Genomic DNA, 111,950 nt, shown 5'->3' with positions numbered 1-111,950 from the left:
ATCAGTGGCGGCAGGTCCAGCACCTCGAAGACGCGCTCGAACGACACCAGCGCCGTCATCACGTCCACCCGTGCGCCGGCCAACGCCGTCAACGGCGCGTACAGCCTCGTCAGCAGCAGTGCGAGCGTCACGATCGTGCCCGGCGCCATTTCTCCGGCGAACACGAAGTACCCGCCGAGGCCGTAGACCAGTGCCAGCGCCAGCGACGACACCAGGGTCAACGCCACGAGGAACAGCCACTGCGCCACCGCGGTCCGCACGCCGATGTCGCGCACCCGCCGCGCCCGCGTCCCGAACTCGGCGCTCTCGATGGAGGGCCGGCCGAACAGCTTGATCAACGTCGCGCCCGGCGCGGAGAACCGCTCGGTCATCTGGGTCGTCATCATCGAGTCGAGGTTCGCGGCCTCGCGGTGCAGGGACGCCAACCGCTTGCCCATCCGCCGCGCGGGGATCAGGAAGATCGGCAGCAGCAGCATCGCGAGCACCGTGACCTGCCACGACAGCGTCAGCATCACGATCAGGGTCAAGACGAGCGCGATGACGTTCGTGACGACACCGGAGATCGTCTCGGAGAACGCCCGTTGCGCCGCGATCACGTCGTTGTTCAGCCGGGAGACCAGCGCACCGGTGCGCGTGCGGGTGAAGAACGCGATCGGCATCCGTTGCACGTGGTCGAAGACGGCTTGGCGCAGCCGCAGGATCAGGTCCTCGCCCACCCGCGACGACTGCCACCGCTCGGCCAGCGAGAACCCGGCCTCCAGCACCGCCACGCCGGCGATCGCCAGCGCGAGCCACACGACCAGACCGAAGTCGCGGCCGCCGATGATGGTGTCGACGACCCGTCCGGCCAGCACCGGGGAGGCCACCGCGAGCACGGCCGCGACCGCGCTGGTGGCGAGCAACGCGTACACGGCACGGCGTTGCGGGTGGGCGAACCGGACGACACGCTTCAACGTCGCCCGGCTCACGCGACGGCTTTTCTCGTCCTGCATCGCGCTTTCGAGCGCGTACCAGGCGTTGAAGTCGATGTTCATGACGACCAGTCTCGAACCTCGACCTACAACGAGGTCAAGCTGTTTTCAGGAACTCGTCGACCTCGGCGAGAGCCGCCGCACGCACTGGCTCAGGCGACAGGAAGAGGTCGTGCATGCCGGCCTTGATCTCCACGACCTTGACCGATGATCCGATCTTCGGACCCCACTTGCGCATTCCCCCGACGTCGAGCACGGCGTCCGCCTTCGAGACGTCCTCGCTCCACTCGCGAGCGTTCAACATGCTCTTGTCGGAGTGCAGCACCAGCACGGGAACGCGCACGTCGAGTCCCTTGTGGACCTTCTCCTGCGCCAGCAGCACCGCGCGGATCCACCCGGCCAGCACGGGGAAGCCCGCCAGCGGCTTCCACTTCAGGTCGAAGTCCCACTCGCCGTTGCGCGAGTTGTGGATCGCGGCCCCGTACGCTTCACCGAGGTTCGCGCGGATCTTCATCTTCGGCGCGATGCCGCCGATCAGCTTCACGACCTGCCGCATGAGCGGTGGCTCGACGACGTCCAGCCACGGGCTGTTGAGCACCAACGCGTCGATGAGCTCGCTGGAGCGTCGTTCGTGCGCCCACAACGACGTGGTGAGGCCACCGGTCGAGTGGCCCATGAGGACCACACGCGAGTGCTCTTCACGAATGACGGCGATCGCCGCGTCGATCTCCTCGAAGTACACGGCCATGTCGGTCGTGTAGTTCGGCACCTCGCCGTCCCGCAGCGACCGGCCGTATCCGCGCAGGTCGACGGCGTAGAAGTCGTAACCCTGGGCGGTGTAGTGCTCGGCCACGTGCTCCTGGAAGAAGTAGTCCGCGAAACCGTGCACGTAGAGGATCGCGCCGCGGTCGTTGGCCGCGGCCCGCCGGCGGACCAGGGTCGCCGAGGCGCCGCCGCGCAACGGCAGAACTGTGGTGTCTTCGTCGCTGCTCACCGGGCAAGTTTGCAACGGACCTGCGCCGATTCCGTGCAGGCTTGTCCGGATCGTGTCTAACCTGGGGGAGTGACGGGGGACATCGAGCAATCATCGAGGGTGCGGTTCCCGGGCATCAGCCCGCGCGCCTACGAACATCCTGCCGACCGAGGCGCCCTTGCGGTGCTGAGGGCGGTGCCCGCCGTGGCACCGATCCTCAAGGCGGTCGCCGGAGCCTTCACCGAGCGGGGTGAGCGCCTGCTTCAGGTGGCGTCCTCCGTCCGGGTCGGCCCCAAGCAGTACCCGCAGCTCGACCGCATCCGCAACGAGGTGGCGGCGACGTTCGACCTCGCCGAGGTGCCCGAGCTCTTCGTCGAGCGCAACGCCCAGGCGTACGGCTACACCTACGGCATCGACAAGCCGTTCATCGTGATCAGCACCGGCTCGGTCGACCTGCTCGACAACGAGTCGCTGCGCTTCCTGATCGGTCACGAGATGGGCCACGCGATGTCGGGTCACGCGCTGTACAACACGCTGCTGCGCCGGCTGATCGACCTGACCACGTCCTTCGCGTGGGTGCCCGCGGGCGCCATCGCGATGCGCGCGGTCATCGCGGCGTTGCGCGAGTGGCAGCGCAAGACCGAGCTCTCCTGCGACCGGGCCGGCCTGCTCGCCTGCCAGGACCCGCAGGCCGCGCTGCGCACGCACCTGGCGCTGGCCGGTGACCTGGGCGGTCAGGTCGACATCGCGTCGTTCCTCGCCCAGGCGAAGGAGTACGAGGAGGTCGAGGACATCCGCGACAGCCTCCTCAAGCTCCTGCACACCGAGCACCGCACGCACCCGCTGGTCGTGGTGCGGGCCGCCGAGCTGCAGCGCTGGTCGGCGAGCGAGGAGTACCGCGAGATCCTGACCGGCACGTACGCGCGCCGCGAGGACGACCGGCCGACGACCAACCTGACCGACGACATCAAGGGCGCCGCCCGGTCGTACAAGGAGTCCATGAGCAACTCCGCCGACCCGCTGATCAAGACGATCAACGACATCGGCGAGTCGGTCATGGGCGCGGCCGGAAAGCTCTGGAGCAAGGTTGCTCCGAATGGCTCAGCGGAGTAGCTACCATCTGGAGTCATGAGACGACTCCTGGTGTTGGTTCTCTCCGCAATGATCGCCGCCACGGGCACCGCAGCCGCCGACGAACAGATCGTCGGCGGCGAGCGGGCCTCCATCCAGGCCAACCCGTGGGCCGTCTACCTGGTCGACGAGCGTGGTGCCCAGTTCTGCGGCGGCACGATCGTCGCACCGTCGAAGGTGCTCACCGCCGCCCACTGCGCGCTCGGCCGTTCGCCCAAACAACTGCAAGTCGTCGCCGGTCGTGAGGACAAGCAGGACCGCAGGGCCGGGGTGGTGGCCACCGTCACGAAGATCTGGGTCCACCAGCAGTACGTCTCCGCGGACGAGGGCGAGGACATCGCCGTCCTCACCCTGAAGGAAGAGCTGCCGTACCAGCCGCTGCCCTTCGCTGAACTGTCCGATCAGGCGCTTTACCAGCCCGGCACGATGCTGCGGGCGCTCGGCTGGGGGCGGACGTCCGAGAACGGCAAGACGTCCCGCTTCCTCATGCAGGCCAGCGTGCCGGTGTTGCCGGACGAGTTCTGCGTGGACACCTACCCGCAGTTCGTGAAGGCGGACATGTTCTGCGCCGGGTACGAGGGCGGCAAGGTCGACACCTGCCAGGGCGACTCGGGCGGCCCGATCGTGGTGGACGGCAAGCTCGTCGGCGTCACGTCGTGGGGCGAGGGCTGCGCGCGCAGGAACAAGCCGGGCGTGTACGTGCGGATCTCCCGCTACGCCAAGGAACTTCACTCGGTCGTGGATGCTTCGCCGCCGGGGGTTGTCGACCCGTAGACCACCTGGGTTCAGTGGTGACATGCGACTGCTGGCGGCGGTTCTGGCCCTGCTCGTGCTCATGGTGATCCCGGCTCACGGTGCTCCCGGGATCGTCGGCGGCGTCGTGGTCGACGACCCGGACGAGGTGCCGTGGATGGTGGCCCTGACGACGTCGTCGGGCCACCAGTTCTGCGGCGGCGCGCTCCTCGGCTCCCGGCGGGTCGTCACGGCGGCGCACTGCGTCCACGGCCGCACGCCCGGTTCGATCACCGTCATCGGTGGCCGGCTCGACCTGCGCACCGACGGCGGTTCCACCTCGGCGGCCGCGTCGTACCGGCTGGTCGACGGCTACTCGGCGCCCTCGCGCGGCAAGGACATCGCGGTGCTGACGCTCGTCGTGCCGATGCAGTACCGGCCGTTGCCGGTCGCCTCGCCCGGTGTGCACATGAGCGGCAGCGTCGGCACCGTGTACGGCTGGGGCAGGCAGGCGGAGAACGACACGAACAAGAGTCCGATGCTGCACAAGGCGTACATCCCGATCGTGCCGGACGCGCAGTGCGCCGCGACCTATGCGCAGTTCGACGCCAGGGCCATGTTCTGCGCGGGATACCCCGACGGCGGCATTGGCTCGTGCGTCGACGACTCCGGCGGCCCGTTCGTGATCGACGGCCGGTTGACGGGCATCGTGTCGTGGGGCCTCGGCTGCGCTCGACCGAACGCGCCAGGCGTCTACACGCGCGTCACGACGTATTTGCGCTAGAGCACGAGCCCGACGGACATCGTAAGGAAGACAGCCGCGCACACGGCGTCCAGCGCCGTCGTCACGCCAGGCCGCTTGAGCTTCCCGGCCACCCGCGACGCCGCCAGCACGATCATCAGCTCCCACACCGCCGCGAGTCCGAGGAACACGACCGCGAGCATCGCGAGCTGCGGTGCCGGTTCACCCGATCCGATGAACTGTGGCAGGAACGCCAGCGAGAACAGGATCATCTTCGGGTTCGTGATGTTGGTCAGGAAGCCCTGCCGGAACGGCCGCGCGCTCATGACCTCTTCCGGGGTGTCCCCGGTGCGCTTGACGAGGCCGCGCGTGATGGAGATCGCCAGGTAGAGCAGGTAGCCGGCGCCGATCCAGCGCAGTGCCGCGAGCACCATCGGGTACTGCGCGAGCACCACTCCGAGGCCCGAGATGACCAGGGCGACCTGGACCGCCGCGGCCGTGTGGATGCCGCCCAGCGCGAGCAGGCCCGCGCGGGTGCCGGACCGCAGTGACGTGCGCAGGAGCAGGAACGCGTCCACGCCGGGGGTCACGATGACGACCGCGCACGCGATGAGAAAGGCCGGAACCTGGCCGAAGTCGAACAACACCGTACATACCCCCGTGATCTACGCCACTGGCCGCAAAATCTCCGGCCCAACGGGACACTAACACGAGAATCTCCGGTTTTGACGCCGTCCTAGCGCGATCGCTACCGTTGGTGACCGATCGTCCACCTGGTGCAACGAGGAGTGGTCCGTGAGGGGTAAGCGTTTTGCCGTGCTGGTGGCGGTGATCGCCCTGGTCAGCGGTGCGACGTCAGCCGATGCGATCGTCGGGGGGACACCCGCGCGGGTGTCCGACACCCCGTGGGTTGTGGCGATCACCACCACGGACGGTCAGCTGATCTGCGGCGGCGCGCTCGTCGCCCCGGACAAGGTCGTGACCGCCGCGCACTGCGTGGTGCCGAAGGGCGTGCTGGGCAAGAACCAGCGTCCCGCCGAGCAGTTGCGCGTGGTCGCCGGCCGCACGGACCTCCGGAGCAAGGTCGAAGGCGTTGAGGCGGCGGTCGCGAGCGTGTGGCGGCACCCCGAGTACGTCGAGGTCACCAAGGGCGACGACGTGGCGGTCCTGACGCTCGCCCAGGCCCTGCCGTACCGGACGATCGCGCTCGGCGAGGTCGGTGACGAGGGCGTGGTGCTCGGCTGGGGCCGCACCGCCGAGGACGCCCCGCCCGCCATGTCGCTGCGCAAGGTGACGGTGCCGATCCTGTCCGACTCCGAGTGCCTGCAGAAGGAACCGGACTACCGGCAGGGCGCGATGCTGTGCGCCGGGCGCGGTGGCCGGGACGCCTGCACCGGCGACTCGGGCGGCCCTCTCGTGGTGCGCGGCAGGCTCGCGGGCGTCGTGTCGTTCGGCCGCGGCTGCGCCCGGCCCGATGAACCCGGTGTCTACACCCGGCTCGCGAACTACCGGCAGACGCTGGGCTTCTGATATCCACGACCAGGTGCGAACCACACAGTTTCCCGCCACCCTGCGCCGGCAGTGGGGGCTCGACCTGAGCCCGGCCCAGCTCTACGCGATCCTGCGACTGCGCCAGGACGTCTTCGTCGTGGAGCAGAACTGCGTCTACGCCGACGTCGACGGCCGTGATCTCGAACAGGGCACACGGCACTTCTGGCTGGAGACGGAGGGAACGCTCGAACCGCTCGCCTACCTGCGGCTGCTCGAAGAACCCGACGGCACGTTCCGCGTCGGACGCGTCGCCACGGCGCGCATGGCCCGCGGCCGCGGTTACAGCCGCCGGCTCATGCAGGCCGCGCTCGTGGACATCGGCACCACGCCGTCAGTGCTCGACGCGCAGACGTACGTCGCCGACTTCTACGCGTCGTTCGGGTTCGTCGCCGAGGGCAGCGAGTTCATCGAGGACGGGATTCCACACCTGCGGATGCGGCGCTCTCCCTGATCACGCGCACCGCGCGCTCGATGTCGGCCTCGGTCAGATCGGCGCGCGCGGTGAGCCGCAGCCTGCTGATCTGGTCCGGCACCGACGGCGGCCGGAAGCAGCCGACGACGACACCGCTCGTGCGGCAGGTCTCGGCCCACTGGAACGCCTGCTCCGGCGAGGGCGCCCGCACGCTCACGACGGCCGCGGTCGGCGTGCTGACCTGGAAACCGGCCTCCTTCAGGCGGTTGCTCAGGTCGTGCGCCACGGTCAGCGCCCGCTCGGGGCGGTCCGGCTCCTCGCGCAGGATCTTGATCGCCGTCAGGGCAGCCGCCACGCTGCTCGGCGCGAGGCCGGTGTCGAAGATGAACGGCCGCGCGGTGTCGATCAGGTGCTTGATCACCCGGCTCGGGCCGAGGACGGCACCGCCCTGCGCGCCCAGCGACTTGCTCAGCGTCAGCGTGGTGATCACGTCCGGCGCCTTGATGATGCCCGCCTCGGCGACCGCACCCCGGCCACCCGGCCCGACGACGCCGAGGCCGTGCGCGTCGTCGACGACCAGCGCGGCACCCGTCGCCCGGCACACCTCGTGCAGTTCGTTCAGCGGGGCGATGTCGCCGTCGACGCTGAACACCGAGTCCGTGACGACGATCGCGCGCCGCTTGCCGCGGGTCTCCAGCGCGTGCCGGACCTTGCCGACGTCGCAGTGGTCCGCGACCACCACGTCGGCCTTGGACAGGCGCGTGCCGTCGATCAGCGAGGCGTGGATGTGCTGGTCGGCGACGATCGCCGTGCCGGGACCCGTCAGCGCCGTGACCGCGGCGAGGTTCGCCATGTACCCGCTGCTGAACACCAGCGCCGACTGCGAGCCGCAGAAGTTCGCGAGCTCGAACTCCAGCTCGGCGTGCAGCTCCGTCGAGCCCGTGACCAGGCGCGATCCCGTCGAGCCGGAGCCCCACTTCAGCGTGGCGGCGGCCGCGGCACCCGCGACGCGCTTGTCCTTGGCGAGGCCCAGGTAGTCGTTGCTCGCGAGGTCGAGGTCCGTCGAGTCCGAGGTGCGCGGCCGCAGTCGCCGGCTCAGACCGGCCTTGGCCCGCGCTTCGGAGCGGGTGTCGATCCAGTCGAGCGTCGACTCACCACCGCTGGAACTCGCCTCAGTTGTGCTCACGGTCACCGACCGAGTCTCCCATCCGCCCGCTAGCGTGCCGCTCGTGGACCTGTTCACCTTCACGCGCGCCGAACTCACCTCGCCGGTGCAGTTCATCGGCGGACGCTGGGTGGTGTCGGCCTACGACGACGTGCGCGCCGTGCTGGCCGATCCGGTCACCTTCCTGCCCGACAACGCGCTGACCGCCGTCACCCCGGTGGCTCCGGCCGCCCTGCGCGCCCTGGTGAGGGCCCGCTTCTCGTTGCCGCCGACGCTCGCGAACAACGGGTCCTCGTCGCACGCCGGCCTGCGGCGGCTCGTGGCCTCGTTCTTCGCGCCGGCTCGTGTCGCCGCTGCGGAGCCTCGCATCCGCTCCCTGGTTTCGGAACGCCTGGGTGGCACGGATCTCGTGCGGTCGCTCGCGTGGGACCTGCCCGCGATCGTGCTGATGGACCTGCTCGGACTGCCGAACGTCGACATCCCGACGCTGAAGCGCTGGAGCACCGGTTCGCTGGAGTTCTTCTGGGGCGACATCACCCGCGAACGGCAGCTGGAACTGGTCGACGACGTCGGCGACTTCCACCAGTGGCTGATCAAGCGCTACCACGCGCGCGACGGCGAGCTGTTCTGCGCGCTGGCCGATGCCGGGGTGTCCGCCGAGGACTCCGCCGGCCTCTGCTACTTCCTGCTGATCGCGGGTCAGGAGACGACGACCCAGTTGTTGTCCACGGCGTTGCGCCGCGCGTTGCAGGACCGCTCGCTGTGGGCGCGACTGCCCGAACCCGGCGTGGCCGAGTCGTTCGTCGAGGACGTGCTGCGCACCGACACGCCCGTGGTGACGTGGCGGCGGCTGACCGCGCGTGAGGTGGTGCTGTCGGGTGTGCGCGTGCCTGCCGGTGCGGAACTCGTGTTGTTGTTGAGCGGCAGGGAAACCGACCCTCGGCATCTCGCGTTCGGCTACGGCCGCCACTTCTGCCTCGGGGCGGGGTTGGCCCGGCTGGAGGCCGCCGTGACGTTGCGGACCGTCGCCGAGCACGAGCCGTCGCTGCACCTGGTGGGTCCGGAGCCGGAGTGGCTGAACCTGCTGTCGTTCCGCGCGCCGAAGTCGGTCACGGTCGCGCGATGAGCTTGCCCGTCGTGGTGCGGGCTTCGAGTGCGCGGTGGGCCTCGGCGATCTCGTCGAACCGGTAGACGTCGCCGAGCACCTCTTCGGGCGTGGTGCCGAGGGGAAGGCCCAGCGAGGCGTCGTTGCCGCTGGTCGTAGCCGTGGAGCGGACGACGGTGCGCAGCTGCGAGGACGACTTCCGGATCACCGTCGAGCGGCTCGCGAAGCTGGTCGGCTCGACCTTCAGGGCGCACACCGTGCTGGCCGTGCTGCGCGGTGAGCACATCGAGTTCCTGCTGGCCCAGGGCATGACGGACGGCGAGATCCGGGCAGGCGTCATTTCACTCGCCGACACGCTCGCGGCTGAGGTTTGATGCCCGGGTGATGAACCGTCAGCTCTCCGGAACCCGCAAGAAGACGCTCCTGGAGAGGCTCGGCCCGGTACCGGACGTCGACCCCGACCGCTACGGCGACGGCGGCCCGGTGGGCGCGCTGGAGACGCGGGTCGCGGAGCTCCTGGGCACCGAGGCCGCGTTGTTCGTGCCGACCGGGACCATGGCGCAGCAGATCGCCCTCAAGTGCTGGGCGGACCGCACGCACAACCCGATCGTCGCGATGCATCCGCGGGCCCACCAGCTCGACCACGAGAACGACGCGCTCACCGTGCTGTCCGGCCTGGGCCCGATCAAGGTGCCGAACTCGCAGGTCGCGACCTGCCCGGAGCCGTACGGCACGCTGCTGCTGGAGGTGCCGGACCGCGAGGCCGGGTTCGTCCTGCCGTCCTGGGACGAGCTGACCTCGCTCGTCGACGCCGCCCGTGAGCGGGACGCGGTCGTGCACCTCGACGGCGCGCGGCTGTGGGAGAGCACCTTGGGCCTGGGCAAGCCGCTGCCGGAGATCGCGGACCTGTTCGACTCGGTCTACGTGTCGTTCTACAAGTCCCTCGAAGGCATCTCCGGCGCGGCGCTCGCCGGCACCCAGGACTTCGTCGACCAGGCACGGGTGTGGCGGCACCGGTACGGCGGCATGCTGTTCCAGCAGTGGCCGGCGGCGCTGTCCGCGTTGCACGGCCTGGACACCGTGCTGCCGAGGCTCGGCGCGTACGTCGAGCACGCCAAGGTCGTGGCCGCGGCCATGGATCTGCCCGAGCCGCACACCCACCAGTTCGCGCTGCACCTGCCCGGCGACCCGCGGCGGCTGACCGAGGTGAGCGGCGAGTTCCTCGGCGGCTTCTGGCGGGACGGGACGCTCGCGAAGACGGAGATCACCGTCGCCGAGCCCGCGCTGGAGTGGACGGCGGACGAGGTGCGACAGGCCTGGGGAGAGTTCCTGAGCTTGATCTAGGGCGACGTCGCTCACCTGGCTGTTGGACCTGGGGGTGCGAAATGCGACGATGCCGGGGCTGTGAGGGGAGTGCGAGGAAGCCGGTGCGAATCCGGCGCCGTCCCGCGACTGTGACCGGTAGAGAGAGAACCGGGAGTCAGGAACTCGTTCCCCTCTTGATCACCGACCGCGGGCGTGGACACCCGAGGAAGGACTTCGCCGAGCATGTTCCCGTTTTCGGCTGTCGTCGGACATGACGACCTCCGCCTGGCCCTGCTGCTGAACGCCGTGCACCCCGGCATCGGCGGCGTACTCGTCCGAGGCGAGAAGGGGACCGCGAAGTCGACCATCGTGCGTGCCCTCGCCGCACTGCTGCCCGACCTCGACGCGTCCCGGGGCTGCCGCTTCGGCTGCGCGCCCGGCACCACCGACTGCCCCGACGCGCCGCACGAGGGCGTCGAACGGCGGCCGGCCCGGCTCGTGGAACTGCCCGTCGGCGCCACCGAGGACCGGCTGGTCGGGTCGCTCGACCTGGAGAAGGCGCTGACCGAGGGCGTGCGGGCGTTCCAGCCCGGCCTGCTGGCCGCGGCACACCGGGGCGTCCTCTACGTCGACGAGGTCAACCTGCTGCACGACCACCTGGTCGACCTGCTGCTGGACGCCGCCGCGATGGGCCGCGCGCACGTCGAGCGCGAGGGCGTCTCGGTCTCGCACCCGTCCCAGTTCCTGCTGGTCGGCACCATGAACCCCGAAGAGGGTGAGCTGCGGCCACAGCTGCTCGACCGGTTCGGGCTGACCGTGGCGGTGAAGGCCGCCCGGGACGTCGCCGTGCGCACCGAGGTCATCCGGCGGCGGCTCGCCTACGAGGCCGACCCCGTCGCGTTCGCGGCGAAGTGGGCCGGGCAGGACGCCGAGCTCAAGCAGCAGATCACCGACGCGCGCGACAACCTGAAGCGGGTGTCCCTCCCGGACAGCGAGCTGCGCCGGATCGCCGCCGTCTGCGCCGCCTTCGAGGTCGACGGCATGCGCGCGGACCTCGTCGTGGCCCGTGCCGCCACCGCCCACGCGGCGTGGCGGGGCGTGACCGAGGTCGAGGAGACGGACGTCGAGACCGCGGTCCGGCTCGCGTTGCCGCACCGGCGCCGCCGCGACCCGTTCGACGAGCCCGGCATCGAGGAGCAGCAGCTCGAAGACGCGATGCGCCAGGCGGCCGAGCACGCGGAGGAGCCGCCGGAGGGCCCGGACGACGACGGCCCCGGCGGCGGTGAGCTGCCCGAGCCGCAGGAAGGCCCCAAGGGCAACGGGAACGCGCCTCAGGACCGTCCGGCACCGGAGCCCGCGCCCGCGTTCAAGGCGCGGCTGCTGGAGGTCCCCGGAGTCGGCGAAGGCGCGCCCGGCAAGCGTTCCCGCGCCCGTGCCCGCACCGGCCGGATCGTCCGCTCGTCCAAAGTGGACGGCAGTGGCCTGCACCTGGTCGACACGCTCACGAACGCGGCACCCCACCAGGCGGCGCGGGGCCGCAGCGGTCCCGGACTGCTGCTCACCGCCGCCGACCTGCGCAAGGCGGTCCGGGAGGGCAAGGAGTCGAACCTCGTCCTGTTCGTCGTCGACGCCTCGGGCTCGATGGCGGCGCAGAAGCGGATGTCGGCCGTCAGCGGCGCGGTGATCTCGCTGCTGCGCGACGCCTACCAGCGCCGGGACAAGGTCGGCGTGGTGACGTTCCGCGGCAACCAGGCCGAGCTCGCGCTGCCCCCGACGACCTCGGTGGACGCGGCTGCCACCAGGCTCAAGAAGATGCGCACCGGAGGCCGGACTCCGCTCGCGGACGGCCTGCTCAAGGCCCACCGCGTCCTGGAGATCGAACGGATGCGCGATCCTCAGAAGCGCCCGCTCGTGGTGCTGCTGACGGACGGCCGCGCGACGTCGTCCGGCCTGGGGGGCGACCCCACCAAGGACGCGTTGAAGGCCGCCGGACTGCTCGAGAAGACCGCTGTGGTCGTCGTGGACTGCGAACAGGGCCACGTCCGCCTCGGTCTCGCCCAGAAGATCGCCGACGCGCTTCAAGGCACTTGCGTGAAGCTCGACCAGCTCAGCGCCGACCACCTCGCCGGCGTCGTCCGGGCCGCATAAGGAGAACCCAGTGCCTCAAGGACAACCCACCGAGGTGCCGAAGGACGGCCTGACCACGCGCCAGCGCCGGAACAGGCCGTTGCTGATGCTGCACACCGGTGAGATGAAGGGGAAGTCGACGTCGGCCTTCGGCATGGCGTTGCGCGGCTGGAACCAGGGCTGGGACATCGGCGTGTTCCAGTTCGTGAAGTCCGCCAAGTGGAAGGTGGGCGAGGAGTCCGCGTTCAAGGCGCTCGGCCGGCTGCACGACGAGACCGGCGAGGGCGGCGCCGTCGAGTGGCACAAGATGGGCGAGGGCTGGTCCTGGACCCGCAAGCAGGGCACCGAGGACGACCACGCCACGGCCGCGCTCGAAGGCTGGCACGAGATCCAGCGCAGGATCAACGCCGAACGCCACGGCTTCTACGTGCTCGACGAGTTCACGTACCCGCTGCACTGGGGCTGGATCGACGTCGACGAGGTCGTGGAGACGCTGACGAACCGGCCCGGCCACCAGCACGTCGTGATCACCGGCCGGTACGCGCCGCAGAAGTTGATCGACGCCGCCGACCTCGTGGTCGAGATGACCAAGGTCAAGCACCCGATGGACGCCGGGCAGAAGGGCCAGCGGGGGATCGAGTGGTGACCAGGCTGGTCGTCGCGGCCCCGGCCTCGGGCAGCGGCAAGACCACCGTCGCGACGGGCCTGATGGCCGCGTTGCGCACGGCCGGGTCGCGGGTCGCGCCGTTCAAGGTGGGGCCCGACTACATCGACCCCGGCTACCACTCGCTGGCGACCGGGAGACCGGGCCGCAACCTCGACCCCGTCATGGTCGGCGAGCACCGGATCCCCGGTCTGTTCGCGCACGGCTCCAAGGGCTGTGACATCGCCGTGGTCGAGGGCGTGATGGGGCTGTTCGACGGCCGCATCGACACCGCGGGCATCGGCTCCACCGCGCACGTCGCCAAGCTGATCAACGCACCGGTGCTGTTCGTCGTGGACGCCCGCGGGCAGAGCCGGTCGCTCGCCGCGCTGCTGCACGGGTTCCGCGGCTACGACCCGACGGTCCGGCTCGGCGGCGTGATCCTCAACCAGGTCGGGTCGGAACGGCACGAGCAGGTGCTGCGGTCCGCGTGCGACGAGGTCGGCCTCGACGTGCTCGGCGTGCTGCCGCGCGATCCGCAGTTCTCCTTGCCCTCACGGCATCTGGGGCTCGTCACGGCGGCGGAGCACGGCCCGGAGGCCGTGGCGGCGGTGGACGCGATCGCCGCCGCGGTGGCCAAGCACGTCGATCTCGACGCGGTGCGCAGGCTGGCCTCGTCGGTGCCCACGATGGCGGTCTCCGCGTGGGAACCGCAGGTGGAGCGCGTCGAGGACGAACCGGTGATCGCGGTCGCCGGGGGAGCGGCCTTCACCTTCGGCTACGCCGAGCACGTGGAGGTGCTGAAGGCGGCGGGCGCGGCCGTGGCCGTGCTCGACCCGCTGCACGACGAGGACCTTCCGGAGGGCACGGCGGGCCTTGTGCTCCCCGGCGGATTCCCCGAGCAGCACGCGGAAGCGCTGTCGGCCAACGTGAAGTTGCGGGACGCGGTGGCGCGGTTCGCTCGATCGGGTGCGCCGGTCCACGCCGAGTGCGGAGGGTTGCTCTACCTCGCGAAGTCACTCGACGGGCACCCGATGTGCGGCGTGCTCGACGCCGAAGGGTTCATGACCCCGAAGCTCACGCTGGGTTATCGCGACGCGGTGGCGTCCACGGGTTCGCCGCTGCACCCGGCGGGCAGCCGCGTGACCGGGCACGAGTTCCACCGGACCCAGCTGTCCACACCGCACTCGATCCCGCCCGCGTGGCAGTGGCGCGGCGTCGACTCGCGGCCGGTCGCCGAAGGATTCGTGGCGGGTGGCGTGCACGCGTCGTACCTCCACACGCACCCGGCCGGTGATCCGGAGGCCGTAGCCCGTTTCGTGCGGGCCTGCCACCCGTTCGTGGCCGGAGTGGCAGACGGTACGGTCATCGCTTAAGTCTCTCCCCAAACCCCCTGTGGAGCTGTCGTGACGACGACCGGTCGGGTCTCCTTCGTCGGCGCCGGTCCCGGTGCCGCCGACCTCATCACTCTCCGAGGCGCGCGCCGCATCGCGGAAGCCGACGTGGTCGTCTGGGCCCCCAGCGCGGTGGACGCCGAGTGCGTCCGCGAGCACGCCCGCGCCGACGCCGAGCTGGTCGACTTCTCGCGCGTCACGCCCGAGGAGATCACCGACGTGTACCGCCGCGCCGCCGCCGCGCGCCAGGTCGTCGTGCGCCTGCACCCCGGTGACGCCGCGACCGGTGGTGGCGTTCAGGAGCAGCACGACCTGTGCGTGCGTCTCGGCCTCGAGGTCGAGGTGGTGCCGGGCGTGTCCGTCGTCGCCGCCGCGGCCGCCAAGATCGGTCGTGAGCTCACGCAGACCGAGGCGTCCTCCACGGTGCTGATCTCGCCGGAGAGCAGCGAGCTCGTGAGCGAGTTCGCCGCGCTGCAGACCACGATGGCCGCCACGGTCTCGGGCGCGCGCACCGGCCAGTTCGTGGAGAAGCTGCTGCAGGGCGGGTACTCCGAGGCCACGCCGGTCGTCGTCGCGTACAAGGTGAGCCAGGCCGACGAGGTCGTCGTGCACACCACGATCGGCGAGCTGGAGTCGGTCGTGAAGAAGCACAAGCTGTACCGCCCGACGTTGTTCCTCGTCGGTGCCGCGGTGAAGGCGCCCACGCGCCGTGTCTCGGCGACGGCCACCACCTCGGCGGACGAACCGCTGCGCGCTGCCCGCCCGACGCGCTGGTCGCGCCGTGCGGCCTCCCGCATCGCGACGCGCACGGACGAGCCGATCCCAGCTCCCGCCCCCGCCGTTCCCACCGCCCCCGCGGCCGAGCCGAACCCGGCGTGGACGGCGGTGGAGGAAATACAGCAGTCCGTGCGCAAGCCCGCCGAGGAGCCCGCGCCGAAGCCGAAGCTGACGGTGGTCGCGGCCGGGAAGCCGAAGCCGCCGACGGTCAACGCCTCGACGTCCACGCCGAGGAAGAAGCCGGCGCGCAAGCCCAAGCGGTCTGCTGACTGATGTCGCTGGAGAAGCTGCGGGAGGCAGCGGGTCGTCCCGTCGAGATCGTCGACGCCGAGGACGGCCTGCGTCCCGCGCTGAACGTGTGCCGCGCCCACTCCGCCGTGATCGTCAGGCTCGCCGACGGCATCGGCCCCGCCGAGATCGGCGCGGGCCTCGCGGGCTGGCGCCGCACGCTGACGGTGCAGGACGCCGGCGAGCTGATCGCCGTCGACCCGCGCGACGCGGTGACGCGCCGCTGGACCGCTCCGGACGCCGTGTTGTGCCTGGCGGACAACGAGTTCCTCCGCTCGAACGACGGCTGGGCACTCCCGGACGACGCCTTCGCCAGCCGTGCCCACGTGCTCGGCGCCGAGGTGCGCGCGTTCGTGCTGGCCCGCCTCGCCCCGCGCCCCGGCGTGCTGGTGTGGGACGTGCTCGCGGGTTCCGGCGCGGTCGGCGTGGAGTGCGCCCGGCTCGGTGCCGCGGTGATCGCGGTCGAGCCGGACCCCGTGCAGTGCGTGCGGATCATCGCGAACGCCTCCGCGCACGGCGTCGACATCCGCGTCGAGGAGGCCGAACTGGACGCGCCTTCGTTGCCGCGCCCGGATTCGGTGTTCGTCGGCCGGGGCGAGCTGAGCGCGGTCAAGGCCTCGGCGGCGGTGTCGGCCCGTCGAGTCGTGGTCGTGACGGAGAGCGTCGACGAGATCGTGCCCGCGCGGGACGCGTTGCAGGCCGCCGGATACGAGGTGGAGGGCGTGCACTGGACGGCCTCGCGCCTGCTGGACTCGGGATTCGCCCCGGCGGTCCCGGTGACCGTGTTGTGGGGAAGCAAGAAGTGATCGGAGTGTTCGCCGGCCCGGCGCAGCGCGGTGACGCCGCTGACCTCGCCGGGCTGCTCGGTGCCGACGCCGTCGTCCCCGACGGCCCGGTCAAGCCCGCCGTCCGCAGCCTCTGGCCCCGCCTGGGCGCCGTCGTGCTGTTCCTGGACGCGGGGTCCGCCGTGCGGCTGGTCGCGCCCCTGTTGCGGGACAAGCGATCCGACCCCGCCGTGGTGTGCGTGGACGAGCACTTCGTCGTCGCGCTGGCCGGGGACGCGGACGTGTTCACCCGCCACGTGGCCGACGTGCTGAACCGCACCGCCGTGGTGACGAGCGGTCCGCTGGTCGACTCGATGCTGGACGAGCTGGTCGAGCAGCTCGACGCGACCGCTGTCGGCGACGTGGAGGGCTGCACCGCCGCCATCGAGGCGGGCGAGAAGGTCGTGCTGCGCAACCCGCTGAACTTCCCGCTGCCCGCGCTGCCGCCCAACGTCGTGGCGGGCGGTGAGGACGCGACGTGGGTGATCGTCGTGGACGACCGGGCCGCCGCGGCGAAGGAGAACGTGTTGCGGATCGTGCCGCGCACGCTCGTCGTCGGAGTGGGGTCGACGCGCGGTGCGTCGGCCACGAGCGTGGGTGCCGCACTGTCCGAGCTGGACGTTCAGGGCGGCCTGGACCTGCGTGCCATCAAGGCGTTCGCGACAGCGGACGTCAAGGCGGATGAACCCGGCATCGTGGACGCCGTGGAGGACTGGGGTTTCTGGCACGGCGACACGGCCGAGCTGCTGACGTTCCCGACCGGCGAGCTCGCCGAGATCGGGGTGCCGAACCCGAGTTCGGTGGTGCGCAACTCGATGGGCACCGCGAGCGTCGCGGAGGCCGCCGCGTTGCGTGGCGCGCGGAGCGTCGGGCACGGCGGCCCGATAGAACTGGCGGCCGAGAAGTTCAAGCGGGACAACGTGACCGTGGCCGCGGCGCGGGTGCTGCCGCGCGGCCGGCTCGCGCTGGTCGGGCTCGGGCCGGGCCCGGCCGAGCAGCGCACGCCCCGTGCGGAGGCGGAGATCCGGCGCGCGGCGTTCGTGATCGGGTCGCCCGAGGCGATCGAGTCCGTGCGCCCGCTGCTGCGCTCCGGCACCGAGGTCGGTCACGAGGGTGCGTTCGATCTGGCCGCTCGTGGTGCGGCGGTCGCGTTCGTCGCTTTCGGAACCGGACCAACGCTGGACATTCCGGTCGAAGCCGACGTGATTGTTGTTCCCGGAGTCTGGGAACGCTGATGTTTTTCCGTCTTTCGTAGGGTCTGCACCGAAGTTTTGCCGATTAGCGTCGCCATGCACACGGCCCACCCTGCTCGGGCCCGGAAGCACTGGAGACCGGCATGAGAGCCCGTCGTCTCGTCGCTGTCGCCTGCACCGCTGGCGTCGCACTGTCCCTGCTGACGATCAGCGCCCAGGCCGCCGCGCCCGGGGAAGGCCTCCGGCTGCTGGCCGTTCGTGACTCGCTGACCGCCACGCACACCTGGTACGAACAGACCTACGACGGCAAATCGGTGCTGGGCGCGTACTACGTCGAGCACGTGGACAAGGCGACCGGCGTGAAGACCGTGGACGACGGCCGGCTGACCGTCGGCTCGGTCGACGTCACGCCCGCGGTGTCCGCCGAGGACGCCAAGTCGAAGTCCGCCGGTGCTCCCGAAGGCGCGAGCCTGAAGGTGCTGCCCGGCACCGGGCTGGTCTACGAGGTGATCTCCGACAACGGCAAGGGTTCCGAGCGCACGCTGGTGCACGCGGAGTCCGGTGCCGTCGTCAGGACCGAGAGCCTGGTCAAGCACGCGGACGGCACCGGCAAGGTGTTCAGCCCGAACCCCGTCTCGTCGCAGCAGAACCAGAACCTCGTGGACGGCGACGACGCCGACTCGGCCGTGCCCGCCGCCGCGTACAGGTCCGTCACGCTGTCCGACCTCGACGGTTCCGGCTACCTCAAGGGCAACTACGCCCAGCTGACCGGCTCCAAGAGCAAGCTCGCGTTCAGCAAGAACAACAAGTTCGAGTACACGCGCGCCAACGACCTCTTCGAGCAGGTCAACGCCTACTGGGGCGTGACGGAGTCGCAGAAGTACATCCAGAGCCTCGGGTTCAAGAACATCAACAACGAGTCGCAGAAGATCACCACGCTCGGCCTGAAAGAGGACAACTCGTTCTACGACCCGAACAAGGACCAGATCACGTTCGGCACGGGCGGGGTGGACGACGCCGAGGACGTCGAGGTGGTGTGGCACGAGCTCGGCCACGCGATCCAGGACGCCCAGGTGCCCGGCTTCGGCTCCACCGTCGAGGGCGGCTCGATCGGCGAGGGCTTCGGCGACTGGTGGGCGTTGATCATGTCCTCCGCGGACGCCAAGGACACCGCCACGGTGCCGTTGGCGTGCATCATGGACTGGGACGCCACGGCCTACACGACCGAGACGCCGCACTGCCTGCGTCGCACCGACACCGACCTGAAGTACGCCGACCGCAAGAACCAGGTGCACTTCGACGGTCAGATCTGGTCGCGGGCCCTGTGGGACCTCTACCAGAAGTTCGGCCGGGACAAGTCCGCGAAGATCGTGCTGGAGGCTCAGTTCTCCTACTCGCCCTCGACGAACTTCGCGCAGGCCGCCACCGTGACCGTGGAGACCGCCAGGAAACTTTACGGTGACACGGACGCAGCATTCGTTCGATCTGTTTTCGACGCCCGCGGAATCGAAAAGAACTAAGTCAAAAGTCAAACCGCCCGGAACAGACAAGTGGCGGTTGTGCTGCTGAATCTTCGCCCGTGACGCTGTGTGTGCTGTCGCTGTACACCCTGCACACACAGTGTCATCGGGAAGGACTGGCAACATGGCGAAAACCCTGCATCGCCTGATCGTGTCCGTTGTGGTGTCCGCTCTCGCGAGCATCTTCTTCGTCGCCCCCGCGGCCAACGCCGGCGACGTGTCGCCGATGATCGTCGGTGGTACGCGGGCGAGCACCTCGACCTATCCGTGGGTGGTCTACCTGGCGTCGACCTCCGGTTCGCAGTTCTGCGGTGGCACGCTGGTGAAGGCCAACAAGGTCGTCACCGCCGCACACTGCGTGAAGGGCCGTAGCGCTGCCAGCACGCGCGTCGTGCACGGCCGTGACGACAAGCAGAGCACCGCGGGCACCGTCGCGAGCGTGACCAGGATCTGGGTGCACCCGAGCTACACCACCGCGACCGCCGGTTACGACGTCGCCGTGCTGACGCTGGACCGCAGCATCAACTCGGCCACGCTGCCGCTGGCCACGCCGCAGGACACCGCGCTCTACGCGGCCGGCAACTCGGCGCTGATCCTCGGCTGGGGCACCACCTCCTCCGGTGGTTCCGCCTCGCGCTACCTGCTCAAGGCCAACGTGCCGCTGACCTCGGACGCGACCTGCAAGACCGCGTACTCGCAGTACAGCAACACCTCGATGGTGTGCGCGGGCTTCCCGCAGGGCGGCACGGACACCTGCCAGGGCGACTCCGGTGGCCCGCTGGTGTTCGGTGGCAAGCTCATCGGTGACACCTCGTGGGGCCGCGGCTGTGCCAGCGCCGGCTACCCCGGCGTGTACGGCCGGATCGCCTCGTACTACTCCGTGATCACCGCTCAGCTCTGATCCGTCGTCCGTGTGTTGCAGGGTGCGTGCTCCGGCGCGCACCCTGCACGCATGGCTGATCTGGAAGCTGTGCCGGAAGACTGGTCGAGCGCGCTCGTCGTCGTCGCCCACCCCGACGACATGGAGTACGGCGGTGCGGGCGCTATCGCGCGTTGGACCGCGCAAGGCAAGAACATCAGGTACCTGCTCGCGTGCCGTGGTGAGAACGGCATCGACTCGATGGAACCGGCCGTCTGCGCGCCGTTGCGGGTCGAGGAGCAGATCGCTTCCTGTGCGGCCGTCGGCGTGACCGAGGTCGAGTTCCTGGACCACCCGGACGGCACCATCGAGTACGGCATCCCGCTGCGGCGTGACATCGCGGCCGCCATCCGCCGTCACCGGCCGGAGTTCGTGATCACCGGCAACTACCGCGAGACCTGGCCCGGCGGCGGCCTGAACATGGCGGACCACATCGCCGTCGGACGCGCCGCCGTCGACGCGGTCAGGGACGCGGGCAACCGGTGGATCTTCCCGGAGCTCGGACTGGAGAAGTGGGAAGGCGTGAAGTACGTGGCGGCGGCGTCCTCGCCGTTGGCGACGCACGCCGTGGACATCACCGACTCGTTCGACGCCTCGGTGGCCTCTCTGCGCGCGCACAAGGCGTACCTGGAGGCGTTGAGCGGCGACATGGCGGACCCGGAGCCGTTCCTCCGTTCGATGGCAGAAGCGGTCGGTGAGCGCTTCGGAGGGGTGCTGGCCACCTCTTTCGAGCTGCTGTCCGTGTGACCATGTTCCCTTCGGCTGGACACGGCGTGTCCCGTGTGGATGCTTCTACGCATGCCCTTTGAACAGCACTACCTGGCCGGCCTCGACCTCCGGGGCCGGCGCGTCCTCGTGGTCGGCGGAGGCACGGTCGCGCAGCGCCGTCTACCTCGCCTGATCGCGTCCGGCGCCGTCGTCGAGCTCGTGTCGCCGTCCGTCACCCCCGCCGTGCAGGGCATGGTCGACGCGGGAGAGCTGACGTGGCACCAGAGGCATTACGAGGCCGGTGACGTTGAGGGCGCGTGGTACGTGGTGGCGTGCACGTCCGACATCGAGGTGAATACGCAGATCGGTGAAGAAGCGCTCTCACAGCGTGTGTTCTGCGTGCGCGCGGACATCGCCGTCGAGGGCACGGCCGTCACTCCGGCCACGGGCATGCACGACGGGATGTTGATCGGTGTGCTGGCGGGCGGCGAGCACCGCCGGTCGGCCTCGGTGCGGGACGGCCTGGTGGCGGCGTTGCGCGACGGCCGCATCGCGGACCAGTCCGCGCCGCCCGTCGGTGTGGCCCTGGTCGGGGGCGGTCCCGGTGACCCCGAGCTGATCACCGTGCAGGGCAAGCGTTTGCTGGCCCACGCGGACGTGGTCGTCGCGGACCGGCTGGCGCCGCGTGAACTGCTGGAGGAACTGCCCGCGCACGTCGAGGTGGTGGACGCGGCGAAGATCCCCTACGGCCGCGCGGCGACGCAGGAGTTCATCAACCAGACGCTGATCGACCGCGCCAAGCAGGGCAAGTTCGTCGTCCGGCTCAAGGGCGGCGACCCGTACGTCTTCGGGCGCGGCTTCGAGGAGCTGCTGGCCTGCGCGGAGGCCGGGATTCCGGTGACGGTGGTGCCAGGCGTGACGTCGGCGTTCGGTGTGCCCGCATTGGCCGGTGTGCCGGTGACGCACCGAGGGGTGGCGCACGAGGTCGTCGTCGTCTCCGGTCACGTGGCACCGGACGACCCGCGCTCCCTCGTCGACTGGTCCGCGATTGCACGCCTGCGTGGCACCGTCGTGCTGATGATGGCGGTCGAGCGGGCCGGTGCGTTCGCTACGGCGTTGATGGAAGGCCGTCCCGGCTCGACGCCGGTCGCCGTGATCCAGGAGGGCAGCACGGCGTCCCAGCGCGTCTATCGGTCCACTTTGGACACCCTGGGCGCGGACGTGAAGGCCTGGGAGGTTCGCCCGCCGGCGATCATCGTGGTGGGCCCGGTCGCGGGCATTGGTGCCGCACACAGCTAGACGAGTTTCTTCGCAAAAGCCGCGCCGCCGGTGGACTCCGCATGCACGTCGCCAGAGTCCACCGGTTTGCGGCGCTTCCGCCCAGCGGACGTTCAAGGCAGCAGCGTCGGCAGGGTGAAATGCGTGCGCAGTGACTTCAGGCTGAGGAGCCCGACCGCGGTGCGGAGCACCACAGCGACGTACCAGGGCGCCAGCAGCCCGAAGGAGTCCGCCGTCAGCCCGCCCAGCAGCGCGCCGACCGGCTGAACACCCCAGGTGATCAGCGTCTGCGCGCTGCTGACGCGGCCGAGCAGTTCAGTAGGCACCACCCGCTGCCTGAAACTCGACGTGGCCACACCCCACACCGCCGTGCAGAACGAACTCACCACCGCGAACGCCGCAACCGTCACAAGGTCGTGGGCGACCGTCGCAATTCCCAGCCACAACAACGGAATCAGCACCACCGTGGCCGTGACCGCGTTCCTGTACCTCGCGAGCAACCGCTCGGCGAGCAGCCCACCCGCCACACCCCCACAAGCAAGCGCGGCCAGAAAGGCGCCGAACCCAGCGCCGCTCAACCCGAGTCGTTGCTGAGCGAACAGCACCAGCGTCGCCATGGTCATCGCGATGCACAGGTTCGTAGTCGCCGACACGACCGTGATGGTCCGCAACGCCTTGTGCTGCCCCAACCACCGCAAGCCTTCCCTGACCCTGGGCCTGGCCGTCGGCGCCTTGCGTTCCGTACGCATCCTGGTGACCAGCAACGCCGCGATGGCGAACGTCAGCGCGTTGACCCAGAACGGCGCAGGCACAGCCATCACGAACAGCAGCCCACCCAGCGGCGGCCCCACGAACTGCAACGCCACAGCCTGCGACGCGAACAGCCTGCCGTTCGCACGCTCCAGCAGATGGTTCTCCACAGTGGCCTTGATGAGTGGCTGCCCCACGGCCCGTGGCACGTTCTCGGCCGTGCCGATCAAAAAGGCCATGCCGTACAGAAACGCGATGTGCGCACTGTGGAACGCGGCGAGCAGTCCCATGAGCCCGCACTGAACCCACAACGCCGCGATGAGGAGGCGCCGCCCGTCGTACCGGTCCGCCGCCGCTCCGGCCGGCAGCGCGGCCAGCAGCCAGGGAAGCGCACCGAAGAAGCTCACGCCGGCGATCAACTTGGGATCCTGGGTGATGGTCGTGGCGAGCAACGGCAGCGCCGCCAGGAAGATGCCGTCCCCCAACGCCGAGATGGCGCTACCGCTCCACAGCAGGTACCAGTTCCGCCCCATGGGGCACCTTACGTGCCGCACGCAGAACAGCCACCGCTCAGGCCCCGCCCACCCAGGGGGCTGACCACCAACCTCCACTCAACCTAGCGACGATTCGCGCCTGTCAACCCACCGCTCACCGATCTGTGGACAACTCGCCCCCGGTGTGCGGCGGGGACTGCCGGCCAACGCGGGAAGTGCCTTCGTCACCGATCAGGACAGCCGCCGCCGAGGAGGCACCGCCCACCGGTCCGCGACCAACTCGGCCTCGGACACGGCAAAGGCCGCCTCCCGAAAGGGAAGCGGCCTTTGCCGTCGATCAGATCAAGCTCAGTGCTGCGGCGCTGCCCGGCGCGGACGACCCGCGCCGCGCTCGGTCCGCCCGAACGCGCGACCACCCTCGGTCCGCTCCGAACGGCGCGGTCCACCGCGGAACTCGCCACCCTCGGTGCGGCGGCCGGAGCCACCGCGGTACTCACCGCGGGCGGCACCGGCGGCGGCCGGGGCACCGAAGCGGCGGCCGCCGCCGGTGCGGCGGGCCGGCTTCTCGCGTTCGATGATCGGCTCGCCGGACGGCGTGCGGGCGCCGGTGATGCGGGCCAGGTCGTCGTCGCCGGGGCGCACCTTCGTGCTCTCCGGACGGATGCCCGCTCGCGCGGCCATGCCCTGGACTGCGCGGCGCTGGTCGTGCGTGACCAGCGTGACGACCGTGCCGGACTGACCTGCGCGAGCCGTGCGGCCGGCGCGGTGCAGGTAGTCCTTCGGGTCGGCGGGCGGGTCGACGTGGACGACCAGGGACACGTCGTCGACGTGGATGCCGCGGGCGGCGACGTCGGTGGCGATCAGCACGGGGGTGGTGCCCTCGCGGAACTCGCCGAGCACGCGGGTGCGCGCGCTCTGAGCCTTGCCGCCGTGCAGTGCGCCGGCGTGGACGCCGACCGAGCGGAGCTTCTTGGCCAGGCGGTCGACGTGGTGCTTGGTGCGCACGAACATGATCGTGCGGCCCTCGCGTGCGGCCACCTCGGTCACCACGTTCTGCTTGTCCTCAGCGGACACGAGCAGCAGGTGGTGCTCCATGGTCGTGACGCTCGCGGTGGCCGGGGCCACCGAGTGCGTCACCGGGGAGTGCAGGTACTGGCGGACCAGCTTGTCCACGTCGCCGTCGAGCGTCGCGGAGAACAGCAGGCGCTGCCCGTCCTGCGGGGTCAGGTCGAGGATCGCGCGAACCTGGGGCATGAAGCCCATGTCGGCCATCTGGTCGGCCTCGTCCAGCGCGGTGATCTCGACGGAACCGAGATCGCACGTGCCCTGGCGGACGTGGTCGGACAGGCGGCCCGGCGTGGCGATCAGCAGGTCGACGCCGCGGCGGAGGTGTTCGACCTGGCGCGGGAACGACGTGCCGCCGACGACGACGCGGCACCACAGGCCCAGCGAGCGGGCGTGCGGCGTGAGCGCCGTCTCCACCTGCATCGCGAGCTCGCGGGTCGGAACGAGGATCAGGCCACGCGGCTTGTTCGGCATGGAGCGGCCGCTCGCGAGGCGGGTCAGCATCGCGAGGCCGAACGCCAGCGTCTTGCCGGAGCCGGTCTGGCCGCGGCCGAGGATGTCGCGGCCTGCCATGGCGTCGGGAAGGGTTGCCGCCTGGATCGGGAACGGCGCGGTGATTTCGTTGGCGACGAGCGAGCGGATCAGCGCGTCTGCCAGGCCGAGCTCAGCGAACGAGGGCAGCGGGCCTTCCGGCAGCGTGCTCTCGAAGACCTCGGCGACGATCGGTTCCTCGACCCGCTGCTGCGGACGCGAGGAATTGCCCTGGCGGCCCGGGCGGCGCCGCGGTGACCTGCGGCTCTGTACACGCTCGGAACGACCTTCGGACATTGTTGGCAAAACAAACCTCCGGGACATGGCACGTCTCGAGGCTGCCCCGCGCGCTACCGCGGTGCCGATCACAAGGACGGGCCCGGCGTGATGGTCACGCCGCTGATGAGTGGGTGGAACACCGGTCAACGGCCGTCAAGCCTTCATCGGTGTACAGCACAGTCTAGCTGATCAATGGCGATGCCTCGCGCGCCCGGCAGTGTCGTTGGACACGGCCGGGCGCGCGACGCGGGGATCAGCCCATGCCCGCCACGTCCAGCAGCGTCGCCACCAGCGCGGACGGGTCGCCGATCTCCGGCAGCAGCCCGCGCGAGGCGAACCAGCCGCAGATGTTGCGGACGTCGCGGTCGAGGAACTCCACTCCGCGGGGGTTCGCGACGAGGTCGACCACCTGCGGCAGGTCGATCACGACCAGCCTGCCGTCGTGCACCATCAGGTTGTACGCCGAGAGGTCGCCGTGCGTGATGCCCGCCTCGGCGAGCGTCATCAGCGTCGCGACCAGCTGGCGCCACAGGTCGAGCAGCTCGTCCTCGTCGGGACGGGTCTGCGCGAGCCGCGGTGCCGCGTTGCCCTCGGCGTCCCCGATGAACTCCAGCAGCAGCTCGGTGCCACTGCGCTGCACCGGATACGGCACCGGGGCGCCGATCTGCCACAGCTTGGAGAGCGCGGCGAACTCCGCGACCGTCCACTGTTCCGCGATCAGGTTGCGCCCGAACGCGGTGCGGTTCGCGATCGCCCGGTTCTCACGGGACTTCTTCATGCGACGACGCTCGAGGTACCCCGCGTCGCGGTGGAACATCCGGTGGTCGTTGCTGCGGTAGCGCTTGGCGGCGAGCAGGCACGACCTGTCGCCCAGCGCGCGTTCCAGCAGGAAGACGTCCGCTTCCTTGCCGGTCTTCACGATGCCCAGCTCGCGGTCGACCGCGGCCAGTTCGGTGATGAGCCAGTCCGGATGCGGTTTCGGACCCTGATCGGCGTCGCCCCACGTGGACCAGCGGTCGCCGTCCTCGGGGGTGTCCGCCGAACTGAGCTGGTCCTCGCGCACTCGTGCGACGCGCAGCTTCTCTTCTTCGGTCATCCGGCCGCGACGCGTGGGTTCCGCGTCGTCAACCCTGCGGTTGGTGCGCTTTCCCTTGCGCCGCATGGTGTCGTCGGCGCCGTCGAAAGCAGATTCGTAGCGTTCGAAAAGATCGTGCTCGCGCACGGTGGGGTCTCCCAAAAGATGAAGGTGACCGCCCCACTGGCGCTCTGCGATCAAACTGTGCTGATCAGGCGCGAGGGGCGGCTGGACGGGTCGCGAGTGCGGTGCCACGCCCAAAGACAGGCTCTGACATGTCGCACCTCCTCGATCCAGCTCCGTTGTCACGCTTCGGGGAGAAGCTTGCCGCGCGCCTTTCGTGCGCGCAACCGAATTAACCGGTGATCAGGTCCGCGGTCTTCGCGCCGGTCGGCACCATCGTGAGCCCGGCCTTCCGCGCGAGCTTGACCAGGCCTTTCAGGTCCGCGGGCTCAGCGCTGGACTTCGCGATGGCCCGCGCGAGCAGACCCTTGTGCGCCTTGTTGAAGTGGCTGACGACCTTGCCCTCGCTCGTGACCACCCGGACGACGACGGCGTGCGGGATCCGCGCGAGGCTGGAGTAGGCACCGGAACGCAGGTCGACGACGAACTCGTCGGCCTCCGCGAGCACCGGCTCCAGCGCGGGCTTCCACACCGTGCGCAGGCTGCCGTGGGACGGGAGCGTGCTGCCGCCGGACAACCGGTACGCGGGCACCGGGTCGCCGCCGCGGAGCACCCCGAACAGCGCCGAAGCGACCGCGAGCCGCTCGCAGGCGCGTTCTTTCTCGGCCTTCTTGAGCGACGGGAAGTCCAGGTTGTCGTAGAGCACGCCGGTGTAGCGCAGCAGCGCGGGCGTGGTCTCCGACGTGCGCAGCGACGCGTTGCGGTGCACCTCGTCGACCTGGCGCTCGGAGATGTCGAGCGCCTTGAGGCTCGCCGGGACGTCCTTCGCGAGATCGGCCAGTGCGGACACCAGCTTGTCGCGCACCGGGTTGAGCTCGGGGAACGACAGCGCGTCGAGGTCGAGCGGCGCGCCCTCGCCGCCGATCGCCTTGGTCTCCGACGGGGGAAGCAGCACCAGCACGGTTGAAAAGGGTAGGGCAAAGCCGGAAAACCGCTGGACACGGCGTGGTGATCTGGAAGGCGTGGACGTACTCGACCGCCTGTACCGCTCGCTCGACGCCCGGATGCGCCCGGAGGACGTCGCCGTCCTCGTGCTGGAAGCGCTCCCCTCGCTGACGAGGCGCGAGCGCAAGGTGATCAACGAGGTCGCGGCGCACGCATCGCGCTGGCACGGCTTCTCCGGGATGAGCGACGACTACGCCCGCCCGGTCGGCGCCGCGCGGCAGGTCGCCGCCACCCGCCGCCTGTTCGAGGTGGACGACGTCGTCGACGCCGACGACCCGCTGTCGGTGCTGGAGTTCGCGGCACTGGCCGGTGCCGGCATCGGCTGGGACGCCTCGCACACGGACTTCCTCGCGGACAGGCTCAACCGCGAGGCCCGCGCGTCGGCCGGCATCGAACTGTCGAAGCGGCAGTACAACCGCCGCTTCCGCATGCTGCGCAGGCTGTCCGCGAAGGCCGGGCGGCTCGGCCGCGCCCAGGAAATGCGACGGGCGACGCTGCTCGCGTCGGCGGGATTCGTGGACGTGATCGACCGCGACCGCTTCCGCGCGGACCCGGCCGCGGCCTGCTTCGTCGCGTACTTCACGGCACGCCGCAAGCTGCGCCGCGAGTTCAGCCTCGCCGGCCGTGAGAACCCGTTCGACCAGGTGGCCGACGTGCTGTTCGCGCGCTGCCGGGCCTCCGCCGGCACGGACTGGGCGATGATCGCGCTCGCGCACCCGGGGTGGGACGTCCTGCGGCACCTGTCCGCCGAGCAGCTCGGCGAGCTGCTCGGCCGGTGGTCCGCGGCGACCAGGTCGATCGCCTCCGTGCTCGGCGACCTGTGGCGCGCGTCCGACGTGGACCGCACGACCATGATCGTGAGCTCCGGCGTCGACTCGTCGACCTGGAACGCCTTCGCGGGTGCCTACAACACCGCCCGCACCGCGTGGATCACCTGCCTGCACGCCGCCGGCCTCACGTCGTTGCTCGACGACACCTGGCCAGGCAAGGCGATGCGGGTGATGGCCGCCGACCTCGCCTGGTGGCACCAGGAGACCGGCGGCGGTCTGCACCCGGACACCGCGGTGTGGGCGAACCTGCCGTTGCCGTGGGAGGTGCTCGACGGGACCGCGTCGTGCACGCGCCAGGACGTCGAGGCCGCGTGCCGCTCCGGCGGCGTCGACCCCGAACGCGCCGGATGGACCGCGCCTCGCCAGCACTCCCTGATCGCGCGCTTCCGGCCGACCCCGGAGCTCGTGCACGGGGTGGCCGTGTCGGATCCGTTGTGGGCCATGGCTTTGCGACGTGCACACGCGTTCAGCGGCAAGCCCCTGCGCGCCGAAGTATTCGGTGGACAGGACCTTCCCGGCTGAGCAGGATGTAGCGCGTTCGGTGGTAGCTCAGTGGTGGAGCGCCCGGCTCTGGACCGGGTGGACGCCGGTTCGAGCCCGGCCCGCCGGACGCACTTGGAACACGTAGCTCAGTGGTAGAGCTCCGGCTCTTCTCCGGAGGGACGCCGGTTCGAGCCCGGCCGTGTTCCCGACGTGGCGCGGCACGCGCCGGTCTAGGCCACCTGGAGAGTCAGGTAGGCCAGGCCGAGCGTGCCGCGCCACCCCCGCAACCGATAGCCGCGCTGGGTGTCCGCCTTCGCCCTGATCTCCGCAACGTGCTCCGAGTCCGGGTTGTCGCGCAGCCAGCGTTCCCAGGCGAGGCCGTGGCCGTTCTCGAACACGTCCCACTCGTCGAGGTTCGCCTGTTCCGCCGCGAGCATGCGGTAGCCGTGGGCGTGCGCCAGGTCCACGAGGTCGGCCAGCGAGCCGTACTGGCCTCGCGGGACCGGCATGGCGGCCAGTTGTGCCTCGGTGGGTTCGCGCTCCCAGAAGCACTCGCCGAGCAGGAACCGGCCGCCCGGAGCGAGCAGTTTCCTGGCCTCGGTAAGTGCGTTCACCGTGTGCTGCAACGGGTCTCCGCCCCACACCTGGCTCGCACCGTTGACGATGACCACGTCCGCCGGCCTGGCCGGACGCCATTCGGCCACGTCGGCCACCTGAAGGCTGACGCGGTCGCTCAGGCCTCGGGCGTCGGCGTTGGCCTGGGCGCGCGCGATGTCCGTCGCGTTGCGGTCCACGCCGGTGCCGCTGGCCGTGGGGGCGGCCTCCAGGGTGCGCAGGAGGAGCTCCGCCCAGCCGCAGCCGAGGTCGAGCACGTGGGCGCCGTCCAGCGGCAGGAGCGAACGGATGAGGCGGGCTGCTCGTTCCTCGGACAGGGGTCCGTGGAACGTCACGTCCTCGTACAGCGGTGTGATCTCTGGAGATGTCATCGCTCGCAGGATTGCGCAGGTGGCCCGTCTCGGGCAACGCGTTATTCGGTTGTTGAGTCCATCTCCCTTCCGTAGCGTCGATCGACGTGGAACTCGTGTGGCGCCCGCTCACGACGGCGGACATCCCGGCGGTGGCCGCGCTCTACAACGCGGCCGAGGCTGCCGACGACACCGGCGAACTGTTGTCCGAAGAGGACTTCGCCCAGTCGTTCGGCGACACCGACCTGCCCGGTGGATCGCTCGCCGTGCTCGCGGACGGACGGCTCGTGGCTTACGGGCTGGTCGCGTTGCGCGACAACCCCGTGGGCACGCACCGCGTCCGGCTCGACGGGATGGTGCACCCCGAGCACCGGCGTGCGGGCATCGGGCTACAGCTCCTGCCCCGCCTCGCCGCACTCGCGCGCGACCTCCACGTCGCACGGCACCCGCACCTGCCGCTCGCGGTGTGCACCATGGTCGAGAGCCGGTCCGAGGGGCACGTCGCACTGGCCGAGAAGCTCGGGTTCCGCGCGGACCGCCACTTCTACGAGCTGGAGGTGGCACTGGGCGAGTCACTCGCCCAGGTCCCGATCCCGTCCGGCTACGAGATCGTGCCGTTCTCCGCGGCCCGTGACGAAGAGGTCCGCCTGGTCTGCAACGCGGCGTTCGCGCAGCACTGGGGGTCGGTCGAACGCAGCCCCGGGGAATGGGCGGCGTCGTTCACCGACAGCTCGCGGTTCGTTCCGGATTCCTCCTTCCTGGCGCTGTCGAAGGACAACGCCGTGGTCGGGTTCGTGCTCGCGCGGCACTACCCGGTGGTCGAGGAGATGACCGGCGTGCGCGAGCTGTGGATCGGTGACGTCGGCACCCTGGAAGAGCACCGCGGGCGTGGCGTGGCCTCCGCCCTGCTGAGCTGGACGCTGGCCCAGGCCAGGGCGGAGGGCTACCACCGGGCGGGACTCTCCGTGGACTCGGCCAACTCGACCCGTGCGCTCGGCGTGTACGAGCGCGCCGGGTTCGAGGTGGCGCGGACCTGGATCGACTACGGGCGGCTGGAAGAGCTCTAGAGCTCCTCGCCCGCCTGGCCGACGCAGAACTGGTTGCCGTCCGGGTCGGCGAGCACCGACCACACGAGGCCGGGAACGCTGTGCACCGCGACCTCCGTGGCGCCGAGATCGACCAGGCGGTCGACCTCCGCCAGGCGGTCCGGCACGTGCGAGTCGAAGTGGATCCTGTTCTTGCCCGGCGTCGCGTCCGGAACCTGCTGGAGGGCGAGAGCCGGACCGGACTCGGTCGACGGCGCGAGCACGATGAACTCACCCCAGTCGTTCTGGACAGTGGTGCCCAGGGCGGCCGTCCAGAACTCCGCGAGCTTGCGGGCGTCGCCCGTGTCGATGGTGATCATTTCAATGGTCAGCGGCATGGAACGGACGCTACTCAGGGGGTCTGACAATTCTGGTCACCGCAGGTCAGGGCCAGACCGGAGCACCGCGCGCGATTTCGGGATACGTCCAACCAGTACGCTGCTACAACTGCCCGTGAACGAGGAGTACCCACCGTGATCACCAGGATGTCGTCGCTGTTCCTGCGCACCCTTCGCGAGGATCCGGCGGACGCCGAAGTGCCCAGCCACAAGCTGCTGGTGCGCGCCGGCTACGTCCGCCGCGTCGCACCGGGCGGGTACACCTGGCTGCCGCTGGGCCTCAAGGTCCTGCGCAACATCGAGGCCGTCGTCCGCGAGGAGATGGACGCCTTCGGCGCGCAGGAGATCCAGTTCCCCGCGCTGCTGCCCAAGGAGCCCTACGAGGCGACGAACCGGTGGGAGGAGTACGGCCCCAACCTGTTCCGCCTCAAGGACCGCAAGGGCGCCGACTACCTCCTCGGCCCCACGCACGAGGAGATGTTCACCCTCACCGTGAAGGGTGAGTACAGCTCCTACAAGGACTACCCGGTCACGCTGTACCAGATCCAGACCAAGTACCGCGACGAGGCGCGTCCCCGCGCGGGCATCCTGCGCGGCCGCGAGTTCCTGATGAAGGACTCGTACTCGTTCGACCTCACCGACGAGGGCCTGAGCCAGTCGTACAAGAACCACCGCGACGCCTACATCCGCATCTTCGACCGGCTCGGCCTGGAGTACGTGATCGTCTCCGCCACGTCCGGCGCGATGGGCGGCTCGGCGTCCGAGGAGTTCCTCGCCGTCGCCGAGACGGGCGAGGACACGTTCGTGCGCAGCACCGAGTCGGGTTACGCGGCGAACGTCGAGGCCGTCGCCACGCCCGTGCCCCCGGCGCAGTCGATCGAGGACAAGCCCGCCGCGCAGGTGCACCACACGCCGAACACGCCCACCATCGAGACGCTGGTGGACTTCCTCAACGCCAACACCGACCGCAAGTTCACCGCGGCGGACACGCTGAAGAACGTCCTCGTGAAGGTCAAGCACCCCGGCAAGGACTGGGAACTGCTCGCGATCGCCGTCCCCGGTGACCGGGAGGTCGACTTCAAGCGCCTCGAGGCAGCGCTCGAACCGGCTGAGGTCGCGATGCTGGAAGCGGCGGACTTCGCCAAGAACTCGTTCCTGGTCAAGGGGTACATCGGCCCGGGAGCGATCCAGGCCAACGGCATCCGCTTCCTCGCCGACCCCCGCGTCGTCACGGGCACCGCGTGGGTCACCGGCGCCGACAAGGCCGACCACCACGTCGTCGACCTGGTGGCGGGCCGCGACTTCACGCCCGACGGCGTCATCGACGTCGCCGAGGTCCGCGAGGGCGACGCCTCCCCGGACGGCAAGGGCGTGCTGGTCGCCGCGCGCGGCATCGAGATCGGCCACATCTTCCAGCTCGGCCGCAAGTACGCGGACGCGTTCTCGCTCGACGCCCTCGGCCCGGACTCCAAGCCCGTCCGCATCACCATGGGCTCGTACGGCGTCGGCGTCTCGCGTCTCGTCGCGGTCATCGCGGAGCAGTCGCACGACGACCGCGGCCTGATCTGGCCCCGCAACGTCGCGCCCGCCGACGTCCACGTCGTGGTCGCCGGCAAGGACGAGACGCTCATGAGCGCCGGTGAGGACTTCGCGAAGCAGCTCAGCGCCAAGGGCCTCGAGGTTCTGCTGGACGACCGCAAGGCGAGCCCCGGCGTGAAGTTCGCGGACGCCGAGCTCGTCGGCATCCCGACGATCCTGGTGATCGGCCGCGGCCTGAAGGACGGCACGGTCGAGGTCAAGGACCGCCGCTCCGGCGAGCGCGTCGAGGTGCCGGTCGCCGAGGCCGTCGAGCACCTGGTGCAGGTCGTCACCGGCTAGAACGACGAACTGAACGCCGGGCGGTGCGCTGGAAGTGGGCGCGCGGCCCGGCGTTCGGCGTTTCCCGGGGGAGAAGTCAGGACAGCGCGAGATCGCATGCGCGTGTTCGGCGAGGCGGAGCGCCTGCTGCGGTTCGCGATCCGGAGGTGCGAGGGGGCCTCGACCGGGTGGTGGCCGAGCGGATCCGGCTTGAGGTCGCGCAACTGGTGTCGCAGAGCGGGAAGCCGGTCACGCGGACGCCGTCCCGGTGCAGGCGATGATGACGTGCCGGGAGTGGCTTGGCCGCGAAGGTCTGCGAGACGCGATCACGTTGTCGCATCAGCCGTTTCGCCGAGTCGCCCGCCGCCGTCCTGTCGAACGGCGGCGCGCTCGGCCCGCGCGGGCACCCTTCCAGTGTGGCCGCGAAGTGGGTGCCGAACGGCGGCGCGCTGGATCGCCGGACGGGCCTGTCTTGGCGCGTTGGCGAGACAGGCATCAGTGGCGCCGCGCGGCGGAGGCGTGGTCCCGCCGCCGTCCACATCGGACGGCGGCGCGCGGTAGGTCCTACGAGGTCGGCACCAGCGAGTCGACCATCTTCTGCAGGTCGGACTCCTTGGGCAGCGGCGGGGTGGCGCCGCCACCGCCTCCCTCCAGGTCGCCGTTCACGGCGAACACGTGCAGCTTGTTGCTGCCGTTGAGCACCACGACCTTGACCATGCCCTTGCTCGCCAGGCACTTGTTGCCGGTCTGCGTGACGGTGGCGTCCACCTGCACGCCGTCGATGGTGACCTTCTTGCCGTCCTTCTGGGTGTGCTGGATCTTCACCGGCTTCGGCTGCGTCGTCGTGACCTTCGGGTCGCCGCCCGACGAGTAGTACTGCGTGGCGAGGGCCTTGGTGAAGTCGGTGGCCGTGGTGTTGATGTCGCTCTTCGGGAGCAGCGTGCCGCCGTTGGTGCCCTTGGTGAACGACTTGCCCTCGCAGGTGTAGTCGCCGTAGGAGGTGACGCCGGACAGCGAGATGCCCGTGAAGCCCTCCACCGGGATCTTGGCGTCGGCGATGATGTCCCAGTTCTTCGGGACCTCGTAGTTGAAGCCGAGCGCCGTCTCGACGCACTGCTGGCCCTCGTTCTTCGGGCAGGCGGCGTCGGTCGGCTGCGCGGAGGTGCTGGGCGACGGGGACGGGTCGTTCGTCGCCGTCGTGTTGTCCGGGCGCGAGAGCAGGAACCAGGTGAGGCCGCCGCCGACGAGCAGCACGAGGACCACGGTGCCGAGCACCAGCCAGAGCGTCTTCTTGCCCTTGTTCGGCGGCTTGTCGTCGAAGCCGCCGTACACGCCCAGGCCGCCGTACCCGCCGTAGCCCTGCTGCGGGAACTGCCCCTGGTCCGGGAAACCGCCCTGCTGCGGGAAACCACCGGTCTGGGGGTACCCGCCGGTCTGGTAGCCGCCCGTCTGGTACCCGCCGCTCTGGTCACCCTGTTGCTGCTGGCCCCAGCCCTGCTGGTCGTTCCAGCCGCCCTGTCCGCCGCCACCTGGGTAAGTCACGGGGGAACGGTACCTGGTGGGCCTGACAACGGGTTAATTCATCGTGCGTTGACTTCTGGGACGAACGAAGCGTAGCGTGCCCACTAAATTCAACGCTTGATGAACTAAGGGGTCCGATGATGCGCACCGTGCTGGTCACCGCCGTCGCAGGTGCTGTGGTGGCGTTCCTCCTGGGATTGCTGACGTTCGGCGTGCAGGCGACCGTGCACCCGCACGACGTCCCGCTCGCCGTGGTGGCGCCTCCGCCGATCGCGGAACGCGTCGCGAGAGCCGACTCCGCCGAGATCGACCTCCGGGTCGTGTCCGCGGACGAGGCCCGGAACCTCCTGCGGGACAAGGAGGTGTACGGGGTGCTGGAGATCGCGCCCGGCCAGGCGACGATCCGGCTCAACCCGGCGGTCAACCCGTCCGGCACGCAGATCGCCCAGCAGGTGCTGACCGGCGTCGCGCAGGGTGCCGGGTTGCCGGTCAAGGTCGAGGCGACCACTCCCACCGCCGCCGAACGCACCGCACCGCTCGCCGCGTCCGCGCTGCTGTGGGTCGGCGGGATGATCGCCGGACTGCTGTTCGTGGTGCTGAAGGGCAGCAGGCTGAGGTGGCTGTCGGCGGTGACCGCAGCCGTCCTCGTCACGGGCTCGACCGTGGGGCTGCTGGCCTGGTGGGGCGTCACGTTCACCGCGCAGGCGCTCGCGTTCCTGCTCGCCGTCGCGGTGTCGTTCGCGCTGCTGCAGGCCGGGCTGTTCAAGCACCTCGGCATCCGCGCGATGGGCGTCCTCGGCATCCTGTACCTGATGGCACCGGCGGTCGCGGGCCAGGTGCCCGAGCTGCTCAACCCGGCCTACAAGGCGGTCCTGTGGTCGTGGACGCCGTTCCGGTTCTCGGCGGAAGGCCTGCGCAGCCTCATGTACGAGGGCTCCGTCAGCACCGAGTGGTGGGTGTTCGGCGGGATCGCGCTCGTCGGGCTGGTGCTGCTAGCCATGAAGAAAGCTGAACTAGCCGGCAAGAAAGCTCAGACGGACCGTGCGGACGGGATTGTCGACGTTGGTGTCGACCAGGCAGATGGACTGCCAAGTGCCGAGCGTCAGCACACCGCCTAGAACCGGGATCGTCGCGTAGGGCGGCACCAGCGCGGGCATCACGTGGTCACGGCCGTGGCCGGGGGTGCCGTGCCGGTGCCGCCACTTCACGTCGCGGGGCAGGATGCGCTCCAGGGCGGTCAGCAGGTCGTCGTCGCTGCCCGCGCCCGTCTCGATGATGGCGATGCCCGCCGTCGCGTGGGGCACCCACACGTGCAGCAGACCGTCGCCGTTGTCGTCGGAGAGGAACCGTTGGCAGTCGGACGTCAGGTCGTGCACGACCTCGTCGGAACCGGTGCGGATCTGGATCTCCTCGCTGCGCATGACCTCAGATCTTACGAACCACTCGTGCCGGGTTGCCGACCGCGAGCACGTGAGCAGGCAGATCCCGCGTCACGACGCTGCCCGCGCCGACCACCGTGTTGTTGCCGATGGTGACGCCGGGGCACACGATCACGCCGCCGCCGAACCACACCTTGTCCCCGATGACGATCGGCGCGGTCGTCTCCCAGCCCTCGATGCGCGCGTCGTGGTCCTCGACGGGGTGCAACGCCGTCAGCAGCTGCACGCGCGGGCCCATCATCACGTGGTCGCCGATGGTCACCGGGCCGCAGTCGAGGATGATCCCGTCGTAGTTCATGAAGCTGTTCGCGCCGATGCGGGTGTTGTAGCCGTACTCGATCTGCAGGCGCTGCATGAACGTCGAGTTCTCGCCGATCTCCGCCACGAACCCCTTGAGGATGCTGTACATCCCGTCGAGGTCCTCGGGGTCGTGCGCGTTGAACCGGGCCATCTCGCGCCAGCCGCGACGCCGGTCCGCGTCCAGTTCGGGGTCCGCCGGGAGGTAGGGCTCGCCGTTGATCATCTTCTCGCGGTTGGTTCCCATGAGGACTCAGTATCGTCACGGCATGCGCGTGCTCTTCGCCAGCATGGCCGCGGCCGGCCACACGTATCCGTTGATCCCGTTGGCGCAGGCCCTGCACAAAGCCGGGCACGAGGTGCACTTCGCGGTCGGCGAGGAGATGCACGCGGTGCTCGGGAAGCTCGGGCTGCGGCCGTTCCGGCCGGGACTGGTGTTCGGCGAGATCTACGCCGAGGACATCGCGCAGGAGCTGGAGCGGTTGCTGCCCGATCTCGTGATCGGCGAATGGGCGGTGCCCGAGGTCGTCTCGGAGGCTCGCCGCCGCGGGTTTCCCGCGTTGTGGCACGGGTTCGGGCGGATGTTCCCGGACGGGATCGGCCTCGTGCGGCCCACCGGCGGCCGGCACCTCGACATCTGCCCGCCCTCCCTTCAGGACGCGGGCTTTTTGAAGGAGGAGCGCATTCCGTTGCGGCCCGTGCCGTTCTCGCCGCCCGGTGACGTGCCGGTGCGCACCGCCGGGAAGCTGATCTACCTGACGCTCGGCACCGCGTTCGGCACGCGGGAACTGCTCGCCGAGGCGGTCGTGGGCCTCGGCAAGATCCGCGAGGCGCAGGTGGTCGTGGCCGCGCCGCACGTCGCGCTCGACCACCTGCCGCCGAACGTGACGGTCTACCCGTGGCTGCCCCAGGCGGAGGTGCTCCGGTACGCGGACGTCGCCGTGCACCACGGCGGCAGCGGCACGATGCTGGGCGCACTCGCCGCCGGCGTGCCCCAGGTCGTCCTGCCGCAGGGGGCGGACCAGTTCGGCAACGCGGACGCGCTCGTCGCGGCCGGTGCGGCGCTGCGGCCGGTCGCGTTCAGTGCCGGGCCGATCGCGGACTGTGTGCGAAGGCTGTTCGCTGACTCGTCCTACCGGGAAGCCGCTGGTCAGATAGCTCGGGAGATACGTCACACGCCCTCGCCGGAGGAAGTTGCGGACAGTCTGGCGCGAGTTGTGTAACACTGTTTTTTATGAAGGCAAGCCGCCTGCGCTTCGGGATGAACCTGTGGCCGCCGTTCCTGTTCGCCGGCATCCGGGTCGTGGAGATCTCGCCGGACTACCGGTACGCGCGGGTGCGGATGCGCCTGCGCCCGTGGAACCGCAACTTCTTCGGCACCCACTTCGGCGGATCGCTCTTCGCGATGACCGACCCGTTCTGGGTGTTGCTGCTGTTCAACCAGCTCAAGGGCGAGCACGTCGTGTGGGACCGGGCCGGTGAGATCGAGTTCGTCGCGCCCGGCCGCGGCACGGTGCACGCCGAGTTCCGGCTGACCGACGAGCACGTCGCCGAGGTCCTGGACCTGACCCGGGACGGCGAGAAGGCGCTGGTCTGGTTCGAGACGGACGTCGTCGGGCAGGATGGGGCCGTGATCGCACGGGTGAAGAAGCAGGTCTACGCGCGCCGCAAGCGCGACAAGCAGCTCGCACATGCGTGAGGCCTTCGGAGCGGTCTTCGACGTCGAGCCCGGTTACCTGAACACGGCGTCCATCGGTGTGCCGCCCCGGCACGTCGCCGACGCGGTGGCGGCCTCGCACGAACGGTGGCGGCGCGGCCAGGACACGTCGTCCACGTTCAACGAGGTCGTCGAGACCTCGCGCGAGGCGTTCGGACGGCTGGTCGGGGTGCCCGCGACCTCGGTCGCCTGCGGTGCAACGGTTTCGCAGTTCGCGTCGCTGGTCGCGCAGTCCCTGCCGCCCGGCTCGAAGGTCTTCGCCGACCCCGGCGAGTTCACCAGCGTCACGCTGCCGTTCGTCGCGTCCGGCCACCGGATCGTGTCCACGGTGGAGGACGCCGACCTCGTCGCCGTGAGCGTGGTCCAGTCGGCGGACGGGACGATCGCGGACCTCGAAGCGTTGCGCGCTTCGGGCAAACCCGTGCTGCTCGACGTCTCGCAGGCCGCCGGGTGGAGGCCGTTGTCGTTGGAGTGGGCCGATTTCGTCGTCGGTGTGGCCTACAAGTGGCTGATGGCACCGCGAGGCGCGGCCTGGATGGCGGTGCGCCCGGACCGGATGGCGTCCCTCAAGCCGTTGGCGGCCAACTGGTACAGCACCGGCGAGAACTACGGCACGGAGCTCGTGCTCCGTTCGGACGCACGGCGGTTCGACCTCTCGCCGACGTGGTTCTCACACGTCGGTGCGGCGGTTGCGCTGCCGTGGGTGGCTTCTCTGGACCTCGAAGCCGTGCGCGCGCACTGCGTGAGTCTGACGGATCGCCTGCTGGCCGGTTTGGGGCTGCCGCCCAACGGCTCGGCGATCGTCTCAGTCGGCGGGCCACCCGTTCAGGGGGTCGTGTCTTCGGTTCGGGCAGGTCGCACGCGGTATGCGTGTCACATGTACAACACGATCGAGGACGTTGACCGGGTGCTCGAAGCGCTCGCGTGACTGCCGTCCGTTACCGTGGGTCCTTGTGTCGGAACCACGCCAGTCACCTGAAGAGGTGACCCAGAACCTGCCTCGCTTCCCACCGAGGCCTACCGACACCGCGCCGTTGTACCCGGCCGACGAGCTCGTGAAGCTGCAGTCGATCATGGACAACCGCCAGGGGCAGCTGCCCCCGCCACCGCCTCCGCCCCAGCGCAAGTCGACGTGGGTGGGCAAGGCGCTGGCGCTCGTCGGCGTCGCGGTGGTGTCCGGGTTCGTGTGGTGGGTGTTGCAGCCGTCGGACCCGGTCGACAAGCCGGTCGCTCAACCGCAGAAGACCGCGGGGGAGTACGAGTTCACCACCGTGCCGGAGTTGCCGGAACCGGTGAAGGACAGCGACTGCGCAGCCCACGCGACGAGCCAGACGCAGGCGTTCTTCAAGACCACGCCGTGCGTGCAGCTGACGCGTGCCTTCTACACGGCCAAGCTGCCGGACGGCCGCACCGTGTACTCGTCGGTGTCGGTCGTGAAGATGAAGACGGCGGACGAGGCGCGGCAGCTGCGGGAGCTCACCCAGAGGGACGGCACCGGCAACGTCAAGGACCTGGTGCTGGACAAGGCCATCAGCGTGCCGCCGCTGACCACGCTGGCCAACGGCGGGTACGCCTCCGAGCAACGCGACCAGCTGGTCGTGATCGTCGAGTCCGACTCGCCGACCAGGGGAGCCGACGCGCTCGCGCACAACAAGGACATGAAGAAGGTCTCCAACGACGCGATCAGGCTCGCGTCGTCGTTCGCCGACTAGCTCTTCGGCATCCGCAAGTCAGCCCGAGGCGACACCCGGCATCGTGATCGATGCCGGGGCCGACCCCGCGGCCTTGCGCCAGCGCGTCGCCCGCACCGCCGCCGTCGTCAGCGCCTCCAGCGCCGACGTCCGCAGCCCGGGATCGTCGGTCCGCTCCAGCACACCCCGCCACGCGGCACATGTGTCCTGCTCGACCGCCACGAGCGCGGCCAGCGCGGAAGGCCCGTCCGACACCGGTGAGGGCGGCAGGTAGGCCGCGGCGGGCGGGTTCGGGGTCGCGCCGTGGTCACGCAGCCACCGCTCGGTCGTGTCCCGGCGCGCGCGGTGCAGGTTCGAGCCCTCCGCGACGGCCGCGGCCTGGTCGTTGAGGAACGCCGACACCATGCCGTAGGTCCACAACGCCGCGTGCTCGGTCCCGAGCGCGGTCTGCACCGACTCCACGCTCATGAGAGCACCTCCCGCAGCGAGGCGCAGCCGGCGGCCACCGAGCCGACGAGACCGGCGCGGTAGGAGGGCAGCGAGGCGACGGTGGCCGAGGCCTCGCGGACGGCCTCGTCGAGCGCGGTGCGCAACGCGGCCAGCGGGTCCGGCGGCGTGGGCGGCGCGGTGGGGGCGGGCGGCGCGGTGGACGACAGCGGCGGGCGCTCGCGGTCGACCTCGGCCTGCAACAACGAGGCGTGCGTCTCACGGGCCTTCGCGATCTCCGCCGCCGCGGGCACCGTCGTCAGCGACTGGGCCAGCCTGGCGTCCGCGCGGGCCTGCGCCGCGAGGGCCGAGAGCGGGTCCGGCGGCGGTGGTGGAGGCGGTTCTGCGGTGCACGCGACGGCGAGCGGCGCGGCGGCCACCGCGAACAGCACCCGGCGGCGGCTGACCGTTTCGGAGATCACACGACCCATGTTGCCAGCAGCCGTGCGGCGCGGTGGGAGCCGGGCGAACGAGATAGTCTGGTCGTCCACGGCCGCCGAAACACCGTCGGCCGGGGTTTTCATGCGTTCGAACTGAAGGAGACACCACGTGTCCAGCCCGCCGCGCGGAGAGCTTTCCGCGCAGCTAGCACCCGTCGTGCGGGAAGCTCTCGAAGCCGCCGGCTTCGACCTCGACGCGCTCGACGTGAATCAGGCTGGGCGCCGCCGTCTGGTCAAAGTGGTCGTGGACGGCGAGGACGGGATCGGGCTCGACGAGGTCGCCGAGGCGAGCCGCGTGGTCTCCGCCGCACTCGACGAGCACGACCACATCATCAACGGGCCGTACACCCTCGAGGTCACCTCGCCGGGTGTCGACCGTCCCCTGACGCGCCCGCGCCACTGGAAGCGCGCTCACCTGCGTCTCGTGAAGATCAAGCAGCCCGATCAGCCCGAGTGGTTCGGCCGGGTCGGCGAGTGCGACGAGACCGGGGTCGAGCTGCTGCACAAGGAAGAGCTGCGACGCGTGGAGTACCGACACATCGAACGCGCGGTCATGGAGATCGAGTTCAAGCAGCCGCCGGTCGAGGAACTGGCTCGGCTCACTCGGAAAGCACCGAAGGAGGAGCCGAGGTGAACGTCGACATCGCCGCCCTGAGGGCGATCGAACGTGAAAAGGACATCCCCTTCGAGACGGTCCTGGAGGCGATCGAGTCAGCACTGCTGACCGCCTACAAGCACACCGAAGGACATGCCACGCATTCGAAGGTGGAGATCGACCGCAAGACCGGTGTCGTGCGCGTGATCGCGCAGGACCTGGCGCCGGACGGTGCGGTCCGGGAGGAGTGGGACGACACTCCCGAAGGCTTCGGCCGCATCGCGGCCACGACGGCGCGCCAGGTCATCCTGCAGCGCCTGCGCGACGCCGAGCACGAGCGCACGTTCGGCGAGTTCGCCGCCAAGGAGGGCGAGATCATCGCGGGAGTCGTCCAGCGCGACGCCCGCGCGAACGCCCGCGGCATGGTCGTCGTGCAGGTGGGCGACACCGAGGGCGTGCTCCCGCCGGCCGAGCAGGTGCCGGGCGAGCAGTACAACCACGGCGAGCGCATCAAGTGCTATGTCGTGAGCGTGTCGCGTGGCGCCCGCGGGCCGCAGATCGCTCTCTCGCGCACCCACCCGAACCTCGTGCGGCGGCTGTTCGCCCTCGAGGTCCCGGAGATCGCGGACGGCACCGTGGAGATCCCCGCGGTGGCACGTGAGGCAGGTCACCGTTCGAAGATCGCGGTGAAATCAACCGTTGCTGGAGTCAACCCCAAGGGCGCCTGCATCGGCCCGATGGGTGCCCGTGTGCGCAACGTCATGCACGAGCTCGGTGGCGAGAAGATCGACATCATCGACCACTCGGACGACCCGGCCACGTTCGTGGGGAATGCCTTGTCCCCGGCCAAGGTTGTGTCCGTACGGGTGCTCGACGAGCGTGCCAAGACGGCGCGCGTCGTGGTGCCGGACTTCCAGCTCTCGCTGGCGATCGGCAAGGAGGGCCAGAACGCCCGCCTGGCCGCCCGTCTGACGGGCTGGCGCATCGACATCCGCAGTGACGCGGAGGCTCCGGCCACCGATGCGGTCACATCCGGTTCGGCTGAATGAGCTCCAGGGGATAGAATTATCAACGGTTCAACGTCGGGAGTGGCTTCCCAGCACATCGGCCCTGTTCGTACGTGTATTGGGTGCCGCACACGGACGTTGCCCTCCGAGCTGCTGCGAGTGGTCGCGGTGGACGGTTCGGTGGTTCCGGACGTCCATCGGCGGCTTCCGGGTCGGGGTGCTTGGTTGCATTTCGATCTCGAATGTCTCCGCAACGCCGAGCGGCGACGGGCGTTCTCACGGGCCCTCAGGGTTCAGGGAGCACTCGACGTCGCTTCGCTGCGCGAGCACTTCGAGCGGCAAGGGAAACAGGTCTCGGGACAGCCCCGCGGCCAGCAGGAAACAAGGAAGCAGGTCGACCCGTCATGAGTCAGCCGTGAAGCTGAAGACATGAACGCGCGACGTTAAGACGAGGTCGATGGGACTTGCCCGCCGGCCTCACGACCTAGGAGACCAGTGGCAGGCAAGGCCCGCGTGCACGAGCTCGCAAAAGAGCTCGGTGTTACGAGCAAGGAAGTTCTCAACAAGCTCGCCGAACAGGGCGAGTACGTGAAGTCCGCGTCCTCGACCGTCGAGGCCCCCGTGGCCCGGCGGCTCCGTGACGCCTACGAAGCCAAGTCCTCGAAGCCGGCTCCCAAGCCGTCCGCTCCGAAGCCGAAGGCACCCGCACCCGCTGCCGCCGCAGCACCCGCCGCACCGGCGGACGCCAAGCCGGCGGCCGACAACAGCAAGCCCGCTGCGCCGAAGGGCATGCCCGGACCTCGTCCGGCCGCCCCGCGCCCGCCGGCCCCGAAGCCCGCTCCGGCAGCTCCTGCCGCGCAGGCTCCGGCTCCCGCGGCGCCCGCACCGGCACCCGTGCAGTCCGAGGCTCCGGCCGCCGCTCCGGCAGCTCCTGCCGCGCAGGCCCCGGCCGCGCCCAAGGCTGCCCCGGCTCCCGGCTCCAAGCCTGGCAGCGGCCCGCGTCCGGGCCCGCGCCCGGCTCCGCAGCAGCAGCCTCAACAGCCCCAGCAGCCCGAGGCCCCGGCCGCGTCCGCTGGTGCACAGCCCCAGGCCGTGGTGCCGCCGCGCACGCAGGCTCCCAAGCCTGCGGGCCCGCGTGCCCCGCGTCCGGGCAACAACCCCTTCGGCGTCGGTGGCGGCAACGCTCCGTCGCCGCGTCCCGGACCTCGTCCCGGCCCGCGGCCCGAGCAGGGCGGCGACCGCCCCGCAGGCGGCGTGAAGCCCGGCGACCCGCGTCCGGCGAACCCCCGTCCGAGCGGTGCGCCCGGTCAGGGTGGTCAGCGCCCGGCTGCCGCGCAGGGTGGCGGTCGTCCCGGCCCCGGCCAGGGCGGTCCCCGTCCCGGTGGCCCCGGTCAGGGCGGTCCTCGTCCGAACCCGGGCAACATGCCCCCGAGGCCGAACCCCGGCATGATGCCGGGCAACCGTCCGGCCGGTAACCGACCTGGTCCCGGCGGTGGCGGCGGTGGCCGTCCCGGTGGTGGCGGCGGTGGCGGCGGTCGTCCCGGTGGGGGCGGCGGCGGTGGCGGCGGCGGCTTCCGCGGAGGCGGCGGCGGCGCTGGTGGCGGCGGTGGCGGCTTCCGTCCCGGCGGTGGCGGCGGCGCAGGTGGCGGTGCCCCTGCCGGCGGCGGCGGTTTCCGCGGTCGTCCCGGTGGTGGCGGCGGCGCTGGTCGCGGCGGTACCGCTGGTGCCTTCGGTCGTCCGGGTGGTCCGGCGCGCCGTGGACGCAAGTCCAAGCGGCAGAAGCGCCAGGAGTACATGGACAACATGCAGGCGCCTTCGGTCGGTGGCGTCCGCCTGCCCAAGGGCAGTGGCGAGACGATCCGCCTGCCGCGCGGTGCCTCGCTGACCGACTTCGCCGACAAGATCAACGCCAACCCGGCGTCGCTCGTGCAGGTGCTCTTCCACCTGGGCGAGATGGTCACGGCGACCCAGTCGGTGTCCGACGAGATCTTGGAGCTGCTCGGCACCGAGATGAACTACGTCGTGCAGGTCGTGTCCCCCGAGGAGGAGGACCGCGAGCTGCTGGAGACGTTCGACATCACCTACGGCGAGGACGCCGGTGACGAGGACGACCTCCAGATCCGTCCGCCGGTCGTGACCGTCATGGGTCACGTCGACCACGGTAAGACGCGACTGCTCGACACCATCCGCAAGGCGAAGGTGGCCGAGGGCGAGGCCGGTGGCATCACGCAGCACATCGGTGCGTACCAGGTGCAGACCGAGCTCGAGGGCAACCCGCGGCTCATCACCTTCATCGACACCCCGGGTCACGAGGCGTTCACCGCCATGCGTGCTCGTGGTGCGAACGCGACCGACATCGCGGTCATCGTCGTCGCCGCTGACGACGGCGTGATGCCGCAGACCGTGGAAGCGATCAACCACGCGCAGGCCGCTCAGGCGCCGATCGTGGTCGCGGTCAACAAGATCGACAAGGAGGGTGCGAACCCCTCCAAGATCCGTCAGCAGCTGACCGAGTACGGACTGGTCGCCGAGGAATATGGCGGCGACACGATGTTCGTCGACATCTCGGCGAAGCAGGGCATCAACATCGACAGCCTGCTCGATGCCATCCTGCTCACCGCCGACGCCTCGCTGGACCTCCGGGCCAACCCGGACATGGAGGCCCAGGGTGTCGCGATCGAGGCGCACCTCGACCGCGGTCGTGGTCCGGTCGCCACCGTCCTCGTCCAGCGCGGATCGCTCCGCGTCGGCTCCTCGATCGTCGCGGGTGACGCGTACGGTCGCGTCCGCCGCATGGTCGACGAGCACGGCGATGACGTCACCGTCGCGACCCCGTCGCGTCCGGTGCAGGTCATCGGTCTGACCTCGGTGCCGCGCGCCGGTGACTCGTTCCTCGTCGTCGACGAGGACCGCGTCGCCCGCCAGATCGCCGAGCGTCGTCAGGCCCGCACCCGCAACGCCGCCAACGCGGCGAAGCGCAAGCGCGTCAGCCTGGAAGACCTGGATGCGGCGCTCAAGGAAACCAGCGCTCTCACCTTGATCATCAAGGGTGACAACTCGGGTACCGTCGAGGCCCTCGAGGACGCGCTCATGAAGATCGAGGTCGGCGACGACGTCGAGCTGCGCGTGATCCACCGCGGTGTCGGTGGCATCACCGAAGGCGACATCAACCTCGCCGTGGCCGGTTCCGCCATCGTCCTGGGCTTCAACGTCCGGGCCGAGGGCAAGGCGACCGAGCTCGCGAACCGCGAAGGTGTGGACGTCCGGTACTACACGGTCATCTACCAGGCGATCGACGAGATCGAGGCGGCCCTCAAGGGTCTCCTCAAGCCGGAGTACGAAGAGGTCCAGCTCGGCCGCGCCGAGGTCCGCGACGTCTTCAAGTCCTCCAAGGTCGGCACGATCGCGGGTTGCATGGTCCTGTCGGGCGAGATCCGTCGCAACGCCAGGGCTCGCCTGCTCCGTGACGGCAAGGTGATCGCGGAGAACCTCCCGATCAGCTCGCTCAAGCGGTTCAAGGACGACGCCACCGAGGTTCGCGAAGGTTTCGAGTGTGGTCTCACGCTCGGCAACTACAGCGACCTCAAGCTGGAAGACATCATCGAGACCTTCGAGATGCGCGAGAAGCCGCGCGCCTAGTCGGTATGTGAGGGGTGCGGAGCCGTTTAACCGGTGGCTCCGCACCCTTTTCTTCTGGAGGATCTTGCCCATGTACGTGGGTGCTCTGGAATTGGACGTGCTTCTGGGTGACGTCCACTCGTTGAAGGAGAAGCGCTCGGTCGTCCGGCCCGTCGTGGCCGAACTGCGCAAGCGCTTCGAGGTCGCTGTTTCCGAGGCCGGTCATCTCGACCTGCATCGGCGCAGCTTGATCGGAGTCGCGGCCGTCGCCGCCGACTTGGAGCACGTCAGGGACGTTCTCGCCGGCTGTGAAAGGCTGGTAGCGGGACGACCTGAACTTGAATTGCTCTCCGCCCGGACGCGATTCGTCGGGCCGGAGGACGACTAGGAAGGGGAGGCTCGTGGCCGACACGGCACGTGCCCGCAAGCTCGCCAAGCGGATCTCGCAGATCGTCGCTTCGGCTTTGGAGCACGAGGTCAAGGATCCGCGGCTGGCTCGGGTCACGATCACCGACACCAAGGTGACCGGGGACCTGCACGACGCGACCATCTACTACACGGTGCTCGGTGAGCGCCTGAACGTGGAGCCCGACTACGTCGGCGCCGCACTGGCCCTGGAGAGCGCCAAGGGTGTGCTCCGGTCCATGGTCGGAGCGCAGACCGGGGTCCGCTTCACGCCCACGCTGACGTTCATGACCGACACCGTGCCGGACGAGGCGCGGAAGATGGAAGAGCTGCTCGCCAAGGCTCAGGCCGCCGATGCCGAAGTGGCTCGGCGGTCTGCGGGGGCGACTCCCGCAGGGGAGGCCGACCCGTACAAGGCGCCTCGTGAGGACGACGACGAGGACTGAGTCCTCAGCGGACTTCACTCAAGACCAAGGCGGACACGGTGATCGTGTCCGCCTTGTGGTTTTCGCCGCCGAAATCGGATGGAAACTGTCTTGTCCGAGGGTGCCGCACAGCACATCGGGACGGTTAACAGCTAACGTCTCCCTGTGGCAGACGACCTGAGCACGACCATTGCCGAGGCCGCGCGGTTACTGGCCGGCGCCCGCGATGTGACCTTGCTGAGTCACATCAACCCCGACGCTGACACGCTCGGGAGTGCTTTGGCGGTGGGGCTCGCGCTGCACCGGCGCGGTGTGGCGGTGCGGGTGGCCTTCGGCGACCCGGAATCCGTGCCCGAGAGCCTGAAGGCGTTGGACACCGCCGGGCTGCTCGTGCATCGCGACGAGGTCCCTGAAGCACCGGAGCTGCTGGTCGTCATGGACACGGGCAGCCTGGAACGGCTCGGGCCGCTGAAGAACCGCGTCGCGAACTGCCGTGGGCCTGTCATCGTCGTCGACCACCACGTGTCGAACACGCGGTACGGGACGTTGCACTGCATCGACGATCGTGCGGAGGCCACGGCTCTCATCGCGCTCAAGCTGCTCGACGAGATGGACGTCGAGGTCGACGAGCCGATCGCGCGCTGCATCTACGCCGGGCTCGTGACCGACACCGGCGGCTTCCGGAAGGCCGGGCCCGAGGCGCATCACACGGCCGCGCGGCTGCTGGAGACCGGAGTGGACGCGTACGCCGTCACGCGGCCGTTGATGGACGCACATCCGTTCGCGTACCTCGGCATGTTGTCGCGTGTGCTGGCCAAGGCGGAGCTTGACCAGCAAGCAGCGCACGGCATGGGACTCGCGCACGCGATCGTGAGCCTTGAGGACGCTCAAGGGGTGCGTAGCGAAGAGGTGGAGAGCGTGATCGACGTCGTGCGCTCTGCCGCCGAGGCCGAGGTCGCGGCCGTGTTGAAGGAACTCAAGCCCGGGTTCTGGTCCGTGTCGCTGCGGGCCGTGAGCAAGGTCGACGTTCGTGAAGTGGCGCAGGTCCTCGGCGGCGGCGGGCACCGGCTGGCGGCCGGGTTCACCTTCGAGGGGCCCGCGGAGCAGGTCGTTGCCGCGCTGAAGGGCGCGTTGGAACGGGTGGGGTCATGACACGGACAGGAAGCCCGCGGCTGCTGCGGGAGATCAACGACCGGGCGGCGATCGAGACGTTGCTGGCCAGCGGGGCGATGACGCGCGCCGAACTGGAAGAGGTCATCGGGCTGTCCAAGCCCGCCACGGCTCAGTTGCTGGCGCGGCTCGAAGAGGACGGCATGGTCGTCCGCACCGGGTTGCGTGGCGGCGGGCGCGGGCCTCGGGCGCAGATGTGGGCCGTGAACGGCGGCGTCGGGTACGTCGCGGCGGTGGCGCTGACGGCCGAGTTGATCGACGTGGCCATCGCGGACATCACAGGGTCGTTGCTGGCCGAGCACAGCGCGCCCATGCCGAAGGAGAACTCGCTCCAGGTCTTCCGCGAGACGGTGCAGAAGACGGCGGTGCTGGCCGGGTTGACGCTCGACGCGTTGTCGCACGTCGTCGTCGGCACGCCGGGCGCGGTCGATCCGGCCACCGGCCACCTCGGGTTCGCACCGCACCTGCCCGGCCTGACGGACGTCGACCTGCCGTCGACGCTGCGCGAGCTGCTCGGCACGTCGGTGTCGATCGAGAACGACATCAACCTCGCCGCCCTGGAGGAGATGAGCTCCGGCAAGGCGGCCGGCGTGCGCAACTTCGTGCTGTTCTGGCCCGCGGACGAGATCGGCTCGGCGGTCGTGGTCAACGGCGTGCTGCTGCGCGGCGTCACGGGCGGTGCGGGCGAGATCGACTCGATGCAGGTGCCCGGCGGGCGCTACGGCGACCAGGTCGACAGCGAGGCCATCGTGGCGCTGGCGGCCGAGCACGGCATCAACGAGTCGTCCGGGCTGGAAGCCGTGGCGCACGCGCTGAACGCCGGGACTGAGGGCCGTGCGTTCCTCACGGCGCTGGCGCATCGGATCGCGCTCGGGCTGGCGAACGTCGTGTGCGTGCTCGACCCCGAACTGGTGCTGCTGTCCGGTGGGGTGGCGCACGCGGGCGGCGAGACGTTGTGCGACCTGGTGGCGGCGGAGCTGCTGAAGCTCGTCGTGCCGCGGACGCCGGTGCACCTCGCGCAGATCACCGCGAACCCGGTGCGGGCGGGCGCTCTGCACTCCGCCCTGGCCGTGGCGCGCGAGCAGGTGTTCGGGCTGCCCCAACGGTCGTGAGTGGCCGCGATCACCGCACGGCGGCGCCCGCGGGCGAATAAGTTCGTCTGGTGGAGGATCGGGTTCCCGCACGGCGGGTGATCGGGCTGGCGGTGCCCGCCCTGGGGGTGCTGGCGGCCGAGCCGTTGTACGTGCTCGTCGACACGGCGGTCGTGGGGCACCTGGGGGCGTTACCGCTCGCTGGGCTGGCTCTCGGCGGTGTGCTGCTCACGCAGGTGTCGACGCAGCTGACGTTCCTCTCGTACGGCACGACGGCACGCACGTCCCGGTTGCACGGGGCTGGGCGGCGTCAGGAGGCCGTCGAGGAGGGCGTGCAGGCGACGTGGCTGGCGCTGGCCGCCGGCGTGCTCGTGGTGGTCCTGGGGCAGTTGTTCGCGCGACCTCTGGCGGAGCTGCTCGCCGGGCCCGGCGCGGTGGCGGACGCGGCGGTGGAGTGGGTGCGCATCGCGTTGTTCGGTGCGCCGTTCATCCTCGTCACGATGGCCGGCAACGGGTGGATGCGCGGTGTTCAGGACACCAGGCGGCCCCTGAAGTACATCCTGATCGGCAACGGCATCAGCGCGGTGCTGTGTCCCGCGCTCGTCTACGGCGCCGGCTGGGGGCTTGAGGGCTCGGCCATCGCGAACGTCGTGGCGCAGCTGCTCTCGGCCGGTCTCTTCTTCAAGGCGTTGTTCGCGGAGCACGTGTCGTTGAAGCCGCATTGGGCGGCCATGCGCGCGCAGCTCGGTATGGGGCGCGATCTGGTGTTGCGGAGCCTGGCGTTCCAGGCGTGCTTCATCAGCGCGGCGTCTGTGGCGGCACGGACGTCCGTCGGGGCGTTGGGTGCGCATCAGGTCGTGTTGCAGCTGTGGACGTTTCTGGCGCTCGTGCTCGACTCGCTGGCGATCGCGGCGCAGTCGCTCGTCGGCGCGGCTTTGGGGGCGTCGAGGCGCCGGGAGGCGGAGAAGCTCGCCTGGCAGATCACGCGGTACGGGCTGGTGTTCGGCATCGGGCTAGGGGTCGTGTTCGCGGCGTTGTACACCGTGCTGCCGCGGGCGTTCACGACGGACGCGGGTGTGCTGGCCGAGATTCCGAACGCGTGGTGGTTCTTCGTTGCGCTGCAACCGATCGCCGGTGTGGTGTTCGCGTTGGACGGCGTGCTGCTGGGCGCCGGTGACGTGAAGTTCATGCGGACGGCGACGCTCGGGTCCGCGGTGATCGGGTTCCTGCCGCTCGTGTGGGCCTCGTACGCGTTCGGGTGGGGGCTCGCCGGCATCTGGACGGGCCTGTCGGCGTTCATGGTGCTGCGGCTGCTGGCCGTGGTGTGGCGCACACGCTCGGGGGAGTGGGCGGTCGAGGGCGCGGTCCGTTAGACCCTGTGGCGGACCTCACGGCATGAAATCGTTACCAAGAAGGTTGTTTAGGCGATGTAACTAATGTCTGCCTACCTCCAGCTTGGGAGAGTGCGCCTTGCCGCCGGTCGATCGCGCCACCCGTTCCTCGTGGCTGATCTGGACCACCGCCGTCTTCGTCTACTTCGCCGCCCTCTTCCACCGCACCACGCTCGGCGTGGCCGGCTTGGAGGCGAGCGAACGCTTCGGGCTCGGACCCGCTCAGCTCGGTGTGTTCACCGTGCTGCAGATCGGTGTCTACGCCCTCATGCAGATCCCCACCGGCCTGCTCGTCGACCGCTACGGGCCACGCCGGGTGCTCACCGTCGCCGCCCTGCTCATGGGCACCGGCCAGGTGCTCTTCGCCATCGCCGACTCGTACGGCCTCGGGCTCGCCGCACGGGCCGTGCTGGGCATGGGCGACGCGATGACGTTCATCAGCGTGATCCGCCTCGTCGCGACGCACTTCCCGCCGCGCCAGTACTCGCTCGTCGTCGCGGTCACGGCCGCGATCGGCGGTGTCGGCAACCTCGTCGCCACGGTGCCGTTGACGCTCATGCTCGGCTCGATCGGGTGGACGTGGGCGTTCCTCATCGCGGGTGGCGTCACCGCGCTCTACTCGGTCGTGGCGTTCCTGCGGGTGCGCGACGTGCCGGCGGGGTTCGTCGCGCCGAAGCCGGAAGCCGTGCCGTTGCGGAAGATCTGGCCGAAGGTGAGGCAGGCGTGGAGCGTGCCCGGCACCCGGCTCGGGTTCTGGGCGCACTTCAGCACCATGTCGACGCCCGCCGTCATCGGTCTGCTGTGGGGGTACCCGTACCTCGTGCAGGCACAGGGGATGTCGCCGCGCGCCGCGTCCTCCACGCTCGGGCTGCTCGTCATCGGCGCGATCGTGGCGAGCCCGATCATCGGCGGGTTGTTCTCGCGCAACCCCGAGTGGCGCATGCCGATCTCGGTCGGGTTCCTGGCGTTCGCGTTCGCCGGCTGGGGCGTGCTGCTGCTGTGGCCGGGCGGGCACGTGCCAGGGCCGGTCATCGCGGTGGTGTTCCTCGTGCTCACCGTGGGCGGGCCGATCTCGGGTGTGGCGTTCGCCCTCGCCCGTGACTACAACCCGTCGCATCGGCAGTCCACGGCCAGTGGCCTGGTCAACGTCGGCGGCTTCCTCGCGGTGACCGTGACCGCGCTGGGCGTCGGTGTGCTGCTGGACCTCTTCGAGGGCGTGCTCAGCCCGCAGACGGCGTTCCGCGTGGCGTTGAGCTTCTGCGTGCTCGTGCTGGTCCTGGGCGGCTGGCGGATGCTCGTGTGGTGGCGTCGCGCGCGTGCCGCGGTGTTCGAGGCGGAGGAGCGCGGGGAGACGGTGCCGGTGCAGATCCGGCGTCGTCGTTGGGACGCTCTGCACGTCGCTTAAGCTTCTGCGCCGTGAAACCCTCTGTTGCACCGGGCCTGGTCGTCGTCGACAAGCCGGACGGCATGACCTCGCACGACGTGGTGGCGCGTGTGCGCAGCATCATGGGCACCCGCAAGGTCGGGCACGCCGGCACGCTGGACCCGATGGCGACCGGCGTCCTCGTGCTCGGCATCGAGCGCGCGACCAAGCTCCTCGGCCACCTCGCCCTCGACAGCAAGGCCTACCTCGCGACGATCGTGCTCGGCGCGTCCACCACCACGGACGACGCCGAGGGCGAGGTCCTGTCCACTGAGGACGCCTCCGGAGTCGCCGACGACGCCATCGCCGCCGAGGTCGCGAAGCTGACCGGCCCGATCCAGCAGGTGCCGTCGTCCGTCTCCGCCGTGAAGATCGACGGCAAGCGCGCTTACGCCCGCGTGCGCGCCGGTGAGGCCGTCGAGATCCCCGCACGGCCGGTGACCGTGCATCGGTTCGACGTGCTGTTCTCGCGCCGTGAGGACAAGACGGTGATGCTCGACGTGATGGTCGAGTGCTCGTCCGGCACCTACGTGCGCGCGCTGGCCCGCGACCTGGGCGCCGCGCTGGGCGTGGGCGGGCACCTGGGCGCGTTGCGGCGCACCAGGGTCGGGCCGTTCGACCTCCGCGTGGCCAAGACCCTGGCGCAGCTGGAGGAGACGCCCGGCCTGTCGCTCGACCTGGACGCCGCTGTCGCCACGGCGTTCCCGCGCCGCGAGATCGACCCGAACGAGGCGTCGGCGCTGTCGCACGGGCAGCGGCTGCGCGCCGGTGGGATCGAGGGCACCTACGGCGTGTTCGGGCCGGACGGGCACGTCATCGCGCTCGTCAAGGACGAGGGCGCGGCCTGCAAACCGGTAGTGGTGCTGAGCCCCGCGGACTAGCTTGCGGTCCATGTCCGCAGTCGACCCCGCGAGATCTGGCCGGACGTACGTCGAAGCGGACCACGTCGTCGAGCTGATCGAGGAGCACGGCCTGACCGTCGCGCCCGCGGCGTGGTCCGAGGCCTTCGCCCTGCGCCTCACCGCCCTGGCACCGATGGGCACGGGAGTGGAGTGGGCCGGGGTCGAGCACCGCGTCGCCGACGCGGCGTTCGTCGCCGAGAACCTCGACCAGCTCTACCGGGTGCTCCCGGCCACCGCTACCTGTGCGGGCTCCGGAACGGGGGAGAGCCGGACTTCCTCAAGGTCATCGCGTACAGCGGCGGCGACCGGCTCGTGTTCGCGGAATGGCCGCACTGGGACGCGGTGTGCCGTGACGTGCAGACGGGCATCGAGCGTGGCGACGACTACGGCGCGCTCACGGACGTTCTCGTCCGGCACGCGCACCAGCTGAGCGACGACGACATGGTCGCCGCACTCACGGTGCTGGTGCTCGAATTGCGCGCGCAGGACCGCGAAGAGGAGGAGGACGGGGTCATGGATCTCCTCGATCTCCTCACCGGGTGGTGCTCCGGTGGCCAGGCGGTGTGGCTGTCCATGCGGCCCGTCGTAGGCTGATCACGTGCAACGCTGGCGCGGACTAGACCACCTTCCCGGCGGCTGGGGCCGCTGCGTCGTGACCATCGGCGTGTTCGACGGTGTCCACAAAGGCCACCAGGCCCTGATCGGGCGTGCCGTCGGACTCGCGGAGCAGCGCGGCCTGCCGAGCGTGCTGATGACCTTCGACCCCCACCCGTCCGAGGTGGTGCGGCCCGGCAGCCACCCCGCGCAGCTCACGACGCTGCGGCGCAGGGCCGAGCTGGTCGAGGAGCTCGGCATCGACCACTTCGTGGTGGTGCCGTTCAGCCTCGAGACCAGCAGGATGCCCGCGGACGAGTTCGTCCACGAGGTGCTCGTCGAGAAGCTGCACGCCGCCGCTGTCGTGGTGGGTGAGAACTTCACCTTCGGGCACAAGGCGGCCGGTAACGTCGCGATGCTGCGTCAGCTGGGGCAGCGGTTCGGATTCGTGACCGAGGGGGCTGATCTGGTGTCCGCAGACGACTTGACGTACTCGTCCACCTACATCCGGGCGTGCATCGACGCCGGCGACGTGAAGGCGGCGGCCGAGGCGCTGGGCCGGCCGCACCGGCTCGAGGGGATCGTCGTCAAGGGCGACGGGCGGGGCAAGGACCTCGGGTTCCCGACCGCCAACCTGTCCACGCCCAAGTTCGCGGCGGTGCCGGCGGACGGCATCTACGCGTGCTGGTTCACCGACGCCAAGGGCAAGACGCTCAAGGCCGCCGTGTCGGTGGGGACCAACCCGACGTTCTCCGGCCGGGAGCGCCGCGTCGAGGCGTTCGTGCTCGACGTGGACGAGGACTACTACGGCCAGCGCGTGGCCGTGGACTTCGTCGAGAGGCTGCGCGAGATGGAGAAGTACGACTCCGTCGAAGCCCTGCTCGAACAAATGCATCGAGATGTAGACCGAACGAGGGAACTGCTGGCGGAGTCGTGACCGTCAGATTGGGCGAAGCGGGCGTCCGTGCGTCCGCGGCCTGGCAGGATGCGGGTCGGAGTGCTGGCTACCGGAGAGGCCAAGGTGGAGGACCACAAGATCGTTCAGCGCAACCTCGCCCTGCAACGGGAGTGGTACGGGGAGCCGCTGGGTGACCGCGTGCGACGGTTGGTCGTGGCCTTCAACGTGTCCCAGGCGCAGCTCGCGGACGTGCTCGGGATCAGCGCGCCGATGCTCAGCCAGGTGATGAGCGGCCGGCGCGCCAAGATCGGCAACCCCTCCGTGCTCGCTCGCATGATCATGCTGGAGCGCAAGGTCCTCACGCCGGACGTCGCGACCGGCGCACCGGAGGCGTTGCAGCGCGCGCTCGACGACGTGCGCGACTCCAAGCCGACGGTGTCGCGCGACTCGTTGCCCGTCAACGGGGACGAGAGCGTCGCGTACCCGGTGCTGCGCCGGGTCGCCGACCGGGTCGAGCTCCAGCAGGCCGCCGACCTCCTGCACGAGGACTTCCCGGCGATCGCCGAACTGTTCCGCCGGGCCATCCGGGCCGCGAACAGCAGGTGAAGTTCTTCACGGCGCTGTACCCGCCCCGGCACGTGGTCGACGAGCTCGACGCGGTGCTGGACCGAAGCCTCGATCTGGAGTGGACCACACCGGAGAAGTGGCACATCACGTTGTGCTTCCACGGTGAAGCCGCAGATGAGGAGCGCTTCAGAGCTCTCGAGGGCCACGAGGTGCCCGAACTGAGGCTGAGGAACTTCGGCGACTTCCGCGGCAAAGTGCTGTGGGCCGGAATAGACGGGAACTTAAATCGGTTGGCAAGAGCAGCGGGTGCGAACGACAATTGGTTCGCGCACCTGACGGTGGCGTACGGGTACAAAGGGCAGGCGATGCCGGAGTTCCTGAGCAGCCCGTGGCAGCCGTCCGAGGCCGTGCTCGTGAGCAGCGCAGACGGCGTGCACACACCCGTTGACCGGGTGGGGTTGCGCACGTCAGCGCGCCGCTGAGCGGTATGCCTGATAGCCTTCGCAGTTGGGTCTGGCTGCGGTCCGTGGCGGCCAGTACCGGCTACCCCGGCCAGCAATTCGGCGGACGGGGCCGCACGGACCTGAACAAGTAGGAGAAGTACCTAGTGGCACTGTCCACGGATCAAAAGAAGTCCATCCTCGGTGAGTACGGTCTGCACGACTCGGACACCGGCTCCACCGAGGCGCAGGTCGCCCTGCTGAGCAAGCGCATCGCTGACCTCACGGAGCACCTGAAGCAGCACAAGCACGACCACCACTCCCGCCGTGGTCTCCTGCTGATGGTCGGCCGTCGCCGCCGTCTGCTGAACTACTTGACCAAGGTGGACATCAACCGCTACCGCGCGCTGATCCAGCGCCTCGGTCTGCGCAGGTGATACTTGCCGAGGGGGAGTGACCGGCCGGTCACTCCCCCTCGGCTTACAACCGGGTGTATACAGACCCCTGGTTGTAAAGAGGACTGAAAAACAGGACCCGCGTCGCGCGAAGCAGTTTCCGCGCCGGTCCTCGGTAGTGGCCTCCTGGTGGAACGCCCCAGGGGACTTCGATCGAAGACCGGCCTCGTCAAAATCGCGTGAGCGGCGTCCAAAAGACGAGGAGTAACAAGTAAATGACGGACATCGAGGTCCACGAGGCGACTGCCGTTATCGACAACGGCAAGTTCGGCTCGCGCTCCATCCGCTTCGAGACCGGGCGCCTCGCGCGTCAGGCCGCCGGCAGCGTGGTGGCGTACCTGGACGACGAGACCATGCTTCTGAGCGCCACGACGGCGTCGAAGCACCCCAAGGAGCACTTCGACTTCTTCCCCCTCACGGTGGACGTCGAGGAGCGCATGTACGCCGCGGGCCGCATCCCCGGCTCGTTCTTCCGGCGTGAGGGCCGTCCGAGCACGGACGCCATCCTCACCTGCCGCCTGATCGACCGTCCGCTGCGCCCGTCCTTCGTGGACGGCCTGCGCAACGAGATCCAGGTCGTCATCACGGTGATGAGCCTGAACCCCAAGGACCTGTACGACGTCGTGGCGATCAACGCCGCGTCCGCGTCGACGCAGCTCGCGGGTCTGCCGTTCTCCGGCCCGATCGGTGGCGTCCGCGTCGCTCTGATCGAGGGCCAGTGGGTGGCGTTCCCGACCTACGAGCAGCTCGAGAAGGCCGTGTTCGACATGGTCGTCGCGGGCCGCGTGGTCGACTCCGGCGACGTCGCGATCATGATGGTCGAGGCCGAGGCCACCGACAACGTGATCGACATGATCGCCGAGGGTGCCACCGCCCCGACCGAAGAGGTCGTGGCCGCGGGCCTCGAGGCCGCCAAGCCGTTCATCAAGGTCCTCTGCGAGGCCCAGGCGCAGCTCGCCCAGGTCGCCGCGAAGGCCACCGGCGAGTACCCGACGTACCCGGCCTACCAGGCCGACGCGTTCGAGGCCGTCGAGTCCTCCGCTTCCGGCGAGCTGGCGCAGGCGCTGACCATCGCGGGCAAGGCCGAGCGCGAGTCGAAGCTCGACGAGATCAAGGCCGCCACGCTGGAGAAGCTGGCCGAGCAGTTCGAGGGCCGCGAGAAGGAGATCGGCGCGGCGTTCCGCTCGCTGACCAAGAAGCTCGTGCGCCAGCGCATCCTGCGCGACAAGGTCCGCATCGACGGCCGCGGCCTCACGGACATCCGTGACCTCGGCGCCGAGGTCGCCGTGATCCCGAGGACGCACGGTTCGGCGCTGTTCGAGCGCGGCGAGACCCAGATCCTGGGTGTCACCACGCTGAACATGCTGCGCATGGAGCAGCAGATCGACTCGCTGGCTCCCGAGACGCACAAGCGCTACCTGCACCACTACAACTTCCCGCCCTACTCGACCGGTGAGACCGGCCGCGTGGGTTCGCCGAAGCGCCGCGAGATCGGCCACGGCGCGCTGGCCGAGCGGGCGATCATGCCCGTGCTGCCCAAGCGCGAGGAGTTCCCCTACGCGATCCGCCAGGTGTCCGAGGCGCTGAGCTCCAACGGCTCGACGTCCATGGGCTCCGTCTGCGCCTCGACGCTGTCGCTGCTCAACGCGGGTGTCCCGCTGAAGGCGCCGGTCTCCGGCATCGCGATGGGTCTCGTCTCCGACGAGGTCGACGGTGAGACCCGCTACGTGGCGCTGACCGACATCCTCGGTGCCGAGGACGCGTTCGGCGACATGGACTTCAAGGTCGCGGGCACCAAGGAGTTCGTGACGGCGCTGCAGCTCGACACGAAGCTCGACGGCATCCCGTCCGAGGTGCTGGCGGCGGCGCTGGGCCAGGCCCGCGACGCGCGCTACACCATCCTGGAGGTCATGGCCGAGGCCATCTCCGACCCGGACGAGATGAGCGCCTTCGCTCCGCGCGTGACGTCGGTCAAGATCCCGACCGACAAGATCGGCGAGGTCATCGGCCCGAAGGGCAAGATGATCAACTCGATCACCGAGCAGACCGGTGCCGACATCTCCATCGAGGACGACGGCACGATCTACGTCGGTGCGGCGGACGGCCCCTCGGCCGAGGCCGCGATCGGCATGATCAACGCGATCGCGAACCCGCAGCTGCCGAAGGTCGGCGAGCGCTTCCTGGGCACCGTGGTGAAGACGGCCGCGTTCGGCGCGTTCGTGTCGCTGCTGCCCGGCAAGGACGGCCTCGTCCACATCTCGAAGCTGGGCAACGGCAAGCGCATCGCGAAGGTCGAGGACGTCGTCAAGGTCGGCGACAAGCTCCGCGTCGAGATCGCCGACATCGACCAGCGCGGCAAGATCAGCCTCGTCGTCGTGAACGAGGACGACGCCGCGAAGCCGGCTGACGCCCCGGAGGCCGTCGAGGCCACCGAGGCCACCGAGGCGGCTCCCGCGCAGTGAGCACGACTGACAACAACGTGACGGCCGCGGGTGCATCCACCCGCGGCCGTCCGCGTACCGGAACTCCTGGGCACCTCCAGCGGCCGGGCAGCACGCGGGTGCTCGAGAGGTCCACGGGGTCCGAGGTGCGGCGCAGCATGCTGCCCTCGGGCCTGCGGGTCATCACCGAGCGCATCCCGAGCGTGCGGTCCGCCTCGGTCGGGCTGTGGGTGCAGGTCGGGTCCCGTGACGAACGGCCCGAGGTCGCGGGTGCCGCGCACTACCTGGAACACCTGCTGTTCAAGGGAACCGCGCGGCGGACGGCGGCGGCCATCGCGGAGGAGATCGACGCGGTCGGCGGCGAGCTGAACGCGTTCACCGCGAAGGAGCACACCTGCTACTACGCGCACGTCCTGGACGAGGACCTGCCGTTGGCGGTGGACCTGGTGGCGGACGTGGTGTTCGAGGCCCTCTGCGGTCCGCGCGACTTCGAGACCGAACGCGGTGTCGTGCTCGAGGAGATCGCGATGCGCGACGACGACCCCGAGGACCTGCTGCACGACGCGTTCATCGAGGCGTTGTTCGGCGGGCATGCGTTGGGGCGTCCCGTTCTCGGCACCGAGAAGTCCATTCAGGACATGGACCGGGACGCGCTCTACTCCTTCTACAAGAAGCGCTACACGTTGCCGCGCATGGTGTTCTCCGTCGCGGGCAACATCGAGCACACGCAGGTGATGCGCCTGGTGCGCAAGGCCGTCGGCGACCGGCTGTCGCGGGAGGGCAGCGCGGTGGCGCCACGAGCGGGTCGCGCGCGCATCGCCGACGCCCGCAAGCTGGTGCTGCACACCGACGACACCGAGCAGGCGCACCTGATGCTCGGCATGCGCGGTCTCGACCGCCACGACGAGCGCCGCTTCGCGCTGAACGTCCTCAACGCGGCCGTCGGCGGTGGCATGAGCTCCCGGCTGTTCCAGGAGGTGCGTGAGCGGCGAGGCCTGGCGTACCAGGTGTACTCGTCGGTTGGCCTCTACGCGGACACCGGCACGTTCGCCGTCTACGCGGGCTGCCAGCCGGACCGGCTGGGAGAGACCGCCGGCGTCATCCGCGAGGTGCTCGTGGACGTCGCTCGCGGTGGCCTGTCGGACGCGGAAGTGGCGCGCGGCAAGGGCCAGCTGCGCGGTGCGCTCGTCCTGGGCCTGGAGGACACCAGTTCCCGGATGTCGCGCATCGGCAAGTCCGAGCTGAACTACGGCGACCACCTGAGCGTCGAGGCGACGCTGGCGTGCATCGACGCCGTCACGTCCGACGAAGTGGCGCTGCTCGCACGTGAGCTGCTGCGCAGGCCCGTCGCCGCGGCGGTGGTGGGGCCTTACGATCACGCCGACGATCTGCCGGACCAGGTACACGAGGTGATTGCATGATTCGCGTCGGAGTTCTCGGCGCGCGGGGCCGCATGGGTTCCGAGGTGGTCCGCGCGGTCGAGGCCGCGAAGGACATGGAGGTCGTGGCGGCGATCGACGCCGACGACCCGTTGTCCGCGCTCGTCGACGCCGGTGTCCAGGTCGTCGTCGACTTCACGCACCCCGACGTGGTGATGGGGAACCTGGAGTTCTGCATCACCAACGGGATCCACTGCGTGGTCGGCACCTCCGGCTTCGACCAGCCCAAGCTGGACGCGGTCGCGGCGCTGCTCGCGGACCGTCCGGAGGTCGGCGTGCTGGTGGCGCCGAACTTCGGCATCGGCGCCGTCCTGCTGATGCGCTTCTCGGAGATCGCCGCCCGCTACTACGAGTCGGCCGAGATCATCGAGCTGCACCACCCGCGCAAGGCCGACGCGCCCTCGGGCACGGCCGCCCACACCGCGCGCCTGATCGCGGCCGCGCGGGAGGGCATGGACCCGATGCCCGACGCGACCACGCAGGAGGAGGCCGGTGCCCGTGGCGCCGTCGTCGACGGTGTGCGGGTCCACTCGCTGCGGATCTCCGGGATGATCGCGCACCAGGAGGTCGTGTTCGGTGGTGAGAGCGAGACCCTGACCATCCGTCAGGACTCGTTGCACCGCACCTCCTTCATGCCCGGCGTGGTCCTGGGTGTGCGGGAGATCGTCGGTCGCCCCGGTCTCGCCGTCGGCCTCGACAAGTACCTCGACCTGTGAAGGTCCGCATCACCGTCGGGCTGCTGATCGCGGCTCTCGCGGTCTACTTCGTCCTGCTCACCGGCCGGGCTGTGGCTTTGCTGCAGACCGGCGAGGTGGCCGGGATCCTGCTCGGCATCGGTGTGCTGATCCTGCCGCTGCTCGGGGTCTGGCTCGTGTACTCCAACCTGCGGTTCGGGTGGGAGACCGAGAAGATGGCTCGCGAGCTCGATGCGGACGGCCTGCTGCCGGACGTCTCGCACCTGCCTCGCCGGCCTTCCGGCCGGGTGGACCGGGACGCCGCGGACTCGTGGTTCGAGGAGCGGCGGGCCGAGGTCGAGGCGTCGCCAGAGGACTGGCGGGCCTGGTTCCGGCTCGCTTACGCCTACGACGTCGCGGGAGACCGCGGGCGGGCCCGCGAGACGATGCGCAAGGCCATCGAGCTGCACGCGTGAACGAAACCCCGGGGCGCTGCCCCGGGGTTTTCGCTATCCGTTGAGCACGGCCGCGATCAGCTCCGCCGCCAGATCGCCCTTCTGCACCACCAGCACGTCCTCCAGCCCGAGCCAGTCGGCCATGTGCCGCAGCTCCGCGGCGAGCTCGACCGCCACCCGAGGCCGGTCCACACCCTCCTCGGCCCACGCCGACTGCACCCGAAACACCCCGGCGGCGCGGTCGGCCTTGATGTCCACGCGCGCCACGAGCGCACCGTCCAGCAGGAACGGGAACACGTAGTACCCGTGCACCCGGCGAGGCTCCGGGACGTAGATCTCGATGCGGTACCGGAAGCCGAAGATGCGCTCGGTCCGCGCCCGCTCCCAGATCAACGGGTCGAACGGGCACAGCAGGGCACGCCCGACCACCCGGCGCGGGGCCTTCGCCTCGACGTGCCGGTAGCCGACGGCCTTCCAGCCCTCGACCGCCACCGGCTCCAGGACACCGTCCTCCACCAGTGAGGCCACCGCGGCCTGGGAGCGGCGCGGGTCGAGCCGGTAGTAGTCGCGCAGATCGGGTTCGGTCGCCACGCCGAGGGCCACCGCGGAACGCAGGACCAGCTCGCGCGCGCCGGACTCAGCGGTCCACCTCTGGGCCAGGACGTCGGGCGGGATGACCCGCTCGGTCAGGTCGTAGAGGCGCTCGAACGAACGGCGGGTGCCCGTCGTCAGGACGCCCACGCCGAAGAGGACCTCGCAGATGCGCTTGACCTCGGACCAGTCCCACCACGGGCCCTTCGCACGGCCCCGGTCGCCCATGAGGGCCTTCTCCAGGGCTCCCGCACCGATCGGGCCCAGTTCCTTCACGGCGGCGAGCACGTCGTCCACCAGCTGCGGCGAGCGTTCGAGGATCGTCTGGTAGTTCTGCCACCAGCCGCGCTTCTTGGCGCCGGAGTGGAACAACGGCCAGTCCGCCACCGGCACCAGGGAGGCCTCGTGCGCCCACGTCTCCACGAGCATGCGGGGCTTGCGCGCGGAGTGGGTCCAGGCCGCCTCGTCCAGCAGGGAGGGCTCGTAGGAGCCGAGGCGGGAGAACAGCGGCATGTAGTGCGCGCGGACGGCCACGTTCACCGAGTCGATCTGCAGCAGCTGCACGCGGGACAGGACGCGCTGCAGGTGCCTGCGGGTCGCCGCGGACGGCCGCAGGTCGGTGAAGCCCTGGGCGCCCAGCGCGATTCGACGGGCCACGTCCGCACTCATCCTCTGCACGTCGCCGATGGTGCCACGCACCCCTGACAATTCCGCGACACGGCGTCGATAAGCTGCGTTTATGGCCGACGCCGACGTGCACACCGCCACCGCTGCCGATCTTTCGGAGATCGTCCGCATCCACCGGGAGACGTGGCGGCTCGCCTACGCCGAACTGCTGCCGCCCGAAGTCCTCGAAGCGCTCGACACCGACGAGGCCTGGGCACTGGCCGTCCAGAGCGGCGCGGTGCTCAAGGCGACCGAGGGCGAGTGGGTCGTGGGCTTCGTCGTGGCGAGCAAGGCCCCGGACGAGGAAGTCGCCAAAGCGGACGGCTCGCTGCCGGAGGACGCCGCCACCACCGCGCTGCTCAGCGTCCTCGTGGAACCGCGCTGGGGCCGTCGCGGGCACGGCACGCGGCTCGTCGCGGAGGCGGTCCGGCGGCTTCGCGAGACGGGCGCCACGAAGGGGATCGCGTGGGTGCCCGAGGCCGACAAGGCGTCGCGCAACTTCTACGAACGACTGGGCTGGACGGGTGACGGCACGGTGCGCACGCTGGACGCGGGCGGGCGTCCGTTGCGCGAAGTCCGGGTATCCGGTCCGCTCGAGATCCGACTCGCCGACTGAGATCTGTGTAACCTCGGCCGGGTGCTCGCCCTGGTTGGCCTCACCTTCGGGGTCGCGCTCGGCTCAGCCGTCGTTCCCCTGATCAGCATCGAGATGTTCGTCCTGGGACTGTGCGCGCGGTGGCCGGACGTCTCGTTCTGGATCGTCGGCCTCTCGGTCGCCGTGGGCCAGGTGCTGGGCAAGCTGCTGTACTTCTACGCGGCGCGCGGTGACATCCACCTGCCGAAGTTCCTGCACCGCAAGCCGAGCGACAAGCCTTCGAAGCTCGCGCGCTGGTTCGGTCCCGGTACGCGCATGCACCGCTGGGGCGACTGGATCCACGTGAAGTGCAAGGCGCACCCGAACTGGATGGCCGGCACGCACGGCGTGAGCGCGCTGGTCGGGGTGCCGCCGTTCATGGCGACGAGCGTGCTCGCCGGGCTCGCGGGCATGTCCACGACCATGTTCGTCGCCACCGGCCTGGTGGGCCGCTTCGCGAGGTTCAGCTTTCTCGCGGCCTCACCGGCCGTGGTCATGGCGTGGTTCTAGTAACTGAACAAGATCGACGCCGTTACGGAGAAGGCGATCAGGACTGCGGCGACGGCGATGCGCGCTGACTCGAGCACGACCCCGAAGATATCGATCTTCTGCCGACGAAAACCAGGCGCAAACGGGTGAGAGCCGAATGATCTAGCTCTCACCCGCCTGTTTCACGCCCGATCATTCGAGAACGAGAACTCCGTCGGGCACGCCGGGGATGTCGTACGAGTGCCACATCGGGCGCCAGCCGGGCAACTCCAGCATGCGCCGCAGGTCCGCGAACCCGCTGAGCCAGCCCATCCACGGCCCGTAGGGCGGGTTCGCCGTGTCGAAGCCGCTCTGCACGAACGTCAGCCGCGTTTTGCCCTCCGAACCCTTGAGCTCCCAGGACGTCACCATCCCGCCGGGGAACTCAAGCGCGAGGTTCGACTCGTCGAGCGCGACGACCTTCGCGGGGTTCTCCTCCTCCGCAAGGCTTCCCATCGCCCAGCGGCCGCCGACGTGCGGCTCGATCTCCATGCGGGCCCCGAACCAGCGCGCGAACACGGCGGGATCGGTCAGCGCGTCGATGATGGCCGCCGGTGATGCCGCGATGTCGAACTCGAACCGCTGCTCGGGCGACGTGAAGTCGCAGAACCCCAGCACCGGCCGGCCCTCGACGTGCTCGACCAGGTTGCCCAGCACCAGCGGCCAGAACGTCAGCAGGATCTCCGACTCCTCCTTGCCGTCGCCCCACTCCGGGTAAGGGGACTGCGTCGCCGCGATGACCGTCTCGCCGTCGCGTTCCTCGACCCCGAGTTCGACCGTGTGCTCGGTGCCGTACAGGAACCACGAGTAGCGCACCGACTTCTCGTCGAAGCCCAGCAGCTTCTGCCGGCCGCGTTCGCCCTCCGGTGTGTGGCGCCCCCAGAACTCGTACTCGCCGCGCTCCAGGTCCACGTGCGCGTGCTCGGCCAGCCACACGCGCAGGTCGTCGGCCGTCGTCAAAGCCCGGTAGATCCTCTCGGCGGGCGCGGACGTGCGGACGCGCACGGTTCCGGTGCTCATCGGTCTTCTCCTTTCGGGTAGCAGGCGAGCGCGATGCGGAACGCATCCCCTTCCGCGCCGCCATAACGGGTGAAGAGCTCTTGCAACGTCGTCTGCAGCTCGGCCAGGAACCGCTGCCGTTCCTCCGGCGGCACCCGGATCTCGCCGGACACGCCGATGGACGGCAGTTCGCTCGACCGGTCCAGTGCCGCCACGTCGACCTGGATCTGCTCGGCGAGGTCGACGAGGTGGCCCAGCGCCAGCTCGTCGAGCGACCCGATCCGGCCGACCAGGCGTGGTGACAGCCAGTACGACCGCGCCGCGGCCTGGTAGAGGCCTTCCTGGACGCCCCGCACCCTGCGTTCGGACACCTGGGTCGCCAGCCCGGCCTTGACCAGCTGTTTGACGTGGTAGTGCACGCGTTGCGGCGTCTGGTCGAGCACCTCGGCGACCTCGGTGCACGACCGCGGCGCGGCGAGCTGCCGCAGCACCTCCACGCGCTGCGGCTTGAGCAGGGTCTCGGCCTGCTCCATCCGGTCCAGATAGATCACGTCTCTCATCGCAAAAAAGACTTTGAACGTTCAAAATACTTTTGTCAATCGTGCCGACAAGAATGGACTGACAGATATTGAAATCTGTCAGCCGATCGGGCAGGCTGGAAGTCATCGAAGAGACGAAGGGGTTCGAAATGCAGAAGCGTCAGCTCGGAGCCACCGGCCCGGTCGTGTCCGCCATCGGTCTGGGCTGCATGGGCATGTCCAACGCCTACGGCCCGGCCGACCGGGACGAGAGCATCGCGACCGTCCACACCGCCCTGGACGCGGGCGTCACGCTGCTCGACACCGGTGACTTCTACGGCCAGGGCCACAACGAGATGCTGATCGCCGAGGCGATCAAGGGCCGTCGCGACGAGGTGCAGCTCAGCGTCAAGTTCGGTGGCATGCGGGACGCCGACGGCGCGTTCCTGGGGTTCGACACGAGGCCGATCGCGGTCGCCAACTCCCTCGCGTACTCGCTGCAGCGCCTCGGCACCGACCACGTCGACATCTACCGGCCGGCCCGGCTCGACCCGAACGTGCCGATCGAGGACACCGTCGGCGCCATCGCCGAGCAGATCGACAAGGGCCGCGTCCGGCACATCGGCCTGAGCGAGGTCGGGCCCGAGACCATCCGCCGCGCGCACGCCGTGCATCCGATCGCGGACCTGCAGATCGAGTACGGCCTGCTGGAGCGCGGTGTCGAGCGGGAGATCCTGCAGGTCACCCGCGAACTCGGCATCAGCATCACCGCGTACGGCGTGCTGTCGCGCGGCCTGATCTCCTCCACTCCGCTCACCCTCGACGCCGGCGACTGGCGTGGCCACGCGCCGCGGTTCCAGGGCGACAACCTGGCCCGCAACGCAGCCCTCGTCGAGAAGCTCGGCGAGATCGCCGCGAGCAAGGCCGTCACGGTCGCGCAGCTCGCGATCGCCTGGGTCTCGGCACGCGGTGAGGACGTGGTGCCTCTCGTCGGCACGACGAAGCGTGCGAGGCTGAACGAGGCGATCGGTGCCGTCGGCGTGACGTTCACCGAGCGGGAACTGCAGGAGATCGAGGCCGTCGTTCCCGTCGGGGCCGCCGCGGGCACGCGCTACGCGGCCGCGCAGATGGCGATGCTGGACAGCGAGAGGTGAGATGACGTGGCGGAGGCGTTGACCGGCGAGGCGATCCTCGTGGCGACCGAAGAGGTGCTGCGCAGGTACGGCCCGGCCAAGGCGACGGTCGTCGACGTCGCCAAGGCGCTCGGGGTCAGCCACGGCAGCGTCTACCGCCACTTCCCGACGAAGGCCGCGTTGCGCGAGGCCGTGACGCGGCGCTGGCTCGACGCCATCCACGCCGAAATGGAGTCGGTCCTCGACACCGAAGCGAGCGCGGCGGACAACCTGAAGGCATGGCTGCAGCACCTGTTCGACCGCAAGCGGCTCTCGCACGTCGACGAACCCGAGCTGTTCGCGACGTTCAAGGTGCTGGTGAGCGAGAGTCGCGCCATCCCCGAGTACCACATCGGCCACCTCGTGGGACAGATCGCGCGCATCATCTCCACGGGAGTGGAAACCCGCGAGTTCGTGACCGACGACATCCAGAGGACGGCGCAGGCGGTGTGGGACGCGACGCAGGTGTTCCACCACCCGGCTCACGCCCAGGAGTGGGGGAATCCTCACATTCAGGACGCGTTCGACGCCGTCGTCTCACTGGTCGTCGCCGGACTGCGGTACAACCGAATCCCTAGTGCCACAGGCGATGCTTGAGGGTCACGGAGGTGAACGGTGCCGCCTGACGAGTGGATCGACCTGCTGGGAGCGTCCGAACGGCGTCCTGACCCCGTTGACTGGGACGCGGTCAAGGGACGGGTGGGCACAGCGCTGCCCAGCGATTTCGTGCATCTCGCCGAGGCCTACCCACCACTCATAGTCGGTGGTTACGTCCGCATCCTGCACCCAACGGCACGTGCAGGTTTCATGAACTGGATGTCGACGGCGCCAAAGATGATGCGGGCGCTGCGGCGCCAGCCGGGCCTGCGCGTGCACCCGGACTCGCCCGGCCTGCTGCCCTGGGGCATGACGGTGAACGGCGACCACTGCCTCTGGTACACCGGCGGCGAGCCGGACCAGTGGACCGTGATGATCACGGACCTGCGGCAGAAGTGGTCCTACGACGGCAGCTTCTCGAGTTTCATCAGGAAGTTCCTGACCGGCGAGCTGCGCTGCCCGCTCTTCCCGGACGACGTCCCCGGCGGCTCCAAACCGTTCCAGGAGCCCTAGCCGTCCCTGCTTCTGACGCACGCGGGGCCCTTTCGTACTGACATGCAGTACGAAAGGGCCCCGCGTGCGTCTTGCCCGGTCAGTTCGAAGCGGCGGTCACCAGTGCGTTGCCGCTGCCCGTGCGGCCCGTGACCGTCAGAGTGGCGTCACCCAGCGGCTCGGCCGAGACGTCGAAGTCGCTGCGCGCGGTGCCGGACGTGGACACCAGGTCGACCCGCGCGAGCGTGCCCTGCCGGATGCCGACGCGGATGTGACCCGAGCCGGTGCCGAGCTGGATCTCGCCGGAGGCCGCGTCGGCCACGGTCAGATCGCCGCTGCCGGTGCGGACCTGGACGTTGCCCTGCACCGCGCCCAGCCACACGTCGCCGGTCCCGGTGATCAGCGTGGTGGTGCCGCCGACCGACGACACCTCGACGTCGCCGCTGCCCGTCTTGGCCTTCAGCGACGAGAGCATCGTGCCCAGGCGCACGGTGCCGGCGCCCGAGTTCACCTTGGCCTCGCCGGTCGCGCGGTCCGCAGACACGCTGCCCGTGCCGGTGTTCAGGTCCAGACGGCCCGCACCGCCCGTCACGACGACGTCAGCCGCACCGGTCCGTGACGACACGTGTGACCCCACCGGAGCCGTCACCACCACGGACAGCGGCACGGCGCGCAACGGCAGTGCCTTCGACGACTCGATGCGCAAACGGTTGCCCAGCAGTTCGACGCGTGCGTCGCGCACGGCCTCCTCCGGACCTGCCGGCGGTGCTGTCTTGTCCGGCCCGAACTGACCGCTGACCCAGCTCAGCACGCTGGACAGGCCCTCGGTCCACGAGTTGCCCGCGTTCGGGTCGTGCCGCACCTCGACGTGCACGCCGGGGCCGTCGACCAGCTGCACCTGCACCCGGCCGCTGAGCAGGGAGACGTCGATCTCGGCGATGCCCGCGAACTCGAAGCTCTGCTGACGCACCACGCCGGTCGGTTCGGAAGTCGGTTCGCTCATGCCGCTCACCCCTGCACCCATCCGCGGACGCGCGAGCCCGAGCCGGCGTTTCCGCTCCACCCCTTGTGCTGCTGATGCTTGTGCTTGCCGTGCACCGCGCCACCCACGGCCTGCTGGATGAACGAGTTCAGCGACACGCCCTGAGCCGCCGCGGCGGCCTCGGCCTTCGACTTGAGCTCGTTGATCATGCGCAGCGTGATGCGGCTGATGTCACCCGTGGCGTCACCCGCGCCGAAGTTCGGCATCTCGTGACGCGGAGCGGGCTCCGGCTCCGGTTCGGCCGATCCCGTGACGACCACCTGGACGTCACGACCGGACAGGCGAACGTCCACGACCTGGCCGTCCAGGGAGGCGGTGACCTCCGCGGCCAGGTCGGACAGTGCGTTCATGATTGCCAGTCGCGCGGCTGGCTCGAGCGCTGCGGACAGTGCGGCGGCCGTTCGACGGGTGGTGTCGTCCCCCGCGGATGCGGCCGTCGCCAGGTCCTCGCGCAGTGACGCGATGTACGGCGACAGATCCATGACATCACTATGACGTCACTTCCGACATCGTGCAACCACCGCCTGATGTCAGGACTAATGTCCGCTCCATGCCGAGAGTGCGTTTGGTGGCTAAGACCGAGTTCATCGCGCCGGACGACGTGCCGTGGACGACCGACGCGGACGGCGGCGCGGCGCTCGTCGAGTTCGCCGGCCGGGCCTGCTACCAGTCGTGGGACCGCTCGAACCCCATGACGAACACCAACGCGACGTTCCTGCACCACCTGCTCGACGTCGGGCACCTCGCCGCGTTCGAGCACGGCAGCGCCTCGCTCTACCTGACCGAGCTGCCGCGCTCGCTCACCCACGAGCTGATCCGGCACCGGCACTTCTCGTACTCGCAGCTCTCCCAGCGCACCGACCCGACCGACGTCGTGGAGCCGGACCTCATCGCGCAGGACCCCGAGCTGCACGCGCGGTTCGTCGCCGCGACCGAGGCGAGCCTCCAGGCCTACGAGGACCTGGTGCAGAGCCTGGAGAAGACCGTGAACGGCCGGCGCGCGCGGCAGATCGCACGGTCCGTGCTGCCCAACGCGACCGGCACCGAGATCGTCGTGACGGGCAACTACCGCTCGTGGCGCCACTTCATCGCGATGCGCGCGACCGAGCACATCAACGTCGAGCTGCGCGAGCTCGCCGTCGCGTGCCTGCGCGAACTGACGAAGGCGGCGCCCAACGCGTTCGCGGACTTCGTCATCTCGACACTCCCGGACGGCACAGAAGTTGCCTCCAGCCCACTGGTGGTTGAAGGCTGACGCCATGAAGCGGCTCATCGTGGACGTCCGGCCCGGCGAATACGCGGTCACGCGCCTGGCACCGGACGCTCCGGTTCCCAGCGGGCTGCTCGACCTCACCGGCGTCCTGGTCTCCGTGACGAGGACACCGGCCGAGCTGTCGATCATCGCGCCCGCATCGTTCGCAGTGGACGCTGACACGGCCGAGAAGGGCTGGCGGTTGCTGACCGTGCGCGGGCCCCTGGAGTTCACGCTCACCGGCATCATGGCTGCGCTGGCGGGCGAGCTGGCGGCGGCGGGCGTCTCGTTGTTCGCGTTGTCCACTTACGACACGGACCACCTGCTGGTGAGGCACACGGATCTCGACCGCGCGGTGCGCGCCCTGCGTGCCGCAGGTCACGAACTGGTTGTAGCGCCGGAAGCCTAGGAACCGATCCTGCAGTCGGCGGGTCTCAAGTACCGTCAACGCCCCCCGGTTCCGAGGTCGTAGGAGCGCACGTGCACGGACAGGCAGTCGAACCGCGCGTCATCGCGGGCAGGTACGCCCTGGTGGCCGAGCTCGGCCGCGGCGGCATGGGCATCGTCTGGCGTGCCCAGGACCGCCACATCGGACGGTTCGTCGCCATCAAGGAACTGCACCTGCCGGACGGCATCGCGCACGAGGAACGCCGTGTGCTCGAAGAGCGCGCTCTGCGTGAGGCGCGCACCGCCGGCAAGCTCAACGACCCCGCCGTCGTGACGGTCTACGACGCGATCAACGAGAACGGCCTGACCTACATCATCATGGAGCTGGTCGACGCGGCGACGCTGTCGACGTTGATCAGCACGCACGGCCCGATGCCGCAGAACCAGGTCGTGTCGATCGCGCTGCAGGCGTTGTCGGCGCTCGAGACCGCGCACCAGGCCGGGATCGTGCACCGCGACGTGAAGCCCGGCAACCTGATGGTGCGCCCGGACGGCAAGCTCAAGCTCACCGACTTCGGCATCGCCCAGGCCGTCGACGACCCCCGCCTGACGACCAGCGGCAGCCTCATCGGCTCGCCCGCCTACATGGCGCCGGAACGCATCCACGGTCACGAGGCCGGTCCCGCGTCCGACCTGTGGGCGCTGGGCGCGACCCTCTGCTACGCCGTCGAGGGCTGGAGCCCGTTCGAGCGCGCTTCCACGGCCTCGACGCTGCACGCGATCATGAGCGAGACCCCGCGCCTGACCCGTGCCACGGGCGTGCTCGGTGCCGTCATCACCGGCCTGCTGATCGCCGACCCGAACGCCCGGCTGTCCGGCCCGCAGGCCCGCGCGATGCTCGCCAGCATCGGCAACCAGCCGACGCCCCCCACCGGGATCGCGCCGGCGCAGACCCAGCAGTACCGGCAGGCCCCCGCCGCCGACCCGGCGAAGAAGAAGCGCAACCGCATCATCGCGCTGGTCGGCGCCGTGGCCATCGCCGCGGCGGCGTTCACCGGCGGCATCTTCGCGCACAAGGCGTTCACGACGCCCGGAGCCGGCACCGGCAGCCAGGCGCTCACCTACGGCGAGGGCGCCGAGATCCCGGTGTTCGGTCTCTACGAGAACACGTGCGGCATCGGCGAGGTCGCACCGGCCAAGCTCCTCAACTCGGACACCCGCGAGGAGTGCGACAAGCCGCACGACTTCGAGGTGTTCGACGCGATCGACACGTTGCCGCTCCAGTCGAACCTGCCCGACGCCGCCTATCCGGGCGTCGACTCGCTGAAGAGCCTCGGCGTCTCCCGTTGCGAGATGACGCTGAACTCGGGGTGGGTCAAGGACGGTGAGAAGCTGAAGCTGACGACCTTGATCCCGAGCGAGAGCGCGTGGACCAAGGACAAGGGCGGCAACGCGGAGCGCAAGATCTGGTGCCTCGCCGGCGCCAAGGACGGCACCAAACTCGACGGCACCATCAGCGCGAAGAAGGACAACTGAACGTGAAGAGTCGGATCGTTCCCGCCCTCCTGGCCCTCGGCTGCGCGGCGGCCCTGACGGCGTGCGGCAACAACGAGGACAAGTTCGTCTCCGAGCTCAAGGCCGCCGGGTTCGGCAACCCCGGCGAGCCCAGCACGGAGAAGGAGAAGAAGTCCAAGAAGATCGGCAAGCGCACGGTCAAGTCCTCGGAGAAGACCATCGAGGTCGTGGTGCGGGTGAAGGGCTGCGACCTGGAGTTCGCCAAGATCTCCGGACAGTCCGGCTACTGGCTCGACGAGCTGCACGTCAACGGGCAGGAACCGGACTGGCCCGGTTACCCGGAGAACCTGAACCGCGACCAGGTGGTCAAGCTCCTCGCCGACAACTCGGCCAAGCCGGACGGCTTCAAGAGCTGTTACAAGCCGAACGAGGCCTGAGTTCCGGTTGTGGTGCAATGGGGGTGTGAGCCTCGCCCGTGACGAGCGCAAAGCGCTGGTCGACCTGATGACCGAGCTCGGCCCCGACTCTCCGACGTTGTGCGGCACCTGGCGGACCAAGGACCTGGCCGCGCACCTCGCGATCCGCGAGCGCCGCCCCGACACCGCGCCCGGCATCGTGCTGCCGGTCTTCGCGAAGTGGACGGAGAAGGTCCAGGAGGACTACACGCACAAAGCGTGGAGTGAACTCCTGGACCTCGTGCGCACGCCGCCGTTCTGGATCAAGCCGATCGACGAGCTGATGAACACCGGCGAGTACTTCGTGCACCACGAGGACGTGCGGCGCGCACAGGCCGGCTGGGAGCCACGTCCGTACGACGCCCGGCGCGAGGCGACGCTGTGGAAGTTGCTGCCGATCACCGCGCGCATGACGTACAAGTCGTCGCCCGTGGGCGTGACGCTCGTGCGCCCCGACGGTGAGCACGTCGTCGCCAAGCAGGGCGCGAACGGAGTGGTGATCACCGGCGAGGTGGCCGAGCTCGTGATGCTGGCGTTCGGGCGCGACGAGGCCCGAGTGGAATACAGCGGTGACGCCGACGCGGTGCAACGGGTGCGGTCGTTGAACCGAAGCGTGTGAACTCGGGTAGTTTCTGCGCATGCCAGGAAGCCCCTACGCAGGGACGGACCGCCCGTTCGGCCGCGTACTCACCGCCATGGTCACGCCCTTCGACTCGCGCGGCGAGGTCGATCTCCCCAAGGCGCAGGAACTGGCGAAACACCTGGTGGACCTGGGCAACGACGGCCTGGTCGTGAACGGCACGACCGGCGAGAGCCCGACGACGACCGATCGCGAGAAGGCCGCGCTGATCACGGCCGTCGTCGAAGCCGTGGGCGACCGCGCGAGCGTGATCGCCGGCGCGGGCACGTACGACACCGCGCACAGCATCCACCTGGTGGAGCAGGCCGCCAAGGCCGGTGCGCACGGCGTGCTGGTCGTGACGCCGTACTACTCGCGGCCGCCCCAGGAAGGCCTGCTCGCACACTTCACCGCCATCGCCGACGCCTCCGAGCTGCCGGTGATGCTCTACGACATCCCGCCGCGCGCGGTCGTGCCGATCGAGGTCGACACGCTCCTGCGCCTGGCGGAACACCCGCGGATCCTGGCCGTGAAGGACGCCAAGGGCGACCTGCACGCGGGCAGCAGGGTGATCGCGAGCACCGACCTCGCCTACTACTCGGGTGACGACCCGCTGAACCTGCCGTGGCTGTCCGTGGGCGCCGTCGGGTTCGTGAGCGTCATCGGCCACCTCGCCGCGGACCGCCTCCGCGACATGGCCGACGCCTACGAGTCCGGTGACGTGGTGCGCGCGAAGGAGATCCACGAGTCGCTGCTGCCGCTGCTGCGACCCTTCCGCCGGGTTCCCGGCGTGACGTACACGAAGGCGGCGCTGCGCCTGCGCGGACTGGACGTGGGGGAACCCCGTCTGCCGCTGGTGCCTGCCGCCGCCGAGGACATCGAGGCCATCGCGGCCGAACTGGGAGTCAACGCGTGACCCAATCGACCGAATTGCCGCCCGCACTGCCGGAAGGCGGCCTCCGCGTCGTCGCTCTCGGCGGAATTGGCGAGATCGGCCGCAACATGACCGTCTTCGAGCACGCCGGCCGGCTGCTCGTGGTCGACTGCGGCGTTCTGTTCCCCGAAGACGACCAGCCGGGCGTCGACCTGATCCTGCCGGACTTCCGGGCCATCGAGGACCGGCTCGACGACATCGATGCCATCGTCCTGACGCACGGCCACGAGGACCACATCGGCGCGGTCCCGTTCCTGCTGAAGCTGCGCCCCGACGTGCAGGTCGTGGGTTCCCGCTTCACGCTGGCACTGCTCGCCGCCAAGTGCCGCGAACACCGCCAGACCCCGCGCCTGGTGGAGGTGAAGGAGGGGGAGCGGCGCTCGTACGGGCCGTTCGAGCTCGAGTTCTTCGCCGTCAACCACTCCATCCCGGACGCGCTGGCCGTGGCCATCCGCACCTCCGCGGGCCTGGTGCTGCACACCGGCGACATCAAGCTCGACCAGCTGCCGCTGGACGGCCGGCTGACCGACCTGGCGGGCTTCTCGCGCCTCGGCGACGAGGGCGTCGACCTCTTCCTGGTCGACTCGACCAACGCCGAGGTGCCCGGTTTCGTGGTGCCCGAGCGCGAGATCGGCCCCGTGCTGGAGAACGTGATCCGCAAGGCCGACCAGCGCGTGATCGTCGCGTGCTTCGCCTCGCACGTGCACCGCGTCCAGCAGGTCCTCGACGTCGCCGTGCAGTACAAGCGCAAGATCGCGTTCGTCGGCCGGTCCATGGTCCGCAACATGGGCATCGCGTCCGACCTGGGCTTCCTGAACGTGCCCGACGGGCTGTTCGTCGACCTCGACGTCGCGATGCGCATGGAGGAGGACGAGGTCATCTTCGTCTCCACCGGGTCGCAGGGCGAGCCGCTGTCGGCGCTGTCCCGCATGGCCCGCGGCGACCACCGCCAGATCTCGATCCGAGAGGGCGACACGGTGATCCTCGCGTCGTCGCTGATCCCCGGCAACGAGAACGCGGTCTTCAACGTCGTCAACGGCCTTGCCAAGCTCGGCGCGACCGTCGTGCACCAGGGCAACGCCAAGGTGCACGTCTCCGGCCACTCACCGGCCGGCGAACTGCTGTTCCTCTACAACGCCGTGCGGCCGTCCAACGTGATGCCCGTGCACGGCGAGTGGAGGCACCTCCGTGCGAACGCGGCCCTCGCGGTCGCCACCGGTGTCGCCGAGGACCACGTCGTGATCGCCGAGGACGGCGTCGTCGTGGACCTCATCGACGGCAAGGCAACGGTCTCCGGCCGCGTCGTCGTCGGCCACGTGTACGTCGACGGCCTGTCCGTGGGCGACGTGGGCGAGTCGACGCTGTCCGACCGCCTCGTGCTGGGCGAGGGCGGCTTCATCTCGATCTCGGTCGCCATCGACACGGCGAGCGGACGCGCCGTGACGGCGCCGACGATCTCCGGCCGCGGCTTCTCCGACGACCCGAAGGCGCTGGAGGCCGTCGTTCCGCTCGTGGAGATGGAACTGGCGCGCACCGAGGCCGAGGGCATCACCGACACGCACCGCGTCGCGCAGGCCGTGCGGCGCGTCGTGGGGCGCTGGGTGGCGGAGACCTACCGCCGCCGGCCGATGATCGTCCCCACGGTCATCCCGGTATGACCGTGACCCTGCTGTGATCTGCGTCCCCCTCGTCCGATAAGGTCTAGTCCCAGACCATGGACGAGGGGGTTCGCCCAATGGCCGGTAATGACGTTTTCAGCCCACCGGGCAAAGACGACATTCTTCTCCCACCGATTTTCACCTGGCACGAGCCGCTGGGCCTGCCGTTCGACTTCTCGGTGACCAAACCGCAGGCCCTGCTGGTGCTGTCGGTGGCGATCATCCTGACGTTCTTCCTGGTGACGACCAGGAGCATGAAGATCGTCCCGACCCGCTGGCAGTTCGCCGCCGAATCGGTCTACGACTTCGGCCGCAACGCCATCGCGCGCGAGCAGATCGGCGCCAAGGAATTCGCGCCGTACGTGCCGCTGATCGTCAGCATCTTCTGCTTCGTGCTCGTGAACAACGTCTACGGGCTGATTCCGTTCATCCAGTTCCCGACGTTCACGCACAGCGGGTTCCCGGCGGCCGTCGCGCTGCTGATCATCTTTCCGCTCTACCACTACGTGGGCATCCGCAAGTTCGGCCTTCGCGGCTACCTGCGCAACCAGTTCATCATCAAGGACGTGCCGAAGCCCGTGCTGTGGGGGCTGCTGATCCCGACCGAGGTCATCCTCAAGTTCTTCTTCGACCCGGTGAACCTCGCGATCCGGGTGTTCGCGGCGATGTTCGCCGGGCACCTGCTGATCCTGGTATTCACGCTCGGCAGCGAGTTCCTGCTGTTCAACGCGCCGATTTACCTCAAGCCGGTGTCGCTGCTGGGCTTCGCGCTCGCCATCGCGCTGTTCTTCCTGGAAGCGCTCGTGCAGGTGCTGCAGGCGTACATCTTCGCCCTGCTGTCGGCGCACTTCATCGGCCGCGCGCTGGCTGAGCAGCACTGATGGGGATGTACGTCGGCGTGCGCGGCTGGGTCGAGTTCACGCACGAACAGCGCGAAGCGGTCGAGCAGGTGCTGGCCGCGCGCCACCACGACCTGTACTCCGCCGGGTGGGCGGTTCCGACGCGGCCGTTCAACTCGACGCTCTACGTGTTCTACGGCGGCGACATCCGTGAGCAGTCTGCCGACTGGCTGCGCGCCCAGGTCGCCGAACTGGCGCGGCTGGTGGACGCCGACGGAGATCGGCCGGTCGGGTTCTTCCTGCTGACCGACGAACGGCGGGAGGCGACCGCGTGGACCGTGCGGAACGGCGAGGTGCACGAAGGTGCGGCACCCGTCGAGCTTCGCGGGTTCGCCCGCTAGTGCTGCCGGAAGCGGTGGTGCGCGCCACCGAGTGCATGCGGGCGTTGCAGCACTAGACGAGTAAGTCCTAACTGATCAGTGGTCGTAGGCGATCAGGGATCGGGTGATGGGCTGGCCGGTGGCGCGGTTGTGCCAGATCGCGGCGGTCAACGCCAGTAGGCGCTGGGCGATGCGGGCGGTCACGCCGTCGATGGTGCGGCCGCCGTGCAGTTCGAGATCGAGCTGGCCTTTGAGTGTGTCGTTGACTGACTCGATGAGCTGCCGGACGGGTTTGAGCAGGTGCTGGGCTGGGTGTGGGGTGCGATTGCGGTAGTTCGGGCGCAGCAGCCGCACCCCGCGCTCGGCCAGGTAGGCGTCGAGTTCGCGCGACACGTAGCCCTTGTCCGCGATGATCAGCAGACCGGGGCGGTCGTGCAGCACGGACTCGTCGTGATCCAGGATCGCCATCAGTACCTGGCGTTCGTCGAGTTTCGGGTTGGCCAGCGCCCAGGTGATCGGTAGCCCGGCCGGGGTGCAGATCAGGTGCAGGCGCAGGCCCCAGAAGAAGCGGGAGTGGCTGGAGCAGTAGCCGTAGCCGGCCCAGCCGGCCAGTTCGGAGCGCTTGGCGGTCTCGCGAGAGCGGCCGCACTCGACCGGCGTGGAGTCGACCACCCAGGTCGCGTCGGTCCACAGGTCGGTGTCGAGAGCGAGCATCCGGATCACGTGCTTGAGCAGCGGAACTGCGTTGCGCAGCCGCTTGTTGTAGCCCGATTGCTGTGGCAGGTAAGTGAAAGCGCCGGGCAGGTGCCGGGGCAGGAACCGTAACCAGCGGGCTTCGGATCGGATGCCGAGCAGGGCTTGGGCCACGGCGAGGGTGAGCAGTTCAGCGTCGGTCAGCCGTGGTGGTCGCCCGGTCCGGACGGGCCTGCCCACGTGGTCATCGATCTTGACGTAGAGTGCGGTCAGAAGGGTGTTCAGGTCGGTCCTCACAAACTGATCTTGAACACCCTTCGTCCGTCTTCAGGCACCGCCCGGACTTAGGACTTACTCGTCTAGGGGCGCTGGCACACCAGGTGCAGCGACTCCTCGGGCATGGCGCCGGGGTAGGACGGGGTGAAGACCGGCCGGCTCCGGCGCACGACCCGCAGGCCGACCTCGGCCAGGTGCGCCTCGAAGTTGGCCTCGGAGAACGACGACACCTCGATCTCCTGGCCCATCCAGGGCAGCGTGACCTGCTCGACGTCGACGGCCACGGTGGCGAGGAAGAAGTGACCGCCGGGCCGCAGCCACGCCGAGATCTGGCCGAGGGTCCGGATGATCTCGGCCTGGGTCATCTGCAGCAGCGAGAAGACGGCGCAGATGACGTCCCACGAGCCAGGGGGTGACTCGAAGTCGCGGATGTCGATCTTGTGGAAGGTGGCCTCCGGGACCTGGGCCGACGCGATGTCGACCATGACCGGGGAGACGTCGAGGCCGGTGACCTTCATGCCCGCCTTGGCCAGGGTGCGGGCCACGGGAACGCCCGTGCCGCAGCCGATGTCCAGCACGCGCGAGCCCGAGGGCTGCGTCGCGGCGAACCAGGCGAGGGTCCCGTGCAGTGCCGGCTGGTGCGACCAAGCGCGTTGGTATTCCAGCCCGAGCGTGTCGAATACCTCGGCCGCGTTCATTTCCCCGCCCCTCATTTCGACCCAATCCACCTGAGTGAAGTGTGGAGAAGCTCTCTGCACGCCTTCTGGATGGCTTCTGGACGAAAACTGACGGTAGGTTGCTAGGTGAACGCGGACAGCGACGAAGTGAGAACACTGGTGCAGAACGAGTTGCGCGTCAGCTTGCTGGGCGCGCTCGCGGCCACGGTGGACGGCGAGGAGCTCACGCTCGGTCCGCCGCGGCAGAGGGCTGTGCTCGCGGTGCTCGCGTTGCGCGCCAATCACGTCGTGTCGCGCAGTGAACTGATCGACGCCGTGTGGGGCGATGATCCGCCCGCCAGCGCCGACAACGGCATCCACACCTACGTCGCCGGATTGCGCAGGTTGTTCGAGCCGGACCGGGCGTCGCGGGCGCCCAGTTCCGTGCTGCTCTCCACGGACGCTGGATATTTGCTGAGGCTCCCATCTGCGAACTCCGACGCTGCCGTGTTCCGCTCGCACCTCGACGAGGCCGGACGGCTGCGGGACAAGCCTGTCGAGGCCGTCGCGGCCTTCGACGCAGCGCTGGGGTTGTGGCGGGGGATCGCCCTGGAGGGGGTGCCGGGCCCGTTCGCGGCGGTGGAGCGCGCGCGTCTGGCCGAGTTGCGGCTCACGGCCGTGGAGCAGCGTGCGGCGCTGATGCTGACGGTCGGGCGGGAGACGGAGGTGGCGGCGGAGCTGACCACGCTGGTCACCGCGCACCCGTTGCGCGAGAGGCTGCACGGCCTGCTGATGTCCGCGCTGTACCGCAGCGGCAGGCAGGCCGAGGCGCTGGCCGTCTACGCCGATCTGCGCCGGCTGCTGATCGAGGAGCTCGGCATCGAGCCCGGCCCCGAACTGCGCCGGCTGCACGAACAGCTGCTCGTCGGCCGGCCCGACCCGCAACCGGAACCGGTGGCGCCCGTGCTGGTGCCCGTTCAGCTGCCGCACGAGATCCGCGACTTCACCGGCAGGGAGAAGGAACTGGCGAAGCTCGCCGAGGTCGTCCCGCACGACCACTCGCCGGTGCTCGTCGCGATCACCGGCACCGGCGGCGTCGGCAAGACGGCCCTGGCCGTGCGGTTCGCGCACCAGGTGGCCTCGCGGTTCCCGGACGGTCAGCTGCACGTCGACCTGCGCGGGTTCGACTCGTCGGCGCCGCCCGTGCAGCCCGGCGCCGCGTTGCACCAGCTGTTGCAGAGCCTGGGCGTACCGTCCGAACGCGTCCCGGAGGACCTGCCCGCGAAGTCCGCGCTGTACCGCAGCGTTCTCGCGGGCAAACGGGTTCTGGTGCTGCTCGACAACGCGCGGCTGGCCGAGCAGGTCCGTCCGCTGCTGCCGGGCCGGTCGACGTCGATGGTGCTCGTGACGTCCCGCAACCACCTCGGCGGGCTCGTCGCCCGCGACGGCGCGCACTCGATGACGTTGTCGACCCTCACGCGGGACGAGGGCCTGGCGCTGCTGACGGCCGCGGTGGGCGCGGACCGGGTCGCCGCCGAACCCGACGCCGCCGCGAAGCTCGTCGAACTGTGCGGGCACCTGCCGCTGGCCGTGCGGATCGCGGCCGAACGCGTGGTGACGCGGCCGCACCTCACGCTGGCCGACCTCGCGAGCGATCTCGCCGACGAGCACGACCGGTTGAACGTGCTGGCCACGGGCGACGACGAGGACACGGCCGTGCGTGCCGCCTTCTCGTGGTCGTACCTCGCGCTGAAACCGGACGCCGCCAGGACGTTCCGGCTGATCGGCCTGCATCCCGGCGCCGAGATCAGCCTGAACGCCGTGGCGGCGCTCGCGGGCGTGCCGGTGTCGCGGGCCCGGACGCTGGTGGACGTGCTGGCGGGCGGGCACATGCTGGAGGAGGTCGCGCGCGGCCGGTTCCGGATGCACGACCTGCTTCGCCTGTACGCCACCGAACTCAGCGCCACCGAGGAGTCGTCGGACGGCCGCGCCGAGGCCGTGGCACGCATGCTGGGCTGGTACTTCGACACCGCGAACGCCGCCGGCACCGTCATCGCGCCACCGGACCATCCGGCGTTCCTGCTGCCACCGCTGTCCACTCAGGACTTCACCTCGCACGACGACGCCTTCACCTGGTGCCGCACGGAATCCTCGAACCTGCTGGCGGTGGCGAGACTCGCCGAGGAGCAGCATTCGCCGACGGCGTGGCAGATCCCGGTGGCGCTGTGGAACTACTTCATCGTGTCGAGCGCGCTGGACGAGTGGACGCGCACGTACCGCGTCGCCGAACGCGCCGCGACCCGTGACGGCAACCAGGCGGCCCGCGCGTGGGCGGTGCACGGCCAGGGGCTGTCGGCGTTCCGCGGGCAGCGGTTCGCGGACGCGCTGGAACTCTTCGACCGCGCGCTCGCCATCCGGCACGAGATCGGCGACGCCGTCGGTGCCGCGTGGAGCCTCACGGGCCTGGGCATGGCGTACGGCGGCCTGCGCCGGTTCGACCTCGCCGTCGACAGGTTCGGCGAGGCGCTGAGGCGACATGCCGAGGCCGATTCGTGGTTCGGCGAGGGCGGCACGAGGCTGTTCCTGAGCGACATCCTGCGTTCGGCGGGCCAGTTCGAGGCGTCGCTGGCGTCGGCGCGGACGGCGTTCGAGCTGATGGACGCGCACGACGCCGTGCACGGCAAGGCGATGGCGTTGGTCAGCATCGGCTGGGCGCAGGCGAAGCTGGGCAGCGGGGTCGAGGCGCGGGAGTCGTTCCGGCACGCGATCGAGTTCCTGCGGGTGCTCGGTGACCGCAAGAGCCTCGCGGAGGCGTTGCACGGCTTGGGCGAGGCGAGCGCGGGGCAGCCGGACGTGGCGCGGACGCACCTGCTGGAAGCGCTGACGATCTACGAGGACTACGACCACCCGCTGACTCCAGAAGTGCGCGCACGGCTGCACGAGCTGGGATAGAACGGCGTTGTGCATTTCGTAGAACTCGGCGCCGGCATCCCGGTGCTCGCACTTCACGGCTGGACTCCCGACCACCGCCTGATGCTCGGTTGCCTGGAGCCGCTCTTCGCGGCCAGGCCCGGCTACCGGCGCCTGTACCCCGACCTGCCGGCGATGGGGAAGTCGGCGGCGGACGGTGTGACTTCCAGCGACGACGTGCTGGCCGCTGTCGAGGAACTCGTCGACGCGGAGATCGGTGACGAACCGTTCCTGTTGGTGGGCGAGTCGTACGGCGGCTACCTCTCCCGCGCTCTCGCTCACCGCCGTCCGGACCAGGTGCACGGGCTCGCCCTGATCTGCCCGACCGGCACGAAGGTGCGCGCGTCCGATCGGACGGTGCCGCAGTTCGAGGTGCGCCGATCGGACGGCGCTGAACTCGATCCCGTTCTGGCCGCGCGGTTCGACGGCATGGCCGTGGTGCGGACCGCCGAGACGGCGCGGCGGTTCGCGGACGAGATCCTTCCCGGTCTGGAGATCGCGGACCGCGACGCGATGGCGCGGATCGAGGTGAGGTGGGAACTGTCCGCGGTTCCGGAGCAGGGGACCTATGAACGGCCGGCGCTGTTCCTGACCGGCCGTCAGGACAACATCACCGGGTACGAGGACGTGTACGCGTTGCTCCCGCACTACCCGTACGCGTCGTTCGTCGTTCTCGACACCGCCGGGCACAACCTGCAGATCGAGCAGCCGGTGTTGTTCGACGCGCTCATGGGGGAATGGCTGGACCGGGTAGCTCAGTAGGGGAGATCCCTGATGTGCGCGTGCTGATGCGTAGGCAAACTACATGTCATGCAGAAGCGCGCTCGGACCCTGTTGGTGTGGCTGCACGTCGTCACGTCCGTGGGCTGGCTCAGCCAGGCCGTGGCGTTGCTCGCTCTCGTGCTCCACGGCATGAGGACAGGCGACCTCACCGCGTTCAAGATGGCGCGCTACCTCGACCACGAGGTGCTGGCGATCATGGCCAACACCAGTGCGTTCAGCGGGTTCATGCTCAGCGCCACGACGCCGTGGGGGTACTTCCGGCACTGGTGGGTGCTCGCGAAGTTCGTGATCACGGTCAGCCAGCTCTACATCGGCATCTTCATCCTGAGCGGCAACCTCCAGCAGGCCGTGAACGGGCACGTGACCGCGTGGATGCCCGTCGGCACGGCGCTCATGATCAGCGCGATCGCGTTCCAGGCGTGGCTCAGCGTCGCGAAGCCGTGGGGTCGCACACCGTGGGCGGCCCCGTTGGTCAAGCTGCCCACGGCGAGCACGGCCACGTTCGTCGCGGCGCTGGTCATCCCGGTGATCGACTTCGCGATCAGCCTGTGGCGGGGCAACCCGATGCCCCTGCTCATGCTGATCACGGTGATCGGCTACTCGATCAGGCGGGCCGCCAGGGCGAGACGCCGGTCGTCGGCCGCGTCGGGTCGTGGAAGCGCGGCAGGTCCGGCTCGTCGAGACGCAACGGCGCCAAGCCCTCGGTGATCGCGATCATGATCCGCTCGTGCGCGCGCCGGGCGTCGCCCATCGTCTCGGCCTTCAGGTCGGACAGCTCGACCGGCTTGCCGAAGTGGACCTTGAACGTCGGCCGCCTGCGCACCGCGCGCAGCCACGACGTCAGGTACGGCAGGAAGTCCCTCCAGCCGCTCACGTGCAGGTTGCCCCAGTACACGGCCTCGTGCGCGCCCCACTGACTGATGGGGATCACCGGGATGCCGCCGCCCAGAGCCATGCGGGCGACACCGGTCTTGCCGCGCTCCGGCCACAGCCCGGGGTCGAGGCTGATCTTGCCCTCGGGGTAGACGGCGATCGGGTCGCCGCCCTTCTGCAACGCCGCGACGGCGCGGTGCATGGCCTCGCCCGCGTTCGCCGACCGCCGGTCGACGCGCAGGTGACCGCAGGCCTTCAGGGCCGGGCCCATGATCGGCGCGTCGAGCAGGCCGCCCGCGAGCATGAAACGCGGGTTGACGCCGATCTTGCGGCAGGCCGCGATGAGCACCATCGGGTCGAGGTTGCCGATGTGGTTCGAGGCGAGCAGCAACGGCTTGCCGAGCAGCTCCGGCGGGATGTCGCCCGATACCTCGAGCTTGCCAGTCAGCGCGATCAGGCCCCGGTCGACCACCATGAGCACGCGCCAGAAAAGCGGTGTGGACACGCGGGGCAGCGTACGGCGTGTCGGAACGACTCCGTGCCCGATCGGGTGAACCATGAGGTTTCGCACGCGTCCTAGTTGCCAACGTGGCTGGTGAGACGCGAGGGACTACCTTGTAGACATGGCCGGGCGCACAGGGACTTCGAGAAAGACCACGTCACGCGGCAAAGCACCAGCCAAGCCGCGGGCGCGATCCAGCGCGTCCAGAAAGCCCGTACCACGCAAGAAGAGCGGCGGCGCCGTCAGTGCCGTGTGGGGTGCTTTGGGCCGTGGTGTCGGCAGTCTCGTGCGCACCGTCAGCCGTACCAAGGACCTTGATCCCGAACACCGCCGTGACGGCCTGGGGCTGCTGCTGATCGCTCTCGCGGTCATCACCGGTGCCGGCGTGTGGTGGCAGGCCGGTGGACCGGTCGGGCAGTGGGTCGACGTCGCAGTGCGCAGCTCCGTCGGGTTCCCGGCGGTGATCGTGCCGGTCGTGCTGCTCGGCATCGGCGTCACGCTGATGCGCACCGACCCGACGCCCGACGCGCGCCCCCGGCTGATCATCGGCTCGTTGCTGATGATGATCGGCGTGCTCGGCATGTTCCACCTCATCGGCGGCCTGCCGATGGACCCGCTGGAACGCCGCAGCGCCGGTGGTGCGCTCGGGTACCTGGCCGGAGGGTTCCTCGCCCAGGGCCTGACGCCGTGGGTCGCCGGGCCGTTGCTGTTCCTGATCTTCGGCTACGGCCTGCTGGTCGTGACGCACACGCCGATCCGCCAGGCACCCGAACGCATCCGCTCGTTGCTGCACCCCGGCACGCCGGCGAACGGCGAGTCGCCGGAGGAGGAGCCGGTCGAGGAGCCGAAGCCGGTTCGCCTGCGCCGCCCGTCCCGCCGCCGTCAGGCGGTCGAACCCGTCGAGGAGGAGCCGCAGGCCGAACTCCCGCTGGAGGAGCCCGCGGAGCCCGCCCCGAAGCCCTCGAAGGAGAAGAAGGCCCCCGCTCCCGCGATGGCCGTGCGCGCGGTCGAGGGCGAGTACCAGCTGCCGCCGCCGGACGTGCTCAAGGACGGCGACGCGCCGAAGACCCGCAGCAAGGCGAACGACCTCATGATCGAGGCGATCTCCGGCGTGCTGGACCAGTTCTCGATCGACGCCCAGGTCACCGGCTTCACCCGCGGCCCGACGGTCACGCGCTACGAGGTCGAGCTCGGCCCCGGCGTGAAGGTCGAGAAGATCACCGCGCTGACCAAGAACATCGCGTACGCCGTGGCGACCGACAACGTCCGCCTGCTGGCCCCGATCCCCGGCAAGTCCGCGGTCGGCATCGAGGTGCCCAACAGCGACCGCGAGATGGTGCGGCTGGGCGACGTGCTGCGCGCGCCGTCCACGGTCAAGGACACGCACCCGATGGTGATCGGCCTCGGCAAGGACATCGAGGGCCACATGGTCACCGCGAACCTGACGAAGATGCCGCACCTCCTGGTGGCGGGCTCCACGGGTTCCGGTAAGTCGTCGTTCGTCAACTCGATGCTGGTCTCGCTGCTGGCGCGCGCGACGCCCGACGAGGTCCGGATGATCCTCATCGACCCGAAGATGGTCGAGCTGACGCCGTACGAGGGCATCCCGCACCTGATCACGCCGATCATCACGCAGCCCAAGAAGGCGGCGGCGGCGCTGGCGTGGCTCGTCGAGGAGATGGAACAGCGCTACCAGGACATGCAGGTCAACCGGGTGCGCCACGTCGACGACTTCAACCGCAAGGTGAAGTCCGGCGAGATCACCGCGCCGCCCGGTTCCGAGCGCGTCTACCGGCCCTACCCGTACATCATGGCGATCGTCGACGAGCTCGCCGACCTGATGATGACCGCGCCACGCGACGTCGAGGACGCCATCGTCCGCATCACGCAGAAGGCCCGTGCGGCAGGCATCCACCTCGTGCTGGCCACGCAGCGCCCGTCCGTCGACGTCGTCACCGGCCTGATCAAGACGAACGTGCCGTCGAGGCTGGCGTTCGCCACGTCGTCCCTGACCGACTCGCGCGTCATCCTGGACCAGCCCGGCGCCGAGAAGCTGATCGGCATGGGCGACGCCCTGTACCTGCCGATGGGCGCCTCGAAGCCGGTGCGCATCCAGGGCGCGTTCGTGGGCGACGAGGAGATCTCGTCGATCGTCGAGTTCACCAAGAACCAGGCGCAGCCGGAGTACACCGACGGTGTCACGGCGCAGAAGGCCGGCGAGAAGAAGGAGATCGACGCCGACATCGGCGACGACCTGGAACTGCTGGTGCAGGCGACCGAGCTGATCGTGACGTCGCAGTTCGGCTCGACGTCGATGCTGCAGCGCAAGCTGCGCGTCGGGTTCGCGAAGGCGGGGCGCCTCATGGACCTGCTGGAGACCCGTGGCGTCGTCGGCCCGTCCGAGGGCTCGAAGGCACGTGAGGTGCTGATCAAGCCGGACGAGCTGGAGTCCGTGATCCACCTGATGCGCGGAGGCGGCCCCGCCGAGGACTAGCCGGTGTTCACCTTGATCGGGTGACGGACGTCGTCGGGGCACACCCGGACGTCCAGCGCGACCTCCGCCCAGCCGTCGCGGGAGACGCCTTCCGGGGTCTCGTGCGGCGTGGGGTGTTCGACACGCCGGCAAGGGCTGAGCACGCCCGCCCCGGCCGTCCCCGGCGTCGAAGCCCTGGCGGGTGCGGGTGGATCCGTCGCAGTACGGCCACGGTCGTCCCGCGGCCAGAGCACCGGCCCACCGATGTGCCCGTCGGACGCGGACGGTGTGCCGGGCCGCGGATGCGGGCGTACCGAGGGCCTCGCCCAGGCGTCGGTTCTCGTGGTCGTTCGGCGTTCCCCCGAGCTGACGCAGGGGTCCCCCTTGATCGGGAACCCCTGCGTTTCAGCGTACTCGGGAGGTCTGACAACCGGCGGCGGTCTACTTCAGGCCGGCGTTCTGGATGCTGGTGGCCGTGGAGCTCGCGCTGTTGCCGAACTCGCGCACCGCCGCGTAGTACAGGTCGGCGGTCCGCTTGCAGGCCCAGTTGGAACCGCACTGCTGGTACATGTCGGACTTGAAGTTGTTGTCGATGCGCAGGCGGTTGGTCTCGTTCCACCGGTCCTGCCGCTTGTAGTTGCGGTAGCCGAAGTCGTGCCGGTGGCAGGTCGGCAGGAACTTGAAGCCGAAGGGGTTGTCCGGCGAGTACGAACAGCCGTCGGACGACCAGTCGAGCTGACCCGCGTAGGGCTGTTGCGCGCGCAGTGTTGTGAACTGGCCGATGGTCTTCGAGTAGAGGTAGTCGTCGGTCACCGCGACGATGTCCACGGCGTGGGCCGGGGCGCCCGTGAAGATCAGGGCGATGGAGGCGGCGGCACCCACGAATGCCGAGCGCAGGGTCTTCGTCGACATGGCGAGCTCCTCGGAGTGTGAGCAGGGTCTCGCCAGTTGTAGCGGGTGATCGACTGTCCTCGGTAGACACGATCCGGTGAACGTCAGGTGATCATGTGCCCGCACGCGATCGCGGTGGCCACGCGGAGGTCGCGGGGCAGGCCCAGCGCGTGCAGCATCCCGTTGTCCGCCACTCCGCCGAGCAGGTGGCCGCCGAGTCCCTGCTCCGCCAGACGCAGGCAGATGCTCTGCGCGGCGGCTCCTGCTTCGATCAGGCCGAAGCGGCCCGCGCGTTCGCCGTACTTCTCGAACGACTCCTTGTCCGTCAGCACCAGGACGATCGTCAGCGGTGGCACCTCCGGCGTGCCGAGGATCTCGGCGAGGTTCTCCGGTGCCGGGCCGATGTCCTGCAGCGCGTGGCGGCGGATGTCGTAGCGGACCGCCCGGCCATGCACGAACGCGTAACAGCGCAACGGGTTGAGACCACCCGCGGACGGACAGCTGTTGTCGGACAGGGCGCCCAGCACCGTGCCGAGTTGCTTGTCGGTCAACGGCTTGCCGGAGAACTCCCGCGTGCTCCTGCGTGCCTGGAACAGCCTTTGCAGGCGGTCGTGCGGGCGGGGGAGCGGGACCGGTGCCGCGGGCAGTTCCAGCGGGTCGATCAGCTCCGGCTGAGGCCGGAAGTCCCGCAACCGGTCGCCGAGCCTGCGCTGGTGCAGTGGCGAGTACCGGCTCGCGGCCCAGAAGTCGTCGAACATCGGTGTCACCCCAGCGGATGCGGTGCGGGATTGGGGAACACGCCCGGCGAGGCGTGCGGGTAGCGCCGGCTGAGTTCGCGGGCGCGGCCGCCGAGGTGCGGCCAGCGGTGGTCGGAGTGCAGCGGTGCGAGGTCGGGGGACAGGACGCGGACGCAGTGCAGTCCGACGGCCGACAGTTCCGGCGTGGTGAGCTCGCGGTAGGCGAGCCGGACGTCCGCGCGGTCGAGGGTGTGCACGAGTTCGGTCAGTTCCGCTGCTGTGCCACGGGATTCGGCGTCGCGCGGCGGTTCGGTCTCGAAGCCCGCGAACCACGGCAGCGCGTCCCACTCGTCCGGGTGCGTGGCGTAGTAGACGGCGTGCTCGTCGAAGTCGGTGACGTCCTCGACGGGCCGATCGCCGTTGCGCGCGAGCCACACCTCGATGAAGACCGTGCCCTGGACCCACTCCTCGTAGGCCTTCCGCACGGCCTCGGCGACCGTGGCCCGGCACGCCAGGCCGAGCGTGGGCCTCGGCTTGCCGGCGATCGGCAGCGAACCCGCGACGGCGACCACCGGGTGCGGGCTGTAGGCGGGCGTGAGGTCGAACGCCTGGGCGCCGTGCGGCAGGCCGGCGGCGAACCGCTGCGGTGCGACGGAGTGCAGCCACGTCGTGGTGAACGCGTCGCGCTCGACCAGTTCCTGGACGGCGCGCAGCAACGCGCTGGTCGTCGACGGACCGGCCGCCAGCCCCGACGAGGTCGCGGGCAGCCCGTACGCGGCGTCCAGCCCGACCAGACCGGCCGGCACGCGGATCGGTTCGTTGCCGGGCAAGGTCCACGCCCGCGTGTACGGGGTGTCGACGTATCCCTTGCGGTAGCGGTAACCCGGCGCCACCCGCTGCTCGACGGTGTGCAGGCTGAAGTGCTCCAACGGCCAGCACCCGCCGTCGGTGACGATCTCCAGCGGCGCCCGTGCGGCGGCGTGCCGTTCCAGGGCCTCGGCGATCGCGGCGACCTTGCTCGTGCCGCCGGAGGTGCCGCCGGTGGCGAACGGCTCCGGCACCGCGGCCCAGCCCTCGACGTCCACATCGGACAGGCTGTGCGGCACGGGATGCAGCTGGGACACCACGCCCTGCCGCCAGCCGACCGCGCGCTCGACCAGCGCCTCCGCGAGGGTCTTCACCGCTTCCCCCGGTAGTGCCGGAAGATCCAGTACCCGAACGCCAGCGCCCCGCCGAAGTAGAGAATGCCGAGCAGCCACGCGACTCCCTCGCCCACGACGGCGACCGGTGCCAGCGCGAACAGCACGACGAACGGCTCCAGGCACCACAGCACGATCCAGCCGAGCAGCCGGACCACACTTCCCACCGGATTCGGCGACCTGGCGATGAACCCGGAGGCGGTGGCCCACGCGAGCGCCGCTGCGAAGCCGCCGAGCCACCACCCCCAGTGGACGTCGAAGACCGCGCCCATCGTGGCGAACGGCAGCACGACGACCAGCAACGGGAAGATCGCGGCGGGCAGGACGAGCAGGCTGCGAGGCCGGGGGAGCTCCTTCGTCTCCTCGTACAGCGCGGCAGGGATCTGCACGGCCGCGCCGACCGAGGAGATCGCACAGCAGCAACAACAACAGCAACAGGTGGGTGTCGCGGCGCTCGCGGCGGCCGCACCGGGTGAGAACTGGTCAGGTAATCGGACTGCCGTCGCGTTCATGGTTCCCCCAAGGAAGTGACACGCGCCCGAACTCGACCGTCGGGCAGATCTCGCAGCCGGCCGCGGGCAGCACGCTCTCGCGCGTCGTCGTGAACTCGTCGAGGTTGACGGTCACGACCGTGTCCAGCAGGGCGAGCGAACCGCTCTGGATGTTCTGAATCGCTTGCATGGCAAGGGAGATCGGGAACTCGTGGGACATCGCCGCCGGATGTGGGGGCGGCGGCGGATCCCCCCACCGCCGCCCCGTCCGCACCGCGAGGCACGCCAGGCACGCGCCGGCACCGGGCACCACGAAGGGTCCGACGGCGGCGGTGTGGTGGTACGCGAGGTCCAGCAGCAGGTGCGGGACCGTCGTCTCGCGCGCCACCTCGATCAGGTCGACCAGCGTGCCGGTCGTCCGCACGACGAGCAGCAGGTCCGGATCATCGTTGTGCGGCAACAGCTCTGCCAGCCCGGCGGGTGCCTCCCCGACGACGCGCGTACCGACCCCCATCGGCTTGACGTCCTCGGCGGGCAACCCGGCCGGGCGGAGAGCGCCCAGGGTCCTCAGCTGGGCCAAGTGCCGGCGAACCGGTTCCCCCAACCGGTTCTCGTCGACCGTTCGAGCCACTCCCCTCAACACCGGCTCGAACAGGCCGGCCAGCGCCACGGCCACCGCCCTGGGCAGGTCTGGAATCAGGTACGCGAGATCGGCTCCCGCGTAGACGACAAGGCCTTCGTCACGAACTTGGGCGTGCCAGCCGGGATCAGCGACCAGGCTCATCCTCGTCCCCCCGTTTCAGGAAGTTCACGATCTCCTGCTCGCTCGGCAGATCTCCCGCCGGGTCCATCAGGTTCTCGGCGATCGGCGGCAACGGCTGCTCGGCCCACGCGGGCTGGTAGTCGTCGCTGGGCAGCAACCCGTGCCGTGACGCGAACTCCTCGGCCGCGTCCCGGATCGACTCCCGCAGCGTCCCCACCACCGCGGTCTCCGCCGTGTACGTCAGCTCGACGAGCAACGCCCGCACGTTCTCCAGCTGGTTCTCGTCACCGGCCTTGCGTGCGAGCTCCGGCCAGAACTGCCGTTCGAACAACCGCACGAAGTCCGCCGCCACCGCGTCGGTCGCCGTGCGCAGGCGCGTGAAGCTGTCCATCACGTCATCGCTGGGCACCCTGAGGCCGGCAAGCCTGCCGCCCGCTTCGAGTGCCCAGCGACGCGTGTGCGGCCAGCCGTACTTCCACCGCACCAAGCCCAACCGCATAGCCCGGAGGAGGAGTCGCGGTTGGACGTCTCCGGTCGGAATCAGGTGCTTGATGTCGCGCACCTTGATCCGAACCCAGTCGTCGGGCCCCTCGGCCTCGCTGAAGCCGAGGACCGCGGCGACCGACTCGCCCTTTTCCCGTGCCGAGATCAGTTCCGCGATCGCGGGCAGCGAGAACCCCCGCTGCTGCAACCGCTGCACCAACGTCAACCGCTCGACGTGCGAGGCGTCGTAGTACGCCACGCGCCCCTGCCGTCTCGGCGCGTGCAGCACACCCTTCGTCTGGTACATGCGAATGGTGCTGCTGGGCAGGCCGGTCCGGGCGGCGAGCTCGTCGATGGTGAGCGATTCGGGCACGGGTCAGATACTGGCCCCGTGCGGTTAGTCGAGTCAAGACTCTTCGAATGATTACTCGAAGAGTTACAACTCCAGGAGCATCCGGCTGTTGCCGAGCGTGTTCGGCTTCACGTAACTCAGATCGAGGAACTCGGCGACGCCCTCGTCCACCGATCGCATGATCTCCTCGTAGACCTCGGGGCTCACCGGCGTGCCCTCGATCTCGACGAAGCCGTGCTTGCTGAAGAACTTGGTCTCGAACGTCAGCACGAAGATCCGCCCGAGCTGCAGCTCCCTGGCGGTGGCGATGAGCTGCGCCACGATCCGGTGCCCCACGCCGCGGCCGAGCGCCATCGGCGACACGGCGACCGACCTGATCTCGGCCAGGTCCTCCCACATCACGTGCAGGGCGCCGCAGCCCAGCAGCTCGCCGTCCTGCTCGGCCACCCAGAACTCCTGGACCGCCTCGTACAGCGTGACCAGCGGTTTGGTCAGCAGAACCTTGCCGGCGTACCCGTCGATCAGAGCCTTCATGGCGCGCACATCACTGGTGCGGGCACGCCGCACGACTACCCCACTGGTCACAGCCGTCAAGTATGAGGTGGGCACGATTCCGGTCTGACAGCCCGACCCGGTTACTCTGAGCGCCGTGTCTTCTCCCACCACTCCGCGACGCGTGTCGCTGCTGACCCTGGGCTGCGCCCGCAACGAGGTCGACTCCGAAGAACTCGCCGGGCGCCTCGGCGAGGGCGGCTGGGAGCTGGTGGACGAGGGCGCGGACGTCGTCGTCGTCAACACGTGCGGCTTCGTCGAGCAGGCCAAGAAGGACTCGGTCGACACGCTGCTCGCCGCCTCCGACACCGGCGCCAAGGTCGTCGCGGTCGGGTGCATGGCGGAGCGCTACGGCAAGGAGCTCGCGGACAGCCTTCCCGAGGCGGCCGCGGTCCTGGGCTTCGACCAGTACAACGACCTGGCCGAGCGCCTGCAGGACGTGCTGCACGGCAAGCCGGTCGAGTCGCACGTGCCGGTGGACCGCCGCACGCTGCTGCCGATCACGCCGGTCAAGCGCCAGGAGGCCAAGGACGGCGTCCAGGTGCCCGGCCACGGCTGGGGGCCGACCAAGGTCCAGCGCAAGCGGCTCGACGACGCTCCCGTGGCGCCGTTGAAGATCGCGTCGGGCTGCGACCGGCGGTGCAGCTTCTGCGCCATCCCGAGCTTCCGCGGCGCGTTCGTGTCGCGGCTCCCGGACGAGATCGTCTCCGAGGCCATGTGGCTCGCCGAGAACGGCGTCAAGGAGCTGTTCCTCGTCAGCGAGAACTCCACGAGCTACGGCAAGGACCTGCCGCGCGAGCAGGGCGCCCTCGAGCAGCTCCTCCCGCGGCTGGCGTCCATCCCCGGCGTCGAGCGGGTGCGGGTCAGCTACCTGCAGCCCGCCGAGACGAAGCCGTCGCTGGTGGCCGCCATCGCGAAGACCGAGAAGGTCGCGAACTACTTCGACATGTCGTTCCAGCACTCCAGCGAGAACGTGCTGCGGCGCATGCGCCGGTTCGGCGACACGGACAGCTTCCTCAAGCTCGTGTGGCAGATCCGCGAGCACGCGCCCGAGGCCGGCATCCGCAGCAACTTCATCGTCGGCTTCCCCGGCGAGACCGAGGCCGACCTGCAGGAACTGGAGCGCTTCCTCACCGAGGCGCGCCTGGACGCGGTCGGCATCTTCGGGTACTCCGACGAGGACGGCACGGAGGCCGAGAACCTCGACGGCAAGCTCGACGCGGACACCATCGCGGAGCGCGTGCAGCGGATCGGCAACCTCGTCGAGGAGCTGACGAGCCAGCGCGCCGAGGACCGCGTCGGCACCGAGGTCGTCGTGCTGATCGAGCACGAGGAGGACGAGGAGAGCGACTGCGTCGGCCGGGCCGAGCACCAGGCGCCCGAGGTCGACGGCGAGTGCATCGTCCTCGAAGCCGAGGGGCTCAAGCGCGGCGACCTCGTGCGCTGCCGCGTGGTCGACTCCGAGGGCGTGGACCTGATCGTCGAGGTACTCCCGACATGACTGAGGCCCGGAAGGTCCCGCTGCTCAACGTCGCGAACATCCTCACGATGGCGCGGCTGGCGCTCGTTCCGGTCTTCCTGTTCTCCCTGTTCGAAGCGGGCGGCTTCGACACGACGTGGCGCCTCATCGCGTTCGGGATCTTCGCCGTCGCGAGCTTCACCGACCACATCGACGGCACGCTCGCGCGCAAGCACGGGCTGATCACCGACTTCGGCAAGATCGCCGACCCGATCGCGGACAAGGCCCTGACCGGGTCCGCGCTGGTCGGCCTCAGCATGCTCGACGTGCTGCCGTGGTGGATCACGATCACCATCGCCGTGCGCGAGGTCGGCATCACGCTGCTGCGGTTCTGGGTGATCCGCTACGGCGTCATCCCGGCCAGCCGCGGCGGCAAGGCCAAGACGCTGGCGCAGGTCATCGCGATCGGCCTGTTCGTGCTCCCGCAGAACGACGTGCTGGAGCTCATCGCGTGGGCGATCATGGCCGTCGCGCTCGTGCTCACCATCGTCACGGGAATCGATTACGTCATCCGGGCGTTCAAGATGAAGGCAAGAGCAGGCCGGGCCGTGCTGTGACAGACGTCGTCGGACTGCTCAAAGCGAGGAACCAGACCGTTGCCACGGCCGAGTCGCTCACCGCGGGTCTGCTGTGCGCGACGATCGTCGACACACCGGGGGCGAGTGCCGTGGTCCGCGGTGGGTTGATCGTCTACGCCACCGAGCTCAAGCACGAGCTCGCGGGCGTGGATCAGCAGTTGCTCGACGAGCACGGTGCCGTGCACCCCGACGTCGCGGTCCAACTGGCCGAGGGTGCCCGCAAGCGGTGCCGTTCGGACTGGGGGATCGGGCTCACCGGAGTCGCCGGCCCCGATCCGCAGGACGGTGTCGCTCCGGGGACGGTCCACATCGGCTTGAGCGGGCCTGGAGTGTCCACAGTGCGGACAATCACGGTGAGTGGCGACCGCGGAGCGGTCCGTTCCGGTGCCGTGGAAAAAGCCCTGGTCCTGCTGTCGGATCACCTGCTGATGACCGAGGACGGGAACTAATGATGACTCCGCGTTCGTTCGCCCTTGGCGGACGTGTTCGGAAGTCAGTGCCCGTTGTCGGTGTCGATCGGTAACGTAGGGACACGGCCGGCCGGAAGGAGGCGCGCGATGACCGTGCTGCTACGCGAGGCGATCGGTGATCGACTTCGCCATGCCCGCACCAACCAACGCCGCACGCTGCGCGAGGTCTCTCGGACCGCCCGCGTGAGCCTGGGGTACCTGTCCGAGGTGGAGCGCGGCCGCAAAGAGGCGTCCAGCGAACTCCTCGCGGCCATCTGTGACGCGTTGGAACTGCCCCTGTCCGAGTTGCTGCACCACGTCGCCTCCGACATCGGCGCCGTCCAGCAGACGCCGGACACGGTGCCCGACACCGTCCCGGACGGACGAGCGGAGCGGGGGAAGCTGGAGGGTGGTCGTGTGCTGCCGTCCACGCTGTCGGACGACCTGTCCGACCTGCGGCTTCAACCCATGCTCAGTCACAGGCTCACGAGCAAGATCGGCGAGACTCCCAAAGCAGTCGTCGCGGCATAACCCCGTGTACTCAGCCGGCCCCGCTCGCCCCATGGCGAGCGGGGTCGCCTGCATTCGGGTGATCCCCGCCGTCTGTGGCCCCCGCCACGTGACGGTGTGCAACAAGATTGCGTCTTCGGACGTTCAACTGACAACGACGGCAGCGTGCTGAACGGCAGGCAACGGCTTGGCATCGGCACGCTGGGTCACCGCGTCTCCGGGCGCGGGTGCGGGCAGGATTGGCACGTCGTCAGGCGTGTACTCCTAAGTCCCGGGGTGGGTCAGGGTGTTCCCGGATATCTCCCCATGTCGGTGGATACGCCGACGAACAATTGAGACGATGGATCCAACACCGGCACCGAGAAGGCAGGCGTAGGAGATGGCCAGTCCGTTCGTGAAGTTCTGGAAGTACCTGATGGCGTCGTTCTCGTCGAAGATCGACGAGCACGCTGACCCGAAGGTGCAGATCCAGCAGGCCATCGAGGAGGCGCAGCGGCAGCACCAGGCCCTCTCGCAGCAGGCTGCGGCCGTCATCGGCAACCAGCGTCAGCTGGAGATGAAGCTGAACCGCCAGCTGGGCGACGTGGAGAAGCTGCAGGCCTCCGCGCGTCAGGCGCTCGTGCTCGCCGACGAGGCGCGCGCGAAGGGCGACGAGCAGAAGGCGACGCAGTTCGAGAACGCCGCGCAGGGTTTCGCCACCCAGCTCGTCACCGCCGAGCAGGGCATCGAGGACCTCAAGACGCTGCACGACCAGTCGTTGCAGGCCGCCGCGCAGGCCAAGCAGGCGGTCGAGCGCAACGCGATGATGCTGCAGCAGCGGCTGGCCGAGCGCACCAAGCTCCTCAGCCAGCTGGAGCAGGCCAAGATGCAGGAGCAGGTCTCCGCGTCGCTGAACCAGATGAGCGAACTCGCCGCGCCGGGCAACGTACCGTCGCTGGAAGAGGTTCGCGACAAGATCGAGAAGCGCTACTCGACGGCCCTCGGGTCCGCCGAGCTCGCCCAGAACTCCGTGCAGGGCCGGATGCTCGAGGTGCAGGCCTCGACCACCCAGCTGGCCGGCTCGTCGCGTCTGGAGCAGATCCGCGCCTCGATGCACGGCGGTCAGGCGAACACGCCGCAGCAGGTGACCGCGGGCAACAGCGCCGCCGCGCAGATCCAGGCCGAGATCGCGCAGCGCGTCCAGTCAGAGCAGAAGACCACGCAGCAGCAGGTTCCGCCCGCCCAGAACTGATTCTGGGCGTCGGGGCAGGAGGAGTCAGCAGGTGATCATGGAGCCCTGGAGAAACCGTCCCAACAACGAGATCGTCCGCAAGGTCGTCAACGAGTTGGGTGCGTCGCTCCAGGGCCACCCGCTGGCCGAGCAGGCGCGCTACCGGATGCAGAAGTGGAACGACCCCCGCGCCAAGCTCGAACGCAAGCGCAAGCGCACGAATGCGATTCTCACGTTCTGGCTCATCGTGATCTCGATCCTCGGCACGCTCGCCGTGCTGGGCTTCACCGGTGTGCTCGGCACGTGGGCCGCCGTCACCGGGGCGATCGGCGCGGCGGTGCCCGCCGTCCTCGCCGTGCGCAGCGGGTTCAAGCTGCGTGAGATCAAGGCGGACAAGGTGCGGCTGGAGCTCGCTCCACCGCCGCCTCCCAGGCCGCCGCTGCCCGCGCACGTCTCGTCCGCGCGCGTGCCGATGGAGAAGCTGCACAGTGCCGAGGACACGATGAACCAGCTGCTCGTGCAGCTCGATTCGCCCGCGCTCACGTCGATGCCGACCGAGTCCGTCCAGCACGCCCGGCAGACCGCCCAGGAGGCCTCTGCGGCCATCCGCGCGGTGTGCGCACAGCTCCAGGCCGTCGAACGAGCACGCGACACCGCACCGCACCTGGAGCGCGCGGCGTTGGTCGAGGGCGTGCGGGTGCTCAGGATCCAGCTGGCCGACGGCGTGGACCGTTACTGTGCGTTGGTGGCCGCCGCGGGTCATGCGCTGGCGGCGAGCACGCAGTTCCAGGACCCGCGCGAGGTGCTGGACGACGCCACGGACCACATGGCCGGTCTCGCGTCCGCGATGCGCGACGTCTCAGGCTATTCAGCGCACTAAAAAGTAACGGTCCGTAGTTGCCTGCGCCTATTCGGCGGTTCTCTCTGGAGATCTTTAGGACAATCGTGTGATTATCGGACCGTTATCTAGCCGTAGCCGCTACATGGCGTGGCAGGATTCCGGGGCCGGTCTGCGGGAAGTCCGGCTGAATTGCCGGGAGGCAGTGCGTTGGCGTTGTGGACCGTGCACGGGGACGGTCGGATCACCGACAGTGAAACCGTCGCACCCCAGGAGAGGGTGAGCTGGCCGCTCACCATCGGGTTCGGAGTGCAGCACCTGGTCGCCATGTTCGGCGCGACGGTGATCGTCCCCGCCGCCACCGGTCTTCCCGTCGCCACCACCCTGCTGTTCTCCGGCCTGGGCACCCTGCTCTTCCTCGTCATCACCAAGAACCGAGTCCCGAGCTACCTCGGTTCGTCCTTCGCTTTCGTGGCCCCGCTGGTGGCCGCGCGCGAACAGGGCATCGCGGCGCAACTCGGCGGTGTCGTCGCCGCTGGCCTGTTGGTGATCGTCGTCGGCATCGCGGTCAAGGCGCTCGGCGTGCGGCTGCTGGAGTCGGTCATGCCGCCGGTCGTGACCGGCGCCGTCGTGATCCTCATCGGGCTGAACCTCTCGCGGCAGGCCACCTCGAACTTCAGCGAGCAGCCCCTGCTCGCCGGCCTGACCACGCTGGTGATCCTGCTGGCGGGCGTGCTGGGCCGCGGCCTGGTGTTCCGGTTCTCGATCCTGATCGGCTTCGTCGCGATCTGGATGGGCGGCCTGGCGTTCGGTGCCGTGTCGTCGGAACGGCTCGCCGCGCTGCGCGACGCGGCGTGGGTGGGCCTGCCGAAGCTCTACCAGCCCGAACTGCGGCCGTCCGTGGTGCTGCTGATGCTGCCCGTCGTGATCGTGCTGGTGGCCGAGGTCGTCGGGCACGTGAAGGCGGTCGCCGCGCTGACCGGCCGCAACCTCGACGGCAGCGCGGGCGACGCGATCATCGCGAACGGCCTGTCGACCGCGTTGTCCGGCCTCGGCGGCGGCGCCGGGACCACGACGTACTCCGAGAACATCGGCGTCATGGCCGTGACCCGCGTCTACACGACGGCGGCGTTCGCGTTCGCCGGTGTGTTCGCCACGCTGCTGGCGTTCTCTCCGAAGGCCATCGCGCTGTTCGGCACCATCCCGCCAGGCGTGCTCGGCGGCTGCACGCTCGTCCTCTACGGCCTGATCGTGCTGGTCGGCGTGCGGATCTGGATGGACCGCGGCGTCGACCTGGCGAACCCGGCGAACGCGATGGTCGGCGGCGCGGCGCTGGTGGCCGGCGTCGGCGACCTCACCATCGAGATCGGCGACCTGGAGATGGGCGGCATGGTGTGGGGCTCGCTGCTCGTCGTGATCCTGCACCCCGTCATGCGCTGGCTCCGGGCCGCGCGGCACACCTGACGTTCACCTCAGTGCCCGGTTGATCCTCGACACGAGGCCGGGACCTTCGTAGATGAACCCGGTGTAGATCTGCACGAGGCTCGCGCCGGCGTCGATCATGCGCTTGGCGTCGTCGGCGGACGCGATGCCGCCGACACCGATGACCGGCAGGTCGCTGTTCTTCGTGATGAACCGGACCACGTCGTTCGCGCGCTGGGTGAGCGGCTTGCCGCTGAGGCCGCCGGTCTCGCTCCTGTGCACGCTCGTGAGGCCCTCACGGCTGAGGGTGGTGTTCGTGGCGATGAGGCCCTTGATGCCGTTGTCGACGCACACCTGGATGACCTCGGCGATGGCGTCCTCGGTGAGGTCCGGCGCGATCTTGACCAGCATCGGCTTGTCCGTCGCCGCGGTCAGGGTCGCGACGAGTTCGGTGAGCGCGCCCTTGTCCTGCAGGCTGCGCAGACCGGGAGTGTTGGGCGAGCTCACGTTGATCGCGTAGTAGTCGCCGTGGCTCTTCAACGCGTTCAGCGAGTTCAGGTAGTCCTGCACGGCGTCCTCGACCGGCGTGATCTTGGACTTGCCGAGGCTGATCCCCAGCGGTGCCTTGAGCGGCGTCCGGTCGAGCTTCGCGGCAAGCGCTTGCGCACCCGCGTTGTTGAAGCCCATCCGGTTGATGATCGCCTCGTCCTCGCGGAGCCGGAACAGCCGGGGCTTCGGGTTGCCCGGCTGCGCGTGCCACGTGACGGTGCCGACCTCGACGAACCCGAAGCCGAGCGCACCCCACGCCGGCAACGCCCGCCCGTCCTTGTCGAGGCCCGCCGCGAGCCCCACGGGGTTCGGGAAGCGGACACCGAACACGGTGCGGGGGTTGTTCTGGTTGCGGGCGAACCTCGCCAGCGGGCTCAGCCGCGCCATGACGTCGAGCGTGGTCTCGTGGACCCGCTCCACGTCGCCGCCGTGCATCCCGAACAACGCCCTGCGCACCACCTGCTTGTACACCACGCGCTCACCCTATAACGCCAGCTCAGGGCAGGCGCACGGCCCTGTGGTCCGCAGCCGGCGGCTAGAGCGGCTTCGGCACCTTGATCGTCGCCTGCTCGTCCAGCGGCATCGCGGGCTTGGTCAGGAACGTCACCGGGAGCCCTCGCAAGCCGCGGCTGCCCAGCGACACGCGCCAGGACAGCGGCCGCGAGGTGTCCAGGGCCAGCCCGGCGCACCGCCCCAGCAGCGTCCGGAACGCCACCTCGCCCTCCAGCCGGGCCAGCGGCGCGCCCAGGCAGAAGTGGATGCCGTGCCCGAACGCCAGGTGCTGGCGGTCCGCCCGCTCGATGTTGAGCTGGTCGGCCCGCGGGTACCGGTTGCCGTCGTGCTCGGCGGAGGCCAGCGACAGCAGCACGACGTCGCCCGCCTGGATCTGCGCGCCGCCGATCGTCAGCGGCTGCGACGCGAACCGCAGCAGGTGCGAGGTCGGCCCGTCGAACCGCAGGAACTCCTCGATGGCGCCCGGCAGCAGTGACGACGAGCGCTGCAGCAGTTCGAGCTGCTCGGGGTGGCGCAGCAACGCCAGCGCACCGTTGCCCACGAGGTCCACGGCCGTGGTGTAGCCGGCCACGAGCAGCAGGAACGCCAGCGAGGCCAGTTCGCTGTCGGACAGCGCGGCCTCGCCGGTCGCGCGGGCCAGGCCGCCGATCAGGTCGTCGTCGCCGGAGGTCCGCTTGTGCGTGACGAGGTCGCGCAGGTAGCCGGAGGTCTCCTCGCGGGCCGAGGTCGCGTCACCGTCGGCCAATCCGGTGACGACGTCCGCCCAGTAGCGGAAGTTCTCCTGGTCGACGGCGGGGACACCGAGCAGTTCCATGATCACGGTGATGGGCAGCGGCGCGGCGAAGTCCGCGATCAGGTCGCAGCGGCCGGAGTCCGCGAACCGCTCGGCCAGGGAAGCGGCCACCTGCTCGATCCGGGGACGCAGCGCGGCGATGCGGCGCGGCGTGAGCTGGCTCGACACCGCACGGCGCAGCCTGGTGTGGTCGGGGCCGTCGCTGTTCATCATGTGGTCCGACAGGTCGCCGAACCACCACGACGCGAAGTGCGGATGGCCGCGCAGCGGTTCGGCGAGCGCGGAGCCGTGCGAGGACAGCAGCGGGTTGTCCAGCGCGGCACGGACGTCGGGGTAGCGGGTCACGAGCCACATCGGCACGCCGAAGGTCTCGACCCGGTGCACGGGACCTGCGTCGCGCAGGCTCTTCAGCACCGCGTACGGGTCGTCGGTGAAGCCGGGGCGCAACGCATCCAGATTGACCGCCATATTGGGGCACACGGCTGGAAGAGCGTCTCGGTTCAATCTGATTGGCATTTTGGGCAGAAGTACACGAATCTGCCGTCGATCTCGTCCGATCGGACTCTTGTGCCGCATCGCAAACAGGGTTTGCCGGTCCGCTCGAAAACGTAGTGCTGCACGCGCAGGTCGCCGGTGGTCCTCTGCTCGGGCCGCCACTGGTTGGCCTGCAGGAGCTTGCGTGACAGCGCAACCGCACGTGGGGCGTCCACGGATGACACCGGGGCGGTCGGCAGAGCGCGCAACAGGAAACAGACTTCCGCGCGGTAGAGATTGCCGACGCCGGCCATGACCCGCTGATCCAACAATGCGAGCCCGATGGCCCGGGAAGGATCGGCGGTCAACCGCTGAACGGCCTCAGCGGCGTCGAACTCGGCTGCCAGAAGATCAGGTCCGAGGTGGGAGATGAGCCGGTCCTCATCGGTGGTCGGCAGGAACTCCAGGTCGTGCAGCGCGAATCCGATGGCCTGCCGGTCGTCCACCTCGAACACCGCGCGGGCCTGGTGCGCGGGACGGCGCCAGCGCTCGCCGGGCCGGTAGAGGTGCCACGAGCCGTCCATCCGGAAGTGGCTGCGCAGGCTGTTGCCGTCGGAGAACCGGGTGAACATGTGCTTGCCGTACGTGCGGACGCCGAGCACGTCCAGACCGGTCAGGTCGAGCGCGGCCAGCCGGGGATGACGCAGTTCCCCGCGTCGCAGCGTCTTCCCGGCCAGCGCCTCGTGCATGCGATGACCGGCCAGGAAGACCGTGTCCCCTTCAGGCATCCACCGCTTCCTGGATCTCGTCGTCGTTGAAGTCGTGGTGCACGGCACGGCGCCGGCTCCGCGAGATGCGCTGGATGCGGGCGAGCAGCAGGTTGAACGCCAGCGCGACCTCACGTGCGCCGGGAGTACCCCACTCGTGGATCGGCATGCATGCGCCCTGTGCCTGCTGCACGGCGAGACGGTCCGGCAACGCCACCGGCATCACCAACGGCCCGAAGATGTCCCGCAGCTCTTCGATGCGGAACTGGTGCTCGTGCGAACGCGGCCGCACGCGGTTCACGACGACGCCCAGTGGCTGCAGGTCGGCGTTGTTGCTCTCCCGCTCGTTCTGCACCGCCTCGAACGCCCGCTGCACACCCGCCACGGCGAACATCGTCGGCTCGGTGACCAGCAACGCGCGGTCGGCCGCCACCAGCGCCGAGCGGGTCAGCTGGCCCAGCGACGGCGGGCAGTCGAGCAGCACGAGGTGGTACGGGAACTCGTCGTACATGTCCCGCAACGTGCGCAGCGCGTCTTTCAGGCGGTGCAACCGCGACTCGTTCGGATCGGGGTGGTTGAGCAGTTCGGCGTCCTCGGACCCGGACAGCACGTCGATGCCGTCACCCCACCTGCTCGGGCGGATCGCCTCTTCCAGGTTCTCCTCGGACGGGTCCTGCAGGACGTCGTAGATGCTGGCCTTGGACTCCTCTGGCTCCAACGTCGACGTGGCGTTGCACTGGGGATCAAGATCGATCACCAGAGTGCGGACACCACGGCGGAGAGCGGCAGAGGCCAGGCCGAGCACCACCGTCGTCTTGCCGACGCCTCCCTTGAGGCTGAGCACGGACACCGTATGCACAGACCTACTCTAGGGTCTCCTACTCTGTTGGACATGCGACCGGACGCCGTACAGAGGGTGCTCGACGCCGAATTGGCCGCCGCACGCGAGCGCAGGGGTGGGGAACACCCGCGTGTGCTCGACGTTGGTGGTGGCAGCGGTGTCTGGGCTGTTCCCCTAGCCGCAGCGGGATGCGCGGTCACGGTCGTGGAGCCTTCGCCGAACGCACTGGCCACGCTGAACACCCGTGCGCGCGAAGCCGGTGTGACCATCAACGCAGTCCAGGGCGACACGGATTCGCTGGGCGTTCCCGCCGGCGAGGCCGATCTGGTGCTGGCGCACGGGCTGCTGGAGGTCGTGGACGACGCGCCCGCCGCGCTCGCCTCGCTGGCCGCCGCGGTGGCGCCCGGCGGCGCGGTGTCGGTGCTGGTCGCGAACCGGTTCGCGGCGATCCTGCACCGCGCGATCGCGGGTCGCATCGTCGACGCGCGGAGGCTGCTGGACGACGACGCGGGGCAGCTCGCGGGCACGCGCGACCCGTTGCAGCGCCGGTTCGACGTCGCCGGACTCGAGAAACTCGTCCTCGAAGCCGGCCTCTCCGTGGAAATCCTGCAAGGTCACGGGGTAGTTTCTGATCTCGTGCCCGGTGTGGTGCTGGACGCGAATCCGGGTGTCGCCGACGCGCTCGCCGAGCTGGAACTGGCCGCCGCCACGCGGTCCCCGCTCCGGGACGTCGCCGCCCGCCTGCACGTGCTCGCCCGCCGCACGGCTTGAAACCCTTTGCAAACGGGACTTTTATGACCCTGATGAGTGGTCCCAAACAACTCGGCGGCGAAAGATAATGTCTTCGCTGCCGACGTAGGGACCAACGCGATGGAAAGTTCCGACCTGCTGGCCTCATTGGTCAACGAGGCCGTTGCGGGTGACCGGCATGCCGTCGAACGGCTGCTGGCCTCCGTGCGCCCGCTCGTGGCGCGGTACTGCCGTGCGCGCGTCGGTCGCAACGAAAGGGCGTACGCGTCGGCGGACGACGTCGCGCAGGAGGTCTGCCTGGCGGTGCTCACCGCACTGCCCACCTATCGCGAGCAGGGAAGACCTTTCCTGGCGTTCGTCTACGGCATCGCCGCGCACAAGGTCGCCGACGCGCACCGGGTCTCGGCGCGCAACCGCTCGGAGCCCGTCGCCGAGGTGCCGGACGGTCCGTCGCTGGCGATCGACCCCGAGGAGAGCGCGCTGCTCGGCTCGCTCTCGGCGCGGCTCGGTCAGTTGCTGAGGGGCCTGCCGGACAAGCAGCGCGAGATCCTGCTGTTCCGCGTGGTGGTCGGGCTGACGGCGGAGGAGACGGCCGAAGCGATCGGGTCGACGCCTGGTGCCGTGCGGGTGGCTCAGCACCGTGCGCTGGCGAAGCTCCGCACGTCCGTGGGGGTCGAGGAGTTGATTTGACCGGTGCCTTCTACGACGACCTGTCCGGGACGTACGACCTGATGTTCCCGGACTGGGACGCGTCGATGGCCCGGCAGGCGTCGCAGCTCGCGGAGTTCATCCCGGCGGGCGCGCGCGTTCTCGACTGTGCGTGCGGCATCGGCACGCAGGCGATCGGTCTTGCTCTACGCGGCTATGAGGTCGTGGGCACCGATCTGAGTCCCAAGGCGGCTTCTCGGGCCGTTGTGGAGGCCTCTGCGCGTGGGCTCACGTTGCCCGCGTTCGCAGCGGACATGCGCTCGCTGCCGTTCGCGGATGCCTCATTCGACGTCGTGCTCGCGGCGGACAACGCGCTACCCCATTTGCTGACGGCTCAGGACGTCCTGGCGGCGCTGCGGGAGATGCGGCGTGTGCTCCGTCCCGGAGGCCGGCTCATCCTCTCGACGCGCGACTACGACGCGATCCGGAACGAGCGGCCGTCGTCGACTCCTCCGTCCGTCGGGCCGGGCCGAGTCGTGTGGTTCCAGCTCTGGCATTGGGACGGCGATCAGTACGAGTTGGAGATGTTCCGGCTCCACGAAGCCGACGCGTGGCGCGTCGTGGTGGGCAAGGCACGGTATTGGGCGATTACTCGTCATGAAATCACCGCTTTGGCGGAACGCGCGGGTTTCGGTTACGTGCAGTGGTCGCTCCGTGCCTATTACCAACCGCTGTTCGTTGCTGCAAACGGGTGACGTTCGAAGTTTCTTCCTACTTTCCGCATAAGGAGTGACGCGTCGCACGTCTCCTCCACGGGACGTCGACGAGGGGACGCTTCGAATGGAGAGTTCGGCTTTATCCGCAGAACTGGTCAGCCTGGCCGTGCAAGGCGAGCGCAGGGCCACTGACCAGCTACTTCGCTACCTGCGACCACTGGTGGTGAAGTACTGTCGCGCGCGTGTGGGTCGCTCTGCGACAACTGCGGACGACGTCGCGCAGGAGGTCTGCCTGGCCGTGCTGACGGCTCTCCCGAAGTACCGGGAGCAAGGTAGGCCGTTCCTCGCGTTCGTCTACGGCATCGCCGCGCACAAGGTCGCCGACGCTCACCGGGCGATGGCTCGTAACCGAGCGGAGCCGGTGGCCGAGGTGCCCGACCAAGCCGTGCGGGGTGTCGGACCGGAGGAGTTCGTCCTCCAGGACGAGTTGAACGGCACGCTCGGCCGGCTGCTGCATGTGCTGCCGGACAAGCAGCGCGAGATTCTCGTGCTGCGCGTCGTGGTGGGTCTGTCCGCTGAGGAGACCGCGGAAGCCGTGGGGTCGACGCCGGGCGCGGTTCGTGTCGCCCAGCACCGGGCGATCGGTCGCCTTCGCAAGGAGATCGCGTCATTGGCTGTCCCGATCGGGTGACATTCGTTTGCGTTTGTTACGAGACGTGGCGAGTGCGTGGGGTGGACGCACCCAAACGACATACCTAGAGAGCAGGAAGACACCGACATAGGGACCAGGGGGCATGGGAAGTTCGGACTCAGCGCTTGCCGCCGACCGGCTGCGCATCGACGGGGTGCTGGTCCAGCACTTTCGCGAGTCAGGGCTGTCCGGGCCTCGCTGGGACCAGTTCCACCGTCAGCTTCTCGGGCACGGACTCACGATCGTTACGAAGATCGTGTGGTCCGGTGCCATCTTCTCCCGCTGCGGGCGACAAGGCCGCTACCTGCACCAGCAGGACATCTCGCGGCAGGAGGCCGAGGAAATGGCGAGCGACGCGGTGTACGAGGGGTTCGTCTACTTCCGGGACCGGGGTCTGCTCGGCCGGGAGTGGTCGGTCGAGCACGGGCAGCCGTTGAACGAGTACTTCGTCAACGCCTGCGTGCTCGCGTTCCCGAACGTGTACCGCCGCTGGCAGACGCATGCACACGGCTGGCAGGACGTACGGCTCGTGGACACGCTGGCCTCGCTCGAAAACGTCGTGGCCGAGGGGAATCCCGAGGACGCGGTCATCGAGCAGGCGGCGGCGAACGCCGCGTTCGCCACGCTGAGCGAGGACAGCAAGCGGTTGCTCTTCCTTCATGACCAGGGCTATTCGCATGCGGAGATCGGTGAGTTGATGCGACTCACCCCGCGCGCGGTCGAAGGACGGATCCGGCGGGCGCGACTCGCGGTGCGCCGGCGTCCAGAAGAGGAACGGTGATCTGCGTGGAGTTCACACCCGGCCTGCACCGCAAGGTTCCCGCGGAAGCCGTTCAGGGCTCGTCCGTGGGTGGGCCGGTCTCCGCTTCCAGGGGGACCCTCGACGCGTTGGTCGAACGGACTGCCGGTGGCAACAAGGAGCCGGTCGACCCTCCGGCACCTTCCTACTACTCGAGCCGCCCTCAGACCGCGGACGAGCACGTCGCGCGCGCTGTCGCCGGTGATCGCGTCGCCGTCGAACGGCTGCTCGGCACCATCCGGCCGTTGATCGTGCGGTACTGCCGTGCGCGCGTTGGATCGTTCGCGTCGGCGGACGACGTGGCGCAGGACGTGTGCCTGGCCGTGCTGACCTCGTTGCCGTCGTATCGCGACCAGGGGCGTCCGTTCCTGGCGTTCGTCTACGGGATCGCGGCGCACAAGGTGGCGGACTCGTTCCGCAGCTTCTCGCGCAACCGCGCCGAGGCCGTGCCCGAGCTGCCGGAGTCGATGGACACCGCGGCCGGGCCTGAGCAGCGCGCGATGCAAGGGGAGCTCTCGGATCAGATGGCGACGCTTCTGCGCGTGCTGCCCGAGAAGCAGCGCGAGATCGTCGTGCTGCGCGTGATGGTGGGGTTGTCGGCGGAGGAGACGGCCGAGGCGGTCGGGTCGACGCCGGGTGCGGTCCGGGTGGCCCAGCACCGGGCGCTGTCGCGGTTGCGCAAGGAGCTCAATAGCGCCAGCGAGTGACGTTGGCGATGCCCTGCGGGCTCGCGTCCTTGTACCGCTCCATCTCGCCGCGCCGCACGTCGGCGATCGTGCCCGCGAGTTCCTGCCCGAACGCCTGCGTGAGCACGGCGTCCTTCTCGAACTCGTCGACGGCTTCCCGGAGCGACGTGGGCAGGCGCGGGACGTCGCCGAGCAGCGCCGGGTCGACGTTGAGGCCCTCGGGCAGCGCGGCCTGCGTGGCGATGCCGTCGAGGCCGGCCGCGACCACACCCGCGACGACGAGGTACGGGTTCGCGGTCAGGTCGAAGCACTTGATCTCCAGGTTGTCCCGGATCAGGCGCAGCGCCGTTTCGCGGTTCTCCTCGCCCCACGCCACGAACGGTGCGGCCCATGTGTTCGGCACGAGCCTGAGGTAGCTCGCGAGAGAGGGTGCGCCGATCGCGCACAACGCGCGGAGGTGGGTGAGGATGCCCGCGCTGAACTGCTTCGCCTCGTCCTGGAAACCGTCGAAGAGGTTCGTGCCGTCGCGCCAGAGGCTGAGGTGCAGGTGACCGCCGTTGCCGACGCCGCCGTTGATGACCTTCGGCGAGAACGACGGGCGCATGCCGTGCCGGATCGTCACGGCGCGGATGGTCTCCTTGACGAGCACGGCCGTGTCCGCGGCGGCCACGAGGTCCTCCGGAGCGGTGGAGACCTCGAACTGGCCGGCGGCGTACTCGGGGTGGAACTGGAGCACCTCCACGTCCTGCTGGTCCAGGGCGTCGAGGAGGTCCACGCAGTAGTCGGACAGCTCGACCTGGCGGGCGTGGCCGTACGCGGATCCACTGGTCGCGGGGACCCAGTCGTCGGTTCCGGACTTGCCCAGGCACCACTCGATCTCGAAGCCCGCCCGGGCGGTGAGGCCCGCGTCGGCGAGGTTCCGGACGGCCTTGCGGGCCTGCAGGCGTTGATCCATCGGGTAGGGGACACCGCTCTGGAAGTGGCGGTCGGCGGGGGCCCAGGCCCAGCCCGGCTGGCCCGCGAGCACGGTGAGGCGGTCGAGGTCGGGGTGCAGGCGCAGGTCGCCGACCGGGCCGCCGGCGAACCGGCCCTGGATGATGAAGTCGTCGAACAGGAAGACGTCGAACACCGGTGACGCGCCCACGCCGTGCGCCGCCGCGTGGGCCAGTCTGCGCAGGGGAACGGACTTGGTGCGGAGGATGCCGCTGTTGTCGACCCAGGTGAGCGCCACGACGCTCACGTCCCGCGCGTTCAGCCCGTCGAAGAGCTCCGTCGCCCGATCGAACCGCTGGTCCCGTTCCGCAGAGTCCACGATCCTAAGGTTATGGGCATCTTGCCGTTCGTCGCCGAAATCGGGCTGATAGATCACCACTGCCATGGTGTGCTGCGCACCGACAGCGCTCGCCCGGAGTTCGAGTCGTTGCTGTTGGAGGCCGATGCGGTCTCCCCGCTGGGCGGGTCGTTCTTCGACTCGGCCCTCGGGTTCGCGGTGCGGCGCTGGTGTGCGCCGTTGCTGGACCTGCCCCGGCACGCGTCCGCCGACGAGTACCTCGAACGGCGGAACTCGTTGCACATCGCCGAGGTGTCGCGCACGTTCCTGATGGCGTCCGGGATCCACACGTTCCTGGTGGACGGCGGGTTCCAGCCCGATCGGCTGCTGTCGGCCGACAAGCTCGCCGGGCTGAGCGGGGGTGTCGCGCACGAGATCGTGCGGCTGGAGGTGCTGGCGGAGACCTTGAGGCCTTCGGTCTCGCCTTCGGAGTTCGTCGACCTCGTCCGGTCGCGGCTCGCCTCGTCGTCGGCGGTGGGGGCGAAGTCCGTTGCGGCGTACCGGATCGGGCTGGGTCTGCCCGGCGTGCGGCCTGGTGACGCGGAGGTGGAGCGCGCGGTGGCGGCGTGGTCCGGCGGGCGGCTGGAGGACCCGGTGGTGATCGCGTGGCTGGCCTGGGAGGCGTTGGACGCCGGGCTGCCGTTGCAGTTCCACGTGGGGTACGGCGACTCGGACCTCGATCTGCACCGGTGCGATCCGTCGTTGCTGACGCCGTTCCTGCGGGCGACCGCTGGTCTTGGTGTTCCGGTGTTGCTGCTGCACAACTACCCGTTCCACCGGCAGGCCGGGTACCTCGCGCAGGTGTTCCCGCACGTGTTCTGCGATCTCGGGCTGGCGACGCACGGGCTGGGGCATCAGGCGTCGCGGGTGTTCGCTGAGGCGTTGGAGATCGTGCCGTACGGGAAGTTCCTGTTCTCCTCCGATGCCTTCGCTCTGCCCGAGTTGTACTACCTCGGCGCGTTGATGTTCCGGCGCGCGTTGTCGGACTTCCTGGCTGACGGGTTGCGCAGTGATGCGTTCGCGGAGGACGACGCGCACCGCATCGCACGGCTCATCGCGTCGGAGAACGCCTCGCGGGTGTACGAACTGTAGGATTTGCGTCGAACTGGCGTTCGAAAGGGGTGTTCATGGGTCGCAGTGCGAACCTGCCACGCGGCCTGGTCGATCGGTTCCGTGCGCGCGATGGCGTCTGGCCTGACGACACGGGTTGCCGGATGCTGCACGTCGACATGGACGCCTTCTACGCGTCGGTGGAGATCCGCGAACGCCCTGAGCTCGAATCCGTGCCCGTCGTTGTCGGTGGCGTCGGCGGGCGGGGCGTCGTGAGCTCCGCGAACTACCTCGCGCGTGAGTACGGCGTCCGTTCCGCGATGCCGACCGCGCATGCCCGCCGTCTGGCGCCTCACGCCGTGTACCTGCCGCCGCAGTTCGATCTCTACCAGGAGGTCTCGCGCGGGGTCATGGCGATCTTCCGCGACATCACCCCGCTGGTGGAGCCACTTTCACTGGACGAGGCCTTCCTCGACGTCGGTGGCGCGCTCCGCCGGCTCGGCCTCACGCCTGGTGGCATCGGCGAGTTGATCAGGTCTCGTGTGCAGGCCGACCAGGGCGTGTCCTGTTCGGTCGGGGTGGCGTCGACGAAGTTCCTCGCGAAGCTCGCCTCGGGCATGTGCAAGCCCGACGGCATGATGGTCGTCCCCGCTGCTGCTTCGCTCGAGTTCCTGCACCCGCTGCCGATCTCCGCTTTGTGGGGCGTGGGCGCGAAGACCGCGGCGAAGCTCGAGGGCCTGGGTCTGGAGACCGTCGCCGACGTGGCCGCCATGCCTCTCCCGCGCCTTCGCCGCAAGATCGGCGTGGCCCTGGCGGAGCACCTGTACGCGCTGGCCTCCGGGGTGGACGACCGCGCGGTGGTGCCGGTGTCGCGGGAGAAGTCGATCGGCGCCGAGGAGACCTTCGAGGTGGACGTCGCCGACCGCGCGCTGCTGCGCCGCGAGCTGCTGCGGCTGTCGGAGCGCTCGACAGGTTCGTTGCGCGCCAAGGGTCTGCACGGCCGGACGGTGTCGATCAAAGTCCGCTTCTCCGACTTCACGACGATCACCCGCTCCCGCACCCTGCCGGTGTCGACCGACGTGACCCAGGAGGTCTACCGGGTGGCCGCCGAACTCCTGGACACCCAGGTCCCGCCCGGCGACGTCCGCCTGATCGGCGTCCGAATAGAAGGCCTTGACAACGCCGACTCCGCCCAACAGCTGATCTTCGACGCCCCAGAACGAGGCTGGCGCGAAGCCGAACAAGCCGCCGACCAGGCCCGTTCCCGCTTCGGCTCGCTAGCCGTCCGCCCAGCCTCACTGCTCCGCGACAGTCCAGAAAGGACCGCGGACTTCGAACCGAAGCCCGAGTGATCGCGACTTGTCCACATCCCCCGACTTGTCCACAGATCCCCACCACCCCGAAACCCCCCACCATCCCCAGCCCCACCATTGACCCATGCGCCACCCCATCGACCTGGAAGCCCTGGGCACCCTCTTCGTCCACCGAGTGGCCCCAGTGGCAGCCCTGATCCACATCGGACTGTCCTCGTCCCTGATCGACCAGCGCTCCCGCCCAGGCGGCCCCTGGCAGCGCCTGTTCCCGAGCATCTTCCTGCTGTCCAGAGCAGGCCCGTCCCGCGAACAGCTGGTGCAGGCAGCCCTCCTCTACGCGGGAGAGGGCGCGATGCTCACCGCGTTCGACGCCCTCTACCTGCACGGCATGAGATCGGTCCTGCCGACGGCAGACGCCATCCACGTCCTGGCCCCACGCCACTCCAGCGCCTGGGGCCACGGCACCCTGCGCCTGGAACGAACAGACCGCCTGCCCAAACCAGCCCTGCGCCGAGGCTTCCACGTGGCCCCCTTGGAACGCGCGGCGGTGGACGCGATCCGCCGAACCCGCTCGATCCCGGACACCAAGGCCATCCTCGACGAGGTGTCGCACTACGTGGGCATCCAGGCCCTCAGAGCCGAACTGGCCATGGCCCCGCGCAAGGGCACCACCCTGGCCCGCAAACTCCTGGGCGACTCCCCGGCCCGCCAGCTGGAACTGGCCGTGATGGACCACCGCCCACCGTCCGTCCCACAAGCCCGAACCCCACAACCAGTCGGCTGACCGCCCCGCCCACAAGGCCTCAGGCACAGCCGAACACAACCTCGCGCTCCGCACCGGAGGGCGAGTCCGCCCCCGGCGAGGTCGCCGCACGCCGGCTCGTCGCCCACCCGACAGCCACACCGGCGACCGCGCTCCAACCACGTCACCACGCCCCACCTGTGTGGTGTTGCCGCACAGCAGCTCGGCAGCCGGGCCATCAGCTCTGCCCAACTACCTCGCCCAGCAACCGTGTTCGACAACGCCGCAGCTCACGGGTGAAGCCACTGGGTCGACGGCCTGCAACGCCTGATCCGTGCGGCAGCGCCGCACACCAGTTCAGCAGCGGGCCAACACCCCAGCGGCTCGCTGCGCCCGGCCTGCGGTGTTACCGCACACCACCCGGCAACCGTGTTCGACAACGCCGCCGCTCACGGGCCGAGCCACTGGGCGGACGGCCTTGGCCTTCAACCCCCCCCGGCCCTGCGACAGCACCACACACGAGTTCGGCGGTTAAGCCAACACCCCAGCGGCTCGCGCACCCCGCCCCGCAGCGTTGCCGCACACCACTTCGGCGGCCCGACCAACAGCTCTACCGAACGACCCTGCCGAACAACCTCATTCGGCAGCATCACCACTCACGGGCCGAGGCGCTGAGCCGACGACCTCGGCCTGCAACGCCCGCCCCTGCGACAGCGCCACACACGAGTCCAGCGGCAAACCCAACGACCCACCCCAGCGACCTCACCCATCAACCAGCGCCCCGGCCTGAACCCCGCCCACCTCTAGCGGCAGCTGGCCGATCCCACCTGGCACCGCACCCCGAACCCCACCGGGCGCGGCACCCGAATCCCAGCCACCACACCGAAAGGAGCCACTACCGAATCGGAGCCTTGACCCCCTTGCCCTTGGCCGCAGCCTTGACCGCGATCCCACGCAGGCTCAAGAACTTCAGCCGAGGCTCCTCGAAGTAGTCCCAAGGCCCCGCGTCCGCCAACGCCCCCAAAGCCCGGAACTGCCCCACAGCCTCCTCAAAGCGTTGCAGCTCAACCAAAGCGTAGATCGCATACCCACGGTCGTTCCGAAGCGCATAGGTGTCAGCACCCTCGTCCGCCAGCCGATCCAGCAGCGCGTCCAGGGCCCCGACAACCGCGGGCGACTTCCACACGTCGGGCGAGGTGCCCTCAGCCTCGTAGGCAGCCTGCAGCGGCAGGGACAGCAGCTTGGGCGACTTGGCGGCAGCTTCGACCGCGAACGTCAAAGCCAGCTCGTCCGACCCGTGCCACTTGCGGCACCAGTACTGCAGGGCCTGCGCGTGTCCGTTGTGGTGCAAGGGATCGCGCGACATCAGTTCCGCCCAGATCGCGCGGAACTCGTCGTGCTCCACCTGCAGGCCGCGGGCGAGAGTCAGCATCGTGTTCCACGGCGTCGGGTCGTCCGGCAGCACGGCCGCGGCGACACCCGCTGCCTCACGAGCCTCGAACAGGACGCGGTGGAAGCCCTCGAACTGTTCGCGGGTGGTCTGGGACGCGGTGGCGCTGCCGCGGATGTCCCAGGCGAGGGCGACCAGCGACATCGCGTGCACGACGATCCAGTGCGGGTCACCTGGGCGGGCGGTCTGCCAGGCGTCCATCCACGCGTCGTCCTTGGCGGCGAGGTCGGCCAGGGCCCAGACGACGCGCTGGCGGCGGTCCCAGTCGCCGTGGGTCGACGCGACGAGATCGGCCGCGTTCTCCCAGTTGCCGGCTCGGACGTCGTCCTTCACGGCGGCGAGGGCCAGGTCCTCGATCGGCGACGCGGTGGTCACCTCGGCGTCGGGGACTAAGCCGTAGCGCTCCGGGTGGGTTTTCGGCAGGACGTACGACGCCACCACGTCGGAGGGGAGTTCGTCGATCTCCAGGCCCAGCCGCTTCGCCTCGCGCATCAGGCGGATGACGGTGATGAGTTCCTTGGGCTTGAACAGAAGTGAGAGCACCACTGGGTTCCTCCTGAACGCTCAGCGCGCGGGGCGGTAGTCGGGGGCCACACCGGCGGTGACGAGCGCGGCGCGCAGGCCTTCGGTGCTGCCGTGGTCGGCGACCGCGGCGTCCAGGTGTTCAGCCATGTCGTAGTTGTGAGAGGAGGTGACGAACGTGGTTCGTCCCAGCCAGTCCAGCTCCCAGTGGGCGAGACCCGCGTCGGAGAACGCCAGTGCCACCAACGCGGACAGCTCCGGCAGCACCTCGCCGCGGGCCATCTCGCGGCGGGCTCGGGCACCGGCGTTCCTGTTGCCGGGCACCTGAGAGGCGAGGCCCGCCAGGTGTCCCGCGTCCAGGGCGTCGAGCACGGTGGTCAGTGACGGCGGCTGGTTCATCGCCGCGGCGGACGCCTGCAGCAGGCGTTCGGTGCCGCGCACGACGCGGGCTCGGGCGCCGATGTGGCCGAGCGTGGCCCAGTCAACGCGTTCCTTCGAGGCGGCGTCGGAGACGAGCGTGTTCAGCACGGCAGCGTCGAGCAGGGGCATCGGGTCGGTGAGCAGTTCCAGCGCTGGGCGGTCGCCCCAGCCCGACTCGG

General features: G+C 69.7%; 118 protein-coding genes, 2 tRNA genes, 1 pseudogene and 1 riboswitch (2 of these 122 running past the window's edge). Of the genes and pseudogenes, 82 read left to right on the top strand and 39 right to left on the bottom strand.

The genetic code is table 11. The features are described from left to right. Positions 1-1,034, bottom strand: partial view of an ABC transporter ATP-binding protein gene (locus AB0M48_RS08990; protein WP_363837564.1) — the 5' portion only. 841 nt of this gene lie to the left of the window's left edge; 1,034 of the gene's 1,875 nt are visible here — the first part of the coding sequence; it begins with the start codon at positions 1,032-1,034; its stop codon lies off the left edge, out of view. Between the two features lie 34 nt (positions 1,035-1,068). Further along, entirely contained in the window at positions 1,069-1,965 is an 897-nt protein-coding gene (locus AB0M48_RS08985) for an alpha/beta hydrolase (protein ID WP_363837561.1), read from the bottom strand. Between the two features lie 69 nt (positions 1,966-2,034). Here AB0M48_RS08985 and AB0M48_RS08980 point away from each other — a divergent pair, with 69 nt between their 5' ends. The 3 genes from AB0M48_RS08980 to AB0M48_RS08970 are packed head-to-tail and all read left to right on the top strand — an operon-like array spanning position 2,035 to position 4,591. Next, positions 2,035-3,057, top strand: a complete 1,023-nt coding sequence (locus tag AB0M48_RS08980) for a M48 family metallopeptidase (RefSeq protein WP_266042856.1) — start codon at positions 2,035-2,037, stop codon at positions 3,055-3,057. 15 nt (positions 3,058-3,072) lie between these two features. Continuing rightward, positions 3,073-3,849: a serine protease gene (locus AB0M48_RS08975; RefSeq protein ID WP_363837557.1), complete on the top strand. Its 777-nt coding sequence runs from the start codon at positions 3,073-3,075 to the stop codon at positions 3,847-3,849. Between the two features lie 22 nt (positions 3,850-3,871). Further along, entirely contained in the window at positions 3,872-4,591 is a 720-nt protein-coding gene (locus AB0M48_RS08970) for a serine protease (RefSeq protein ID WP_363837554.1), read from the top strand. Here the strand turns inward: AB0M48_RS08970 and AB0M48_RS08965 are convergent. Beyond that, positions 4,588-5,196 (bottom strand): LysE family translocator, encoded by a 609-nt coding sequence (locus AB0M48_RS08965; protein ID WP_363837550.1) that lies wholly within the window; start codon positions 5,194-5,196, stop codon positions 4,588-4,590. The genes AB0M48_RS08970 and AB0M48_RS08965 overlap by 4 nt on opposite strands. Before the next feature lie 148 nt (positions 5,197-5,344). Between AB0M48_RS08965 and AB0M48_RS08960 the strand changes: the two genes are divergently transcribed. Both AB0M48_RS08960 and AB0M48_RS08955 read left to right on the top strand, forming a co-directional pair. After that, positions 5,345-6,079 (top strand): serine protease, encoded by a 735-nt coding sequence (locus tag AB0M48_RS08960; protein WP_363837547.1) that lies wholly within the window; start codon positions 5,345-5,347, stop codon positions 6,077-6,079. Between the two features lie 13 nt (positions 6,080-6,092). After that, complete coding sequence (locus AB0M48_RS08955; protein ID WP_363837544.1) at positions 6,093-6,551, top strand: GNAT family N-acetyltransferase; 459 nt, start codon at positions 6,093-6,095, stop codon at positions 6,549-6,551. On the opposite strand, the gene AB0M48_RS08950 is transcribed toward AB0M48_RS08955, so the two are convergent. Then, on the bottom strand, positions 6,505-7,698 hold the full coding sequence (locus AB0M48_RS08950; protein WP_363837541.1) for an 8-amino-7-oxononanoate synthase: 1,194 nt from the start codon (positions 7,696-7,698) through the stop codon (positions 6,505-6,507). The genes AB0M48_RS08955 and AB0M48_RS08950 overlap by 47 nt on opposite strands. A gap of 43 nt (positions 7,699-7,741) precedes the next feature. Between AB0M48_RS08950 and AB0M48_RS08945 the strand changes: the two genes are divergently transcribed. Beyond that, the gene (locus AB0M48_RS08945) at positions 7,742-8,803 is read left to right on the top strand and encodes a hypothetical protein (RefSeq protein ID WP_363837538.1); all 1,062 of its coding nucleotides are present in this window, start codon (positions 7,742-7,744) and stop codon (positions 8,801-8,803) included. On the opposite strand, the gene AB0M48_RS08940 is transcribed toward AB0M48_RS08945, so the two are convergent. Next, complete coding sequence (locus AB0M48_RS08940) at positions 8,787-8,990, bottom strand: hypothetical protein (protein WP_363837535.1); 204 nt, start codon at positions 8,988-8,990, stop codon at positions 8,787-8,789. The two genes, AB0M48_RS08945 and AB0M48_RS08940, sit on opposite strands and share 17 nt — an antisense overlap. On the opposite strand from AB0M48_RS08940, the gene AB0M48_RS08935 reads away from it, so the two are divergent. The 12 genes from AB0M48_RS08935 (at position 8,959) to cobA (ending at position 21,779) form a co-directional block, all read left to right on the top strand. After that, on the top strand, positions 8,959-9,156 hold the full coding sequence (locus AB0M48_RS08935) for a hypothetical protein (protein ID WP_363837532.1): 198 nt from the start codon (positions 8,959-8,961) through the stop codon (positions 9,154-9,156). The genes AB0M48_RS08940 and AB0M48_RS08935 overlap by 32 nt on opposite strands. Before the next feature lie 10 nt (positions 9,157-9,166). Beyond that, positions 9,167-10,126, top strand: coding sequence for a beta-eliminating lyase-related protein (locus AB0M48_RS08930; protein ID WP_363837529.1), 960 nt, complete (start codon positions 9,167-9,169; stop codon positions 10,124-10,126). Between the two features lie 15 nt (positions 10,127-10,141). Then, a riboswitch (cobalamin riboswitch) is annotated at positions 10,142-10,293 on the top strand. Positions 10,294-10,330: 37 nt separating this feature from the next. After that, positions 10,331-12,235, top strand: a complete 1,905-nt coding sequence (locus AB0M48_RS08925) for a putative cobaltochelatase (RefSeq protein WP_363837526.1) — start codon at positions 10,331-10,333, stop codon at positions 12,233-12,235. Positions 12,236-12,245: 10 nt separating this feature from the next. Then, positions 12,246-12,860: a cob(I)yrinic acid a,c-diamide adenosyltransferase gene (gene cobO / locus AB0M48_RS08920; protein WP_363837523.1), complete on the top strand. Its 615-nt coding sequence runs from the start codon at positions 12,246-12,248 to the stop codon at positions 12,858-12,860. Next, positions 12,857-14,233, top strand: a complete 1,377-nt coding sequence (locus AB0M48_RS08915) for a cobyrinate a,c-diamide synthase (RefSeq protein ID WP_363837520.1) — start codon at positions 12,857-12,859, stop codon at positions 14,231-14,233. Before cobO ends, AB0M48_RS08915 begins: the two co-directional genes overlap by 4 nt. 30 nt (positions 14,234-14,263) lie before the next feature. Continuing rightward, positions 14,264-15,301, top strand: coding sequence for a cobalt-precorrin-4/precorrin-4 C(11)-methyltransferase (locus AB0M48_RS08910; RefSeq protein WP_363837517.1), 1,038 nt, complete (start codon positions 14,264-14,266; stop codon positions 15,299-15,301). Then, positions 15,301-16,122, top strand: a complete 822-nt coding sequence (locus AB0M48_RS08905; RefSeq protein ID WP_363837514.1) for a hypothetical protein — start codon at positions 15,301-15,303, stop codon at positions 16,120-16,122. Before AB0M48_RS08910 ends, AB0M48_RS08905 begins: the two co-directional genes overlap by 1 nt. Further along, positions 16,119-17,375, top strand: coding sequence for a cobalamin biosynthesis protein (locus AB0M48_RS08900; RefSeq protein WP_363837511.1), 1,257 nt, complete (start codon positions 16,119-16,121; stop codon positions 17,373-17,375). The genes AB0M48_RS08905 and AB0M48_RS08900 overlap by 4 nt, the downstream gene beginning before the upstream one ends. Positions 17,376-17,476: 101 nt before the next feature. Then, a complete protein-coding gene (locus AB0M48_RS08895; RefSeq protein WP_363837507.1) occupies positions 17,477-18,853 on the top strand; it encodes a M36 family metallopeptidase in 1,377 nt (458 codons plus the stop codon). A gap of 124 nt (positions 18,854-18,977) precedes the next feature. Next, complete coding sequence (locus tag AB0M48_RS08890) at positions 18,978-19,754, top strand: serine protease (protein WP_363837504.1); 777 nt, start codon at positions 18,978-18,980, stop codon at positions 19,752-19,754. Positions 19,755-19,805: 51 nt separating this feature from the next. Next, positions 19,806-20,519, top strand: a complete 714-nt coding sequence (locus AB0M48_RS08885; RefSeq protein WP_363837501.1) for a PIG-L deacetylase family protein — start codon at positions 19,806-19,808, stop codon at positions 20,517-20,519. Between the two features lie 51 nt (positions 20,520-20,570). Next, positions 20,571-21,779, top strand: a complete 1,209-nt coding sequence (cobA, locus tag AB0M48_RS08880; protein WP_363837497.1) for a uroporphyrinogen-III C-methyltransferase — start codon at positions 20,571-20,573, stop codon at positions 21,777-21,779. A gap of 92 nt (positions 21,780-21,871) precedes the next feature. Here the strand turns inward: cobA and AB0M48_RS08875 are convergent, their stop codons facing one another. From AB0M48_RS08875 to yaaA, 4 genes are all read right to left on the bottom strand, one after another. After that, positions 21,872-23,041 (bottom strand): MFS transporter, encoded by a 1,170-nt coding sequence (locus AB0M48_RS08875; protein ID WP_363837494.1) that lies wholly within the window; start codon positions 23,039-23,041, stop codon positions 21,872-21,874. Between the two features lie 309 nt (positions 23,042-23,350). Further along, positions 23,351-24,895, bottom strand: a complete 1,545-nt coding sequence (locus tag AB0M48_RS08870; RefSeq protein WP_363837491.1) for a DEAD/DEAH box helicase — start codon at positions 24,893-24,895, stop codon at positions 23,351-23,353. Between the two features lie 235 nt (positions 24,896-25,130). After that, positions 25,131-26,039 carry an RIO1 family regulatory kinase/ATPase gene (locus AB0M48_RS08865; protein WP_363838341.1) on the bottom strand — a complete coding sequence of 303 codons (909 nt, stop codon included), beginning with the start codon at positions 26,037-26,039 and terminating at the stop codon, positions 25,131-25,133. A gap of 268 nt (positions 26,040-26,307) precedes the next feature. Beyond that, positions 26,308-27,036, bottom strand: coding sequence for a peroxide stress protein YaaA (gene yaaA / locus AB0M48_RS08860; RefSeq protein ID WP_363837488.1), 729 nt, complete (start codon positions 27,034-27,036; stop codon positions 26,308-26,310). 61 nt (positions 27,037-27,097) lie between these two features. Between yaaA and AB0M48_RS08855 the strand changes: the two genes are divergently transcribed. The 3 genes from AB0M48_RS08855 (at position 27,098) to AB0M48_RS08845 (ending at position 28,599) form a co-directional block, all read left to right on the top strand. Beyond that, a complete protein-coding gene (locus AB0M48_RS08855; protein ID WP_363837484.1) occupies positions 27,098-28,432 on the top strand; it encodes a hypothetical protein in 1,335 nt (444 codons plus the stop codon). Between the two features lie 16 nt (positions 28,433-28,448). Further along, positions 28,449-28,520 (top strand) — tRNA-Gln (locus AB0M48_RS08850). Between the two features lie 8 nt (positions 28,521-28,528). Then, positions 28,529-28,599 (top strand) — tRNA-Lys (locus AB0M48_RS08845). 24 nt (positions 28,600-28,623) lie between these two features. Here AB0M48_RS08845 and AB0M48_RS08840 read toward each other — a convergent pair. Further along, positions 28,624-29,379: a class I SAM-dependent methyltransferase gene (locus tag AB0M48_RS08840; RefSeq protein ID WP_363837481.1), complete on the bottom strand. Its 756-nt coding sequence runs from the start codon at positions 29,377-29,379 to the stop codon at positions 28,624-28,626. 86 nt (positions 29,380-29,465) lie between these two features. Between AB0M48_RS08840 and AB0M48_RS08835 the strand changes: the two genes are divergently transcribed. Then, a complete protein-coding gene (locus AB0M48_RS08835; RefSeq protein ID WP_363837478.1) occupies positions 29,466-30,425 on the top strand; it encodes a GNAT family N-acetyltransferase in 960 nt (319 codons plus the stop codon). On the opposite strand, the gene AB0M48_RS08830 is transcribed toward AB0M48_RS08835, so the two are convergent. Beyond that, on the bottom strand, positions 30,422-30,781 hold the full coding sequence (locus tag AB0M48_RS08830) for a VOC family protein (protein WP_363837475.1): 360 nt from the start codon (positions 30,779-30,781) through the stop codon (positions 30,422-30,424). The genes AB0M48_RS08835 and AB0M48_RS08830 overlap by 4 nt on opposite strands. A 135-nt stretch (positions 30,782-30,916) precedes the next feature. Here AB0M48_RS08830 and AB0M48_RS08825 point away from each other — a divergent pair, with 135 nt between their 5' ends. Further along, complete coding sequence (locus AB0M48_RS08825; RefSeq protein ID WP_363837471.1) at positions 30,917-32,659, top strand: proline--tRNA ligase; 1,743 nt, start codon at positions 30,917-30,919, stop codon at positions 32,657-32,659. 543 nt (positions 32,660-33,202) lie between these two features. Here AB0M48_RS08825 and AB0M48_RS08820 read toward each other — a convergent pair. After that, positions 33,203-34,180: a hypothetical protein gene (locus AB0M48_RS08820; RefSeq protein ID WP_363837468.1), complete on the bottom strand. Its 978-nt coding sequence runs from the start codon at positions 34,178-34,180 to the stop codon at positions 33,203-33,205. Positions 34,181-34,299: 119 nt separating this feature from the next. Between AB0M48_RS08820 and AB0M48_RS08815 the strand changes: the two genes are divergently transcribed. Beyond that, on the top strand, positions 34,300-35,277 hold the full coding sequence (locus tag AB0M48_RS08815; protein ID WP_363837464.1) for an ABC transporter permease: 978 nt from the start codon (positions 34,300-34,302) through the stop codon (positions 35,275-35,277). Here the strand turns inward: AB0M48_RS08815 and AB0M48_RS08810 are convergent. Together AB0M48_RS08810 and AB0M48_RS08805 are read right to left on the bottom strand one after the other, a co-directional pair. Further along, a complete protein-coding gene (locus AB0M48_RS08810) occupies positions 35,173-35,580 on the bottom strand; it encodes a YjbQ family protein (RefSeq protein WP_363837461.1) in 408 nt (135 codons plus the stop codon). The genes AB0M48_RS08815 and AB0M48_RS08810 overlap by 105 nt on opposite strands. A gap of 4 nt (positions 35,581-35,584) precedes the next feature. Then, the gene (locus AB0M48_RS08805) at positions 35,585-36,142 is read right to left on the bottom strand and encodes a sugar O-acetyltransferase (protein ID WP_363837458.1); all 558 of its coding nucleotides are present in this window, start codon (positions 36,140-36,142) and stop codon (positions 35,585-35,587) included. A gap of 22 nt (positions 36,143-36,164) precedes the next feature. Here AB0M48_RS08805 and AB0M48_RS08800 point away from each other — a divergent pair, with 22 nt between their 5' ends. The 4 genes from AB0M48_RS08800 to AB0M48_RS08785 are packed head-to-tail and all read left to right on the top strand — an operon-like array spanning position 36,165 to position 39,324. Further along, positions 36,165-37,118 (top strand): nucleotide disphospho-sugar-binding domain-containing protein, encoded by a 954-nt coding sequence (locus tag AB0M48_RS08800; RefSeq protein WP_363837454.1) that lies wholly within the window; start codon positions 36,165-36,167, stop codon positions 37,116-37,118. An 11-nt stretch (positions 37,119-37,129) separates the two neighbouring features. Next, complete coding sequence (locus AB0M48_RS08795; RefSeq protein ID WP_363837450.1) at positions 37,130-37,594, top strand: DUF4442 domain-containing protein; 465 nt, start codon at positions 37,130-37,132, stop codon at positions 37,592-37,594. Further along, complete coding sequence (locus tag AB0M48_RS08790; protein ID WP_363837447.1) at positions 37,587-38,540, top strand: aminotransferase class V-fold PLP-dependent enzyme; 954 nt, start codon at positions 37,587-37,589, stop codon at positions 38,538-38,540. Before AB0M48_RS08795 ends, AB0M48_RS08790 begins: the two co-directional genes overlap by 8 nt. 55 nt (positions 38,541-38,595) lie before the next feature. Further along, on the top strand, positions 38,596-39,324 hold the full coding sequence (locus AB0M48_RS08785; RefSeq protein WP_363837443.1) for a hypothetical protein: 729 nt from the start codon (positions 38,596-38,598) through the stop codon (positions 39,322-39,324). 18 nt (positions 39,325-39,342) lie between these two features. Here the strand turns inward: AB0M48_RS08785 and AB0M48_RS08780 are convergent, their stop codons facing one another. Together AB0M48_RS08780 and AB0M48_RS08775 are read right to left on the bottom strand one after the other, a co-directional pair. Continuing rightward, positions 39,343-39,771, bottom strand: coding sequence for a ferritin-like domain-containing protein (locus AB0M48_RS08780; RefSeq protein WP_319982334.1), 429 nt, complete (start codon positions 39,769-39,771; stop codon positions 39,343-39,345). After that, positions 39,768-40,280 carry a hypothetical protein gene (locus AB0M48_RS08775; protein WP_363837438.1) on the bottom strand — a complete coding sequence of 171 codons (513 nt, stop codon included), beginning with the start codon at positions 40,278-40,280 and terminating at the stop codon, positions 39,768-39,770. The genes AB0M48_RS08780 and AB0M48_RS08775 overlap by 4 nt, the downstream gene beginning before the upstream one ends. Before the next feature lie 58 nt (positions 40,281-40,338). Between AB0M48_RS08775 and rimP the strand changes: the two genes are divergently transcribed. The 20 genes from rimP (at position 40,339) to AB0M48_RS08675 (ending at position 60,240) form a co-directional block, all read left to right on the top strand. Beyond that, complete coding sequence (gene rimP / locus AB0M48_RS08770; RefSeq protein WP_363837435.1) at positions 40,339-40,863, top strand: ribosome maturation factor RimP; 525 nt, start codon at positions 40,339-40,341, stop codon at positions 40,861-40,863. Then, positions 40,860-41,873, top strand: coding sequence for a transcription termination factor NusA (gene nusA, locus AB0M48_RS08765; protein ID WP_363837432.1), 1,014 nt, complete (start codon positions 40,860-40,862; stop codon positions 41,871-41,873). Before rimP ends, nusA begins: the two co-directional genes overlap by 4 nt. A 39-nt stretch (positions 41,874-41,912) precedes the next feature. Beyond that, positions 41,913-42,239 (top strand): YlxR family protein, encoded by a 327-nt coding sequence (locus AB0M48_RS08760; RefSeq protein ID WP_363837429.1) that lies wholly within the window; start codon positions 41,913-41,915, stop codon positions 42,237-42,239. Positions 42,240-42,326: 87 nt separating this feature from the next. Then, on the top strand, positions 42,327-45,470 hold the full coding sequence (gene infB / locus AB0M48_RS08755; RefSeq protein ID WP_363837426.1) for a translation initiation factor IF-2: 3,144 nt from the start codon (positions 42,327-42,329) through the stop codon (positions 45,468-45,470). A gap of 70 nt (positions 45,471-45,540) precedes the next feature. After that, entirely contained in the window at positions 45,541-45,837 is a 297-nt protein-coding gene (locus tag AB0M48_RS08750) for a DUF503 domain-containing protein (RefSeq protein WP_258947864.1), read from the top strand. A gap of 13 nt (positions 45,838-45,850) precedes the next feature. Continuing rightward, complete coding sequence (gene rbfA, locus AB0M48_RS08745; RefSeq protein ID WP_090073825.1) at positions 45,851-46,300, top strand: 30S ribosome-binding factor RbfA; 450 nt, start codon at positions 45,851-45,853, stop codon at positions 46,298-46,300. Positions 46,301-46,444: 144 nt separating this feature from the next. Continuing rightward, the gene (locus tag AB0M48_RS08740) at positions 46,445-47,431 is read left to right on the top strand and encodes a DHH family phosphoesterase (RefSeq protein ID WP_363837420.1); all 987 of its coding nucleotides are present in this window, start codon (positions 46,445-46,447) and stop codon (positions 47,429-47,431) included. Further along, on the top strand, positions 47,428-48,561 hold the full coding sequence (locus AB0M48_RS08735) for an ROK family transcriptional regulator (RefSeq protein WP_363837417.1): 1,134 nt from the start codon (positions 47,428-47,430) through the stop codon (positions 48,559-48,561). The genes AB0M48_RS08740 and AB0M48_RS08735 overlap by 4 nt, the downstream gene beginning before the upstream one ends. 47 nt (positions 48,562-48,608) lie before the next feature. After that, positions 48,609-49,913 carry an MATE family efflux transporter gene (locus AB0M48_RS08730; RefSeq protein WP_363838338.1) on the top strand — a complete coding sequence of 435 codons (1,305 nt, stop codon included), beginning with the start codon at positions 48,609-48,611 and terminating at the stop codon, positions 49,911-49,913. Positions 49,914-50,010: 97 nt separating this feature from the next. Further along, on the top strand, positions 50,011-51,336 hold the full coding sequence (locus tag AB0M48_RS08725) for an MFS transporter (protein ID WP_363837414.1): 1,326 nt from the start codon (positions 50,011-50,013) through the stop codon (positions 51,334-51,336). An 11-nt stretch (positions 51,337-51,347) separates the two neighbouring features. Then, positions 51,348-52,235 (top strand): tRNA pseudouridine(55) synthase TruB, encoded by an 888-nt coding sequence (truB, locus tag AB0M48_RS08720; RefSeq protein ID WP_363837411.1) that lies wholly within the window; start codon positions 51,348-51,350, stop codon positions 52,233-52,235. A 333-nt stretch (positions 52,236-52,568) separates the two neighbouring features. Further along, entirely contained in the window at positions 52,569-52,850 is a 282-nt protein-coding gene (locus AB0M48_RS08715; protein ID WP_363837408.1) for a hypothetical protein, read from the top strand. 4 nt (positions 52,851-52,854) lie between these two features. Next, positions 52,855-53,787 (top strand): bifunctional riboflavin kinase/FAD synthetase, encoded by a 933-nt coding sequence (locus tag AB0M48_RS08710; RefSeq protein WP_363837405.1) that lies wholly within the window; start codon positions 52,855-52,857, stop codon positions 53,785-53,787. Positions 53,788-53,871: 84 nt separating this feature from the next. After that, a complete protein-coding gene (locus AB0M48_RS08705) occupies positions 53,872-54,354 on the top strand; it encodes a helix-turn-helix transcriptional regulator (RefSeq protein ID WP_363838334.1) in 483 nt (160 codons plus the stop codon). Next, a complete protein-coding gene (locus tag AB0M48_RS08700; protein ID WP_363837402.1) occupies positions 54,351-54,797 on the top strand; it encodes a hypothetical protein in 447 nt (148 codons plus the stop codon). Before AB0M48_RS08705 ends, AB0M48_RS08700 begins: the two co-directional genes overlap by 4 nt. Positions 54,798-54,922: 125 nt before the next feature. Then, positions 54,923-55,192, top strand: coding sequence for a 30S ribosomal protein S15 (gene rpsO, locus AB0M48_RS08695; protein ID WP_045318466.1), 270 nt, complete (start codon positions 54,923-54,925; stop codon positions 55,190-55,192). A gap of 233 nt (positions 55,193-55,425) precedes the next feature. Further along, the gene (locus AB0M48_RS08690; RefSeq protein ID WP_363837398.1) at positions 55,426-57,672 is read left to right on the top strand and encodes a polyribonucleotide nucleotidyltransferase; all 2,247 of its coding nucleotides are present in this window, start codon (positions 55,426-55,428) and stop codon (positions 57,670-57,672) included. Further along, positions 57,669-59,072 carry a pitrilysin family protein gene (locus AB0M48_RS08685; protein ID WP_363837395.1) on the top strand — a complete coding sequence of 468 codons (1,404 nt, stop codon included), beginning with the start codon at positions 57,669-57,671 and terminating at the stop codon, positions 59,070-59,072. Before AB0M48_RS08690 ends, AB0M48_RS08685 begins: the two co-directional genes overlap by 4 nt. Next, entirely contained in the window at positions 59,069-59,806 is a 738-nt protein-coding gene (gene dapB / locus AB0M48_RS08680) for a 4-hydroxy-tetrahydrodipicolinate reductase (protein ID WP_363837392.1), read from the top strand. The genes AB0M48_RS08685 and dapB overlap by 4 nt, the downstream gene beginning before the upstream one ends. Continuing rightward, complete coding sequence (locus tag AB0M48_RS08675) at positions 59,803-60,240, top strand: hypothetical protein (protein WP_363837389.1); 438 nt, start codon at positions 59,803-59,805, stop codon at positions 60,238-60,240. Before dapB ends, AB0M48_RS08675 begins: the two co-directional genes overlap by 4 nt. A 33-nt stretch (positions 60,241-60,273) precedes the next feature. On the opposite strand, the gene AB0M48_RS08670 is transcribed toward AB0M48_RS08675, so the two are convergent. After that, entirely contained in the window at positions 60,274-61,479 is a 1,206-nt protein-coding gene (locus AB0M48_RS08670; protein WP_363838330.1) for a crosslink repair DNA glycosylase YcaQ family protein, read from the bottom strand. A gap of 70 nt (positions 61,480-61,549) precedes the next feature. Here AB0M48_RS08670 and AB0M48_RS08665 point away from each other — a divergent pair, with 70 nt between their 5' ends. After that, positions 61,550-62,092 carry a GNAT family N-acetyltransferase gene (locus tag AB0M48_RS08665; protein ID WP_363837386.1) on the top strand — a complete coding sequence of 181 codons (543 nt, stop codon included), beginning with the start codon at positions 61,550-61,552 and terminating at the stop codon, positions 62,090-62,092. A 30-nt stretch (positions 62,093-62,122) separates the two neighbouring features. Next, positions 62,123-62,620, top strand: coding sequence for a hypothetical protein (locus AB0M48_RS08660; protein ID WP_363838326.1), 498 nt, complete (start codon positions 62,123-62,125; stop codon positions 62,618-62,620). A gap of 171 nt (positions 62,621-62,791) precedes the next feature. On the opposite strand, the gene AB0M48_RS08655 is transcribed toward AB0M48_RS08660, so the two are convergent. Together AB0M48_RS08655 and AB0M48_RS08650 are read right to left on the bottom strand one after the other, a co-directional pair. Then, complete coding sequence (locus tag AB0M48_RS08655) at positions 62,792-63,658, bottom strand: SRPBCC domain-containing protein (RefSeq protein WP_363837383.1); 867 nt, start codon at positions 63,656-63,658, stop codon at positions 62,792-62,794. Continuing rightward, complete coding sequence (locus AB0M48_RS08650; RefSeq protein WP_363837380.1) at positions 63,655-64,197, bottom strand: helix-turn-helix domain-containing protein; 543 nt, start codon at positions 64,195-64,197, stop codon at positions 63,655-63,657. The genes AB0M48_RS08655 and AB0M48_RS08650 overlap by 4 nt, the downstream gene beginning before the upstream one ends. A gap of 128 nt (positions 64,198-64,325) precedes the next feature. Between AB0M48_RS08650 and AB0M48_RS08645 the strand changes: the two genes are divergently transcribed. The 3 genes from AB0M48_RS08645 to AB0M48_RS08635 are packed head-to-tail and all read left to right on the top strand — an operon-like array spanning position 64,326 to position 66,437. Then, positions 64,326-65,309, top strand: coding sequence for an aldo/keto reductase (locus tag AB0M48_RS08645; RefSeq protein ID WP_363837377.1), 984 nt, complete (start codon positions 64,326-64,328; stop codon positions 65,307-65,309). 6 nt (positions 65,310-65,315) lie between these two features. Further along, complete coding sequence (locus AB0M48_RS08640; protein ID WP_363837374.1) at positions 65,316-65,924, top strand: TetR family transcriptional regulator; 609 nt, start codon at positions 65,316-65,318, stop codon at positions 65,922-65,924. Between the two features lie 18 nt (positions 65,925-65,942). Next, complete coding sequence (locus tag AB0M48_RS08635) at positions 65,943-66,437, top strand: hypothetical protein (RefSeq protein ID WP_363837371.1); 495 nt, start codon at positions 65,943-65,945, stop codon at positions 66,435-66,437. Positions 66,438-66,516: 79 nt separating this feature from the next. On the opposite strand, the gene AB0M48_RS08630 is transcribed toward AB0M48_RS08635, so the two are convergent. Then, on the bottom strand, positions 66,517-67,419 hold the full coding sequence (locus tag AB0M48_RS08630) for a DUF4097 family beta strand repeat-containing protein (protein ID WP_363837368.1): 903 nt from the start codon (positions 67,417-67,419) through the stop codon (positions 66,517-66,519). A gap of 5 nt (positions 67,420-67,424) precedes the next feature. Continuing rightward, entirely contained in the window at positions 67,425-67,940 is a 516-nt protein-coding gene (locus AB0M48_RS08625; protein ID WP_363837365.1) for a toxin-antitoxin system HicB family antitoxin, read from the bottom strand. A 68-nt stretch (positions 67,941-68,008) separates the two neighbouring features. Here AB0M48_RS08625 and thyX point away from each other — a divergent pair, with 68 nt between their 5' ends. The 9 genes from thyX (at position 68,009) to AB0M48_RS08580 (ending at position 75,518) form a co-directional block, all read left to right on the top strand. Then, entirely contained in the window at positions 68,009-68,713 is a 705-nt protein-coding gene (thyX, locus tag AB0M48_RS08620; protein ID WP_363837363.1) for an FAD-dependent thymidylate synthase, read from the top strand. A gap of 4 nt (positions 68,714-68,717) precedes the next feature. Continuing rightward, positions 68,718-69,119, top strand: coding sequence for an ACT domain-containing protein (locus tag AB0M48_RS08615; protein WP_363837359.1), 402 nt, complete (start codon positions 68,718-68,720; stop codon positions 69,117-69,119). A gap of 71 nt (positions 69,120-69,190) precedes the next feature. Continuing rightward, the gene (locus AB0M48_RS08610) at positions 69,191-70,633 is read left to right on the top strand and encodes a serine/threonine-protein kinase (protein WP_363837356.1); all 1,443 of its coding nucleotides are present in this window, start codon (positions 69,191-69,193) and stop codon (positions 70,631-70,633) included. A gap of 2 nt (positions 70,634-70,635) precedes the next feature. Beyond that, positions 70,636-71,049: a hypothetical protein gene (locus AB0M48_RS08605; RefSeq protein WP_363837353.1), complete on the top strand. Its 414-nt coding sequence runs from the start codon at positions 70,636-70,638 to the stop codon at positions 71,047-71,049. A gap of 25 nt (positions 71,050-71,074) precedes the next feature. Beyond that, positions 71,075-71,686, top strand: a complete 612-nt coding sequence (locus AB0M48_RS08600) for a TIGR03085 family metal-binding protein (RefSeq protein WP_363837350.1) — start codon at positions 71,075-71,077, stop codon at positions 71,684-71,686. Positions 71,687-71,705: 19 nt separating this feature from the next. Beyond that, complete coding sequence (gene dapA, locus AB0M48_RS08595) at positions 71,706-72,602, top strand: 4-hydroxy-tetrahydrodipicolinate synthase (RefSeq protein ID WP_363837347.1); 897 nt, start codon at positions 71,706-71,708, stop codon at positions 72,600-72,602. Between the two features lie 86 nt (positions 72,603-72,688). After that, entirely contained in the window at positions 72,689-74,278 is a 1,590-nt protein-coding gene (locus tag AB0M48_RS08590; protein WP_363838322.1) for a ribonuclease J, read from the top strand. 179 nt (positions 74,279-74,457) lie between these two features. After that, complete coding sequence (gene atpB, locus AB0M48_RS08585) at positions 74,458-75,159, top strand: F0F1 ATP synthase subunit A (protein ID WP_363837344.1); 702 nt, start codon at positions 74,458-74,460, stop codon at positions 75,157-75,159. Further along, positions 75,159-75,518 (top strand): hypothetical protein, encoded by a 360-nt coding sequence (locus tag AB0M48_RS08580; RefSeq protein ID WP_363837341.1) that lies wholly within the window; start codon positions 75,159-75,161, stop codon positions 75,516-75,518. The genes atpB and AB0M48_RS08580 overlap by 1 nt, the downstream gene beginning before the upstream one ends. Before the next feature lie 75 nt (positions 75,519-75,593). Here the strand turns inward: AB0M48_RS08580 and AB0M48_RS08575 are convergent, their stop codons facing one another. Beyond that, positions 75,594-76,487: an IS982 family transposase gene (locus AB0M48_RS08575; RefSeq protein ID WP_363837334.1), complete on the bottom strand. Its 894-nt coding sequence runs from the start codon at positions 76,485-76,487 to the stop codon at positions 75,594-75,596. Positions 76,488-76,549: 62 nt separating this feature from the next. After that, positions 76,550-77,164, bottom strand: a complete 615-nt coding sequence (locus tag AB0M48_RS08570) for a class I SAM-dependent methyltransferase (protein WP_363837331.1) — start codon at positions 77,162-77,164, stop codon at positions 76,550-76,552. A gap of 105 nt (positions 77,165-77,269) precedes the next feature. Here AB0M48_RS08570 and AB0M48_RS08565 point away from each other — a divergent pair, with 105 nt between their 5' ends. The 3 genes from AB0M48_RS08565 to AB0M48_RS08555 are packed head-to-tail and all read left to right on the top strand — an operon-like array spanning position 77,270 to position 81,583. Beyond that, positions 77,270-80,074, top strand: coding sequence for a BTAD domain-containing putative transcriptional regulator (locus AB0M48_RS08565; RefSeq protein WP_363837328.1), 2,805 nt, complete (start codon positions 77,270-77,272; stop codon positions 80,072-80,074). A 9-nt stretch (positions 80,075-80,083) separates the two neighbouring features. After that, positions 80,084-80,854 carry an alpha/beta hydrolase gene (locus AB0M48_RS08560; RefSeq protein WP_363837324.1) on the top strand — a complete coding sequence of 257 codons (771 nt, stop codon included), beginning with the start codon at positions 80,084-80,086 and terminating at the stop codon, positions 80,852-80,854. Between the two features lie 48 nt (positions 80,855-80,902). After that, complete coding sequence (locus tag AB0M48_RS08555; RefSeq protein ID WP_363837321.1) at positions 80,903-81,583, top strand: hypothetical protein; 681 nt, start codon at positions 80,903-80,905, stop codon at positions 81,581-81,583. On the opposite strand, the gene AB0M48_RS08550 is transcribed toward AB0M48_RS08555, so the two are convergent. Beyond that, positions 81,480-82,223, bottom strand: coding sequence for a lysophospholipid acyltransferase family protein (locus AB0M48_RS08550; protein WP_363838319.1), 744 nt, complete (start codon positions 82,221-82,223; stop codon positions 81,480-81,482). The two genes, AB0M48_RS08555 and AB0M48_RS08550, sit on opposite strands and share 104 nt — an antisense overlap. Positions 82,224-82,371: 148 nt before the next feature. Here AB0M48_RS08550 and AB0M48_RS08545 point away from each other — a divergent pair, with 148 nt between their 5' ends. Next, positions 82,372-84,744 carry a DNA translocase FtsK 4TM domain-containing protein gene (locus AB0M48_RS08545; protein ID WP_363837318.1) on the top strand — a complete coding sequence of 791 codons (2,373 nt, stop codon included), beginning with the start codon at positions 82,372-82,374 and terminating at the stop codon, positions 84,742-84,744. Here the strand turns inward: AB0M48_RS08545 and AB0M48_RS08540 are convergent. The 8 genes from AB0M48_RS08540 to AB0M48_RS08505 form a co-directional block, all read right to left on the bottom strand. Further along, positions 84,741-84,887 carry a hypothetical protein gene (locus AB0M48_RS08540; protein ID WP_363837315.1) on the bottom strand — a complete coding sequence of 49 codons (147 nt, stop codon included), beginning with the start codon at positions 84,885-84,887 and terminating at the stop codon, positions 84,741-84,743. The genes AB0M48_RS08545 and AB0M48_RS08540 overlap by 4 nt on opposite strands. Before the next feature lie 277 nt (positions 84,888-85,164). Further along, positions 85,165-85,635, bottom strand: a complete 471-nt coding sequence (locus AB0M48_RS08535) for a phospholipase (RefSeq protein ID WP_363837312.1) — start codon at positions 85,633-85,635, stop codon at positions 85,165-85,167. 83 nt (positions 85,636-85,718) lie between these two features. Further along, positions 85,719-86,372 carry a nitroreductase family protein gene (locus AB0M48_RS08530; RefSeq protein WP_363837309.1) on the bottom strand — a complete coding sequence of 218 codons (654 nt, stop codon included), beginning with the start codon at positions 86,370-86,372 and terminating at the stop codon, positions 85,719-85,721. A 5-nt stretch (positions 86,373-86,377) separates the two neighbouring features. Continuing rightward, positions 86,378-87,532 carry a YcaO-like family protein gene (locus AB0M48_RS08525; protein WP_363837306.1) on the bottom strand — a complete coding sequence of 385 codons (1,155 nt, stop codon included), beginning with the start codon at positions 87,530-87,532 and terminating at the stop codon, positions 86,378-86,380. Continuing rightward, a complete protein-coding gene (locus tag AB0M48_RS08520; protein ID WP_363837303.1) occupies positions 87,529-87,939 on the bottom strand; it encodes a hypothetical protein in 411 nt (136 codons plus the stop codon). Before AB0M48_RS08520 ends, AB0M48_RS08525 begins: the two co-directional genes overlap by 4 nt. A gap of 94 nt (positions 87,940-88,033) precedes the next feature. Then, positions 88,034-88,825: a hypothetical protein gene (locus tag AB0M48_RS08515; protein ID WP_363837300.1), complete on the bottom strand. Its 792-nt coding sequence runs from the start codon at positions 88,823-88,825 to the stop codon at positions 88,034-88,036. Beyond that, complete coding sequence (locus AB0M48_RS08510; RefSeq protein WP_363837297.1) at positions 88,809-89,660, bottom strand: MerR family transcriptional regulator; 852 nt, start codon at positions 89,658-89,660, stop codon at positions 88,809-88,811. The genes AB0M48_RS08515 and AB0M48_RS08510 overlap by 17 nt, the downstream gene beginning before the upstream one ends. Before the next feature lie 63 nt (positions 89,661-89,723). Beyond that, a complete protein-coding gene (locus AB0M48_RS08505; protein ID WP_266043317.1) occupies positions 89,724-90,224 on the bottom strand; it encodes an amino-acid N-acetyltransferase in 501 nt (166 codons plus the stop codon). Positions 90,225-90,288: 64 nt separating this feature from the next. Here AB0M48_RS08505 and rimO point away from each other — a divergent pair, with 64 nt between their 5' ends. From rimO to AB0M48_RS08470, 7 genes are all read left to right on the top strand, one after another. Next, positions 90,289-91,692 (top strand): 30S ribosomal protein S12 methylthiotransferase RimO, encoded by a 1,404-nt coding sequence (rimO, locus tag AB0M48_RS08500; protein ID WP_363837292.1) that lies wholly within the window; start codon positions 90,289-90,291, stop codon positions 91,690-91,692. Further along, positions 91,689-92,267 carry a CDP-diacylglycerol--glycerol-3-phosphate 3-phosphatidyltransferase gene (gene pgsA / locus AB0M48_RS08495; RefSeq protein WP_090073911.1) on the top strand — a complete coding sequence of 193 codons (579 nt, stop codon included), beginning with the start codon at positions 91,689-91,691 and terminating at the stop codon, positions 92,265-92,267. The genes rimO and pgsA overlap by 4 nt, the downstream gene beginning before the upstream one ends. Beyond that, a complete protein-coding gene (locus tag AB0M48_RS08490; protein WP_363837287.1) occupies positions 92,264-92,737 on the top strand; it encodes a CinA family protein in 474 nt (157 codons plus the stop codon). The genes pgsA and AB0M48_RS08490 overlap by 4 nt, the downstream gene beginning before the upstream one ends. Before the next feature lie 108 nt (positions 92,738-92,845). Beyond that, positions 92,846-93,268, top strand: a complete 423-nt coding sequence (locus tag AB0M48_RS08485; RefSeq protein ID WP_363837284.1) for a helix-turn-helix transcriptional regulator — start codon at positions 92,846-92,848, stop codon at positions 93,266-93,268. Positions 93,269-93,626: 358 nt separating this feature from the next. After that, the gene (locus tag AB0M48_RS08480; RefSeq protein WP_363837281.1) at positions 93,627-94,478 is read left to right on the top strand and encodes a PspA/IM30 family protein; all 852 of its coding nucleotides are present in this window, start codon (positions 93,627-93,629) and stop codon (positions 94,476-94,478) included. A 37-nt stretch (positions 94,479-94,515) separates the two neighbouring features. Beyond that, positions 94,516-95,337 carry a hypothetical protein gene (locus AB0M48_RS08475; RefSeq protein WP_363837278.1) on the top strand — a complete coding sequence of 274 codons (822 nt, stop codon included), beginning with the start codon at positions 94,516-94,518 and terminating at the stop codon, positions 95,335-95,337. Positions 95,338-95,574: 237 nt separating this feature from the next. Next, a complete protein-coding gene (locus AB0M48_RS08470; RefSeq protein ID WP_363837275.1) occupies positions 95,575-96,759 on the top strand; it encodes a solute carrier family 23 protein in 1,185 nt (394 codons plus the stop codon). Positions 96,760-96,762: 3 nt separating this feature from the next. Here the strand turns inward: AB0M48_RS08470 and AB0M48_RS08465 are convergent, their stop codons facing one another. The 4 genes from AB0M48_RS08465 to AB0M48_RS08450 form a co-directional block, all read right to left on the bottom strand. Further along, positions 96,763-97,740, bottom strand: coding sequence for a quinone-dependent dihydroorotate dehydrogenase (locus AB0M48_RS08465; RefSeq protein WP_363837272.1), 978 nt, complete (start codon positions 97,738-97,740; stop codon positions 96,763-96,765). A 61-nt stretch (positions 97,741-97,801) separates the two neighbouring features. Further along, a complete protein-coding gene (locus AB0M48_RS08460) occupies positions 97,802-99,040 on the bottom strand; it encodes a cytochrome P450 (RefSeq protein ID WP_363837269.1) in 1,239 nt (412 codons plus the stop codon). Between the two features lie 32 nt (positions 99,041-99,072). Beyond that, positions 99,073-99,834 (bottom strand): DNA-formamidopyrimidine glycosylase family protein, encoded by a 762-nt coding sequence (locus AB0M48_RS08455; RefSeq protein ID WP_363837265.1) that lies wholly within the window; start codon positions 99,832-99,834, stop codon positions 99,073-99,075. Then, positions 99,827-100,672, bottom strand: a complete 846-nt coding sequence (locus AB0M48_RS08450; RefSeq protein ID WP_363837262.1) for a ParA family protein — start codon at positions 100,670-100,672, stop codon at positions 99,827-99,829. Before AB0M48_RS08450 ends, AB0M48_RS08455 begins: the two co-directional genes overlap by 8 nt. 33 nt (positions 100,673-100,705) lie before the next feature. Between AB0M48_RS08450 and AB0M48_RS08445 the strand changes: the two genes are divergently transcribed. The 6 genes and pseudogenes from AB0M48_RS08445 to AB0M48_RS08420 form a co-directional block, all read left to right on the top strand. Further along, positions 100,706-101,425, top strand: coding sequence for a class I SAM-dependent methyltransferase (locus AB0M48_RS08445; protein ID WP_363837259.1), 720 nt, complete (start codon positions 100,706-100,708; stop codon positions 101,423-101,425). A 99-nt stretch (positions 101,426-101,524) separates the two neighbouring features. Next, complete coding sequence (locus AB0M48_RS08440) at positions 101,525-102,094, top strand: sigma-70 family RNA polymerase sigma factor (RefSeq protein ID WP_363837256.1); 570 nt, start codon at positions 101,525-101,527, stop codon at positions 102,092-102,094. Next, complete coding sequence (locus tag AB0M48_RS08435) at positions 102,091-102,807, top strand: class I SAM-dependent methyltransferase (protein ID WP_363837252.1); 717 nt, start codon at positions 102,091-102,093, stop codon at positions 102,805-102,807. The genes AB0M48_RS08440 and AB0M48_RS08435 overlap by 4 nt, the downstream gene beginning before the upstream one ends. Positions 102,808-102,892: 85 nt before the next feature. Further along, positions 102,893-103,459 (top strand): sigma-70 family RNA polymerase sigma factor, encoded by a 567-nt coding sequence (locus AB0M48_RS08430; protein ID WP_363837249.1) that lies wholly within the window; start codon positions 102,893-102,895, stop codon positions 103,457-103,459. Between the two features lie 103 nt (positions 103,460-103,562). Next, positions 103,563-104,240, top strand: a complete 678-nt coding sequence (locus tag AB0M48_RS08425) for a sigma factor-like helix-turn-helix DNA-binding protein (protein WP_363837246.1) — start codon at positions 103,563-103,565, stop codon at positions 104,238-104,240. A gap of 191 nt (positions 104,241-104,431) precedes the next feature. Further along, positions 104,432-104,965 (top strand): annotated as a pseudogene (locus AB0M48_RS08420) (sigma-70 family RNA polymerase sigma factor); the annotation flags it as partial. Here AB0M48_RS08420 and AB0M48_RS08415 read toward each other — a convergent pair. Further along, positions 104,946-106,256, bottom strand: a complete 1,311-nt coding sequence (locus AB0M48_RS08415; protein WP_363837243.1) for a glutamine synthetase — start codon at positions 106,254-106,256, stop codon at positions 104,946-104,948. The pseudogene AB0M48_RS08420 and the gene AB0M48_RS08415 sit on opposite strands and share 20 nt — an antisense overlap. Before the next feature lie 12 nt (positions 106,257-106,268). On the opposite strand from AB0M48_RS08415, the gene AB0M48_RS08410 reads away from it, so the two are divergent. The 3 genes from AB0M48_RS08410 (at position 106,269) to AB0M48_RS08400 (ending at position 109,421) form a co-directional block, all read left to right on the top strand. Next, positions 106,269-107,366 (top strand): amidohydrolase family protein, encoded by a 1,098-nt coding sequence (locus AB0M48_RS08410; protein ID WP_363837239.1) that lies wholly within the window; start codon positions 106,269-106,271, stop codon positions 107,364-107,366. A gap of 35 nt (positions 107,367-107,401) precedes the next feature. Beyond that, positions 107,402-108,676: a DNA polymerase IV gene (locus tag AB0M48_RS08405; RefSeq protein WP_363837236.1), complete on the top strand. Its 1,275-nt coding sequence runs from the start codon at positions 107,402-107,404 to the stop codon at positions 108,674-108,676. A gap of 85 nt (positions 108,677-108,761) precedes the next feature. After that, positions 108,762-109,421, top strand: a complete 660-nt coding sequence (locus AB0M48_RS08400) for a hypothetical protein (protein WP_319982278.1) — start codon at positions 108,762-108,764, stop codon at positions 109,419-109,421. An 853-nt stretch (positions 109,422-110,274) separates the two neighbouring features. Here AB0M48_RS08400 and AB0M48_RS08395 read toward each other — a convergent pair. Together AB0M48_RS08395 and AB0M48_RS08390 are read right to left on the bottom strand one after the other, a co-directional pair. After that, on the bottom strand, positions 110,275-111,372 hold the full coding sequence (locus AB0M48_RS08395; RefSeq protein ID WP_363837231.1) for a DUF4034 domain-containing protein: 1,098 nt from the start codon (positions 111,370-111,372) through the stop codon (positions 110,275-110,277). Between the two features lie 21 nt (positions 111,373-111,393). Further along, positions 111,394-111,950: the end of a M48 family metalloprotease gene (locus AB0M48_RS08390; protein ID WP_363837227.1), read on the bottom strand. Its footprint extends 949 nt past the window's final position; only the last 557 of its 1,506 coding nucleotides appear in the window; its start codon lies off the right edge, out of view — the gene reads right to left on this strand; the stop codon is at positions 111,394-111,396.

The organism is Lentzea sp. NPDC051208 (genome assembly GCF_040682435.1).
Taxonomy (GTDB): domain Bacteria; phylum Actinomycetota; class Actinomycetes; order Mycobacteriales; family Pseudonocardiaceae; genus Lentzea; species Lentzea kristufekii.
Note: the sequence above shows the minus strand (reverse complement) of the source record. Positions and strands in the feature narration are given on the sequence as shown.

Excerpts from the sequence above, each read along its gene's own strand:
- AB0M48_RS08455 (WP_363837265.1), bottom strand. The coding sequence starts at position 99,834 with ATGCCTGAAGGGGACACGGTCTTCCTGGCCGGTCATCGCATGCACGAG.
- AB0M48_RS08550 (WP_363838319.1), bottom strand. The coding sequence starts at position 82,223 with ATGGTGGTCGACCGGGGCCTGATCGCGCTGACTGGCAAGCTCGAGGTA.
- AB0M48_RS08925 (WP_363837526.1), top strand. The coding sequence starts at position 10,331 with ATGTTCCCGTTTTCGGCTGTCGTCGGACATGACGACCTCCGCCTGGCC.
- AB0M48_RS08400 (WP_319982278.1), top strand. The coding sequence starts at position 108,762 with ATGCGCCACCCCATCGACCTGGAAGCCCTGGGCACCCTCTTCGTCCAC.
- AB0M48_RS08830 (WP_363837475.1), bottom strand. The coding sequence starts at position 30,781 with ATGCCGCTGACCATTGAAATGATCACCATCGACACGGGCGACGCCCGC.
- AB0M48_RS08570 (WP_363837331.1), bottom strand. The coding sequence starts at position 77,164 with ATGAACGCGGCCGAGGTATTCGACACGCTCGGGCTGGAATACCAACGC.
- AB0M48_RS08905 (WP_363837514.1), top strand. The coding sequence starts at position 15,301 with ATGTCGCTGGAGAAGCTGCGGGAGGCAGCGGGTCGTCCCGTCGAGATC.
- AB0M48_RS08735 (WP_363837417.1), top strand. The coding sequence starts at position 47,428 with ATGACACGGACAGGAAGCCCGCGGCTGCTGCGGGAGATCAACGACCGG.
- AB0M48_RS08645 (WP_363837377.1), top strand. The coding sequence starts at position 64,326 with ATGCAGAAGCGTCAGCTCGGAGCCACCGGCCCGGTCGTGTCCGCCATC.
- AB0M48_RS08970 (WP_363837554.1), top strand. The coding sequence starts at position 3,872 with ATGCGACTGCTGGCGGCGGTTCTGGCCCTGCTCGTGCTCATGGTGATC.
- AB0M48_RS08545 (WP_363837318.1), top strand. The coding sequence starts at position 82,372 with ATGGCCGGGCGCACAGGGACTTCGAGAAAGACCACGTCACGCGGCAAA.
- AB0M48_RS08690 (WP_363837398.1), top strand. The coding sequence starts at position 55,426 with ATGACGGACATCGAGGTCCACGAGGCGACTGCCGTTATCGACAACGGC.
- AB0M48_RS08885 (WP_363837501.1), top strand. The coding sequence starts at position 19,806 with ATGGCTGATCTGGAAGCTGTGCCGGAAGACTGGTCGAGCGCGCTCGTC.
- dapA (WP_363837347.1), top strand. The coding sequence starts at position 71,706 with ATGCCAGGAAGCCCCTACGCAGGGACGGACCGCCCGTTCGGCCGCGTA.
- AB0M48_RS08555 (WP_363837321.1), top strand. The coding sequence starts at position 80,903 with ATGCAGAAGCGCGCTCGGACCCTGTTGGTGTGGCTGCACGTCGTCACG.
- AB0M48_RS08580 (WP_363837341.1), top strand. The coding sequence starts at position 75,159 with ATGGGGATGTACGTCGGCGTGCGCGGCTGGGTCGAGTTCACGCACGAA.
- AB0M48_RS08590 (WP_363838322.1), top strand. The coding sequence starts at position 72,689 with ATGACCGTCTTCGAGCACGCCGGCCGGCTGCTCGTGGTCGACTGCGGC.
- AB0M48_RS08535 (WP_363837312.1), bottom strand. The coding sequence starts at position 85,635 with ATGTCGACGAAGACCCTGCGCTCGGCATTCGTGGGTGCCGCCGCCTCC.
- AB0M48_RS08410 (WP_363837239.1), top strand. The coding sequence starts at position 106,269 with ATGGGCATCTTGCCGTTCGTCGCCGAAATCGGGCTGATAGATCACCAC.
- AB0M48_RS08485 (WP_363837284.1), top strand. The coding sequence starts at position 92,846 with ATGACCGTGCTGCTACGCGAGGCGATCGGTGATCGACTTCGCCATGCC.
- AB0M48_RS08630 (WP_363837368.1), bottom strand. The coding sequence starts at position 67,419 with ATGAGCGAACCGACTTCCGAACCGACCGGCGTGGTGCGTCAGCAGAGC.
- AB0M48_RS08615 (WP_363837359.1), top strand. The coding sequence starts at position 68,718 with ATGAAGCGGCTCATCGTGGACGTCCGGCCCGGCGAATACGCGGTCACG.
- AB0M48_RS08790 (WP_363837447.1), top strand. The coding sequence starts at position 37,587 with ATGCGTGAGGCCTTCGGAGCGGTCTTCGACGTCGAGCCCGGTTACCTG.
- AB0M48_RS08805 (WP_363837458.1), bottom strand. The coding sequence starts at position 36,142 with ATGGGAACCAACCGCGAGAAGATGATCAACGGCGAGCCCTACCTCCCG.
- AB0M48_RS08650 (WP_363837380.1), bottom strand. The coding sequence starts at position 64,197 with ATGAGAGACGTGATCTATCTGGACCGGATGGAGCAGGCCGAGACCCTG.
- AB0M48_RS08750 (WP_258947864.1), top strand. The coding sequence starts at position 45,541 with ATGTACGTGGGTGCTCTGGAATTGGACGTGCTTCTGGGTGACGTCCAC.
- AB0M48_RS08655 (WP_363837383.1), bottom strand. The coding sequence starts at position 63,658 with ATGAGCACCGGAACCGTGCGCGTCCGCACGTCCGCGCCCGCCGAGAGG.
- AB0M48_RS08530 (WP_363837309.1), bottom strand. The coding sequence starts at position 86,372 with ATGTTCGACGACTTCTGGGCCGCGAGCCGGTACTCGCCACTGCACCAG.
- AB0M48_RS08840 (WP_363837481.1), bottom strand. The coding sequence starts at position 29,379 with ATGACATCTCCAGAGATCACACCGCTGTACGAGGACGTGACGTTCCAC.
- AB0M48_RS08870 (WP_363837491.1), bottom strand. The coding sequence starts at position 24,895 with ATGTCCGAAGGTCGTTCCGAGCGTGTACAGAGCCGCAGGTCACCGCGG.
- AB0M48_RS08625 (WP_363837365.1), bottom strand. The coding sequence starts at position 67,940 with ATGGATCTGTCGCCGTACATCGCGTCACTGCGCGAGGACCTGGCGACG.
- AB0M48_RS08930 (WP_363837529.1), top strand. The coding sequence starts at position 9,167 with ATGAACCGTCAGCTCTCCGGAACCCGCAAGAAGACGCTCCTGGAGAGG.
- AB0M48_RS08895 (WP_363837507.1), top strand. The coding sequence starts at position 17,477 with ATGAGAGCCCGTCGTCTCGTCGCTGTCGCCTGCACCGCTGGCGTCGCA.
- AB0M48_RS08440 (WP_363837256.1), top strand. The coding sequence starts at position 101,525 with ATGGAAAGTTCCGACCTGCTGGCCTCATTGGTCAACGAGGCCGTTGCG.
- AB0M48_RS08460 (WP_363837269.1), bottom strand. The coding sequence starts at position 99,040 with ATGGCGGTCAATCTGGATGCGTTGCGCCCCGGCTTCACCGACGACCCG.
- AB0M48_RS08515 (WP_363837300.1), bottom strand. The coding sequence starts at position 88,825 with ATGAGCCTGGTCGCTGATCCCGGCTGGCACGCCCAAGTTCGTGACGAA.
- AB0M48_RS08445 (WP_363837259.1), top strand. The coding sequence starts at position 100,706 with ATGCGACCGGACGCCGTACAGAGGGTGCTCGACGCCGAATTGGCCGCC.
- AB0M48_RS08425 (WP_363837246.1), top strand. The coding sequence starts at position 103,563 with ATGGGAAGTTCGGACTCAGCGCTTGCCGCCGACCGGCTGCGCATCGAC.
- AB0M48_RS08800 (WP_363837454.1), top strand. The coding sequence starts at position 36,165 with ATGCGCGTGCTCTTCGCCAGCATGGCCGCGGCCGGCCACACGTATCCG.
- AB0M48_RS08890 (WP_363837504.1), top strand. The coding sequence starts at position 18,978 with ATGGCGAAAACCCTGCATCGCCTGATCGTGTCCGTTGTGGTGTCCGCT.
- AB0M48_RS08480 (WP_363837281.1), top strand. The coding sequence starts at position 93,627 with ATGGCCAGTCCGTTCGTGAAGTTCTGGAAGTACCTGATGGCGTCGTTC.
- AB0M48_RS08430 (WP_363837249.1), top strand. The coding sequence starts at position 102,893 with ATGGAGAGTTCGGCTTTATCCGCAGAACTGGTCAGCCTGGCCGTGCAA.
- AB0M48_RS08875 (WP_363837494.1), bottom strand. The coding sequence starts at position 23,041 with ATGGGGCGGAACTGGTACCTGCTGTGGAGCGGTAGCGCCATCTCGGCG.
- AB0M48_RS08780 (WP_319982334.1), bottom strand. The coding sequence starts at position 39,771 with ATGAGCGTGGAGTCGGTGCAGACCGCGCTCGGGACCGAGCACGCGGCG.
- AB0M48_RS08405 (WP_363837236.1), top strand. The coding sequence starts at position 107,402 with ATGGGTCGCAGTGCGAACCTGCCACGCGGCCTGGTCGATCGGTTCCGT.
- AB0M48_RS08810 (WP_363837461.1), bottom strand. The coding sequence starts at position 35,580 with ATGCGCAGCGAGGAGATCCAGATCCGCACCGGTTCCGACGAGGTCGTG.
- dapB (WP_363837392.1), top strand. The coding sequence starts at position 59,069 with ATGATTCGCGTCGGAGTTCTCGGCGCGCGGGGCCGCATGGGTTCCGAG.
- cobA (WP_363837497.1), top strand. The coding sequence starts at position 20,571 with ATGCCCTTTGAACAGCACTACCTGGCCGGCCTCGACCTCCGGGGCCGG.
- pgsA (WP_090073911.1), top strand. The coding sequence starts at position 91,689 with ATGACTGAGGCCCGGAAGGTCCCGCTGCTCAACGTCGCGAACATCCTC.
- AB0M48_RS08815 (WP_363837464.1), top strand. The coding sequence starts at position 34,300 with ATGCGCACCGTGCTGGTCACCGCCGTCGCAGGTGCTGTGGTGGCGTTC.
- AB0M48_RS08475 (WP_363837278.1), top strand. The coding sequence starts at position 94,516 with ATGGAGCCCTGGAGAAACCGTCCCAACAACGAGATCGTCCGCAAGGTC.
- AB0M48_RS08665 (WP_363837386.1), top strand. The coding sequence starts at position 61,550 with ATGGCCGACGCCGACGTGCACACCGCCACCGCTGCCGATCTTTCGGAG.
- thyX (WP_363837363.1), top strand. The coding sequence starts at position 68,009 with ATGCCGAGAGTGCGTTTGGTGGCTAAGACCGAGTTCATCGCGCCGGAC.
- AB0M48_RS08865 (WP_363838341.1), bottom strand. The coding sequence starts at position 26,039 with ATGCGGCGCAAGGGAAAGCGCACCAACCGCAGGGTTGACGACGCGGAA.
- AB0M48_RS08975 (WP_363837557.1), top strand. The coding sequence starts at position 3,073 with ATGAGACGACTCCTGGTGTTGGTTCTCTCCGCAATGATCGCCGCCACG.
- AB0M48_RS08795 (WP_363837450.1), top strand. The coding sequence starts at position 37,130 with ATGAAGGCAAGCCGCCTGCGCTTCGGGATGAACCTGTGGCCGCCGTTC.
- AB0M48_RS08670 (WP_363838330.1), bottom strand. The coding sequence starts at position 61,479 with ATGAGTGCGGACGTGGCCCGTCGAATCGCGCTGGGCGCCCAGGGCTTC.